Raw genomic sequence first — 81,861 nt, 5'->3', positions numbered from 1 at the left:
TAATTATTTATTGATTGCAATATTAAAATTTCGATTATTATCAATAGGTAACGTGTTTATGCGATTAGTAGAAGCTCCATTGATAAATCTTATGATTTAGACATCTCAAGCTTAGTTATTTTATCAATGACAAGCGAAAACACTTGGTTTATAGCTTACAAATTGATAAAGCAATCTTAAGGGACCTTGGTTAGAGGTTGTGACTTGCCACAATCCCAGTTTCAAGCCTGCTTGACTACCATTTATATGGCTATTGGTGCAGTGTCAAGAGAGCGCAGCTCCCGAAGGGCTTGCTCTTGATACAAGACAAGGCCATATAAACTGTTGCATGCAGGTTGAAACAAATAAAAAGAGAAGCCGGTAAATATCGACTTCTCTTAATCAGTTAAACTCATCTTTACTTATCGTTCATCTTTGCAAGCTTAGCAGCCTGATCAGCTGCGATTAACGCATCAAGAATCTCCTGAATATCACCATTCATAATCTTATCAAGCTTGTAAAGTGTAAGGTTGATACGGTGGTCTGTAACACGTCCCTGTGGGAAGTTGTATGTACGAATCTTCTCAGCACGGTCACCAGTACCAATCTGTGAGCGGCGCTCTGCTGCCTCAGCATCCTGCTGCTTCTGTAACTCTAAATCGTAGAGCTTTGCACGAAGGAGTGCGAAAGCCTTTTCCTTATTCTGAAGCTGTGACTTCTCAGTCTGGCTATAGATAACAATACCTGTTGGGTAGTGAGTAAGACGTACAGCTGAATCAGTTGTATTGACACACTGTCCACCATTACCAGAAGCACGCATTACGTCGATACGGATATCCTTCTCGTCAATCTGGATATCTACTTCCTCGGCCTCTGGCATAACAGCTACAGAACATGTAGATGTCTGGATACGTCCCTGTGACTCTGTCTCTGGTACACGCTGTACACGGTGTACACCTGACTCGTACTTAAGGATAGAATAAGCACCTGTTCCCTTTACCATGAACTCGATGTTCTTCATACCACCGATACCTGTCTCATCTGCTTCAAGAAGCTCAACCTTCCATCCACGTGACTCAACATAGTGTACGTACATACGATAAATCTCAGCGGCGAAAAGAGCTGCCTCTTCACCACCGGCACCTGCACGGATTTCCACGATAACGTTCTTATCATCATTAGGGTCCTTAGGAAGAAGAAGAATCTTAAGTTCCTGCTCAAGACGCTCAACCTCAGCCTTTGACTCGTTAAGCTCTTCCTTTGCAAGCTCCTTCATCTCCTCATCTGTCTCCTCTTCAAGAAGAGCAAGAGAATCCTCGATATTCTGCTTATGAGAGCTGTACTGCTTATAAGCCTCTACGATAGGAGCAAGGTCAGACTGCTCCTTCATAAGAGCTCTAAATCTTGCATTATCGTTTGCAACATCTGGCTCAGAAAGAAGGTTCATAACCTCTTCATATCTAAGTACTAAATCTTCTAATCTATCAAACATTCTTAAACCTCCAAATGTCCTTTAACTACTCTGTTATTACCTGCCAAGTCCTTAACGACTTCTACGTCCTTAAATCCGTTTTCAACGAATAAAGCGTATACATCAGGTCCCTGATCATAACCAATTTCAACTAAAAGCCAGCCACCATCATTGAGATACTCTCTGGCATGAGCTGTAATCTCACGATAAAAGAATAAACCGTCCTCTGTGCCATCAAGGGCAAGGCGAGGCTCATGGTCTTTCACCTCAGTGGTGAGCTCCTCGATATCTGCTGTTCTGATATATGGTGGATTGGAAATGATGGCATTAAACTTTCCTGTAACTGGCTGCCATAAATCTCCTTTGACGAAATCTACTCTTCCGCCAGTGAGCCTGTTTCCATTGTCCTTTGCAACTGCCAGCGCCTCATCAGAGACGTCCACACCGATACCGGTGATCCCCTGGCCCAAAACAACAAGAGAAATAATAACACATCCACTGCCAGTACACAAATCTAAAACGTGACTTCCTGAAGGAATAACCTTTAAGGCCTCCTCTACCAAAGTCTCTGTGTCCTGTCTTGGAATGAGAACGTGCTCATTTACCCAGAAATTGATTCCCATGAAATCCTGCTCTCCAGTAATATGCTGAAGAGGAATATGCTGGGCTCTCTTATAAAGCACATCCTGATATTTATATAAAGTAAGCTGGTCTATTTGCTCTGTCTGCTTCAAAAAATACTGAGCCTTTGTCATTTCACTGACGAATGAGAGCAAAAGCCATGCATCTATTTTCGCATCTGCAATCCTTTCGGATTCAAGTATAATAACACCTTTATCTAACGCTTCTTTATATGTCATTTAGAAACATCCCTCATTTTCTTCTTGGAACTTCTTCCAGTCAAAAACTGCCTCGACGGAAGCTATGCCTACTTCAATCATGTCGTCCTCAGGCTCCATAACCGTAAGACGCTGTAACCACAGACCTGGCTTAGAGATAATCTCCACGAAGCCATTTTCATATCGGCCTGCAAGTCTGATGAACTCATAAGAAATTCCTGCGATAACTGGGATAAGCAAGAGTCTTGCGACAAGCTTAAGCCATACGTTATCAAAGGATATAAACATAAAAACAAATACAGATATTATAAATACTATAAATATAAAGCTTGTGCCACATCTTTTGTGGAATCGTGTGGCACTTCTGACATTTTCCAATGTAAGAGGCTTTCCTGCCTCCACGCAGTTAATGCATTTGTGCTCTGCTCCGTGGTACATGAAGGTACGTTTTATGTCCTCCATGCGGGAAATCACTACTACATATCCAATGAAGATAGTGATACGGATGATTCCTTCTATGAAGGCAATCAATGCCTGAGATGTAACAAACTTATTTAAAGCTAATGAAATAAAGTAAGGCAATGCAAAAAATACACCCATGGCCATTACAAATGAAAGAACTAAAATGCCTCCCATCTCAGCCTTTTCCTTTTTCTCAAGCTTACTAAGCTCCTGCTCAGAAAGCTTTGACTTATCCACTGGCTCCTCTTCATCTTCAAAAAATGAAGCTGAATACATCAAAGTGCTAAGACCAATTGTCAAAGACTCGATGAATGAAACTACGCCTCGAATAATTGGGATTTTATGCCAGATATCATTGATATCTTTTGTATTTTTTACTTCTACCGCGATCTCTTTGTCTGGCTTGCGAACAGCAACTGCATATTTGCTGCCATTACGCATCATGACGCCTTCCATAACCGCCTGACCGCCTATACCTGAATATTTCATTACCTCTCCTATACACGACAAAAGGGCTGAGACCAAACATCTCAACCCTTAAAAGTCCATAAAACAAACTACTTTGCGTCAATACCGTACTTCTTGTTGAACTTGTCAATACGTCCACGAGCCTGTGTAGCTTTCTGCTGGCCAGTGTAGAATGGATGACACTTTGAACAAATTTCTACGTGGATGCTCTCCTTTGTAGAACCTGTAACGAATGTGTTACCACAGTTACATGTTACTGTAGCCTGATAATAATCTGGATGGATACCCTGTCTCATTGATTTTCACCTCTCATTTAATAAATGTTTACAATTTCCAACTGTAAGTATAGCTGTTTAAATGCGAGGGTCTCGCATTTCATCCCGATTAACAGCTTCACAAGTATAACATCAGTTCATAAGGATGTCAAGCAGAGAATCATAAACCTCCTGAGCCTTAACTTTCCAGTTGTTGCACAGTGTTTCTGCGAGCTCCTTTGTACCTACATGAAAGCTTACATCGATGGTAGGAACATCGTTTTCAGTGATGCGAAGCTGCACCACATATCCACCTCTGTCAGCTTTGAAATATGTAGCCTTGTAAGAATTCTCCTCTTTCATTGAGATAGAATTCAGCTTTAAATATTTATTAATGTCTTTTGAAAGGGCTGGAGTAATCTTTTCCTTGAAAAGCTCCAAAGTCTTGTTGCCCTCATCTGTAATCGAATAAGTTGTATTATTGTGATTTGTAACTGACTTGATAAGCCCTGCATCCTCATCATCACTAATGGCCTGCTGGGCTGTAAAATAATCTGTTAAATCTCCCTCAAGGAAGAAATCTGTAATCTGACTATTACTAAGCGGGAAACCACTTCGATGAAGTAATTCTAGTATTGTTATCTTGTATATCATGGTTGGTTCTGCCATGGTGTCCCTCCTGAAAAAAACTTACTTTAGACCAAGGCCTTAATTGCGTGTGATACCGCTACTGCCACACGTGGATCAAAGGCTTCTGGCAGGATAAACTCATCGCAGAGCTGATCTTCATCTACAAGATCGGCAATTGCATTTGCTGCTGCCAACTTCATTTCCTCTGTGATGGCTGTGGCACGAGCCTCCAAAGCGCCTCTGAAGATACCTGGGAATGCCACTACGTTGTTTACCTGATTTGGGAAGTCTGAACGACCTGTACCAACGACTCTTGCACCTGCTGCCTTCGCTTCATCTGGCATAATCTCTGGTGTAGGATTTGCCATTGCAAAGAGAATAGAATCCTTTGCCATTGATGCAACCATTTCCTTTGAAACGATACCTGGTGCTGAAACACCAACAAAGATATCTGCTCCTACAAGTGCATCTGCAAGAGTACCTGTCTTATGTGAAAGGTTTGTAACCTTTGTCATTTCCTTCTGCATCCAGTTAAGATCTGGATAATCTGGACCAATGATGCCCTGACGGTCACACATTGTAACATCCTTGAAACCGTATGTTAAAAGAAGCTTTGTGATGGCAACGCCTGCTGAACCTGCTCCGTTGACAACAACCTTACATGCTTCCTTGTCCTTCTTTACTACCTTTAAGGCATTGATGATACCAGCTAAAACAACAATTGCTGTTCCGTGCTGATCATCGTGAAAAACAGGAATATCTAACTCCTGCTTTAAGCGCTCTTCGATTTCAAAACATCTTGGAGCTGAAATATCCTCAAGATTGATTCCTCCGAATGTAGGAGCAATAGCCTTTACTGCTGCTACTATCTCATCTGGATCCTGAGTGCTTAATACTATAGGGAATGCATTTACACCACCAAACTCCTTAAACAGTACGCATTTACCTTCCATAACAGGCATTGCTGCAAGTGGTCCGATGTTTCCAAGTCCTAAAACTGCAGAACCATCTGAAACTACTGCTACTGTGTTGGCCTTTAATGTGTAGTTGTAAGCCTCCTCGCTGTCCTCTGCAATGATTCGACAAGGTGCTGCTACACCTGGTGTGTAAGCAATGGATAAATCCTCTCTGTTTCTAACAGGTGCCTTCGAGGTGGTCTCGATTTTACCATTCCACTGCTTGTGTAAAAATACCGCTGTTTCGTCTACTGATGCCATAATGCTCTCCCTTCATACTGCCATTTAAATATATATGTAAATTATATTACACGCTTTCTAATAACCATATCAATGTAATCATCGTTACACTTGGTATGGGCAAACATATTAAGAATTGTCTCAATAGCGTCCTCTTTGCGGGCACTATTGATAGCTCTACGCATAATTTCCATAGCATCTAATTCTTTACGAGAAAGGAGAAGATCCTCTCTACGTGTACCAGATGCAGTAATATCAATAGCTGGGAATATTCTCTTCTCTGAAAGCTTTCTGTCGAGAATGAGCTCCATGTTACCAGTTCCCTTAAATTCCTCGTATACAACATCATCCATCTTTGAACCAGTCTCAACAAGAGCTGTGGCAAGAATAGTAAGGCTGCCGCCCTCTCTCATATTTCTGGCTGCACCAAAGAACTTCTTTGGCATGTGAAGTGCTGCTGGATCAAGACCACCTGAAAGTGTACGTCCTGATGGCTGAACTGTAAGGTTGTAAGCACGTGCAAGTCTTGTGATAGAGTCAAGAAGAATCATAACGTCCTGACCATGCTCAACAAGTCTCTTTGCTCTCTCGATAACCATCTCAGAAACACGTCTGTGGTGCTCTGGGCTTTCATCGAATGTTGAATATATAACCTCTACATTCTTGCTGTTTCTCATAGTGTCCTTCATATCTGTAACTTCCTCAGGACGCTCGTCGATAAGCAAGATGATAAGATGCATATCTGGGTGTGAATAATTAACAGAAGTAGCAACTTCTTTTAAAAGTGTGGTCTTACCTGCCTTAGGCTGGGCAACAATCATACCACGCTGTCCCTTACCTATTGGGCTGACAAGATCAACGATACGCATAGCAACTGAGCTTTTCTGACGCTCAAGACGAATTCTCTCGTTAGGGAAAATAGGTGTGAGGTCTTCGAAATTAGGTCTCTTGCATGCTGCAGCTGGATCGTAACCGTTGATTGTATCGATAATCATAAGAGCTGCGAACTTATCAGTTGGATTGTTGAAACGCTTCTTTCCAATGATAATATCACCTGTCTTAAGATTGAACTTTTTAATCTGTGACTGAGACACATAAACGTCGTCAGTACCTGGCATATAGTTATCGCAACGGATAAATCCAAATCCATCACTCATTACTTCTAAAATACCACTGGCTGAAAGAAGTCCATCTGTAGGAATATCCTGAGGTACGTTTTCACTACGCTCAACCTTCTCAGTCTTTTCTACTCTCTCTGGACGCTCTACACGCTCTGTGCGCTCCGGTCTCTTAGGTCTCTCAGTTCTAGGCATTCTTTCGTTCTCTGCCTTTGCTGGAGCAGCCTTTTCTTCTGTCTCCTTAGCTGCAGCTTCTTTAATTGGAGCTTCTTTGGCTGGTGTTTCCTTAGCAGCTTCCTTGGCATCAATTTCGTCCTGCGCAAGCATAGCTTCTACTAAATCGGCTTTTTTCATAGAGGAAACGCCCTTTATTCCCCTAGCCTTTGCCAAATCACGTAGTACCGCAACCGCCAAACTCTCATATTTTTCTCTCATTTAACTCTCCTTAAATTTATATTTAAACAAATATTTACGTCATGGAATTAAAAGTCGATCCGACTAATGAATTATACCTTGATGATAAGAAGATTATATATTGTAATCCCTTTATTGTCTATAGTTTTTGGGGTTTAATTGCAGCCAAGGACAGCTGCAATTAAATTTGGCTAAAGCCAAACAGCATTCCTGGGATAACCCAAGAATGCTGCCATGTACGGAATCCCATAATCTGATGATTATGTAATTCCTACTCTTGAAGTGACTCCATAATAGGTGGGATGAGCTGCTTCTTTCTTGAAACAACACCCTCTAAAATGTAGCTGTCTTCTGAAACTGGTAATCTGAATGCATCTGCAATAATCTTATCAGCATCATCACCAACAAAGAGAAGCTCTGTTGTCTCGTTGAGGATATCTGTAAGCATACAGAATACTGCATTTAAGTCTGATGTTTCCTTTACAGTGCTCATGTGAGCCTTAATTCCATCCTTGATTGAATTAAGCTGGCCCTTAGAAATTGAGCTAACCTGAGCAACACCAAAGTTGATGTCTCCGCTGTTGAAAATCTTGTAATCCTGGTGGAAGATCTGATCAGGAGTCTTGTCCTTGAAATCACTTCCAGCTTCAAACATTGATGTAGCAAGTTCAACAACATCAACACCTGCGATATCAGCAAGCATTCTAGCCTTTGCCTCATCTACAGGAGTGCATGTAGGTGAACGGAACATAAGTGTATCTGAAATGATAGCTGAGCAAAGCACACCTGCGATATGCTTTGGAATCTCAACACCCTTTTCTTCGTACATCATAGAAACGATAGTTGCTGTAGAACCTACTGGCTGATTTCTAAAGTAGATAGGTGAAACTGTCTCTAAAGAACCAAGTCTGTGGTGATCGATAATCTCAAGTACCTCCGCCTGATCAAGACCATCTACAGCCTGTGACTTCTCGTTGTGATCCACAAGGATAACCTGCTTCTTCTGCATATTTAAGAGAAGTCGACGTGAAACCATTCCAACATAATGTCTGTTCTCGTCAAGGATTGGGAAATCGCGGTGACGAACTGACTTCATGATTTCTCTAACATCATCTACATAATCATCTAACTCAAAGCTAACAATGTCGTCCTTCTGCATGAACTGACGAATTGGCATTGACTGATGAATAAGACGAGCAACAGTGAATGTATCGTACTCTGTTGTGATAAGTACACACTGGTGCTCCTCAGCGAGTCTGATAATCTCAGGCTCAACGTGGCTGGCGCCACAAACAACAAGGCAGCTACATCCTGCTTCGATACAGATAGCCTGACGAGCTGTGATATTACCAACGATTGCTAAATCATCTACGTTGATATCATCCATAAGGTCCTCACGGTTGCTTGAAGCAATTACAACCTGTCCCTTTACGAAATAAGCATGTGGATTACCTGTAACAAGGTTTCCGTTTAATGTGCCAATGATGTTGCTGTACTGTGTTCTGGCACGTGAAAGAATGCTATTGTCGTAAATATCCATATATGAATATGCGATATCTCCGTTTACGATAACACCTTCAAGCTTTCCTGTCTTTCCTACAACAGGAAGTGTAGCTACATCTCTCTCAAGCATGAGCTCCCATGCTTTCTTAAGTGAAATGTGGCCATCTACTGGCTCAAGACGACGATATTCGATGTCTGTAAGCTGAGCTCCAACGTCCATAACTGTCTCAGGCTCCTGGATGTTGAATCTCTCCAAAACATAGCGAGTCTCCTCGTTGAGTTGACCCGCCTTCTTTGCTTCATAAATAGTGCCATTATTTGAAGTGGCATTTTTCAGATATGCGTATGCTACAGCAGCGCAAACACTATCTGAATCAGGGTTTTTGTGTCCGATAATATAAACCGTATTCGGCATAGTACCTCCGTTAAAATAAAAACTAACTTATAAAATTCCAAATGAAAGTAATAAACCCACAATACCAACCCCAAGATTTGCAGCAAGTAAAACTATTGCTGCAACAATAAGCTTCTTAAGTGAGCTGTAATGCTCATTAGCTCTTAATGCCTGCTCTTCGCTCTTATCATTCTCCTTGATAAGATCCTGAATCAGGCGATATAAATGAACTGACTCAGAATGAGTCTTCTCTGAAAGCTCGCTCTGAATACTGTCAAGGCCCTCTGAAACATTTCTAAGAGTATCCTGAAGATTTCTGTTATGTGTTTCATAAGACTCTTGATTATCCGATACTTGGCCCTTAATGTCAAGCTCTAATTGATCCATGTTGTTTTTTACAACCTGCATCATGCGGTCAACCTGAGTCTCAACGTCAGCAACTAAGCTATCTGCTTCCTCTTGTTTTTTTATAAGTTCATCCTGAAGCTGAAGATTAATTGCCTCTTTTTCCTGTACAAGAGCCTCGAGCTCAGCAGCCTTCTGTTCTTTTGCCATAATGAGCTGCTGAAGCTGTGTAGCCTTCTCGCGAAAAGCATCAATCTGTGATAGTAATAAATCCTCACCATTATCGATTTCGATAGATGTTACGCTGACTTCTGGCTTTGAATCTTCTGTAGAGTTAACATCTTCAAGATCGATTTCCTGAACATTTACTTTTTCCATAGCATCTCTCTCCTTATTAATTATTAATTATTAATTTAGAAAGTGAACTTGTCTGCAAAGTAAGCATCTAAATCTGCGATAGCGATACGCTCCTGCTCCATAGAATCACGGTGACGAATTGTAACCATGTTATCTTCCTCAGAGTCGAAATCGTATGTGATGCAGAATGGTGTTCCGATTTCGTCCATACGACGATATCTCTTACCGATAGTTCCTCTGTCATCAAATTCACAATTGTATTTCTTTGAAAGCTCTGCAAATATCTTCTCAGCGCCTTCATTAAGCTTCTTAGAAAGTGGAAGTACACCAATCTTAACAGGTGCAAGTGCTGGGTGGAAGCGAAGAACTGTACGAACATCGCTCTTTCCATCCTTACCAACTTCTTCCTCATCGTATGCTGCGCAAAGGAAAGCAAGTACTACACGGTCTGCACCAAGTGATGGCTCGATAACGTATGGTAAATACTTCTCATTTGTCTCATCATCGAAGTAAGTAAGATCCTGACCTGATACATTCTGATGCTGTGTAAGATCATAATCTGTACGGCTGGCAATACCCCAAAGCTCGCCCCATCCAAATGGGAATAAGAACTCGATATCTGTAGTGCCTGTAGAGTAGAATGAAAGCTCTTCTGGATCGTGGTCGCGAAGACGCATCTCATCCTCTTTCATGCCAAGGCTAAGGAGCCAATCACGGCAGAAGCCTCTCCAGTACTGGAACCACTCATCCTGTGAGCCTGGCTTGCAGAAGAACTCAAGCTCCATCTGCTCAAACTCACGTGTACGGAATGTAAAGTTACCAGGTGTAATCTCGTTACGGAATGACTTACCAATCTGGCCGATACCAAATGGAACCTTCTTACGAGATGTACGCTGTACATTCTTGAAGTTTACGAAAATACCCTGAGCTGTCTCTGGGCGAAGATATACTGTATTCTTAGCATCCTCAGTAACACCCTGGAATGTCTTGAACATAAGGTTGAACTCACGGATGTCTGTAAAGTTGTGCTTTCCACATGTAGGACATGGAACGTTGTTGCTCTCGATGAACTCCTTCATCTCTTCCTTTGTCCATCCATCAACTGAGCCCTTAAGCTCGATGTTGTTCTCAGCTGCAAAATCTTCGATAATCTTGTCAGCTCTGAAACGCTCGTGGCACTCCTTACAATCCATAAGTGGATCTGAGAATGAGCCAAGGTGACCTGAAGCAATCCATGTCTGTGGGTTCATGAGAATAGCACAGTCAACACCAACGTTGTATGGATTCTCCTGAACGAATTTCTGCCACCAAGCCTTCTTAACATTGTTCTTGAGCTCGACACCAAGATTTCCGTAATCCCATGTATTAGCAAGACCACCGTAAATCTCAGAGCCTGCATATACAAAGCCTCTTGCTTTTGCAAGAGCAATGATTTTGTCCATTGTCTTTTCCATAAGTATTATTTCCTCTCTATATTAATATATTTATTTCTATTATTTAGCAGTGTATACGATGTATACCAAATCTGTAGCATCGTTATTTCCATCAGCCTGTGAAATGCTAACTGTATGATCGTTCACAATCTCTGTGGAACCTGATGAAACATAGGTAATTTTACCTGGAACAACTACGTTAACATTTTCCTTAACAATGGCTACCTTAGAACCTGCAAAACTGCTTTCTGCATCTACTGCCTGACCTGAAGCCTTTGCTCCTTCTGCCACTATAGAAAATGTGTCTGCAAAATCATATCCAGCTGACACTGCGCCCTCATAGGACCCATTATAAGTGGTGTAAGAAGAAAAAGCTGCATAACAATCAGCATCTTTATAGGTAGTTTTAATGTAAACCTGCCCTTTTCTATATGTAATCCTCTTTAATGAAATGGACTTCTCTCCATATGATTCATTAAATTTCTTAATCAGGTCACGTGTATATTTCTTAAATTCTGCCTTGGAGTAAGTCTCTGTATCAAAGTCTGCAACTTCCTCGAAAGTAATCTGTCCATCCTTTGAAAAAGTAATAGTAGAGGTGTCTGCTGCTCCTCCCGAAGAAAGTAATGCACCACCCAGCTTTACTACCAAAGTAACCAAAAGTGCAAGTAATCCAACGCATATCACACCAAAGATGATACGGTTTCTCATAACTTCTTTTTGTCTTTTTTTACGTCTGGCTGCCTGAAGCTCTTTTGCGGCAACCCCCTGTCTTGTTGGACTGGCTGTATTTCTGGTACGCATACCGCCCTTTCCCCCAGCAGGTCTTCTTTGTGTCATAGAAATTCCTCGCTTTTGTATTTGTGCGCTCTATAGTTTAATCGATAAGCGGACAAAATTCTAGTCAATTCTTCTTCCGTTTCATTATTCAGTACAAAAGTATACAACTTTTCTATCTTAGATGAAACAATGAATTGCATGGCATACAGGGTGGAACCTGATATATCTGTGCCCGATTCAAGATTGCCACACGAGCGGCATAACATTCCATGTCGCTTAAGTGAAAATGTAGTAAGATTTTCCTTTTTCCCGCAACTGCAGCACTGGAATACATTTGGATATTCTCCATCTATAACCCAGGTTCTTAAATCGTAAATGTTCTTTAACAACCTTAAAGAAAACTTTCCAGATTCCAAAGCCTTGAGACTTTGGTACAAAAGGGCAAGTCTGTGCCTTTCATCAACACCTTCCACAGAAAGAAAGTCAGCTACCTCCAGGAAATATGAGCCAAGACAAACCTTCTCGTAATCCAAAACCAAATCCCTGAAATAGTTGGAAATATTGGCTTTTGAAATGTGATAGGAATTTCTTCCCTCAAATGCCTCGAAGGTACCGAAGCAAAATGGGGAACAGGCGGCAACCATAGGGTTGTTTGGCCTTCTTGCACCCTTGGCAAAAGCTGTCACCCTGCCTGATTCTTTGGTAAGAATCACAAGTCTCTTATCAAATTCTCCCACATCAGAACTGGAAAGCACTAATCCAGTAAGGGTAACAAGTCCCATTGATTACAAGTCCTCTTTTTTGTATCCAAAATTCTTCAGCTCATAGTCGCTGTCTCGCCAATCCTTCTTAACTTTAACAAAAAGCTTAAGATTAACCTTGGCATCTAAAAGTTTTTCTATTTCGTATCGGGAATTGGTACCAATCTTCTTAATCATGGCACCGCCCTTTCCTATAATAATGCCCTTGTGAGATGTCTTCTCGCAGATAATAGTAGCTTCGATATCCCACATAGCCCTTTTTCCTGGACGCTCCTTCATGGTGTCAATTGCGATTGCAATACCGTGTGGAACTTCATCGTTAAGGGCATGGAGTGATTTCTCTCTGATAATCTCAGCTGTGATTTCTCTGAGAGTCTGATTTGTAACTGTCTCCTCATCATAGAAAGCTGGGCCTTCTGGAAGATGCTTAAAGATAGTTGAAAGTAAATCGTCGCATCCCTCTCCGTGAAGAGCAGAAACTGGAACAACCTCAATGAAATCGCATAAATCCTTGAATGCCTGGATTGTCTCACCAACCTTTGCACCGTCAGCCATGTCAATTTTGTTGATAACAAGGATTACAGGAGCCTCTACTGTGGAAAGGAGCTCTGCAATCTTCTTATCTCCTGCTCCAACCTTTGTGTCAGGTTCGATAAGCCATAAGATAAGATCAACATCGTTGATTGTGCTCTTTGCTGCAGACATCATGTACTCACCAAGCTTATTCTTTGCCTGATGCATACCTGGTGTATCAAGGAATACAATCTGTCCAACCTCTTCATCTGTATATACAGTCTGAATGCGGTTTCTGGTTGTCTGTGGCTTGTTGCTTGTGATAGCAATCTTCTGCCCAATAATGTGGTTCATGAGAGTACTCTTACCAACATTTGGACGACCAACTATAGTTACAAATCCCGATTTAAAATTACTCATACTTTACCTCTTAATATAAACTACTTATTTCTTTAAATATTTCTTTATTATCTTCTATCACGTTCTCGTTTCCTACGACACATATATAACGCTGGGCTACTGCGGCATCGATAGGAGCGGCAAGTGCTCTGATATCTTCTACTGTTGCATCAAGAACCTCATTACGTACCTTCTGAAGATTCTCGTATGTGGTGCCTGACATGTAGCAGTTCAGACCTCTGAGTCCTCGCTGTGAAGGAGTGAGTGGTGTATCCATTCCGCTGACAGTACCAATAATGTACTTTGTCATATCTCTATCGTCAGCGGTGAAGTTTCTAAGGTAATCTCCTGTCTCCTCAAAGACCTTTAATGTCTCTGTAAGATTTGGATCACGATATGAAACGAATACCAAATCACCCTGTCGGCTTGAATTCATGTTGCATCCATATGCACCACCCTGAACTCTTACCTTAATCCAGAAATAATCATATCCAAGAATGGTATTTAAAATTTTGAATGCTCCATTGTACTCATACCCGGCTTTTCTGAAATCTCCAGCCATGGCAACGTACTGAATCTGTGAAGCATCTTTAAGAGCCTCTTTTACTTCGTGCTCCTCAAACTTAAAGCCACCAAAATCGTATCTCTCTTCAGATAATAATGGTTTGATTTCAGCAGCAAGTCTCTTGGCCTGGCTAAGGACCTCAGCCTTTCCTGTAGATGAAACAATGAGTCTTGATTTAGAGAAAATATACTTAGTTAATAAATTTAATTTAGATATAACTTCTTCTTTTCTACTATCAAAATTCTCTTCCAGGTCCACTAAGAAGCGATAGAATGTAATTCCGCTTCCCGCTTCTGAAATAGCTGCCTTCTTTGAGAATCCACAGCGTGCTCTTGTGGCTGCAATCATGTTTCCACGTGAGCTGATGTTTGATTCCATGTGAGATTTTTCAGCTGTGATAAGCTCCTTTAATCGCTTCTCATCGGAAAAATCAGAATGGAGAATCATCTCCATAGCCAAATCCTTGGCTGCATCTGCTTCATCATATATAAACTTAGAACGAACTTCAAAAGTAACTCTGCACTCATCAGGTGAATCAAGCACTTCATATACAGCTGTGTTTGTAGAAATTCCACCTGTGTGGAGATACATCTCGTTTGTAAAATCAGTGTAAGTGTAATGCTCTGTATCCATTAATCCGATGAATCTCTCAAGCATTGACACATATGGAAGCCATTCAGCACTAATATCACTGATATCGAATACCATATTGAAGTAATGGATTCCGTTTGTGCTTACCTTATGGTGAAGAAGTGTGGTGCCATCTTCGTCATGAACTGAAAGGTCGATTGGACGAGCCTCTCTTTTAAGATCCAGACGCGAAAGCATTGGAATCTTCTCCAAATCTTTTTTAGGACTTGGTGTCTCCTGATATTCCTTCAGGTAAGCTGTATGTTCAACTATTTCCTTAATTTCTTCCTTTGAAAGCTTTGATTTTACATCTGCCAGATGTCTTCTCAACTCTTCATCATCTGCGCCTGTAAGTCCCTGCTTAGGACGAAGTGTAACAATTGACTTATGATTGTTTGATAAAAGGTAAACATCGGCAATGTAATCAAATAATCCATTCTCAACTCTAGATTTAATTTTCTCCAAAACTTCAATAGAATGAAGATGTAAGAATGGTCTACTCTTATCATAAAGCCAGCTGTCTAAAAGCTGAAGACCGATGATAAGTCCCTTTGGCGCACTACCAAAATCCAGCTCTCTTGCTCTAAACTGCTCACCGTTAATAGCAGCAAAAAGAGTCTTTTTGTCGATACCCTTCTTTATTTCTTTCTCCAATGTAGTCTCGATAATCTCAACGAATCGATCCTTATCTTCCTCATTGGCACCTCTTGCAACAATGCTAAAGAACATCTGACGCTGTGATGACTCGAATGAACACTCAACATCCTCAGCGATGTTAGCATCAATGAGAGCCTGGTATAATGGGGCGCCTGGAGCAGAAACTAAAGCGTAATTTAATATATCGAATGCACGGTACATGTTAGAATCTAACACATCGCCTATACATACATTGTAAGAAAGGTATGTGTTGTTCTCAGGATCCTGGTCTGCAGCGATTGAATAGTCAAGTGTAATCTCCACTGGCTTATCAAAAGGCTTTTGCATCTGAATTTCAGAATCTACCTCGAGATAGTCGTAGTAGCGGAGATATTTTGTATCTAAATATTCTAAAAGGTCATCTATATCAACATCGCCGTAGATGTAGATGTATGAATTACTTGGATGATAATACTTGCTGTGGAAAGCAAGGAAATCCTCATAAGTAAGTGATGGAATAACCTTTGGATCACCGCCTGACTCAATAGCGTAAGTAGTGTCAGGGAAAAGTGAATTCAAAATCTGACGGTTGAGAACATCATCTGGTGAAGAGTATGCACCCTTCATTTCGTTGTAAACAACACCATTGATGGTCAAATCACTGTCCTCATCTTCCATCTCATAGTGCCATCCCTCCTGCTCAAATATCTCACGATACTTGTAGATGTTTGGATGGAAAACTGCATCCATATAAACATCAATGAGGTTCATGTAATCATTGTCATTGGTGCTGGCAATTGGATATACAGTTTTATCTGGATATGTGATGGCATTAAGGAATGTATTAAGACTTCCCTTTACCAATTCAACGAATGGATCTTTAACTGGATATTTTTCAGAACCACAAAGTACTGTGTGCTCAACGATATGTGCCACACCAGTGGAATCTTTTGGTGGTGTTCTAAACCCTACATAAAATACCTTGTTTACATCATCGTTTGAAATAAAACAAATTCTGGCTTTTGTCTTCTTGTGTTCAAATATGAATCCAAGGGAATCAAGTCCCTCAAGTTTTTCTTCCTTTATTAATTCGTATGCTTTGTTCAACGTGTTAGCTCTCCTTCTTGATGTGAACATCTAACTGATTAAAGCAGATCTCAACACCCGCTTTATCAAATCTATTTTTAATTTCTTCTAATACAGCCCATTTTGTAGGCCAGAAGTATTCTGTCTCGACCCAAAAACGAAGTCCAATCTGAACTGCGCTGTCTCCAAGTTCTGAAACAAATGTCTGAATAGGCTCCGATGTAATAAGATGATCCTGCTTCTCAGCAACCTCTAACATTATTTCCTTAGCCTTCTTTATGTCACTGTCATAGCTGATTCCTACTGTCTCATTAAACATTCTTCTGGTCATGGAAGTACAGTTTGTGAGAGATGCAGATGAAAGTGTACCGTTAGGAATCTGAACCATGCGTCCATCGATCATTTTAAGTGTGGTATAAATGATGTTAATCTTCTCGACCTTGCCTTCCTGGCCACTTGCATGCTCGATAATATAATCTCCAACTCTGAATGGGTGCATTAAAAGAATAAGCACACCGCCTGCGAAGTTGGAAAGAGCTCCCTGTAAAGCAAGACCAATTGTAACACCAAGACCTGCAACTGCAGCCGATATGGATGTAGTGGTAACTCCAAACAGACCGAGAATGCTAGTGATTAAGATTATATAGAAAATCCATTTTAAAACAGATTCCAGAAATGTCTCTACTCCTGGGTCTACATCACGGAGATTCATAGCCTTGTGAAAAAGCTTAATGATTCCCTTGATGATCTGTGAACCTATAATAAATACAACTAGTGCAAGTACCGCACACCATAAAAAACTCCAAAATTTTGGAATTAATTGTTCTATCTGCTGCTGAAGAATACCCTTTTGGATTTCTTCAACTATTTCTTCTGGCATAACTGGTGTTGCTTCTAATAAAAGCATCTTACTATCCTCCCATTATTACAATCCTAACTATTATATCATAGCTCCGATTTTTTTCACATTCCTGTGGTAAAATCTCTTTAATTTCAACAAATCCATTATTTTTTAGAAAGGATTTTAGATTATGAAAAATAAATTTATCGTTACATCAACACTTGTATTAGCTATTGGGCTGACAAGCTTTCTTTCGGGATGTGGTGGAATAACTGACAGCGTTACTGATAGTGGTGAAAATGCAGACACTTCTACTGAAGACACAGTGCCTGTCACTCCTCCACAGGCCGTACCCGATTATGAAAGAACAGAAAACCCTGACTATAGCAATCTTATAATCACATATGACGAAACTTTTGATGGTAGCGGCGCAGATTCTGAACTTGTTGCTCCATATTATTATGCAGAGGCGGATTGTAGCTGCTATATTTTTGGAGCTCACGTAACCTCACTTTATGCATATTGGGAAGACTTTCGTACATACAAAGACAGTCTGGGTGCTTTCGGAAAATCCACATTATCAATGTTTGACAACAAAGATTTTCTAGAGGGCGCCTGGGGAATAACCGACAGAGATTCTGCAAAATTAACAATTGAGGAAATGCTTAAATATGGTCACCAGGCAAAATGCCGTGCCTATATTCAAAATGATCCCGACACAAAAAAGCTCATCGAATATATAAATACCACATACGGCGACGATTTTACCTTTGAAAATGTTGATGATATTGATGATGAGACATTTAAAAACAATGATATTTCTACTGATTATTTCTACCAGGTAAAAGCCGCTGCCTGCGTGAATGCTTTATATGGAGAAAACGGCCTGGCAGGCTACGACTACATGCGAATGTTAAGAGTAGTGACTTTCAGCGACGACGCCTGGTATTTAAGCACTCCTGAGTACCTTGAATATGTATATAACCTGGATCTCGCCTTACAGAAGCAGTACAGCAGCTTTAAAGAAATACATCAGTGCTATTACCTAGGAGAAATGTTCCGTGCCGCTGTAGTTGGAGAAAAAGATTCATTAATTAACATGACAGAAATTGGCGAAGCTATAAAAACCATGGAAAGTGAAGGCTTCTACGATGAGATTGAGCCCGATTTCAATATTTCAATCGTGAAAGACTGGGACGATATACTTGTGACACGAAAGGAACTTCGTGAACAACCAATAGGTAATAATTAAATGCAAAACTCCCGGCAGAATTAAATCTGTCGGGAGTTTTTTTATATCTTATGTATGAACAATCCGCTACGTAACTTTGGCTCAAACCATGTGCTTTTAGGAGGCATCAATAGTCCTGCATCTGCCACATCAAAAAGCTCCTGAATGCTTGTTGGGTACATTGCAAATGCGATTTTACAATCACTGTTGCATCTTCTTTCAAGCTCCTCAAGACCTCTGATTCCACCGACGAAATCTATTCTGTCGTCAGTCTTTGGATCCTGGATGCCTAAAAGTGGCTCAAGAACAAGATTCTGAAGAAGTGATACATCAAGACCTTCAACAGGGTCATCTACCATAAGCTCTGGCTTTACCTGACATAAATACCAGGTTCCTTCCAAAAGCATGCTCCACTGACCTTTTTTGGCAGGTCTGATTGGAGATTCTGATGTTTCAACAATATCTACGATTGAATCAAGCTCCTCTAATAGCTCTTCCGGAGCAAGTCCATTTAAATCCTTTACCACTCTGTTATAGTCGTAAATCTTAAGTTCCTCATCTGGGAATAAAACTGATAAGAAGAAATTGAAATCTTCTTTTCCAGTGTAGCCTGGATTATCTTCTCTTCTCTTTAATCCTACTTTAACAGCACTGGCTGCACGATGGTGACCGTCAGCAATGTAAATGCTATTCATCTTGTCAAAGGCTGTTGCAATAAGAGCCTTATCCATCATCTTATCAATAACCCAGCAGCGATGTCTGATTCCATCTTCTGCTGTAAAATCATACTGTGGCTGACGGCTTTTTATCTTTGAAACCACTCCACTGATTGTGGAATCTGCCTTGTATGCCAGAAAGATTGGACCAGTCTGAGCACTACAGGTATCAACATGTCTGATTCTGTCCTGCTCCTTCTCTGCTCTGGTGTTCTCATGCTTTTTAATTACTGAGTTCTGATAATCGTCAATGGATGCACAGGCTACTATACCTGTCTGAGAACGTCCATCCATTGTCAGCTCGTAAACATAATAAAAGTCATCAGTGTCCTGCATGAATCTGCCATCAGAAATCCACTGATTAAGCATCTCTGCCGCCTTGTTATAAACAGCGTCAGAATACATATCTACATCCTCGGCAAACTGTGTCTCCGGTCTGTCGATTGCCAGAAAGGAACCAGGCTGTTCTTTTACCTTCTCATAAGCTTCTTTTCTGCTATAAACATCATAAGGAAGGGCTGCTATAGTAGCAGCCTCTTCCTTAGTTGGACGTATAGCCTTAAATGGTACTATTAACGCCATCCTTATTTAACCACCCTTACTTTTATTACTCCTTCTACCTTCTCGATTTCTGATACAACTGAATCGCTAAGCTTTGAGCCTAAATCCAGGAGTGTATATGCATAGTCGCCACGGCTCTTGTTTGTCATATCTTCTACGTTTACATTGTCATTACTAAGAATTGTAGTAAATGAAGCAATAAGACCTGCCTTATTCTTGTGAAGAATAGCTACACGAGACTCTGCTGTGCAGATTCCCATATCGCAGTCAGGATAATTTACAGAGTGAGTAATGTTTCCATTCTCCATGTAATCCATAACTTCCTTAACAGCCATAACTGCACAGTTATCCTCAGCCTCCTCTGTAGAAGCGCCAAGATGAGGTGTACAGATAACACCCTTTACACCAGCTGTTGTAGGATTTGCAAAATCTGTTACGTAATGACGTACCTTACCAGCCTCGATTCCATCGATAACTGCCTTCTCGTCAACAAGAAGATCACGGGCAAAGTTAAGAATAACAACACCCTTCTTCATAAGCTGTACAGCCTCTTTGTTGATCATGCCCTTTGTGGCATCAAGAAGTGGTACATGAACTGTAATGAAATCGCACTCTCTATAGATGTCCTCAACGTTAGTAACGTGCTTTACATTACGTGAAAGATTCCAAGCGGCATTTACTGAGATGTATGGATCATAGCCAAGAACTTCCATACCAAGACGGTTAGCATCGTTGGCAACCTTTACACCGATTGCGCCAAGACCGATAACGCCAAGCTTCTTGCCAGCGATTTCAGTACCAGCAAAAGCCTTCTTAGCCTTCTCTGCTGTCTTTCCGATGTTCTCGTCATCTTTGTTTTCTTCAACCCACTTAATACCACCAACGATGTCACGGCTTGCAAGAAGCATTCCTGCAAAAACAAGCTCCTTAACACCATTTGCGTTCGCACCAGGAGTATTGAAAACAACAATACCTTCCTCAGCACACTTATCAAGTGGAATATTGTTTACACCGGCGCCGGCACGGGCAACACATGAAAGCTTGTCACCAAGCTCGATGTCGTGCATAGCAGCTGAACGTACAAGAACAGCATCTGCCTCACCGATTGTCTCTACCTTTTTATAGTCTGTTGAGAAAAGCTCTAAGCCCTTGTCAGAAATTGGATTTAAGCAATTAAATGTATACATTAGGCATTTTCCTCCTCAAACTTCTTCATAAACTCAACTAACTTCTCGACACCCTCGATTGGCATTGCGTTGTAGATAGAAGCTCTCATACCACCAACAGTTCTGTGTCCCTTAAGGTTTACAAAACCTGCTGCTGTAGCCTCCTTTACAAACTTAGCATCAAGCTCTTCGTTTCCTGTAACAAAAGGAACATTCATAAGTGAACGGTCTTCCTTTCTAACAGTACCCTTGAAAAGCTTTGAAGAATCAAGGTAATCATATAAAATCTTAGCCTTCTTCTCATTGAGCTCCTTCATAGCTGTAAGTCCGCCATTCTTAAGAAGCCACTTGAACACCTTACCACAGATGTAGATATCGTAGCATGGAGGTGTGTTGTAAAGGCTGTCGTTGTCTGCCTGTGTCTTATACTTAAGCATTGTTGGTGTGCCTGGAAGAACATCATCACGGATAAGATCCTCACGGATGATTACGATAACCATACCTGCTGGTCCAACGTTCTTCTGAACACCACCATAGATGATGCCATACTTTGTAACATCAACTGGCTCAGAAAGGAAGCATGAGCTAACGTCTGCTACCAAATCCTTACCCTTTGTATTTGGAAGAGTTTTGAACTTTGTGCCGTAGATTGTGTTGTTCTCACAGATATATACATAATCCATATCATCTGTGATAGGAAGATCCGAACAATCTGGAATGTAGCTGAATGTCTCATCAGCTGAGGATGCAAGTTCTACAGCCTCACCATACATCTTTGCTTCCTGATATGCCTTCTTAGCCCACTGACCCGTGATAATATATCCAGCCTTCTTGTTCTTCATAAGGTTCATAGGAACAGCTGCAAACTGCTGGCTTGCTCCACCCTGAAGGAAAAGAACCTTGTAGTTATCTGGAATGTTCATAAGAGTTCTGATGTCAGCCTCTGCTTCCTTGATAATCTGGTCGAAAACCTTGGAACGGTGACTCATCTCCATAACTGACATGCCACAGCCCTTATAATCAAGCATTTCATCTGCTGCTTCCTTAAGAACCTCCTCAGGCAATACTGCTGGTCCTGCACTAAAATTGAAAACTCTGCTCATTACACTAAATCTCCTTTTCTATAAGACTACTCGTATTTAAAGAAGAAATTTAATCTTCTTTAAAAAACTCATTTATAGGTGCTCCCGGTGCTACCATTGGCCATACCTTCTCATCACTGTCGATGATACAGTCAATCAGCACTGGCTTATCGGATCGAAGTGCCTCCGATAACGCCTTCGAGAACTCCTCCTGAGTTGTTACGCGTACGCCTGTGCATCCCATAGCCTCTGCAAGCTTGACATAATCCACACCGTCGTCAAGCACAGTTGCTGAATAATGTTTGTTGTAGAACAACGTCTGCCACTGTCTAACCATTCCAAGTACATGATTGTTTACAACAATTTCTATAAGAGGCAACTTTTCTCTGCTTGCTGTTGCCAATTCGTTCATGTTCATTCTGAAGCAGCCATCACCTGCTATGTTGATAACTGTCTTATCTGGATTTCCTGTCTTTGCACCGATTGCTGCGCCAAGACCATATCCCATTGTTCCAAGTCCGCCTGATGTAAGAAGCTGATGTGGTTTCTTATATTTGTAGAACTGAGCTGCCCACATCTGGTGCTGTCCAACCTCTGTAGCGATAATTGCATCACCCTTTGTCTGGCGGTAAGCCTCTGCCACGATAAATGGACCAGAAAGACCTTCCTTTGGAATTGTGAGAGGATACTTCTCAACAAGTGCCTTTGCATTCTTCATCCAAGCCTCATGACTCTGCTGTTCAAGAAGCTTATTGATTCTTGAAAGAGTCTCCTTAACATCACCGATGATTGCATGGTCTGTCATGATGTTTTTATTAATCTCGGCTGGATCTACATCAAACTGAAGAATCTTTGCCTTGCTTGCAAACTTCTCAGGATTTCCAAGAACTCTGTCTGAGAATCTTGTTCCGATGGCGATAAGTAAATCGCAATCTGAAACGCTGAGGTTTGAAGCCTTTGTTCCATGCATGCCAAGCATGCCAAGGTATCTCTCATCTGTGCCGTTGAATGCGCCTTTGCCCATAAGTGTGTCACATACTGGTGCATCAACTAATTCTACAAACTTCTTAAGGTCCTTTGATGCATTTGCAAGAACTGCACCACCACCTACGAATATAACTGGCTTTTTTGATTTCTTAATAAGCTTTACAGCTTCATTGAGCGCTGACTCTGTGATGTCCTTCTTAACCCTTCCTGCTGGAATAGGCTTCATAGGCATGTACTCATATTTATTTGTAGGAGCTGTAACATCCTTTGGAACATCGATAAGTACAGGACCTGGACGTCCGCTCTTTGCAATAAGGAATGCACGGCGAATTGTCTCAGCCAAATCACTGATGTCCTTAACGATGAAATTGTGCTTTGTAATTGGCATTGTAATGCCTGCAATATCTATCTCCTGGAAAGAATCCTTACCAAGAAGAGGTAATGTAACATTGCATGTAAGTGCAACAATAGGAACTGAATCCATGTGAGCTGTAGCAATACCTGTTACAAGGTTTGTTGCTCCCGGACCACTTGTTGCAAAGCACACGCCAACCTTACCTGTTGCGCGGGCATAACCATCTGCTGCGTGAGCAGCCCCCTGCTCATGGCTTGTAAGCACGTGATGAATCTCATCGCTGTGCTTGTAAAGCTCATCATAAAGATTGAGGATTGCACCGCCTGGATAACCGAATACGGTGTCAACTCCCTGCTCTTTTAAACATTCTATAATTATTTCTGAACCACTTAATAACATTATTAAACCTCCGGTGTCTGTAAAATTGCACCTCTATTTCCTGAAGTAACCTGGGCCGCGTATCTTCTTAAATAACCTGTTGTAACCTTAGGTTCGCGAGGCTGCCACTTAGCCTTACGTGCTGCAAGCTCCTCGTCTGAAACCTTCAAAGTCATAGAGTAATTTGGAATATCGATTGCGATGATATCGCCTTCCTCAACAAGTGCGATAGGTCCGCCTACAGCTGCCTCTGGTGAAACGTGTCCGATGGAAGCACCACGGCTGGCGCCTGAGAAACGACCATCTGTAATGAGAGCAACTGATGAGCCAAGTCCCATACCTGCGATTGCAGATGTAGGATTGAGCATCTCTCTCATACCAGGGCCCCCCTTAGGTCCCTCGTAGCGGATAACTACAACGTCGCCTGCCACAATCTTTCCACCCTTGATAGCTGCGATTGCATCTTCCTCGCTGTCGAATACTCTTGCTGGGCCTTCATGAACAAGCATCTCTGGAACAACTGCACTTCTCTTAACAACAGAGCCGTCTGGTGCAAGATTTCCCTTGAGGACTGCAAGTCCACCAGTCTTTGTATATGGATTGTCCACAGGTCTGATAACCTCTGGGTTTCTGTTTACTGCATTTGCAATATTCTCACCTACAGTCTTGCCTGTAACTGTCATACAATCTGTGTTGAGAAGTCCGATGTCTGCAAGCTCCTTCATAACTGCCCAAACACCGCCTGCCTCATTAAGGTCTTCCATATATGTAGGACCTGCTGGTGCAAGGTGGCAAAGGTTTGGTGTCTTCTCTGAAATAGGATTTGCAAACTCAATATCAAAGTCAAAGCCAATCTCATGAGCAATTGCTGGAAGATGAAGCATTGAGTTTGTAGAGCAACCAAGTGCCATATCTACTGTAAGGGCATTAAGGATTGCATCTTTTGTCATAATCTGACGAGCTGTGATGCCCTTGTTATACATATCCATAACAGCCATACCAGCATGCTTTGCAAGACGAATTCTCTCTGAGTAAACTGCTGGGATTGTGCCGTTTCCACGAAGTCCCATTCCAAGAGCCTCTGTAAGGCAGTTCATGGAATTGGCTGTGTACATACCTGAACAGCTTCCGCATGTTGGGCAAACATTCTCTACGAAGTTTTCTACTTCTTCCTCAGACATGTTGCCTGCTGCGTGAGCACCAACAGCCTCAAACATAGAAGAAAGTGAACGCTTCTGACCACCTACATGACCTGCAAGCATAGGGCCGCCTGATACAAATACTGTAGGAAGATCAAGACGGGCTGCTGCCATAAGAAGTCCTGGTACGTTCTTATCACAGTTTGGCACCATAACAAGTGCATCAAACTGATGAGCAATTGCCATACACTCTGTAGAGTCGGCAATCAAATCACGAGTTACAAGGGAATACTTCATTCCCACATGTCCCATAGCAATACCGTCACAAACTGCGATTGCTGGGAAAACTACTGGAACACCGCCTGCCTCAGCTACACCAAGCTTTACAGCATCCACAATTTTATCAATATTCATATGGCCTGGTACTATCTCGTTGTACGAAGATACGATACCAACCATAGGTTTTTTCATTTCTTCCTGAGTAAATCCTAATGCATTGAATAAGGATCTTGCTGGTGCCTGCTGCATACCAGCTCTGGCATTATCACTTCTCATTATTAAACTCCTCCAAATTTATAATCTTTCTACGATTAAATCTCCCATTTCTACGGTACCGACCTGCTTCACAGCCGAGCGTTTTGCCTCTTCCTGTGGCATGATATCGATGGTGCGGTAGCCATCTTTCAACACCTGCTTAACAGCCTTCTCGATTGCATCAGCTTCTGCATCCAAGTCGAATGAATAGCGAAGCATCATAGCTGCTGAAAGAATGGTAGCGATTGGGTTTGCGATACCCTGGCCTGCAATATCAGGAGCACTACCACCTGATGGCTCATAAAGACCAAACTTTGTATCATTTAATGAAGCTGATGAAAGCATTCCGATGGAACCGGTAACCATAGATGCCTCATCACTTAAAATATCTCCGAACATGTTCTCAGTAAGGATTACATCGAACTGACGAGGATTCTTCACAAGCTGCATTGCACAGTTATCAACCAGCATGTGCTCGTACTCCACTTCTGGATAATCCCCAGCAACTTCCTCAACAATCTTTCTCCAAAGACGTGAAGAATCAAGAACGTTTGCCTTATCAACTGAAGTAACCTTCTTGCGGCGCTTCATGGCGATGTCAAAACCACGCTTAGCAATACGACGAATCTCACCTTCCGAATAAGTAAGACTGTCTCTAGCCACAAGCTGACCGTCCTCCTCTACAGTGGAACGCTCTCCAAAGTAAAGACCGCCTGTAAGCTCGCGCATAATCATCATATCGAAGCCGTCGCCAATGATGTCATCTCTAAGTGGGCAAGCTTCCTTTAATTCATCATATAAATATGCTGGACGAAGATTTGCGAATAGATTAAGACTCTTACGAAGCTTTAACAGACCTGCTTCCGGACGCTTGTCTGCTGGTAGTTTGTACCAAGGGCTTGTGGAAGTATTTCCTCCGATTGAACCCATAAGAACAGCATCGCTTGCAAGGGCAGCCTTGATTGCATCATCAGTGAGAGGCTCACCAGTAGCATCAATTGAGCAACCACCCATAAGAATTTCAGTGTACTTAAAATCATGTCCAAATTTTGTACCGATTGCATCGAGAACCTTTACAGCCTCTGTAACAATCTCTGGACCAATTCCGTCTCCTCTAATTACGCCTACATTGAAAGTCATGATAATATCCTTCCCTTATAAAAACCATTTTTAATAGTTTAATACAGTAAAGTGTGAAATTCAAGAACGAGAACCCCATTTTTACATCTTTGACAAATTAGACTAAATACTTCTAAAATATAGCAGAAGAGTTAGTAAACTTTCACACTTTAACGTGATAAATCAAAGGGAAACTACATGAGTTCAAAAGACAAAGTACTGGAATTTCTTGAAAATAATAAAGATAGTTACACCTCGGGTGAGGCAATTGCCACTAGCCTTGGGCTTTCTCGTAATGCCATCTGGAAAGCTATAAATGAGCTTAGAAAAGCTGGATATTCTATAGATGCTGTTAGCAATAAGGGCTATAAGCTTGCTGATAACAATGATATTTTGTCTTCTGCTGGGATTATTTCCTATTTAGATGATTCGCTTAAGGAAATTTATCAGGCTGAGCCTGAGATGATTCGTATATACGATAACACCACATCTACAAACAGATTAGCAAAAGAAGCTGCCATTGCTGGAGCTGAACATGGCACAGTTATCCTTGCCAAGGAACAGACCGCTGGCCGTGGCAGAAAGGATCACTCCTTCTATTCTCCTGAAGGCGGACTTTATATGAGCATCCTCTTAAAGCCTGAACATCTTTCTACTTTAGAACCAGATGCGATTACAACTTTGACAGGTAATGCTGTTTGTGATGCTATTGAGACCTTAGTAGGTGTACGTCCGAGAATCAAGCCAATCAATGATTTATTTATAGACGATAAGAAAATCTGCGGCATCCTCACAGAAGCTGGCACAGAATTTGAAACTGGCGATGTTCAGTGGATTGTCGTAGGAATCGGCATCAATTTTGATTCAGATATTTCTGCCTTTCCTGCAGACATCAAAAAAACTGCCACCAGCCTTTTTGCTCCTGGTAAGAATACCATCACAAAGAATCAGCTGGCAGCAGCGATAATGAACAAAATTGTCAACTATACTTAGTTGACAATTTTATAACCCTCTGGTCATAACTGAAAATAGCCCTGAGATTTTCTCAGGGCCTGATATTATTCCTCTTCTTCAAAATCAAATTCTTTGAATAGATACTTTCTACAGAATAACAATAATGCTATAGCCAAGACTCTGATAAGCATACTTAGAGACTCTTCATGACCTGCAACTATTCCTCTTGCTATTGCAAATATCAATACTTCGATGATTGTATTCATAGAGTGCTTAACAAGCATTCTAACAAACTCAATTAATAATCTAATATATACGAACTCTTCGAAAAAATTATACACAACTTATATGAAAAATCTACAAAGTATCCTATGGATATTTGTTCTACATATAAATTGCTATAGTATGCATGACATCACCAGAAATTTTAACTTCAGAATCAGCAAATAATCCTGTCACAAATGACTTTAATAACTGATAGTATAAATCCCTATCAAAGCCTGCTTCCTCAAAGTAGCTGGAATGAAGATCCATTGTTCTTATGATTTCACAGCTTCCATCAGCGTACTGATTCACCATAGAGGCTCTATCGCAAGGCATACCATCTAGCAAGATTTCCTGTAGTCTAGCACATGCTTCCTCTGGGCTTTTTACACCTTCAATTTTCATGGATTCGCCTGCGGATTTAACAGTAGCTTTTATCTTTTCCAATCTGTCACTGTTCTCTTTTGCAATAGCTGATACAATACCTGCAAATCTCTTTTCTGCTCCATCCACCATACCAAACAAGGATGCATGGATATTACTTAAATCTACAACCTCTTCTATTGGCGGAAACTCTTGTATAACATAATTATCCACGTTTGCATTCCAACCCTCGGCCTTGGATAATTCAGCAAGAGCATTAATAACCTGTTGCATGGTTATGATTCTGTTGTACATAAGTGAATGAATTGGTCCTAAAAATGCGCTCATCTTCTATCCTCCTAGCCAATTAAAGTCTTGATGTCATCTTCTACAGTTGTAATTCCAGCAATGCCAAAGTTCTCAACCAAAACATTGGCAACATTTGGTGAAAGAAAGGCTGGAAGTGTTGGTCCAAGGTGAATATTCTTTACGCCAAGGTAAAGAAGTGCTAAAAGGACAATTACTGCCTTTTGCTCATACCAAGAAATGTTGTAAACAATTGGAAGATCATTTACATCATCAAGCTCGAATACTTCCTTAAGTTTAAGAGCAATAAGTGCAAGTGAATAAGAATCATTACACTGACCTGCATCTAGTACTCTTGGAATTCCTCCTATATCTCCTAAGTCAAGCTTGTTATACTTGTACTTAGCACAACCTGCTGTAAGAATTACCGTATCCTTTGGAAGCGCCTGCGCAAATTCTGAATAGTAGCTTCTGCTCTTCGAACGTCCATCGCAGCCTGCCATAACTACAAACTTCTTAATAGCACCACTCTTTACAGCATCAACCACTGTATCAGCAAGAGCAAATACCTGCTCATGTGCGAATCCACCTGTAATGGTACCTGTCTCAATTTCAGTTGGAGCATCACACTTTTTAGCCATTTCAATAATTTCTGAGAAATCCTTAGTCTGGCCATACTCACTGTCAATATGCTTACAACCTGGATATCCACATGCTCCAGTTGTAAACATTCTGTCCTTATAAGAATCAGCAGGTGGCACGATACAGTTTGTTGTCATAAGAATTGGACCGTTGAAGCTTGCAAATTCTTCCTTCTGCTTCCACCATGCATTACCATAATTGCCTGCAAAATTATCGTACTTCTTGAAAAATGGATAATAATGAGCAGGAAGCATCTCTGAGTGAGTATAAACATCTACTCCCGTTCCCTTCGTCTGCTCTAAAAGCATCTCCAAATCCCTAAGATCGTGACCTGAAATAAGAATACCTGGATTATTTCTTACTCCAATATTTACCTGTGTGATTTCTGGATTTCCATAGGCAGCTGTGTTTGCTTCATCAAGAAGTGCCATTCCTGCCACACCGTATTTGCCAGCTTCTAAAGTAAGCGCAACCAAATCATCTACTGAAAGACTATCATCAAGTGTATCTGCAAGGGCCTTCTGCAAAAATGCATCAACCTCTTCATTATCTCTAAGAAGTGCATTCGCATGCTTTGAATAAGCTGCAAGTCCCTTGAGACCATAAGTAATAAGCTCTCTAAGTGAACGAATATCCTCATTTTCTGTAGAAAGAATACCTACAGTCTTAGCCTTTGCATCAAATTCATCTTCTGTGCCTGTCCAAAGCGCAGCCTCTGGAAGATTAGCTTTTACATCCTCGCTAAGCTCACCTAACAACTGCTCCTTAACAAAAATAGTCTCTCTGATTTTTTCTGAAATCGCATAATAATCAAAATTTGCGTTTGTAATAGTAGTAAAAAGATTTACTGATACAAGGTGATTGATATTTTCTGATACTTCCTTGCCATCATTGCGAAGTGCAGTTGTTACAGCAGAAAGTCCCTTAGTAACATACACTAATAAATCCTGAAGATTAGCAACCTCTGGCTTCTTTCCACAAACTCCAGACATAGTACAACCGCTACATCCAGCTGTTTCCTGACATTGATAACAAAACATTTTATTTTCCATTGTTTGACTCCTTTGAAACTTGTTTTCGTTCATGGACAGCACTTTAAACCATAATTCAATCGCAAATAGTTGCAAATGCAACTCTTCCCATCGTATTATTTAGGTAGTATATGGATAGGCAGGTGAACGCTATGAATAATGAAATTAGTTATAACGATGTTGAGCTTTTTGAAAATATTAAAGGAGCTGATTTGGACAAACTGTTAGTCTGCATCAGATCTTTCAAAAAAGAGTTCAAAAAGGGACAGACCATATATATGGAAACAGACCATATTCCTTATGTAGGTATCGTTCTATATGGAAGTGTCCATATGATAAAGAACGATATTTGGGGTAATAACACTCTATTTACCTTCTTTGGGCCTGGCGAATTGTTTGGAGAAAGCTTTGCTGTTCAAAAAGAAGTTTCTTCATCGGTGATATTTAAAGCTGCAGAAAATACAAAAGTCTTATTCCTTGCAGCCTCTAACATAATTCACTCATGCCCTAATGCCTGCGGTTTTCATGCTCAGATTGCTACAAATCTGTTTCACCTATTGGGAACAAAAAATCAAAAGTTCCTTAATAAGATAGAAGTTCTATCAAAGGGAAGCATCCGTGAAAAGCTTTTAGCTTATATTTCACAGCTGTCACAGGAGCAGAATTCTAAATATGTTAACTCTCCTCTTTCAAGAGTGGCTCTTGCAGAATATTTATCTGTAAATCGTAGCGCGATGATACGAGAGCTCTCAAAAATGAGGGATGATGGAATTATAGATTTTGATAAGGATACATTTATCGTAAAGGAAGGAAATCATGGAAAAAAGAATTGATAAAGCTGAAAATGTAGGAATGGGAATAGGTTCAAAGGTGAATGCTGTGCCCTTGAAGAGACAGGATGGAGCTGATGAACAGTATCTTGCTCTCAAGCAAATAGAGAATCATCCACTTAACATATTTGCACTTGAAAATGAAGCTATTTCAATAGCTCTTAAGGAACTTAGAGCTGCTATGGAAAGCCGTGAGAATCTAATTACAGCTTTGGACAAGGCTAGAGAATTATCTATCCACTATGCTGAAAAAGGAGATTTACTCTATCCTCTTCTCAAGCTTAAATATCATTTTGTAGGTCCCACTGATATTATGTGGACTGTGGACGATGAAATTCGTGATGAAATGAAAGCACTGTCTAACAGTGCAAAGGATTTCCCTTCACTTATAGAAGACAGTACTTGGAACGAAAGACTTGATGTAGTTGTCACAAAAGCCGAAGACATGCTCTATAAAGAGGAGAACATCATCTTCCCTCTTTGTGCAAAGAACTTTTCAGAGGAAGAATGGGCTGATATCGCCAGAGATTTTGATGATTATAAGCCTTGTCTTATTGGAAAGCGTCCATTATGGGAGAAAGCTACCCCAAAGAAAAACGTTAAGGATTTGTCTCAGACTGGAGACATGATTGATCTCCCATCAGGTCAGCTTACTCCATATCAATTAGATGCTATGCTTAACACCATTCCAATTGAGCTTACATTTGTTGATGAAAATGATGTAAATAGATACTTTAATGATGGCGATGACATGAAACTTTTCAAGCGACCTCTTACAGCTCTTGATAGAGAGGTTTATACCTGTCATCCTCCTAAGTTTGAACCTATGGTTCGTTCTATAATTGCTGATTTCAAGGCTGGCAATAGAGACTGCATTGATATCTGGAGCAGCCGTGATAACCAGCCTGTATTAATAAAATATATGGCTGTTCGCGACAAAAAACACAATTATGTGGGCACTCTGGAATGTGTCCAACCTATGGGATTTGCCGAGAAACATTTTAGTCACTAATCAATTGTTTTGCTTTACTGAGAGCCTCCTTTGGGTCACAGATGTAGTCTGGCTCAATTGGCTCTCCTTTTTTGCTTTGATCTATTCTATGCCAATTTTTATAAGAGATTGTCAGGCCCAGCTTAGAATTTGGCAAAGAAAATCTCAGAATATCTCCGTAGGCATCTGGAAGATTTCCAGATGCCTCACCAATAACAGTTCCTAGATGATTGTCCGAAATCAGCATTGTAAAATCCATGGCAGCACTATAGGTATAAACGTCTGTGAGCACATATATATTTCCCGAAAAGGCATTTTCCTTTTTCTGAATATCTACATGGTAAGGTTCATTATGGATGAGAAAATCCCCGTATCTCACATCACTACTCCAGCCGTCATAACCATCTATATCTAGATACTGTAAAAATGCATCTGCTACATAGGAATTACCACCCCCGTTACCACGTAAATCAACAATTATATTTCCAATTTCCTTCTCATTAACCTGATTAAAGAAGCCCTCTAGAGTGCTCTCATAATAATCATTGTAGTTACATTCTTCCAAGGTAAAAACAGCAGTATTAGAACTCTCATCTATTTTATAGCTGACCCACTCATCATCATCATCTTCTTCAGCACCTTTCACCTGTTCATATGGCACAAATGAATAGTGATAATCCTTTTTTCCTTCTTCTGTATCGTAGGTAAATCGTACTCCATCAGAGGTGTCCACACCTACCCATTCAAGACATGATTCGTTTTCTATAAAATAATCAACGCATGCTCTGGCATACTCTTCACGTTCGTACTGAAAGATTTCTAAATAATCATCTACAATCTTCTCTGTTGGGATACCATTTATTTCCGCTGGCAGTCCAAGCTCCTTTAACTGGGTGAAATCCTCAATATAATATGCATCGTCATCCATGTAAGAAATTCTAGAATGTCCATCATAGAGCTGATGCATGATTCTGCCTATAATTCTCCACTCATCAATAACGGTGTAGGTATCCACACCATCATCAATGACTTGCTGTCTCTCGGTTTTATATGCATCTTCCACAGCGGCAACATTCTTGTTATCATCCTCAAGCCATGCAGGATGCCTTTCTCTAAGCTTTCCGATGGTGTAATCAATATCTTCAAGCACCTGCTTTTCAGTAAGTTCAGATTCCACTGGCAATGAAGCAATAAAATTCTCTGCAGTTCCACGATATGGATTGATGAAAAGTTGATAGCCTAAAAATACTACCAGCACTAGTATCACTATTACGATTATCAACTTAAGCAATCTTTTTAAAATAGTTTTTTTCTTCATAATACTTAATCCCACTTATTTCCTTCAGTTAATGGGATTATAGCTAATAGAGTTCTTTTAATCAACGAATTTTTAAATTTGACGATAAATCTATTTGAATTATAGCTCCACTCCAGTTTCTATTATCGCAAGGTTACCTACTATCAGCATATCTTCGGTTCTTTGCGATACAAACTGTATCCCAGTCCCTCAATTGTTTGCAAATCCTCCTCGATAGATATCCCCTTCACAGTAAGCATGTTTCCAGTAATTGTCGCATTACTGCCGCCCTTGAAACATGCTATACCAGTATCATCCAGGTAATCTCTTCCTGCTGCAAACCTGATGGAAGCTTTAGGAAGAATATATTTAAAGATAGCAATGATGCGACGAACCTCATCTTTACTTAGTCGATCCCTGTCCTCCATAGGTGTGCCCTTTATAGGCTTTAGAATGTTGATAGGTACAGAATCAGGCTGAATCTCTACAAGAGCAAATGCCATATCAATTCTATCTGACCATGTCTCGCCTATTCCAAATATGCCACCACTACATAATTCAAGTCCTACTTCATGTACCAGCTTCATATATTCAATTTTTTCATCAGTTGTATGCGTACTACAAACTTTCTTGAAATATTCTGGGCTGGTCTCAATATTGTTGTGAACACGCTGAACACCGGCTGCCTTTAAAGCCAGCAAATCTTCTTTATCAATCAGCCCTAATGAAATACAAGGTGCCATATCAGTTTCTGCAACAATTCTTTTTACGTTTTCACATATCTGTGCCACCTCTGATTTGTTCAATCTTCTGCCTGAAGATACCTGACAATAATGAGCAATCCCCTTTCCTGAATGAGCCTTTGCATCAGCTGCAACATATTCTGCATCTCGTACTTCAAAGGTATCAATATCAGCTTTTGAACAACTGGACTGAGCGCAGAATTTACAATTTTCTGAACATCTACCACCCTTTACGCTCATTATGGCGCACATATCAAATACATCACCATTAAAGTGTCTTCTCAATTCATCTGCACCGCTGCATAGCTCCTCCAATGGAGCCTCCACAAGTTCAAGCGCCTCTTCCCTTGTGATACTTCCCCCTTCAATAATTCTTTGTGTCAATTCTTTAATATCCATTAGTTAGTCTCCCTTCACAAGAACTCAATCTATGTAAATGATAATTATAAAAAAATAATTGTCAACTATTATCTAATTACAGGTTGACAATTAACAGTCACTCAATTATTATCATTATTGTTATTTCAATAAACTACTTAGGGGGACTAAATTATGGATAACACAAGCATTAATACAAACACAAAGCAGCTACTGCCTACAAAACGTCTGGTTTTATGCAGCTTATTCGCAGCTATTCTCTGCATATCAGCATACCTTAGCATTCCAACTCCACTACCTATGGCACCAAAGATTACAATGATGAACTTTGTGGTATTCTTAATTGCACTTTTATTTCCAGTGACAGAATCATTCTTAATCGGGCTTGTATGGTTCCTTCTTGGAGTTGTGGGGCTGCCAGTATTTATCGGTGGCGGCAGTGGCATCGGATATTTAATTGCACCTTACGGAGCCTACACTTGGGCTTTCCCTATTGTACTTGTGATTCTTCCACTGATTCGTGGCAAAAGATATAACCGCTTCTGGTACACAGTATGTGCCATCATCGGAGTTTTGATAATAGATTTTGTTGGAATGTTTTATCTAAAAGCTACTATGAGCTATGATTTAAAGACAGCTTTCCTCACAGGATTTGTCCCATTCATTCCATTAGATTTGTTAAAAGCTGTTGTAGTGGCTCAAATTATTCCAGCCTTCAAAAGAATAATAGAGTAAACAAAACCCTGCAGGACCTAAATCTTGCAGGGTAATTTTTTATAATGTATTTGCTCTTTCTGAGATGTTCTTCTGCCAATTAATTACATCATGATCATATGGCTCATCCATAAATGACGATCTAATCATGAAATCAGCAGATGCCTTGTTTACCGCAATAGGAATATCATAAACCTGTGCGATTCTGGTAAGTGCCTTTACATCTGGATCATGAGGCTGTGCTGAAAGAGGATCTGAGAAGAAAATAATCAAATCAATTCTTCCCTCTACAACCTTTGCTCCAATCTGCTGGTCGCCACCAAGTGGACCTGAATTGTAACCTTTTACAGTAAGGCCCGTCTTATCAGAAACCATTCTTGCTGTGGTACCTGTACCACAAAGAAAATGATTCTTTAAAATATCTTTATTGTCCTCACACCACTGAATCAGTGTAGCCTTTTTTCCATCATGAGCGATTAAAGCGATATTTTTTTGTCTCCCAATAGTAAGTGTAATCTTCTCCTCCATATAACCCCTCCGTATGTTAAATTATGCTGCGTTACAAGCTGCGAAGAGCTCATCACAGTGACAACGAATTAAATCCTCAAGACTAATCCAATAGCTTGGGTCTTCCTCGCCATGATTGCTGTATGCATAAATATCAGCAATTTTCTCGCAGAAAGATAATAACAATTCCTCCTCTGCTCCTTCTATCATAGCAGGTAATCTATTCTGAAGTAAATTATAAACGTCCTTTTTAGCCTTATATTTTAAAAGTGCTCTATACAATGCCTCTTTCTCAGCATCATTCATTGCCTCAATAACTTCCTCAAAAGACTTCTTAGATAACATTCGAATAACCTTTCTAAAACCACATTACCATTCCGTTACATAATATAACTTTTTGCGACCGGGGTAATCTATCATGATTAATCGAAAGCGTCAACTTAATTCACCGCGTTTGGCAAGAACTTCCAAAATTTGGCAACATCTTCCTGTCATTTTTCTCAGCTATTTTTCCATGAGAATTATCAAATAAATTACTTAATCTTCAAACTCTTCAAGTACTCCTTCTGCTCTGGAGTGATTCTGTAGCTTTCAACTGATTTTTGGATGGCCTTGTTGTGACACCAGGTGTCAAGCTTCTTATTCTCAATAAAAGGAAGGATGAAATCGTACTGCTTGGCAAGGGCTGTGGCAAAATACCATGCAATCATCATATTTACATAATATTCTTCTGAGCGCACTGCCGCCACCTTCTCAGGATAAGCTAAATCAAAATCCTCATCCAAAAAGTGCTCCATCAGCATGCCAATTCCAAAGCGAATAGTGTATGTCTCCCCTGATGCAATCCACTGGTCAATTATTGGAAGAAGCTCAGACTTATGCTTTTTAAAAATCTTTGGAGACATTTGATCACAGGTAGCCCAGTTATTCACATACGGCAGGAATTTCTGAAGCTTTTCCACACATTTCTCATAATCCTTCATCTCAGATAGGATAAATGCGTGGAGCTGATTCTCGTCAAAATAATCGTGGGGCAGCTGCTGCAAGAACTCATCTACATCTGGGCGCTTGGCAAAAGTCTTTGCCAGCTTGCGCAGTTCTGGAGTCCTGACCCCGATAAAATACTCCACTCCCACTGTAGGAATGAGCTTTGACTGAAAATCTCTGTACGCTGTATCTTGAAGCTTAAAAAGCTCTGCCTTGATTTCTTCTGTAATCATAATGCCCCCCGATTTATCAGCTAGAAATAAATTACTTCCTCGATTGCCTTTACAAATTCCTCTAAGCCAGCCTTGTCATCCTGATTAAATCTTGCAAGCTTAGGGCTGTCGATGTCGAGCACTGCTACGACCTTACCATCCTTGTGAATAGGAACTACGATTTCTGAGTTTGATGCACTGTCGCAGGCAATGTGACCTGGGAACTGGTGAACATCCTCAACAAGCTGTGTTTCATCCTTTGCTACTGCTGTGCCGCAAACACCCTTACCAACTGGGATATTGATGCAGGCAACCTTTCCCTGAAATGGACCAAGTACAAGAGCGCCATCTCTCATAATGTAAAAACCTGCCCAGTTAAGGTCTTCCATATTGTCGTAAAGAATAGCTGATGCATTGGACATCACTGGAACGAACCATTTCTCATCCTCTGCAAGTGCCTTCATCTGTTCTGTAAGTAATTTGTAATCTGTCATTTAAATCTCCTCATAAATATATATTTACCAAATAAATGGTATTACCCGATATTTCACCTTTTCCATATACTCCCTATAGCCTGCCAGGCCCTCTGCCAACACCTGCTCTTCATTGTGAATTCTCTTGCTGATAATTGGAATGTACACAAGCATAATTACAAATGAAAATAAAGAGCCAAGTACCAACGGCATAGAAAGGAAAAGTAACAATGTGGTCATGTACATTGGATGGCGCACTACTCCATAAAGGCCAGTGTCCACCACCTTCTGATTTTCCTGCACCTCCACAGTGCGGGATAAATACTCATTCTCTCTAAGCACCTCTGCATACAATAAGTAGGCTATCAAAAATACTACTGTAAAAAGATATGTAACCCAGTCTGGCAGAATCAACCAGCCAAATCTAAAATTCAAACCTGCCACTGAAAATGCAGCAATAAACATAAGTCCACTGAGCATGATTACTGTTCTTTGTTCCGACTGTTCTTCTTTTACATTTAGGCGCTTTTTCAAAAGCTCTGGGCACTTAAACATCATGACAAAGCCTGCTACGATCATCGGTATAAAAAGGATTGCCATAAAAAACCATCCCTGCCTGTAATTCAATGTGCCTGCAGGTACAAATAGCAACAAGCCCAACAAAACAATGCCGCAAACAACCTTTACAAGTGCCTGAACAATAAGTTTCTTTTCCATACTCAACCCCCTTATGAAATTATCCTAAGTTAATAACCTTGGCAAAATCCACACCCTCAGTGTTTCTAGTAGCCATAAGAAGTGGACGTGTACCACGAATCTCTAAGATGTATGCCTTAGCCTTTTCACGCTCTTCCTCATTCATTCCCTCAAATGGTTCATCCAATACAATGAAATCTGCAGGAACAAAAAGTGCTCTGACAATCTCTACAAATCTGCGTTCCACAGGTGTCAGCTCACTCACCGGGATAGTCTGTCTTTCTGCTGTAATAAATTTTGAAAGTTCTTCAATGGCTCTGCCTTTGCTTGCCCATCTGTGAACCTTCTTAACATTCCAGATGGCATTCTTTTTCATTACCAGATTTGCATCTGCCTGTGATACATAAGCACTTTGAAGTGTAGGATATTTGTAATCTCCCATTCTGTGAATCTGGCCACTGTCTGGTTTTTCCAGGCCCATGAATATTTTTAGGATTGTAGATTTGCCGCAATCTGCTGGACCTGTAAGGCAGTAGGCACGGCCCCACTCTACTGTGAGATTGTAATTATCTAAGACCTGCGCTTCCCCGTAGGATTTGCAGATGTTTTCAAGTATTATTGTCATAATTCCCCCAATAAAAAATGTGTCATCAGGTTAGATTGTACCCAATGACACATTTCTTTTCAATTCGTTTATGCGTTATTTGAAGAACTTCATTTCTTCATTAAGCTGTTCTGCAATATCTTTGAGGTTTGCGGCTGAATCAGCAAGTGTACTTACTGTAGCTGAAAGCTCTTCAACAGAAGCACCTGTAGTTTCTGAAGAAGCTGCATTTTCTTCAGAAATAGCTGACAATGATGTCATCGCATTTGCTACTACTGAATTTGAATCTACGCAAGTTTGTGCCTCATCTGATATTCTAGCTACACTTCGTACAGTATCCTCAATATCCTGAAGCATTCCCTGAACAGATTCGAAGGTCTTAGACAGAGCTTTCTGCTGCTCAGCATTTCCTTCCATAACCTGAGTGGCTGCATTAACTGCCTGCTCAGCTTCCTGAAGCAAAGCATCCATCTCCGCTCTGATTTCAGAAGCAAGGCTGTCAGAATCATCAGCAAGCTTTCTGATTTCCTCAGCAACTACTGCGAATCCCTTACCCATCTCACCAGCTCTGGCTGCCTCAATAGAAGCATTAAGAGAAAGAAGATTTGTCTGGGATGCAATGCCTGCAATTCCCTCAACTCGCTCGTTGATATTTGAAACTGCATTCTGTGTAGATGAAATCCTTGTGGAAATCTCATCAATCTTTGTGGTCATCTCACCACTTGTATTTTGAAGAACATCAAGGGATGCTGTAGATGCCTCTGATGCCTCCTTCATTCTCTTGGCCAGCTCTGTCATCTCCACAGTAGAATCCTGTACACTTCCTACTGCATCAGTAATCTTATTGGTTCCTTCTGCCGCTGACTGAATATCCTCGGACTGCTGCACAGCACCGCTTGCAATATGCTGTACAGAATTTGCAACTGTCTCTGTAGTTTTGGCAATCTGATCTGCCATAGTTGAAAGCTCATCAGAAGAATTTGCAACCGTATGTGAAGAATTCTTAATGTGTCCAACAATGGTAGAAAGCTTATCTATCAAGCTGTTTGTGTTGTTAACAATCTCACCAAATTCGTCTGTACGGTTTGTGTATTTATCAATTTTCTCAAAGACACCATCAGCAAGCTTTGCCAATGCTCCATTTACTGCAAGAATTGGTGTAGTGAAGCTAAGTGCCTGCAGGTATGCCAACACAGCTGCTATTGCAAGCAGAATTACTCCAAAAATAATATTTGTCATAGCTGCGGTTCTGGCTTCAGCAGTAACTGCAGAAATGGCTAGTGCATCACAAATAATATATCCAGTAATTGGCTCTCTTACATACGAAACATAGGTAGGTGTACCACTGGCATTACTAATGTAAGTATCACTTTCAAGATCTGAGGTTATATATGGAGATGATGCAAAACTAACAGGCTCATCATCTACTGCTATGTCATAGAAAGCATGGGATGCCAGAGTTCCCTCAAAATCAACCAAAAACGCCTCTTCACCATCTTCACCCAAAATATCTCTGAATTTAGATAAATCAAAACTTCTATGTAAAACGCCAATAACAACACTGCCACTCACATCATAAACAGGAACAGCAATACAAACCGATCTCTTTCCTGTTGATGAACTGGTCATTACTGTAGATGTGGCGGTATTTCCCTTCATAGCATTCTTCCAGTAATCTCTCTGAGAAATATCTGACAGTTCTCCTCCATCACTTCTAAAAATCATCTTTCCCGTTGCATCAGAAAGTGTAATGGCATTTCCATCATTGAAATAGGCATTAATTATATCCATCTGGTGTTTTAACTGAGCACCGTTTTTACCAGACTTAACATATTCAATTGTTCCTGGGGATGATGCCAGAGATTTCATAGATAATTCCGTCTCAGCGAATATTTTATTTATCTCGCTTTCGAGGAACCATGCAGACCAGGCAAGTGTTATTTTAGCCTCAGCCTTCGCCTTTGTGGTTGTTCTGACATAATTAATAGTTGTGGCAGTAAGAAGCGGCACTGCAGCAAGAACAACCATTGTGATAATCAATTTGGTTTTAACACTAGAAAGAATACCTTTATTTTGCATATAAACCTCCACAAAAAAAAATACACTACCGATAGTTACAAACTCTCCCTAGAATTAAAGAATCGCATGCTTACTGGGATTTTACCATGTTTTGCAACTTTAATAGTGTATTTTCTATGTAGATAATAAAATAAGATTATGAAAAACCAAATCTAGTTAAAATAATTGTCCAGGCCATCAGCAATACCCTTAGCTATAAGTTGCTGATAGTCATCTGTAACAAGCTTCGCTTCCTCATCTTTGTTAGACAAATACCCCACCTCTATAATAGTGGTAGGTACCTGACTCCAATTGATTCCAGACATGGAATCCACCTCTATAACCTGACGCTTTTTACATCCGGCAGAAGTAACCAACCCATCTAAAACACAGTCTGAAAGCTTTCTGCTGCTCTCATATAGGTTACCATTGTATGGATTATCTTTGGTTTGACAAACCGCAGACGCCCCATGAACCTTACTGTCGTCAGAGCCATCCGCATGAATCCTAACAAAGGCTTCTGCCTTAGCCTCATTTGCTATGATGGAACGCTCGCTGTTGCTGATATTGACATCATTAGTGGTACGGGTCATAACAACTGTATATCCACGATTCTCCAGTTCTTTTTGAACCTTAAGTGCAATATCAAGATTCAACTGATATTCTGTGACACCTGTATATTTTCCTGTAGTTCCGCCATCAACCCTCGGCTTTTTCTTGGTGGCCTCTGGACCAATAGGCTCCTTCTTCATATCTGCACGCTGCTGATGACCAGCATCAATACAAACCACATGACCTGAACCTGGAGTGATAACTTCAATCACAGGCTCAGTAACTAATTCCGCTTCCTGTACACTACTCTCTTCCTCAAGATTCTCAATTGGCTCCGCCTCTGAACGGATATCAACTATTCCCTTCAAAAGCACTGCCACAAGACAAAACAATGTATATATAAGTGCTATGCAAATGATGCGCTTTGTTTTTCTCTTCATAAATTGTGCCCCGCAAAAATTAAAAATGGGAGATGGCATTTACCACCTCCCATATATTATAACAAATAATTATGAATTATACTTGTACAAATGCAGGTGTATCTGCAGGAGCATCAAGAAGTTTCTTAAGCTCATCATCTACCTTTAACAATGTTATTGAAAATCCTTCCATATCAAGTGATGTCATGTAGTTTCCTACAAGAGTTTTATGAATTTTGATTCCCTTTCCATCAAGAACTTCCTTAACATGTTTGTTGGCTACAAAGAGCTCCATCAAAGGTGTTCCGCCCATGCCATTTACCATAACAGCAACTTCATCACCGGAGTTGTAAATGCCCTCAGCAAAAATCTTATTTAAAAGCTTATCAGCAATTTCATTTACTGTGCCAATCTTCTCACGGTTTACACCAGGCTCACCATGGATACCGATACCGATTTCGATTTCGTCCTCAGCCAAATCAAAGCTAGGCTTTCCAGCTGCAGGAACTGTACATGCATCTACAGCCATACCCATTGAACGTACATTAGCGATAACCTTCTCAGCAACACGCTTAACATCACCTAAGCTGCCACCAGCTTCAGCACATGCGCCGGCAATCTTATGAACGAAAATGGTACCTGCGATACCACGACGTCCAGTTGTCCATGTACTATTTTCAACAGCAACATCATCTGCTGTGATAACCTGATCAACCTCGATACCCTCGTCACGGGCCATATCAGCCGCCATCTCGAAGTTCATAACATCACCTGTGTAATTCTTGATTACAAGAAGAACACCCTTGCCACCATCTGCAGCCTTGATTGCCTCATAGACCTGATCTGGTGTAGGAGATGTAAATACTGCACCGGCAATAGCGCCATCAAGCATTCCTTTACCAACATAGCCACCGTGTGCTGGCTCATGTCCACTACCACCGCCAGATACAAGCGCAACCTTACCATTAGAGCCCCCTGCTCTTACAACAACATCAAAACCATCAAGTCTTTTGATGTACTGTGGGTAAGCTGCCACCATACCTTCAAGCATCTCATCAACGATGTTATCAACCCCATTAATAAGTTTCTTCATAATAAAATTCCTCCTCCTAAGGTATTTTCTTTGCACCACGGCAATCTTCTGCCGCCTTTAGGACAGCCTCCAGGTCGCTGCCCACCATGGCGCTTACTGCCGCTGCAATAGTGCCTTCTACAATTGGCGCATCTGCAAGTTTCACCTTGATGTCCTCGTCCTCTAAAAGTTCGATGGCAGTTTCAGAGCTCATTACTCCGCTTCCCAAATCAGCCAAAACCACCACGCCATCTCCATCATTTGCCTGACGGATTGCTTCGGAAATACGAATTGCATCTGTGCCAATAGATCCGTCCTCCAAGCCCCCTGCTGCAACAATCCCCTTATGTGTGGCAGCTATCTCAGAAGTCAAATCCTTTAATCCCTCAGCTATCTTTGGGCTGTGGGATACTAAAACAAGTCCTACCATAACAAATCCCCCATGTTTGTTAATTCGTATATACGTTATGACTTAAGGAAATCTCTGATGGTTTCCAATGTCATTGTAAGAGATGTAGCACCTGGGTCCTGATGACCGATGCTGCGGTCTCCCAAATAGCTGGCACGTCCCTTGGTAGCAGCTATAGTCTTGGTAAACTCTATACCTTCATTTGCAGCTACACAGGCATCTGTAAGTGCATCAACAAGGCTTGCTCCCCCAGCAAGCTTCTCTGATAAAACATCCGTGGCTGGCATTAATGCATCAAGCATTGTCTTTTCCCCTTTTTCTGCATGACCACGTTTCTGGATTCCAGCTATGGCAGCTTCCATTGCAGCCTTGAAGTCATCCCCATTAACTTCAGTTTTACCTGCAAACACCTTTGCTGCCTCCATGTAAGCTGTTCCATACAAAGGACCTGATGCACCACCAACAGTAGACAACAGCGTCATACCTGTCTTCTTTAACGCATTTCCGATATCCGCATCCTCTGGATCAACTTTTTCGATAACCGCCTGGAAGCCTCTGGCCATATTTACACCATGGTCAGCGTCACCAATTTCTCGATCTAAATCAGTGAGAAAATCTTTGTTTTCAATTATTTTCTCTGCGATAGACTTCAAGCAATCATAGACTCTAGTAGACATAAAAAATTCCCCCTTCTCCTCAAAATTTCGATACCTTAATTATATCAAAATTCAAGAAAAAGAGGGTAAGTTTTTTGACAATTATTTATACTTTATGGTTATATTCTCACCAACGGACACGGTGGTAAGCGAACCCGATACGATAGGCATCGCTGGCGCCAGATGCCCCACATCTGCATCCATCACGATAGGTACATTATATTTTCCAAGGATTCCTGTGACTGCGTTGTACTGGTCCAGTCCCATCATCTCCTGCTTCCACGCACAAAGTGGGCGTCCAATGATAAATCCCTTTGCATTTTTAAACCATCCTGCTCTGTCCAGATTCCAGAGTGCTCTACGAATTGACATAACATTTAAATCGCAGGCTTCAAGGAACCATACCACACCCTGGTCCTTATATCTTTCATTGAATTCAGCTACCTTATCGTACTTTGTTCCCACAAGATTAGCCAGACAATCCAGACATCCACCTGTGATAATTCCAGAAAACTCAGGAACACGATTCACCTCAGCTTCCCCCATAAAAAGACGAAGCTCTTTTTTCTCTGTGAGATTGTAACCCACAAATGGATGCTCCTCATCCTTTAACGATTCCAGCTCAAATTTATCAAAGCCTGAAACCTCCTGCTTCTTTCCAGTGAAAATATCTATGGCATCAATAAGTGCTGGCTCAAGCTTTTCCATTCCGAAGGCACCAATGCTTGGTCCATAAATGGAAGCCACGTCACAAATGGTGTTAAGTAAAAAAGTGAAATTCGTATTGTCGGAATACCCCATGTACCACTTTGGCTTGGCTGATTTTACTGCTTCAAAATCCACATAATCAAGAGACTCGCACATCAGCTCGCCACCACCACAGGTGATAAGCATATCATTATCACCACTGCAGTAATATTCTGTCAGCTCTTTTCCACAGTTCTCAGGGGTGGAACTGATTCCTATTCCTTCATTCTTGCGACAGTTAGGCCCCTCTACAATTTTGTAGCCCATACCTTCAAATCTTTTTTCAGCTGCCTCAAGACAGCTTTTGTATGGATCAACTGAGCAGCCAAATGATGGTGCCACAAGACCAATGGTTCCATTCTCTTTTAAGTATTCTGGATATCTCATTATTCAGTCCCCTTTTCAATGTTATTTTAGTAATTCCTCTATACCATCCCAGTCAAATCGCTTAACCATCTTTGATACACTATCAATCTTTTCTGCATCCTCTGCAGGAAGCTTATATTCCTTCAGTTCTGAAATAATCATTTCCATCATTTCATGATCCATCTGAGGAACGATTTCTCTCATGGCAGAGTATGCTCCTGCCAGTTTATTTTCTGGAACCTCAGGCAAATCATTATCCTCTGATGAATCAGCAGAAATATCTTTTATTGGTTTAAGCTTATCCTTAAAAAGCCTGTACTGGTTCAGTAGTTTTTCATGATGAGCTGTTATGTAGTCAATGTCATCAGACTTTCCAGCCTTTTCCATTTTCTCGGCAAAAGCTGAAAGCTCCATGGCACCAGTAATTCTGGCTGAAGATTTCAGTGCATGAGTCTTAATAGTATAAAGCTTAAAGTCACCATCATTATATGCATCTTCCAACACCTTGGTGTTTTCATCTATTGTATCAAAAAACAGCTCTATACTGTTAATAAATGCATTAATTCCTCCAGAACCCTTTATACCATCCTCGATGGAAATTCCATCAACCTCCTTTATCCAGGCCATATTCTCTGGGAATTCATCAGAAGTCTGCTTTTCAAGCTCTGATGCTGGACGTTCAGTTATCTTATCACCTAACTGATACATCATTGTATATTCCAGCTCCTCAGTATCAATTGGCTTTGCAAGATATCCATTAAATCCCTTAGACTCATAGAACTTATACGGATCAGTCATGGTGTTTGCAGTAAGGGCATATACAGGAACATCCTTGTTGATTTCTCTAAGCTTTATAAATGTCTCCAGGCCATCCATTCCTGGCATCATGTGATCCAGAAAGACGATATCGTAATTACCTGACTTTACTTTTTCCAAACATTCCAAACCACTGGTAGCAGTTTCAACCTGTACCTTTGTTGGTTTTATAAGCCCCTTAAAAACAGCCAGGTTCATCGTGTTATCGTCTACAACCAGCACCTTTGCATCAGGAGCATAGAACTTTGGAACATAAGGTCCCTTGGCAACATACTCTTCATGCTCTTTAAACTCTCCTATACCATCAGCATCCACTACTTTCTGACTGAATGTGAAAATAAACTCAGAGCCTTTTCCATATTCACTCTCGCACCAAAGCTTGCCATTCATCAGCTCAGCAAAACGTCTTGAGATATCAAGTCCAAGTCCCGTACCCTGAATAGAACTGTTCTTTTCCTCATCCAGTCTTTCGTATGCTGTGAAGAGTTTGTCTAAATCCTCTGTCTTTACACCAATTCCCGTATCTTTAACGGATATACGAACTGCACAATCTTCTGCAGATTTACTCTCCACTGTTACCTTAAGTGTGAATCCACCCTGCTCAGTATATTTCACTGCATTTGTGAGAAGATTCAATATTATCTGTTTCACCTTGCCTGCATCACCATAAAGCTTTTTAGGCAACTTGTTATCTATCTCCCAATCAAATGTCAAATCCTTCTGTTGGCTTTTAACTTTAATCATAGAAATAATGGATCTTAATTGTTCTTCAGGCTCATATTCCTGCTCAACCAGATGCATTTTTCCTGATTCAATCTTAGATATATCCAGGATTTCATTAATCAGCCCAAGAAGAGATTCTGCTGCATTTCTAATATCCAGGGAGCAGTTCACCACCGACATAAAATAGGATTTAGGAACACCTTCTGTATCCTCCCTAAGAATGATTTCATTCATACCCATAATAGTATTAATAGGAGTTCTGATTTCATGGGACATATTTGCAAGGAATCTGGATTTTGCAGTGTTGGCACGTTCAGCCTCATCCTTTGCCATCTGAATCTCAACGTACTGCCTTCTGATAACTGTTCCAGTCATGATTCTCCATACTATAAAGGCAACAGCTGCTGCAAGCAAAAATATCAATAGTATTCTCACGCTGGTACGTTCAAATAATCTTGGCTGCTTAATAAATTTAAAGGTCTCATCCTGCCTTATTTCTCCTGTGACATTATCAAGAATCTGGATATGCAGTACATAATCCCCATATTTAAGCCCCGTGTAATCCAATGTATGAAGTTGGCTTCGCTGTGAAGTCATACCTCCATCACCAACTTTATCAAAAAATACCTTAACTACAGGATTCATCATAGAGTAATCCATAACAGCAGGACTAATCTGAATACGGTTGACATCTGGAGGAATCACGTAGGTTCCAGTCTCATCTGGTTCAAGTTTTACATCATCACAAGTAACTGAGGCGATTCCCACTCGCACGTCGCAATTAGCATCATGATAGCGATTAATATTTACTTTACTTACGCCTGTCATTCCTGCTACATAGAGGTTTCCGTAAACATCTATGTCGCTTCGTTCATTGGCTATAGGCATACTGGTTAGCCCATTTGCCAGGTTATATTCTCTGTAATCTGTAACCTTGTCATCCAGCATCTGTTGTACAGGAACACTAAAAATACCACAGGACGCCAATATCCAAAGTTCATCATCATTGTCCGAATAGATATCAAAATTGTGAGTGTAAGGAAATGTTGAGACGTTAGTGATTTTCCCGTCTTTCATATATTCTATGGAATTGGATGTTGTAATCCATATAACATCCCTCTGGGAATCCTTATTCATTCTCATGACAACATCACTGGTAAGTCCCTCATCATGTCCAATTCTATCTATCTGTACGCCATCCTTTATGACATAGATGCCATCACCGTCAGTTGCCACGTATAGGGTTCCATCTTCTAATTCCAATAAATCAAGGACAACTGGTGTTTTTAATATCTCTCCATTCATAGAAAGAGTTAATTCTCCATCGTTAATAATGGCTACTCCTTCATTGGTTCCTACCAGAATATTTCCATTAAATCCGTTCCTCAGGCATCTGATTTCATTACTAGGTAATCCATCATGGGTTCTAAAAGATGAAATTTCTCCATTTGCAGACAGGCGAATTAAGCCCATATTGTTTGAGAAAACAGCAAACCAGACATTTCCGTCTTCATCATCAATAATGCATCTAACCCTATTGTCTCCAATAAATTCTGTCATTTCATTCGTTACAGGCCTTAAATTTTTATCAATAATGTACAGTCCTTCATCAGTACCCACATACAATGTGCCTTTGTGATAACAGGTAGCATTAACTACCCTATCCTCAATGCCTGCCTTTTCAGTGTAGTTAATGAAATTATTAGCAACTATTTTCATTACACCCTGTCTTGAAGAGGCAAACCAAAGATTTCCCTGATAATCTGATGTAAACATTTCAATCGAACTGTTTAAAGGCAGTTTATCAACGAGAACAAAACGATGAATTTGATTTATATATCCGACCTCTGTCTCTGAAGCCACCCAGATATAACCACACTCTTCAGTTATCCATTTCACAGATTTAAGAGGGGATAATGATATCTCCTCAAGTGATTTCAATGTGGTTCCAAAGTTGCCATAGTACAAATAACCGTACTCGGTTCCTATGTATGCTTTTCCTTCATTGATTGGATCGGCATAGACGTTAGTAATCTTATTTATGCCCAGATGACCATTCTTATAAAATGATGTTAGTTTTTTAGATTCAACAGAAAATATATCACCTTTTTTTGTGTAGCCATAAATGATGCCACCCTTACCGGTTGATAATCTAAGAATACGCTGTGTATTTAATAAATCACAATCAAAATTAACCACCTTCATTTCAGGAGTAACATAGGCTATTCCCTGAGTGGTTCCTATGAAAACATTCCCCTCATCATCCTCGGCAAATGTTCTGATAGATGAAGAAGGCAAGCCTTCCTCAAACGTAAAATGGGTCCGCACACCATCATCAATAACAACTACTCCGTTGTCATTTGTGCCGACCCATATCTTACCTTTTGAATCCTGAAAGATTACTCTTCCATTTGTCATACCTTCAGAAGTATCCTGTTTGACAAAAGAGGATCCATCAAATTTTATTACTCCACTGTAGCCACAAAGCCACATATATCCTTCATTATCAGCAAGGATAAAGTTAGACTCTGAGGCTGGCAGACTATTTGTGGCGTCGTAGATTTCTGCCATATAGCTGGTATCGCCCAATTCACCTGTAACGGCGTAACCGCCACCAACTTTTGTACTTTTTACATCCTTGGCTTCACCTGCCTGGGTATCAATATTTATAGATAAAAGGCATGTAACCAGCAATGCCACAACACCTGTCATACTACAAATTTTCTTAATACCCATATCATACCCCTGCTGACTATACAGCTCTTTCCAGGAAAAATACCTTTATCTTATTTAAAAATTCCTCCCTTGGCATAGTCTTCAAAAAATATCCCTGTGGCTTTAAATTTACCACCGACATTACAGTCTCTTTACTGTCATTTCCTGTAAGGAAAATAACTGGAATATCCTTTGTATCTTCTTCTGACCTGAGCATTTCCAACACCTGGTGCCCATCAGTTACAGGCATTTCGTAATCAAGTAAAATCAAATCCACTTTGTTGGAAGCAAGCCACCTCAGTGCGCGCATTCCAGATGTGGCCATGGAAATCTTATAATCTTTCTCAAGCCATTCTCTCATAACATTCAGGAAATTAACGTCATCATCAACCACAAGAATTCGTTTTTTCAGCTCTCCTGCACTGGCCTGTTTGTTGTACGAGTTGACACAGGAAATATATTCATCGTAATCAAGCGGACGGGACAGTTTTCTATAAATAAGATGTCCTGGAAAACCTTCTTCGGCTGCAGCAACATCAATTGGTTCGCCTATAAAAATTAATCTTTTATCATCATCCTCCAACCTGTCTATCAGAAATGTCTTAATATCCTCAGGCAGTCTTTCATCCTTTTCCATGTAAAAGGTCACAAGGGCAGTATCCGCCCAGTGCTTATCTATTTCCTCCACATCCATCGGGGTGTTAATCACATCTAAAGATGCATCGGTAAGTTTTTTAGTTAAAACCCTAATGATAAAAGAATCTTTATCCCCCAATATCATTATCTGATTCTGCCCCATAAAAACCTCCACAAAGGGTTTATAAAGTCATACTAATGGCACCAAGAAGCTCTTCCACCTCTTCGTCCGTAGGAATACCATCATAACAAAGTGCATAATCAATAAGCTGCTCAAAGGCACTATTCTGAGCAGACTTTTGCGGAAACAGTTCCTCGATAGGTTGTTTCCATTTCCCTAACATCTCATTCAGTTCACCAAGCTTTGGTGTAAGAACTTCCTTCTCTTTATTTACAAGGAATTTTGCCAAAGCATTGCTGTGTCCGCTGCTTGAGAAAGCGCCTACCAAATTGCCCTCTTTTAGGTAAGAAGGGAAACTAAAGGTACCAAGATTTGGCTTTCCAACAATATTTACTGGAATACCAGCATCCTTGCACATCATGGAAATCTGCAAATTGATTTCCTCATCATCTGTATCAACAAGAACCATTTTACAGCCCTGTATGTCACCCGGTGTAAATTCGTCCTTTGTCTTTACCATTACTTTTGCCCCAAAATCCAAAAGCGCATCAGACCTTCTAAGTACTGCATCAGTACTACCAATTACCAAACAATTTGCCCCAGTTAAGTCTATAAACATTGGAAAAAATGCCATAACTCCTCCTCGTAAATACTCCCACTGATTAGCATTATACCCTAAAAGAATGAAGTAATTGTTATCGCTTTTTTACAATTAAAATAATTGGCATGTGGATGCAGGGAGTAGGCCCTGCATCCACATGCCAATATACTTTTCCATTATTACTCTAATACATAATCAAATGAGTTTCCTATCTGGCCTACGCCTACGCTGCCAAACTCGATACTTCCTCCATTTGCAATGCTTGCGTTCCAGTCAACCGGTGTGATTACATAATAATCACCACTTGTTGTGACCTTTACATTCCAGCTAGAATCGATGTTTACCTGATTCTTATTTACCTTTAATGTCCATCCGTTAACTGTGTTTCCTGTGGCATTAGAAATCTTATAGCTTACCTGATAGCCGCTTCCCCAGTTATTGATTGTATAACTAAGCTCTAATCCCTTAACTGCTGGCTGTGGAACTGGTGTTGGAACTGGTGTTGGCTGAGGTGTAACTGACTGCTCAGCTACCTTCTCAAATACCCATTCCTGATTTGGATTGCCATAATATAACCACTGACATACATTGGTGCCTTCAACTTTTTTGTGCTCATAAACATCAATGTAACGCACTTCCTTAGAAGACTTTGTAGCAATAGTATAAACACCATTTGTCTTGGTATTCTTTAATAAGAACTTCTGAGCATCTCCGCCATATGCATTGTAAATACCAATATTTGCACCATCTTCAGCAGAACCATTTGCTACATCAAGCATGAAGTCACCAAGCTTAGATGTGAGGGTAATATATCCGTCATTTGTATTCCTAACATACCATTTTTGACCATCAAGGCCTCTTCCTGTTCCAATACAAACATTTGCACCAGCCTTAGCTGAATCACCTTCAACTGTAAGATACTTCTGTGAATTTGTATTCTTTAAATAATACCAGCCATCATCAATATGTGCTGTTGAATTCGTATTTACGTTTTGTCCAGATGGTGTAGGGGTTGGCGTTGGCTGTGGTGTAATCGTTGGTTGTGGTGTAAATGAACCAGGATTACCAAATGTCTCTGTAAATGCCTTTACAACTTCATCATAGGCTGGCTTTGCAACACCAATATTTGACCAGATAAGTGGCTTTTCATTTCTAATCCATGTCTCTGCATCTGATGGTCCCCACCATGTGATACATGAAATGTTTCCACCATTCTTTTTTGCGGCGTTAATATTTTTAAACAGGCGATATGCGTAATTGTTCAAATCATAATCGCCTTTGTTTGTGATATCAAGCTCTGTAATCTGCACTTCAAATCCTGCACGAAGGAATGAGTTAAGTGCATTTGTATAATAATCTACTGAAGGAAAGCCTGTTCCAAGATGTGACTGCATGCCTACACCCGCACAAACCTTCTTCCCCTGATTGATGTAGTTTACTAATTTTATCACATCATTGACTTCCATGTATGTATTGTAGTCGTTGTAGAAAAGCTTAACTGAATTTGTAAGCTTGTACTGCTCAAGTACCTGATATGCGTAATTAAAAGCTTTCTTTACATATACTGCGTTTGTCTTGTTGCTTCCGTAAACAGCTTCCCAACCAGAATTCTGAGCATGAAGTGTCTCATTGCACACATCCCAATATACCAGTGTGCTACCGTATTTGCCTGAATAGAAATGTCCCATTACAGACTTAACATAAAACTCAAGACGAGCATCCATAGTAGCTGTATTTACAAATCTGCCATTTCCTGAATAATTCTCTCTGAATAGCCAGGTTGGGGTCTGTGAATGCCATACAAGAGTATGACCTCTCATCTTAAGACCATTCTCATAGCAAATTTTTACTGCTTCATCAACTGTTCTAAAATCAATTTTTGGGACAAAACGCTCTTTGTAATTTGAAGGAATATAGTAACCAAGACGCTTTGCTTCATCAACCGAAATAAGAGTTGCCTGTCTACTTCCCAAAAGGTAATCAGGCTTCATTTCATTACCAAGTGTTACTATATTGGAATCCTTTTTGATTGCATTTACAATTCTTGAATCCCTAAGCATGTGTGTATGCACACAGTTTCCAGAGTACCCATATTTTGCTCCATAGGTCTCCATTAAATTGTAGCTGGCAGCGCTGACATCTACCTTAGACGCCATAAAAAATGTGCCGAAAACTAAGGCAAGTGCCAGTACTCTTGCCATCAGTTTTCTGATTTTGAATTTTTTCATACATCTTCTCCTTTTGTAAATTGTTGCCATACTTAATGCATATTCGGACTATTTCGCCGCAGATGTCCGATATTACGCATTATTATATTGTTCGTGCAATTATATTCTAACAACGCCCCAAAAGTTGCTCTTATCAAAAATTGCTTTTGAATACCTAAAAGTTGCTATTCGTAAGAAAAAAAAACCTCCTCACTATGAGGAAGGTTTTATCTATCCTTTGAACGATCCGCCACCTGAAATTGTTATCGCTTTTTTATAATTAAAATATTCGAGCAATATGCATTAACCAAATTTAAGGGATTAAGTATTCCTCCTGCGTTTCTAACAAAGTTCTTGTACTCATCATAATTAACATAATATTTTGATCCCCAGGAAGATATCTCCACCCACCGCTGCAGCTTTCCATCTTTCTCAGATTCAAACACGGCAGTAACAGTAACATAATGGCTGTTCACATCATCATATCTGTGCTCCATGTCGTGCTGATCCAGATAGGTATCCCTAAACTCACCATTAATATATTTGTAGAACTGGATTTTGTGAGATGGCTTCAGGTTATAGAAGGCCCATATAACTGGGGTATCTTCTGAGAGTGCCTGCTTCATTTTTTCATACAGATTTCCAACACCCCTTCGTCCCTGCCAATCTGGCTCTACCTTAATTCCAGCAGCCCTGCACTTTCGTTTTATATAAGAGGACATCTGCCATGGAAGCACGCCAAGACCTATATTCAGGCACAGTCTGGAAAGTGGATACATCCTGACAAACTCATCCACCAGACTCATGTAACCATTTTTAGTCACTCTGGTAATACCCGCCAGATACAAATAAGTATTCACCGCTGCTATGATTCCACAGCCATATTTATTTACCTTAGGCCTGTCATCTTCTGAAAACCATCCCTGATTGCCGCCAAAGTACTCTCTATGAAAATCTCTCACCAAGACAAAACCTTCTTCAATTCCAGTTCTTTCCATCTAATTCAAACCCCCACAGAATATATATTATCGCAAGTTAACGATTTTATACAGCTTTGGAGACTCAATGTGATAAAAATCACCCCTTTTTTTTCTTTATTAAATAAGATTTATCACTAGACCTCTCTCTATCCCGCATAGCTCGGTTTCGCCGCGATAAAAATATACCTCATTTTTGTATAACAGAGCATTATTGAGAAATATTTTATCGCGAGAACCTTGGAGCTCCGCATACTTTCATTAATTTGCGATAAAGCCAATAGCTAGAAACAGGAAAACTAAAAAAGGCCAATGAGTATTACCTCATTAGCCATATATGTCATTCAATTTATAATTTTAAAAACCAAAAGCATTTCCTATCAAATTTAATTCTTAAATGAATGAATAGGTGCAGGGATACGTCCCTGACGATTGATGAAATCTGCACAAGAGAACTTATTAACAGGCATGATAGGTGCATAACCAAATAATCCACCAAACTCTACTGTGTCGCCAACACCCTTGCCGATAACTGGGATAAGGCGGGCTGCTGTAGTCTTCTGGTTTACCATACCAAGAGCCATCTCATCTGCAATCATTCCTGAGATTGTAGTAGCAGGTGTGTCCCCTGGGATAGCAATCATATCAAGACCAACTGAGCAAACACATGTCATAGCTTCAAGCTTTTCAAGTGTGATTGCACCGGCCTCAACAGAATTAATCATACCCTGATCCTCAGATACAGGAATGAATGCACCTGAAAGTCCACCTACGTATGAGCTGGCCATAACGCCGCCCTTCTTAACCTGATCGTTAAGCATTGCAAGAGCCGCTGTAGTGCCTGGAGCACCAGCATACTCAAGACCAATCTCACAAAGAATATCTGCAACTGAATCTCCAATAGCTGGAGTAGGTGCAAGTGATAAATCGATAATACCAAATGGAATGCCAAGACGCTTAGAAGCTTCCTGTGCAACAAGCTGACCAACACGTGTAACCTTGAATGCTGTCTTCTTGATTGTCTCACAGAGAACCTCGAAGCTCTCTCCACGAACCTGCTCAAGTGCCTTCTTAACAACACCAGGTCCTGAAACACCAACGTTGATAATAGCATCTGCCTCAGTAACACCGTGGAATGCACCAGCCATGAATGGGTTGTCATCTGGCGCGTTACAGAATACTACGAGCTTCATGCAGTCAACTGAATCTCTGTCTTTAGAACGATCTGCCACCTGAAGAAGAATGTCTCCCATAAGGCGAACAGCATCCATATTGATACCAGTCTTTGTAGAAGCAAGATTTACTGAACTACAAACTCTCTGTGTCTCGCAAAGAGCCTGTGGAATTGAACGAATAAGCATCTCATCTGCTGTAGTCATACCCTTTGAAACAAGAGCTGAATAACCACCGATAAGATTAGCACCGACAGCCTCAGCTGCGCGGTCAAGTGTATGAGCCAGTGTAACGAAATCCTCTGGCTTCTTGCAAGCAGCACCACCGATAAGGGCGATAGGTGTAACTGAAATACGACGGTTAACGATTGGAATACCGTAATCTCTTTCGATTTCCTTTGCAACCTTATCAAGATCCTTCGCAACTGTAGTGATGCGGTTGTATACGTTTTCATTTACCTTCTTTAAATCTGAGTCGATGCACTCAAGAAGGCTGATACCGATTGTGATTGTGCGGACATCAAGTGTCTGCTCCTCCACCATCTTATTAGTTTCTAATACTTCCTGTAAATTTACCATGGATGCCTCCTAAAGTCTGTGCATAGCGTTAAAGATGTCTTCTTTTTGAGCCTTAATCTGAACTCCGATTTCCTCACCGAGAGTCTCAAGATCCTTCTGCACATCATCAAAAGACTTTGTTGCAGCATTAATATCTACAATCATCATCATGTTGAAGAATCCTTGAACAATAGTCTGTGTAATATCTAAGACATTAACTCCGCTCCCTGCTAAGTAAGTGCAGATGCGAGCAATAATTCCAACTGTGTCTTTACCAACCACGGTAATAATAACTTTGTTTTCCATAAGAATTCTCCTTATAATGTAATTTTTTCTGATACCTCTGAACGGGATGCCACTGTGATGTCAAAGTCCGCAGCGTTGTACGGTGTACTTTGATCCATGGTTACCTCAAGGCGTACTGTCTCATATGCCAAATCTGGATAGTTGTTTTCGTGACTGAGATGACCCAAGAAAATATGCTTCATATCGTCATGTAAAATCTGACTGAGAAGCTTTCCACTTGCCTCATTGGAAAGATGTCCATAATTTCCTAAAATACGCTGTTTAAGTGGATAAGGATATGAACCAACCTCCAACATGTGGATATCATGATTTGCTTCAAGCAAAAGAGCATCCAAATTTGTTAAATTATCAACAATATAGGCATCATAATAACCTAAGTCAGTACATACTGCAACCTTAGAATTATCATTTTCTATACGATATGCAACTGGGTCTGCCGCATCATGGCTAATACGAAATGGGTGAATCTTAAGACTACCTATAGAGAAATCCTCGTCAGGCTTGATGACATTGAAAAGTGTGTCATCTACAACCCCGAGACTTTTCATAGAACGTATTGCTCTGATGGTAGGAGCAGTAGCGTAAATCGGTATATGGTATTTGCGGGCGATGACTCCAAGCCCAGATACGTGATCTGAATGCTCGTGAGTCACCAGAAGCCCTGCCATATCGGCGGTGGTGTAATCATATTTGTTCATCCCCGCCTCTATGCGCTTTCCTGAAATACCTGCATCGATCATTACATGTGTGCTGTCGTCTCCAACACAAATGCAGTTACCGCTGCTACCACTTGCAATACTAAAAAAATCCATTATAAATATATCTACTTTCTATAAAATTTCCAAAAAACGGGAAAGCAGCGCCCATTATAATTGCCTTCGGCAAGGGCGCGCTGTGGCAAACAGGTTCTCCCCCTTCGGGGTCCCCCCTATTATGCATATTAGGCTCGGTTTAAAGCACCATTATCCCAATACACTTCCACTTGATCATTCTCATGAAGCTCATCAGAATAACCGCACTTATGTCCATTAATCTTTGTAATGAGTGGACGTCCATTGCTCTCATTAGGATCGAAGTTGATTACATTGTAGATATCTACAAAGATGTAATCCTTCTTTCCACAAAGCACTCTCTTCTTTCCATTGATGGTGATTGGAAGCTCTGTGGCTTCATCCTTCATCTTGGTGTGAACGTCTGTGATGGTCTCTGGTGCAACATCAATGTCGTAATCCTCTGGCATGCCTTCACCTTCCTCTGCAAGATAATCTCCTGCATAGGCCACTGGAGTGGTGGTAGTCCAATCGATAACGAAGTTCTCGTAAACAAGGGACTCAAGGCTTGATGGACGATGATTAACAAGAATCTCATATCGATCATCGATGGTCACGTCCATAAACTCTGCCAACTGACCAACTGTATAGAATGGACGTGTTTCAATAACATCTCCATCCTTAACTGAATATGTAGGTGGCTCCATAGAGCCATTAACCTCAACAAATTTAGGACACTTTACTCTGTGTCCACAAACTGTGAAATACAGATACTCTGTAGTGAATTCCTCTAAATCAGCGATAGTGCCATTGCCACCTGCGCCAACAGTAGAAGGAACAAACTCCACATCACAGTTGAACTCCAGTGGAGTATTAATTCCAACTGGCTTTCCATTCATCTTTACAACTGCAGACTCGCCCTCGATACCACGAATCATACGTGATATGCCATTGACTGTGAAATTGATTTCCTTTCCACGTCGTGGGAACAACTGCTCAGCTGAGAAACCTGCCTGCATAGCAGCATCCACAATTGTAAGCTGTCCATTATCGTAAAGCTTCATCATCTCACCGTTAAAGTGAATCATGATGAAGTTGTTCTTTGTCTCATAGTAATTCAGGCAGATACCAATTGGAGTAACAAGAAGGGAATCCTTCTTAATGTCATCCTGTTCGAAGACAACGTTCTTCATAACCTCTTCACCGCGAAGAGCAACACGTTCAGCGACGATATCCAAATCCTTGGCAAGTGCCTCGGTGAAGCCATGAATCTTTCCGCCTCCACCAACAACGAAAGCTGCTGAAACAGATTTGTCTCCATTGAGCTCCTTAATCTTTGATGCAACCTCAGTTGCAATCTTTTCCATAATAGGATTAGTGAGCTTGTAAACTTCCTCAGATTTGATGGTGTGGCTGATGCCCATGATATCCTCGTATGTGATATCTCCACCTTCTGTCGAAGCTCTCTTAATCTGTTCTGCAGTAGCAAAATCAACAAGATATTCATGAACCAGAACCTCAGTAAGCTCATCACCAGCCATAGGAATCATGCCGTAAGCAATGATACTTCCGTCTCTTGTGACACAGATATCGGATGTACCTGCGCCCACATCGATAAGGGCAATATTAAGCATTCTGAAATTCTGTGGAATAGCAACGTTAATAGCTGCAATAGGCTCCAATGTAAGATTGGCAACTGTAAGACCAGCTTTGCCAACAGCAGCATAAAGACCATCTACTACATCCTCTGGAAGGAAGGTAACGATGATATCCTCACCGATAACATCGGCCTTGTGATCCTCAAGAGATGAGAATGCATCTCCATTAAGATAATATCTGACCGTAGAATAACCTACGCAGAAGAACTTGTATTTATCGTCCTCGGCACCGCCTTTGATTTCCTTACCTGCCTGCTCGATTCCAAGCATGTCAAGAGTATGTAAATCCTCACCAGAAACAACAGTCTCCTCTGGGAATTCCAAATCAACGTGTGTGGTAATGGTACGGAGCACACGACCAGCGGCAGCTATACAAACCTCTGTAAGTGTGAGGCCTGTCATACTTTCAAGCTCCTTTTTAACCTCGTCACATGTGGCGCCAACTCGACCTATATCGTGAATCTGTCCGTCCAGCATGGCACGTGTATCGTGCTCACGTAACGTCTGGGCGATGACATGAAATTCATCCCCTTCCAGGCAGCCAACTGTACCGATGACATTTCTTGTACCAATATCTAAGCCAAAAACAATGTCCTTCTTTTCCATAGTAAAAATCCCCTTTTTATCATTTATAGCAAGGCCCTAAGTTGAGACAATGTCTCTTCTTCGGTGCCACTATTGTCTATAACATGGTCGCAATGCTCTCTAAAGCTGGCGTCGCTGCGCTGAACTTTAAAGGTATTTGCAATGCGTTCTTTTGAGTAACCCCTGGATTCCATAAGCCTGATTTCACGAACCTCAGGGCTTGCATAAATATACCACATCTCATCCACAAGTTTACCATATCCACATTCTATGAGCAATGCAGCTTCTAAGAAAAAATACTCTATATTGTGCTTTTCTTTTTCCTCTTCTACCTGATTTAGTACTTCTTTCTCCACAGCTGGATGAACTATGGCATTTACTCCACTTAAAAGCTCATCGTCTGCAAACATGTACTTTGCCATAAGAGGTCTGTCTATTTCTCCCGATTCATCCAAAATAGAGGTAGGCCAATTCAATGCTACTACCTCGTCAAAACACTTATGACCACTTGTCATAAGCTGTGCTGCCACCTCATCTGCCAGCACCACTTTACAATTAAAATTTTCTTTTAATAAAGAGAGCACCGTGCTTTTGCCAGCGCCGATGCCCCCTGTAATTCCAATAAATTTCATATATTACTCGTCAAAAATATCATCATTTGTTGTGTTGTTTAATGTACCAGTGTTATCTGCTGGCTGTTCAACAGAAGCATAATCTGCCTCATAAGAAGCTGACTGAAATACTGGTCCCTCTGTTGCCTCAGGCATATGAATTCTCTTAAGGTAATCATAAGCGCCAGCTGATGCAAGTCTCATGTATGGACCTACATAGAAGATTGCAAGGATGAAAACTGTTAAGAATGAAAGTAAAATCCATCCGATGAATGAAAGATCTAATACAAAAAGGTTCCACTTATTTCCCTTTGTCATCTTCTTTGTCATGTTGAAGCAATCACTAACTGTGAATTCTGGCTTGTCAATGAGAAGGTATGGAATCATGCTGTACTGATATGCCTTAACAAAAGCTAAAACGATACCAGCAATATACAGAATGGCACCAATAATAAACATTACTTCACCAGAACCTGTAAGCATTAATGATGTAAAACCGATAACTGCAAGTATTGTTCCTGGAAGAACAAATATCAAAGACCAAAGTGAAATAAACAATGACATAAGGAACATGCCACCAACTACGTGTAAGTAGAGACCATTCTTGAAACCTTCAAAGAAAGTACCAAAATCTCCTCTTGAACCACTGTAGAACTTGTAGTAGAAAAATAGCTCGCCTGCAGCTAAAACATTAATAAAGAATACTGATAAAAGAATAGATACAGTATCTGTCAAAAGTGTTGTGCCGAGATTTTTTGCTAGAGCAGCCTCAGTTGTTGCAATTGAAGATGCATCAGGAAGCCCGCCTAATGAAAGAATTGGCCCAATGGCTAAAACTACCATAATCACAACTAACAATAACCCCAATAAAAGTGGGTAACCAACTACTGGCCAGTAATTAGCTGATAAAGCAGCTCTGGCATTTGCTTTGATTTGTTTTCTTGGAAACATTTTCAATATCCTCCTAATACAATGATGCTTTATACTCTCCCTATTAAAATATATATAAATTCCATGGAAGACGGGAAAGCACTTAGTGTGCTTCAGCCCATGTCTTTCCAGAATTCATATCAATTTCTAAGTCCACAGCAAGCTTAGCTGCATTTTCCATCTCCTCTGCAATAAGCTTTTCAACCTGTGCGCGCTCTGACTCAAGTGCCTCCACAAGAAGCTCATCGTGAACCTGAAGAAGAAGCTTTGATTTAAGTCCTTCTTTGAGAAGTCTGTCATGGACGTTGACCATGGCAATCTTAATGATATCTGCTGCTGTTCCCTGAATAGGTGAATTCATGGCTACTCTCTCACCAAACTGGCGGGTCATAAAGTTTGATGATGAAAGCTCTGGAATAGGACGACGTCTACCATACATAGTGGTGACATATCCCTTTTCCTTACCATCTGTTTTAAGTCCTTCCAAAAACTCATGCATCTTTGGATATGCTACAAAGTAGTTATCAATGTACTCCTGTGCTTCCTTTCGTCCTACGCCAATATCCTTAGCAAGTCCGAATGCACTGATACCATAGACAATACCGAAGTTTACAGCCTTTGCTCTGCGTCTCTGAATATCTGTAACCTCATCAAATGGTGTGTTAAATACAAGTGATGCTGTAGAACGGTGAATGTCCTGGCCAGCCTTGAAAGCACCGATAAGATTATCATCACCGGACATATGAGCAAGAACTCTGAGCTCAATCTGAGAATAATCAGCGTCAAGGAATATGCATCCATCCTTTGGATAGAATACCTTTCTGATTTCTCTTCCAAGTTCCATTCTGATAGGAATGTTCTGTAAGTTTGGCTCAGTTGAACTGATACGTCCTGTGGCAGTAACTGTCTGCATGAAGGTAGAACGAATTCTTCCATCCTCATCAACACAGGCAGCCAATCCATCTGCATAAGTACTCTTAAGTTTAGCTAACTGTCTGTATTCTAATATATCACATATTATAGGGTTTGTGGCAGAAAGTTCTTCTAACACGTCTGCTGCGGTAGAATATCCTGTCTTTGTCTTCTTTCCACCTTCTATTCCCATTTTTTCAAAAAGTATTACACCAAGCTGCTTTGGAGAATTAATATTGAATTCTTCACCAGCCTGAGAATAGATGCTCTGCTCTAATTCGTTTATACGAATTGAAAGGCGATTGCCATATTCAGCCAGTGCATCCTTATCCATGGCAATACCCTGAAGCTCCATATCGAAAAGTGTGTACACAAGAGGCATCTCGATATTCTCATAAATATCAAGCATTCCTTCCTCTTTTATCTGTGCAATAACCTTTTCAAATGCTGCGAATGCAACGTAAGCATTGTAGCATGCATAGGTAGTAACCTTATCAATAAAGCTGTCATCCTCAAGGGCTACATTAAGCTTTGTCTTTCCAAATAAATCAGCCTGAGCTGGAATGATAATGCCAAGCATTTCGCTGGCAACATCATCTGCTGTGTAAGCATTCTTTGTAGGATTTAAAAGATAAGCTGCTACAGCAACATCAACAGCTGTAGGGAAAATCTCTGCTTTTCCACCTTTATCTAAAGCTGCCTGCTTTTCTTCTGAACTCATAAGCTCATAAATCAAATGCATGGCATTCTTTAAATCCCAGAAGCAAAGCTTCACTCCTGCCTTACTGATTTCAATAAGCTTGTGACCAAGATAATCTGGTGTGATAAAACCAGCACAGTCTACGTAAACTGTAGAATCACCGACAGAAAGTGCGGCACCCTTTATGCGTCTGTCCTCACCAGCCATGATGCTGGCACCAACAAAATCCTTGCCAGACTTTTTAAGCTCAGCGAAGAAATCCTCCACCTCTGCCAAATCGTATATACGTTTAAAAGTCTCTGCTGTATTATCCTGAACCTTTGTAGTTGTAGATGCTTCAAATCTAGGAAGAAGCTTCTTAAGCTCGTAGCGCTTGCAGAGAAGATATGCCTCCTCTGTAAAGAGATTATCAAGCTTTGTACTGCCTTCCTCCAGCTCTATTGGAGCATTTACATTGATAGTGGCAAGCTCCTTTGAAAGCACAGCAATATCCCACTGGTCGATGAAATTCTGAACAACTTTACCCTTCTTCATCTCATCAACATGAGCATGGCATTCCTCAATAGAACCGTACTGGGCAATCCATGTCTGTGCAGTTTTAGGGCCAATACCCTCAACACCTGGAATATTATCAGAAGTATCTCCCTGAAGTGCTTTTACATCGATGAACTGCTTAGGAGTAACGCCATAGGCCTCCTTAACATCCGCTGCAAAGTAGTTCTCGATTTCTGTTCCACCCTTCTTTGTCTTAGGGATGGAAATTTTGACCTTGTCAGTGGCAAGCTGAAGAAGGTCACGGTCTCCGGAAACAATGGTAACATCAAATCCCTTCTCTTCACCAATTCTGGCGAGGGTGCCGAGGATATCATCGGCCTCCCAGCCTTCCATGGTGACAACTGGAACGCCCATAGCTTTAAGCATTTCCTGAATACGGGGAATCTGCTCCTTAAGCTCTGGAACCATTGGCTTTCTGGTGCCCTTGTACGCCTCAAACATCTTGTGTCTGAAGGTAGGGGCATGAACGTCAAATGCCACTGCAAAGTTATCTGGCTGTTCATCATCGATGAACTTTAACATCATGTTTATGAAGCCAAAGATGGCACCGGTGTGCTCACCCTGGCTATTAGTAAGATCTGGCAAACCATAGAATGCGCGATTTGCAATACTATGGCCATCGATTAAAAGTAATTTGCTCATTAAATCTCCCTAGTCTCTTTTGCGAGCCATGCGTTTTCTTCATCGCTAAGGTATGGCTTTAATGTTTCGCGAACAAGCTTATGATACTCGTTGAGTGTCTTCTTCTCTGCCTCAGTCATCATCTCTGGGATAACTGGATCAAGGTCGATTGGGCAGTATGTGATAGCCTCGAAGTGACGGAATTCTCCGTACTCTGTAGTCTCACCTGCAACACAAAGGAGCTCGTTCTCGATACGGATTCCGAAGCCATCCTCAATGTAAAGACCTGGCTCATCTGTAGTAATCATACCTGGCTGAATCTCAGCAGAATTCTGTCCCTTAAGAACTCTCCAGTGGAAACGGTTTGGTCCTTCGTGAACATTTAAGATGTGACCTACACCATGACCTGTACCACAACGATAATCAAGTCCCATATCCCAAACTGGGCCACGAGAAAGAATATCAAGGTTTGCTCCTGTAACTCCCTTAGGGAAGTTGGCTGCAAGAAGTCTTAAGTGGCAACGAAGAACTACTGTGTAGTACTCTTTCATCTGCTGTGTAAGCTCACCAAGAGCGATTGTTCGTGTGATATCTGTAGTACCCTCAAGGAAATGAGCACCTGAATCTACAAGGAGGAAGCCCTCTGGCTTAAGTGTAGCCTCTGAGCCAGCCTTTGCGCTATAGTGCATCATTGCAGCGTTTGGTCCGTAAGCTGAGATTGTACCGAATGAAAGATCCACAAAATTCTCCTGCTCCTTGCGGCGAGCCTCATAATAATCTGAAGCAGTGATTTCAGTCATTGGTACCTTACCAACATTTTCCTTAATCCACTTAATAGCCTTTGTGCATGCAACACCATCTTTTACATGAGCCCACTTTGTATTCTTGATTTCAGTCTCATTTTTGATAGCTCGCATAAGCTCTGATGGATTCTTTCCATCGATAATCTTTGCTGAACCCTCTAGAGCCTTAATCATGTTGTAATTTACGATTGACTGGTCAAGAAGAACTCTTCTGTCTGCCATGTCAGCACTCTGAAGATAGTGGTAAACCATATCGTAAGGGTAAAGCTTAACACCCTTGTCATTGAGATAGCTCATAACCTCTTCTGGCCAGTTTGTAGTGTCAGTAAAGAGGATAACACTGTCATCTGTGATAATGAGGAATGAAAGGAAAACTGGAACGTTTGCAATATCATTTCCTCTGATGTTTAACGTATATGCGATATCGTAAAGTGCTGTAAGTAAATGAGCATCAGCACTTTTCTTTTTCATCTCTTCACGGATACGGGCAATCTTAGACTCCATAGTCTCACCTGAGAACTGATCCTCAAGTACCCATGTAGTAGCCTTTGGAAGAACTGGTCTGTCTGTCCAGATCTTATCAACCAAATCCTCTGAAGTGGCAAGCTCTCCGCCCTTCTTTGTAGCAATTTCAAAATACTTCGCTGCATTCTTAGCTGAAACACAACGACCATCAAAACCAAGGCATCCTCCATCAACAAAATTCTGCTCGATGAACTCTTCTACCTCAGGAACTCCTGGCTCACCCATTCGCTCCAAAATAACCTCTGAATCTGCAATCTGCTTTGCAGCCTGAACGAAATAACGTCCGTCAGCCCAAAGATGAGCTTCCTTTAAAGTGATAACTGCTGTACCTGCTGAGCCTGTAAAGCCTGTGATAAAGCTACGTGCCTTAAAGTGCTCTCCTACATATTCTGATGAGTGAAAATCGTCTGTTGGGATGAGGTACATATCAATTCCTCTCTCCCTCATTAAATCACGCAATGCTGCGATTTTCTCGTTAGTTGTCATTACTTCTATTTCTCCTATCTAAACTATTAATTCTATCTATGAAATACTGCCCTTGAGCAGATAAATCCTCATTTGTGAAATCATAAAACTTCTCACAACCATTATCAACAAGTGCACAGCCATCATAAGTATTGGACAGGTTCCAAATAACAGATGAAAGGCCATAATCATCTATTGTATCATTCCATCTGGATGCCTCATGCTTATTAACATCTCCATTAGACTCTACATAGCTATACTGAGAAATGAAAACAGGAAGTCCATCTTCCAGCGCATTTGTAAGGGCATTTCTCTGACTGGATTTATCTATTCCAGCATTAAAATGATATGTATACATGATATTTCCAAAATCAAGTGGGTTCTCCAAAACAGAATCTAAATCTGTACAACCATCTGGAGTTCCAACTAAAATAAGTGCATCTCCATCAATACGCTTTATCACAGGAATAACCTCATTAGCGTATTTACGAATATCATCCCATGTAGTATCACCACTAGGCTCGTTGCATATCTCATAAATCACATTTTCATTAGATTCGTATTTACGAACCATTTCACCAAAGAACTGGATAGCCTCTGATTTGTATTCATTTGGATCTGCATCGTTTAATGTATGCCAGTCTAAAATGACGTACATTTCGTTTTCAGTAGCTGCCTTAACAGCTTCGTCGATGACACCCTTGAGCTTTTCCTGATTATCCTTGCCGCCTACACAATAACCGTTGTAATCGCTGGTGTACATAGCAAGTCTGATTACGTTGATACCCCAGTTATCCCTGAGCGCCCTGATGGCATCAGCTGAAACATAATCAGGATACTCATTAATACTATTTGAGCTAACACCAGTGAGTGCTATCTCATTTCCAGCTGTATCAATAAGCTTTCCATCCTCTACATAAAGAGCACTAGCATAATCCAATTTTTTTTCAGTCTTAACTACAGCATTTTTAGCATCTTCTTCAGCCTTCTTTTCAGCTTCTTCTTTGGCCTTTTTATCTGCCTCTTCCTTGGCTTTCTTCAGCTCCTCTTCCTTTTTAGCCTTATCTTCATCAGCCTTTTCCTTCACTACAAGCTTAGGCTCTTCTTTAGCTGGCTCCTCTGCCACCGGCTCAGCTTCCTGCTCCGATGTTACAACCTGCCATGGGAATGTCACTCCACCTTTAAAATAACTAACAGCAAAAACGCCGCCTACAATAACCACTGCAAGAAAAATAATTAAGACTACTGTTTTGAAACGTTGTTTTTTGCCAACCATAAGCTCCCTCCAAATCTATATTTTCATCTAGTAAAAATCTTTCTGGTTTTAAAAAATCTCCATTTAAGATTATAGCTCATTTGTCCCTCATAAAAAAGGGCTACTAATCTTCTATTTTTCTCAAATAATTCCTTGATTTTATTGTGAAGTCCATTGCTTTGTGTTATCATATATGATAACTTATAAGCATGAGGTGAACTATGAAGAATCGTTATTCTGATGGAGTTGTCACACCCCAGGCTCTGGAGGCGCGTCATTCCATCGCCCAGCAGCTTCGTGACACCAGACATTCCCTGCATCTCACTCAGGAGGCAGTTGCCGAGAGAGCAGGCACCAAAAAATCCAACATCTCCCGAATGGAAAGTGGCAAATACAATCCATCTCTGGACTTTCTCGTTAAAGTTGCTGATTCCATGGGCAAAAAAATAGAAATTCAAGTGAATTAATGTTATGAAAGGTTATTTAGAAATGAAAAGAAAACCTAAGATATCCAAGAATTGCGGCAAAGATATCGTTCTCTGCGAGACTACTAATCGCATCGTATCCAATCGTACTTCCGAGCTCTTACTGGAGCAGTCGGTACCATTTTCAAAAAATTGGCACCGTGTTCCATTCTTCAGAAGAAGAATTTATCACGGCGCCAATAAAGTCTGTGTTATTTCCATCAATCGCACCCAGTACTCTCACGCACGTCGCGTCCTCTATCTTTTAGAGGAAAGAGACTACAACAGATTACAATTAAATGTTATTTAGTTTTCGCGAGAGACATACACTGGAAGTCCGTCCTTGTACTCCACATCTGGAAGTCCAATTACAAGTGGCTTCAGGTACATCACCATATCAGAGGTTACACCATTGTGCTCAGGATTAATCCAATCCTGTGGCACTTCCTTAGCCTCATTGGCAATATCATGAATCTTCGCATAATTAAGCTTAATTTCATAAGGTGCATTACTGATGCGCTCCATTGTTACCATTGCGCCTGTAACGCCCTCTTCTGCAATATCAACTGCCTTCTTGCCGATAGCTTCTGACTCGTTGATATCTGTAAGGCTGGACATATGAGCAGCTGCACGCTGAAGGACATTGACTTCGATAGAGCGAACCTTAACCCCCAATTTATCTTTAACAAGGTACTCTAAAGTCTTTCCTGCGCCTGAAAGCTGTGCATGTCCAAAGTTGTCCAGTGTACCAGTGGCAGCAGAGATATACTCTCCATGAGCATCTCTGATTCCCTCTGAAACAGCAACGACGATGTTGTTCTTCTCCTTGAGAAGGTTAGCCAAATCATCGATAAACTTATCTCTGTCAAATGGAACCTCTGGCAGATAGATAAGATCTGGGCCGTCGCAGCACTCATTCTTCGCAAGAGCTGTAGCTGCTGTAAGCCATCCGGCATCTCTTCCCATAACCTCAATAATTGTGACACTTGGATTGTCATAAATCTGAGCATCAAAGATTACTTCCATTGTAGAAGTAGCAATGTATTTTGCTGCAGAACCAAAACCTGGTGTATGGTCTGTTACACAAAGATCGTTATCAACAGTCTTTGGTACACCTACGAATCTGATTTTTGAGTCAATTTTAGCAGCATAAGCAGAAAGCTTATCTACTGTATCCATTGAATCATTTCCACCTATGTAGAAAAATGCCTCAATATCATACTTTTTAAATTGGTCAAAAAGGGAATCATAGATAGGATCATTAGAATCCACACCAGGGAGTTTGAATCGGCAAGAGCCAAGATACATTGCAGGAGTAGTCTTAAGACGCTTCAGGAAACGAGGGTCGTTAGCTACGACAGAAGTGAGGTCAATAACATTGTCATTCTTAATTCCAAGAATGCCATTGATCGAGCCATATATCTTGTCATATCTAGAACCAAGGGTACCCTCGATAACACCAGCAAGACTGGCGTTGATAGCCACTGTTGGGCCACCTGATTGAGCTACAAGAACATTTCCCATAAAAAAATATCCTCCCTATAAAGAATTTCTATAAGGAGGATTTTATCATAGAATCAGGATTTAAAAAATAGATTTTTTTACACAAAATCGAATACAATTACTTAAAATTTTCAACCAAAATCTGGATGCTGCGGTTTCCACGGAACTCATTTATAGATGGTTCATAGATGATATCCATCTTCACTCCAGTATCCTGTCCAGCACATACCTTGCTCCAGGCATCAGCACCGTATTTCGTATTTACGGCAGCCTCAAACTCAGGTACATTTCTAAACATCATGGCAGTCATGACGTTTCCATTTTCAGTCCCAACAGTAAGTCTAAGGTACTGGCCTTCTTTGCCGATGTAGGCAGCCTTGAGAATCGGAACATTTTTAAGAGCAAAAAGCGGTTTCGTATTTCCGGTACCAAAAGGCGCCAGCATATCAATAGAATCCACCAGCTCTTCAGAAATATATGAAAGAGGCATGTCGCAATCTATTTTGATTACCTCCTGCATATCATCCTCTGTAAGAGTGCATCGCTCGTTAAGGCGGGTGCGAAGCTCATCAATCTTCTCCTTAGGAAGAGAAACACCAGCAGCCATTGGATGACCACCGAATTTCGTAAATACATCTTTCACTCCTGTGAGCTCTTCAAACATATTGTAAGCTGGGATTGAACGTCCACTTCCCTTTGCGCCATCTTCTGCATCAGTAATAACAAGCACCGGCTTGCTGTAGTTTTCTCTTATTCTGCCTGCAACAATACCTGCAAGACTCTCGTGAAGCTCTGGAATGTAGATTACCAGAACACGATCCTTATTAAGGTCACTGTTTTCAATCATGTCTCTGGCTTTGTCGATACCAAGCTGAGTCAAGTTCTTTCTCTGAGAATTGAGCTCCACCAGCTCATTGGCCATGGAAAGTGCCTTGCCCTGATCCTCTTCCATAAGAAGCTCGATGGCGCGACCTGCTGTATCAAGACGACCACTGGCATTAAGGCATGGACCGATGATGAATCCAAGGTGGTAACAGCCGATAGGCTTTCCCTTAAGTTCATTTCTGGCTAAAAGTGCATTGATACCAATGTTATCAGTAGCTTCTATGGCTTTGATTCCATGGTAAACAGTGGAACGATTTTCGCCCTTCAGCTCCATAACATCACATACAGTGGCAATAGCCGCAAACTGAAGGTATTTATCTGAAGCCTCTTTTTCAAGGCCCAGGAATTCAAAGAGAACCTCAGCCAGCTTCCATGCTACCTGAGCGCCGCATATTCCCTTGAATGGATAATTACAATCATCTCGCTTTGGATCAACAACCGCATCTGCCTCAGGTAGATTTTGAATTTTTGTCTCTCCATCTTCTGCCAGCTCAAATGGTACCTCATGGTGGTCTGTAACCACGAAAGTCATACCAAGCTCCTTGGCAAGTTCTATAGCTGGTGCAGCTGCAATACCATTGTCACAGGTGATAATAAATCCTACACCATCGTCATAAGCCTGCTGAACCATATCAGGATTGATTCCGTATCCATCCACCATTCTGTGGGGAACTGCATAGTCCACGTCACCGCCTGCTTCTCTGATGGCTGATGTAAGAATGTAGGTAGACATGATTCCGTCTACGTCATAGTCGCCAACAACTCTGATTTTTATCCCTTCGTCAATGGCTTCCATCAGAAGCTCACAGGCCAAATCCATGTCTGCGAAAAGATGTGGATCAGGAAAATGATTTAAAGTAGGGTGAAGATATTCTTTCATCTCCTCATATGTGCTAAGGCCACGGTTAACCATGAGACGCACTATAACTGGGTCTACTCCCAACTTTGCGCTAAGGCCTGCATAATCCGCAGCTTTTCTTTGTAATATCCATTTACTCATAAATTATCTCCAAAAATAATGATAATAAAAAACCTCCCCCTAGTATAATAGGGGAAGGTTGAAATCTCAATAAAATTAAGCAAGTGCAGCTGTAATGATAGCCATTGAGTAAACTTCCTGTGCATTACATCCTCTTGATAAGTCGTTGATTGGTGCGTTAAGTCCAAGAAGGATTGGTCCGTATGCATCGAATCCACCAAGACGCTGTGCAATCTTGTAACCGATGTTACCAGCGTTGATATCTGGGAAGATGAATGTGTTAGCGTGACCAGCTACTGGTGAGCCTGGGCACTTTGTCTTAGCAACACGTGGTGAAACTGCAGCATCAAACTGAAGCTCTCCATCGATATCAAGCTCAGGATATCTTTCCTTAGCAAGCTTTGTTGCCTGGTTCATCTTGTCAACATCCTCGCCCTTTCCTGAGCCAAGTGTTGAGTATGAAAGCATAGCGATCTTTGGATCAATACCGAAGATCTTAGCACAAGCTGCTGTCTCGCCTGCGATCTCTGCAAGCTCCTCAGCTGTAGGCTTAATGTTAATAGCGCAATCACCCATTGCAAGAACTTCACGATCACCTGTTGCATGGTTACGAACCATGATGAAGCATGAAGATACGATGCTGTTGCCTGGCTTTGTCTTAATAACCTGAAGTGCTGGACGAACAGTATCAGCTGTAGAGTATGTAGCACCACCAAGAAGTGCATCAGCAACACCCATCTTTACAAGCATTGTACCGAAGTAGTTAGCCTGTCTACAGGTCTTAGCAGCCTGCTCCATTGTAACACCCTTAGACTTTCTAAGTTCGCAGAAAAGCTCGCACATCTCATCAAATCTGTCATAGTTCTCTGGATCGATGATAACTGCACCGCGGATGTTAAAACCAGCATCCTCTGCAGCTTCCTTAATCTCTGACTCCTTACCAATAAGAATTGGCTGAAGGAAATCTGAACCAAGAAGACGGCTTGATGCTTCAATAATTCGTGGGTCTGTACCCTCTGTAAAAACGATTTTCTTAGGATCCTTTTTAAGGATGTCAATTAATGCTCCAAATCCTGCCATTTTAATTTCCTCTTTTCTTTCTTTAAGTATATTAACCTTTCGCACATAGTGCTTTGGTGTTAGTTTTTTGAAACCATAAGTTATAATACTACTTTTTTATGAAAAAACAGTGGTTTTGAGCATTGTTTTTGATTTTGTACTTTTTTGTATTTTTGTTAATTTATTGTCAATTATTACTCACTTATTGGACGAAACTATTACTAGCCTTTTTATTATTTAACTGTGATGTATCCATTTTCATCAACAGCCACATTGCTTGAAATCCTTTCAACATAGCTGTAGCCTGATGGGTCGATTCTGGTGCAGGCACCGCTTGCTGTGATAGGGATGATTCGATAAGTTACATTGTCATTTTCATCTACCGCAAACTCTACTGCTCCGCCGCCACCAGATTTAATTGTCTGGTTGAAGATGAAATTTCCAAGACTGTAAAAGATTGGCTTGCCATTGTACATTTCTACTGGCTGGAGGCAGTGGCTGTGCATTCCGATAACAGCATCTGCTCCCGCATCTATAAACTTATGACCATCATTTGGCTGATAATCTGTAAGGTCTGTAGTGTGCTCCACGCCCCAGTGAACCATAACAAAAAGATAGTCCACCTGTGAATCTGCTGCCTTGATAGCATTTAATAAATCTGTCTCATCATAGAAGCAGAACTCACCTGGCTGTGCATTTAAAACATTCCAGCTTCCAACAGGAATAACATGGCTGGCTGCAAGGAATCCATATGTGCGTCCCTTTGCATCCGTCTTTACGATAAGCTTGCTGGCATCCTCAAGACTGTTGCCTGCGCCAGTGTAATCAATCCCTGCATTTGTAAGTGTTGTGAATGTATCTGTGAGAGCATCGCGGCCAAAGTCCAACACATGATTGTTTGCGAGACCAGCAATGTCCACACCCAGGTCATTAAACAAACTTACATAAGATGGATTAACCCTGAAGGTGTACTGCTTGTCAGGAGCCTTCTGGCCTCTCTCTGAGAAACAAAACTCGTTGTTAATCATTGTAAATGTGGCATTTGTCATCAATTCTTTGATTTCTGGAGCTACCACACCATCTGCACCTGCTGCACTGTAATTTGACTGAACATACTCGCTAAGCTCCACATCACCTGTGAATACAATCTTTGTAGTCAGCTCTTCTGATGAAGGCTCAGGAACTATGGCTGCCGCCTCTTCCTGAACAGTCTCTTCCATGTTTGTTTCAGGAATCTCTTCCGGCTGTTCTTCGACTACAGCTGTCTGCCCCTGAAGCTCTGCAAAAATCTGCTGTCCCTGCTCTGCAAATGGGCCATCTGAACCAAAGGCGTACCATGCTGCCGCAAGAACCAGAATCAAGACCAATAATGTTTTAATTAATGCTGCGAAAAACTTTTTCATACTCATCCTCTACTTAAACTGATTCTTAACCGGATCATAGTGATAGTCAATACTGGCAAGTCTTGCCACGATATCATCACCATCCACTTCGTTATCCTCTACCAAAGCATCAAAACTCTTATAATAATCCCTCAATGCTGTATTCACTACAGAAAGCAGCATCACTGGGTCTTTTGGAAATTTCATTTTCTGTACCCCTAAAAATTTATATTATCACCAGTTCTTCTCAAACCCATCTGATATGAATCTGTAATCATCCTGGCTTCTGTCTGCACCTATAAGCAACTCGGCTATTGCACAATTATTGAAGTCCACATCCCAATAGTTCTCTCTGGCAGTCTTCTTTACGTATTCAAAGATAGCATGGCTGAGAGCACCATGACTTACGAGAAGAAGTGTATCATCTTCCTTAAGCTCACCAGATGAAATCATGCTGCGAATGCGCTCAACAACAGCACCTGCACGGGCAACAACTTCATCGTAGCTCTCACCACCTTCTGGTGGTCTGTAAGCCGCTGGAGTGTCAAAGCATTCATGTAAGAAAGCCGGATTCTCCTCACCCATATTTCTCTGCTCGCAAACACCAAAAGCCATTTCTATTAAATTATCATCTAACTCTATCTCAGCTGGCTTATAATCAGCAGAAATCTCTTTTTCTTTAAAGCTGCTAATATCAATACCTGCAAAAATAGCTCCAGTTTCGATTGCACGTCCAAGTGGGCTGGAAATAATTCTTGTAGGAATCAAATCATTTGCTTTTGCAAACTCATGGGATTCTCTGGCCTGCTCTCTTCCTCTTTCATTCAAAGGGATATCTGAGCTGCCCTGAAGTCTTTTTTGTACGTTTAAATCCGTCTGACCGTGGCGTAATAATAAAACTCTCAATGTGTTACCTCATAATTCTTTTCTTCACTGCCCTATAAAGTAACATTAAAATAAAGTTTTTTCAAATTTATTGTATATAATAGGTTGAGTATAAAGGAGAAAAATATGATTTATAGAAAACAAGCAGGCTTCGACGCCTTTAAGTGTATAGCCGACAAATGTCCTAAAAGCTGCTGCATTGGCTGGCAAATTATGATAGATGAAAACAGTGTGGATAAGTACAGCAAAACCGCAGGAGACTTTGGGCAGCGATTAAAGAATTCCATCAATTATGAGGAAGGCTGCTTCCTTCAAAATGGAATCCGCTGCAGCATGTTAAATGACAATGGTCTCTGCGACCTGCAGTCCACTTTAGGTGAAGAGTATCTCTGTGACACCTGCAGACTCTATCCAAGACATACAGAAGAATTCCAGGATATCAGGGAATACTCCCTTTCACTTTCATGCCCTGAGGTTACCCGTATGATTATGGAGCCTGATTACAAATTCGCATTTACGGAATCTGAGGATGACCTCATAGATGATCCCGAAGAATTTGAAGATTTTGATTTACTCTTGTTTGACAAGTTGGAATATGCCAGAGACAGACTGATGAAAATCGCATCAGACACTGCCACTCCTCTCCAGGATAGAATAAGCAATATTGTGGATTCTTCTCTTGAACTTCAGAATCTTTTTGACGAAGGGGATATATTTGGAATGGATGACGTAGAATTCAAGGACAAACAGGCCTTTGACTTTGAATACTGCCTAAAGAGTCTTGATACATTATTGGAAATGGAAGTTCTTGAAGAATCATGGACTAAAACTATTCAGGCCACAAAAGATTTCTGGAAAAACAAATCAGCCACTTCCCCTGAATGGAAGGCTGCCATGTATCCAAAAGCCGATACAGAATTCGTATTTTCGAAGGTATTACAGTCACTTCTTTTCACATATTTCTGTGGTGCAGTTTACGACGGGCAGATTTACGCCAGAACCATGATTGCCACCCAAAGTGTGCGCTGGCTTATGATGATTTATGAAGCAAACAAAAAAGACCTGAGGTCCACTATTTATCTCTATTCGAGAGAAGTGGAACACTCAGACCTTAATGTAAATCAGTTAATTGAATTTTTTGAAGCCGATTTAGAAAATCTTAGCTGAGAACTTATCTACAACTTCCTTTACAACACCGTCTTCGAATGGTGTCTTAAGGCCTACAGACTTAATCATCTTGGTGTAGTAATCGCTGCCTGAAAGCTTGCAAAGCTGAAGGTAGTGATTCCATGCCTCTTTGTAATCCTCATCCATCCATACCTTAAACTGCATAGCACAGATTGAAGCAAGTACATAATCAATGTAGTAGAATGGCACATCAAAGATGTGAAGCTGCTTCTGCCAGAAACCACCAAGATTATAGAACTCATTCTCTGAGAAATCGATGTATGGTCTGTACTGCTGCTCAAGCTTCTTCCATGTCTCCTTACGCTCTGCCGGAGTCATCTCTGGATTATCGTAAACAATATGCTGGAACTCATCAACCATTGTTCCATAAGGAAGGAATGTGCTGGCATCCTCAAGATGCATCTCGAAGTAATCCTCGTATCTGTCGCCAAAGAAATTCTTCATCCATCCATATGTGAAGTACTCCATAGACATAGAGTGAATCTCTGCTGTCTCCATACCAAGTGCATTGTGCTCTGTAACTTCATCATCACGAACTACATATGCCTGGAAAGCATGACCACACTCATGTGTAATTACATCAACGTCACCGCTTGTTCCATTGAAGTTAGCATAGATAAATGGTGCCTTATAGTTTGGAAGGTATGTCTGGTATCCACCAGCAGCCTTGTTCTTACGACCAAATACATCAAATAATTCATGCTTCATCATGAAATCCATGAATTCCTTTGTCTCTGGGCTAAGCTCTGAGTACATATCCTGACCGCTCTTAAGAATCTCTTCAGGTGTGCCTGTAGGCTTTGGATTGCCCTCGTTGAAATAAACGCCAAGCTCTGTAGCCTGAAGCTTATCAAGACCAAGTCTTGCTGCACGTTTTTCAGCAAGCTTTCCAACAAAAGGAACAAAGTATTCCTTAATCTGCTTTCTGAAGTTCTCCACGTCCTTTGGACCGTAGCTATTTCTGTGCCATCTGCAATAAGCAACCTCTGTATAAGAATCAAAACCTAAAAGCTTTGCCTGCTCAGTTCTGTTCTTTACCATCTTGTCGTAGATTTCATCAATCTCTGGTGTAACGCTCATAAACCAGTCTGAAACGGCCTTCTGAGCTTTCTTTCTAATCTCACGATCCTTGTTTGTAGTAAATGGTGCCATAAGTGAAAGGTTGTAAGTCTCACCTTCATACTGAATCTTTGCAGTAGCAATGATTTTGTCATAACGTGATGCAAGAGCATTTTCCTCCTGCATAAGAGGAATAACTGCATCGTTAACTGACTTTGCATCAAGTTCAGCATTCTTGAAAAATACTGGACCAAGCTTTGTCTCAAGGTAATCCTTGTACTCTGATGCTGCAAGAATATTGTTGTACTTGATTGTGGCATTGCTTACTCTAGGCATTACCTCATCAAAGTAATCATTTTCCTTCTCATAGAATTCATCTGTGTTATCAGCATCATGTCTGATATAAGCGATGTTGTATGCAGTTTCAAAATCATTAGAAAGCTTGTAAAATTCCTTATGAATCTCAAACTGCTCTTCGCCAGACTTTGCAGCCTGCTGACGCTCTATAAGCTCAGCAACTGTCTTTTCAAAAGCGTCGATATCAGGACGCTCATATGGTAAATCTTTAAACTTAAAATCCATAATTAACATCTTCTCCTTCGTGTAAAAATTTTTAGCTAGCTGATATTTTAGCATAAGAAAAGGACTATGCACAATGCATAGCCCCCTTCATCTTTCAAGGAGAATACTTTACAAATGAGTTAATGGGGCAATCTGCTCAAGAACATGGTTCATATCCTCGAACATAAAGCCCTTCTCGGTAATCTTTACCTTGATATCTTCAATATCGTTTGAAACCTGATCGAAGTAACTACGTGAATCTTCAATATTATCAGAGATAGAATTAATAGATGTCTCGCAGTTTTCAAATACCTCGCCCATCTGCTCGCTCTGCTCTGTAACCTCTTCAGCTACAGTTTTAATCTGACCAACAACTTCCTGAGTCTCAACAACACGCTCATGAGAAGCTTCGATGGCCTTCTTGGTATGGCCTACAGATTCAACTAGTCTGTTATTGTTTTCATCCAGTTCCTTCATACTATCGAATACAGATGTAACGACACTCTGAATCTCAGTAGAAAGATTTGTAACTTCGTCGGCAACGACAGCGAAGCCTCGTCCTGCTTCACCAGCACGGGCAGCCTCAATTGATGCGTTAAGAGCAAGAAGATTTGTCTGCTTAGCAAAACCACCAATCTGCTCTACCTTCTCACGGATATCATCAAAGCTCTTCTGGAATGCTGCAAACACTTCCTCAACCTCTGCGATTGTATCAGAAACGGCACCAGTACTCTGGTCAACCTTTTCCATACCATTGTGAGAATCATCAGCTGTGACAACCAGTTTTTTTACAATGTCATCAAAGGCATTTGTTATTTCTTCGATTGTTCTAAACTGCTCTTTAAATCCGCTCACAGAATCAGAAATACTGCCATACTTATCTTCTACAACAGAGAATGAATCTCTGATTGTCTCAATACCAGCAATAGTATTTGCCTCTTCACTTTGAAGCTTTTCCTTCTGCTCTATTGAATATCTGCCAACCTCACGGATAGCTTTCATGCGGTCTTTTAAATCAATCTTTTTTTCTTTTACATCACCAGCGTCCTGAGCCTGCTGGGCATCGATTTTCTTCTTTCCAAATAATCCCATATCGCACCTCCGTTATTCGAACACAGCGCAAACCATAGTCTGATTTACATGCTGTTTCTTATACTGCTCACCTCCACCTACGATTCCAACATGTGTGCCTACACGACCCATGTCACCAATGAAGGTTTCAAGATAACCTTTGTTCGCATATAACAAGTGACGATAAATACAATTTATAGAGAAGATAAATGAAATCTTATTATTCTCGCTTCTAATCGTATTGCGAGTATCATTTCCAATCTCTTCGTAATCCTTAAGCTCCAATACCTGAATGGAATCATTCTCATTAATCTTTTTATAATTAATCAATGAGCCATTATTTCCAATAGCATAAGGACTTGAAATGAATATCTGATCACCAACAATTCGACCAAGCGGATTGGTAAGTACATTATCAACAAGCTCTGCTCTTGAAACGTCAGCATCTTCACAATAAACGTCTGCTGCCGGGCGACCGTCTAAAGTGATAAGCTCCTTGTTTGCTAAATTTACCTTAGTTGCTATGTGCGATTTTGCGCATGGCATAGGACCATATATATTTTCAGAATAGGTTCTAATCTTACCTGCTTTATTTTTTAGAAGCGCATAGCAACATGCATCCTCATATAATACTCCATCTACTAATACCTGAGGTATCTGCTTTTCAGAATATCCAAATACTGTACCGCCAATAATTGGAATTCTCGCACGCTCTAAAGCTACGTTTAGTGAAGTAACCAAACGCTCTTCATCATTGGTACAGAATTCCAGGCAGATAGTATTGCTGTCTCCAGCATTTATCTTGGAAATCTTCTCCTCCAACTCAGGAATATCAAGCATTGGAGCCGTAGAAAGATTGCGTATAACACCAACTTCTACATCAACATCACTTCCAAATGCCATTAAAATCATTCTCTTATCTGATGCGGTAGTATCAAAATATGAAATTGTTCCTGTGCCGATAATAGGAACTCCTGGATATTTGCTATTAATTAATTTCGACGCTTCCTCAAACTGATCAAACGACGATAATAATACTAAAAATTTAGGATTGCCAGCTTTAGCGCAGACTTCAGCCACAGCAGCCCCTACATCTGTCTTCATTGACGTACCTATAGAAATTTGCATAAAAAACCCCTTTCTGTATACTATCCCACTAATGGGATTGTAGCACAGAAAGGGGCTAGTCCTTATTTTTTCACATTATATTCAATAATATTTAACAAAAAGTCAATACAGCGGGAAAGCTAGGCCCATGCAAATTGCTTTCAGCAATGGGCCTGCTGTGGCAAGCTATTTTCAAAGTCAAGCTTTGAAAATAACTTGCTATTCGTAACGCAAAGCGTCAATTGGGTTGAGCTTAGCTGCCTTATTTGCTGGATAGTATCCGAAGAAGATACCAATAGCCATAGAGAATCCAACTGCAATGACAACACTTGAAACTGAAACCACTGCATCGTAACCCATAAGTTTAACAGCCAGCATACCAAGGCCTACTCCAAGGAAGATTCCAATGATACCACCAATTACACAGATAACCACTGACTCAGTGATGAACTGTAGTCGAATAGATGAATTTGTAGCACCAAGGGCCTTTCTAGTACCGATTTCCTTTGTTCGCTCTGTGATAGATACCAACATGATGTTCATAACACCGATACCACCTACTACCAGGGAAATTCCGGCGATTACTGAAAGAGCAAGCTTAATCATGCTAATCATAGTATTTAATGAATCCATCATGGAATCCATACTTACTGCAGCAACCTCAAAGGCATCATTTCTCGAATAGAAATTTACATTAAAGAAATCTCTAACTTTTGTTACAAAGGTGACATTATCTGTGTTCACAGATGTAACAAGCATAAAATACTCGAAGCCCTTGTTTGCTGTGTGATTAATTTTTCTGGCAGTATTAAGAGGAACTAGTACCTCTGTCTTAGGGTTATCAGACTCACCAAATGATATTGAATCTGCCACATATTTATATACACCAACTACATAAAAGTCATTGAAGGTACCATCACTGCTGACAACCTCAATCTCTGTACCGATAACTGCATCGTTATCGCCTTTATAAAGACGTTCAACCAGCTTGTCTGAAACCATACAGACTGACTTGCCTTCTTTATAATCAGTTGTGATAAAGCTTCGTCCGCCAAGTACTTCCTTATCATTAAATTCCATGTAGTCCCTGTTATAGCCTACAATCTGAACCTTGGCATCCTTACCGTTGCGGCTGACCTTGCTTGTAGAATAATAATCTCCTACCTGTTCTGTAAGCATGACATACTTGATATCATCCTTAAACTCGTCTGTAAGAGACTTGAGCATTTCCTTTGTGATAAGGTCCTCGTCAGTCAAATCTCTAACATAGCCGCCACCATAATTCACACCTGACTCTTCTGAATCTTCAGTAGACTTCTGCATGATAGCTACCTGAATATTATTTGCACCAAGACCCTGCATGGTTGAGTTGACAATAAGGGTAATAGAGTTACCAACTGTCATTATCGCAATTACGGATGCGATACCGATAATAATTCCAAGCATTGTAAGCAGGGAACGCATTATATTTGCTTTAAGTCCCGATAATGCCACGAGGACGTTCTCTGTAAATAACATTATTCGCCCTCCTTTGCGTTTAATCCAGTCCAGCTTCCTGCAGACTCTCCAACGATGCTGCCATCCTTGAGAGTGATGATTCGCTGTGTCTCACGTGAAAGTTCAGGTGAGTGAGTGATAAGAACAATTGTCTTGCCCTGCTCCTCGTGAAGCTTATGGAAAATATCCATAATCAATCGTCCAGTAGCAGAATCAAGAGCACCTGTAGGCTCATCGGCCAAAATGATTGCTGGGTCATTTGCCATGGCTCTTGCAATAGCAACACGCTGCTTCTGTCCACCTGAAAGCTCATCAGGCTTATGCATCATTCTGTCTGTCATCTCCACCTGCTCCAGAAGCATCTTTGCGCGCTCCATTCTCTCCTGTCTGCCCATACCGGCATACATCATAGGAAGCTCAACGTTTTTAAGTGCTGTTGTTCTGGCAATAAGATTGTATGTCTGGAATACGAATCCAATCTTTTTATTTCTAAGTGCTGAAAGCTCGTGATCCTTAGCCTTCTCAATATCTATTCCATCAAGAGAGTATTCACCAGCTGTGGGTCTGTCCAAAGCACCGATGATATTCATCAGTGTAGATTTACCTGAACCAGACTGACCAACGATGGAAACAAACTCGCCCTTGTTGACTGTAAAATTCAGTCCGTGAAGTACCTCAAATTCGTTGGGGGTCCCAATAAAGAAACTCTTATGGATATTGCGAAGGTCAAGCATAGTATTTTCTGCCATAATAACCTCCTAATCGAAATACATGTAATCCATAATATCTGTACTTGGTCCATCAGCTACAACTGCTTCTACAGTCATGCCCTTCTTAAGACCTTCACCCTTAACTTCTACATAGTAATCGCTCTCAAGTCCCTTTGTAACCTTGATTTCTTTCTTGTTACCATCATCCTCGATAACGTTTACAAATAATGTACCATCATCCTTCTTCTGAACACAATCGTATGGAACACAAAGAGCATTCTTAGCTGAGTCGATAATTACGCTGGCCTTTGCAGTCATACCAACACGCATTCTCTTGTCAGTTTTGTCCATCTTAATCTTAACTTTGTATGATGCAACATTGCCGCCTGTAGCCTGCTGATTTGTTCCGATTACATCCTCTGATGCAAGTGAAACGAAAGTTACTTCGCCGTCAAATGATTCATCATCTGTAGCCTCAAACTTAACCTTTGCAGGAAGACCTGTCTCAATGTTTGCAATGTTGTACTCATTAACTGTAGCTTCTACTACGAACTCGCTTGTATCTGCTATCGTAAATACGGTATTACCCTGAGCATAGTTGTTTCCTTCAGTAACATTCATTGTGATGATGTATCCTGAAATAGGAGCCTCAACATGAGTAGCATCCTTGCTCTCATATACATCTTCTTTTGCATCTACCTGAGTGTAGTTCTGGCTGAATGCCTGCTTAAGCTGAGCAAGCTCAATCTTTGTCTGAGCCTGATCAATGGCATCTTCCCAATCCTCTAACTCATCACGCTTCATTTCATACTCTTCCATTGTGAAACCATAGCGAGCCTTGATAATCTGATTCTGCTCTTCGTATCGCTCTGTTTCACCTGAGTATGGATCCTTCTGGCCGTTATCAAAAGCACCCTTTACATCGTCATAATATACCTTGTACTTTTCAAGCCATTCTTTTCTTTCTTCAATCTTCTTCTGAGTGTCAGTAATGGTCTTCTGGAGATCATCTATATCCTGAACTCCCTGCTTGTTTTCAATATTGTACTGAGCATTAAGCTCGGCAATCTTTCTGTCAAAGTCATCACCGTCAAACTCAACTACAACTGAACCAGCCTCTACATAATCGCCAACTTCATAGTTGATCTTCTTTACCTTGATACCGGTCATAGTTCCACCGATTGTAGATGTAACCTTTGCAGTGTCTGTAGCGGTAAGTGTTCCTGTAACACTTACAGACTTTGTAAGGTCCATCTGATCTACTTCAGCTGTAACTGGCTTATTAGCCTCTTCTTCCATGAGCTTCTGTGCCTTAGCCATGTTGTAACGTGCATAGCCAACTATTCCTAAAATAATAGCAATAACAATAACTAACTTAACATGCTTCCTTAGGAAGTGGCCGATTTTCCCAAAAAACTTCTTAACTGTTTCCATAAAAAATATCATCCTCCATAACTAGTCTTAAACTGACAATTTATTATCCATGATCCAAGCTGTGATCAAATAGAATACCAATGTAAGCAATGCGTAAAAGCCTATATTTGAAACGAGTCTAGACATTGAATAAATGTATAAGTCGCCATATATTGCATCGTGAATGTTGTTTACAACAACTGAAATCACAAGAAATGCCACGAAGCTTAGTAATCCGTTAAATTTGTTTCCTTTTAATACTG

At 40.8% G+C, this 81,861-nt stretch carries 73 protein-coding genes (1 of these 73 cut by a window edge); 8 read left to right on the top strand and 65 right to left on the bottom strand.

The annotated features are described in order from the left end of the window. Positions 1-397 precede the first annotated feature (397 nt). The 15 genes from prfA to G592_RS0112545 all read right to left on the bottom strand — a co-directional run bounded on the left by prfA (position 398) and on the right by G592_RS0112545 (position 17,140). A complete protein-coding gene (prfA, locus tag G592_RS0112615; RefSeq protein WP_028248134.1) occupies positions 398-1,471 on the bottom strand; it encodes a peptide chain release factor 1 in 1,074 nt (357 codons plus the stop codon). 2 nt (positions 1,472-1,473) lie between these two features. After that, positions 1,474-2,310 carry a peptide chain release factor N(5)-glutamine methyltransferase gene (gene prmC, locus G592_RS0112610; RefSeq protein ID WP_028248133.1) on the bottom strand — a complete coding sequence of 279 codons (837 nt, stop codon included), beginning with the start codon at positions 2,308-2,310 and terminating at the stop codon, positions 1,474-1,476. Next, complete coding sequence (locus G592_RS0112605) at positions 2,311-3,240, bottom strand: DUF1385 domain-containing protein (protein ID WP_028248132.1); 930 nt, start codon at positions 3,238-3,240, stop codon at positions 2,311-2,313. Between the two features lie 68 nt (positions 3,241-3,308). Continuing rightward, positions 3,309-3,515 (bottom strand): 50S ribosomal protein L31, encoded by a 207-nt coding sequence (gene rpmE, locus G592_RS0112600; RefSeq protein WP_015550865.1) that lies wholly within the window; start codon positions 3,513-3,515, stop codon positions 3,309-3,311. A gap of 111 nt (positions 3,516-3,626) precedes the next feature. Further along, positions 3,627-4,142: a DUF4364 family protein gene (locus G592_RS0112595; RefSeq protein WP_028248131.1), complete on the bottom strand. Its 516-nt coding sequence runs from the start codon at positions 4,140-4,142 to the stop codon at positions 3,627-3,629. Positions 4,143-4,168: 26 nt separating this feature from the next. Beyond that, entirely contained in the window at positions 4,169-5,320 is a 1,152-nt protein-coding gene (locus tag G592_RS0112590) for an NAD(P)-dependent malic enzyme (protein WP_028248130.1), read from the bottom strand. A gap of 41 nt (positions 5,321-5,361) precedes the next feature. Beyond that, positions 5,362-6,852 (bottom strand): transcription termination factor Rho, encoded by a 1,491-nt coding sequence (gene rho, locus G592_RS0112585; RefSeq protein WP_028248129.1) that lies wholly within the window; start codon positions 6,850-6,852, stop codon positions 5,362-5,364. A 250-nt stretch (positions 6,853-7,102) separates the two neighbouring features. Next, the gene (locus tag G592_RS0112580) at positions 7,103-8,749 is read right to left on the bottom strand and encodes a putative manganese-dependent inorganic diphosphatase (protein ID WP_028248128.1); all 1,647 of its coding nucleotides are present in this window, start codon (positions 8,747-8,749) and stop codon (positions 7,103-7,105) included. 27 nt (positions 8,750-8,776) lie between these two features. Beyond that, positions 8,777-9,451: a hypothetical protein gene (locus tag G592_RS16545; RefSeq protein ID WP_036952885.1), complete on the bottom strand. Its 675-nt coding sequence runs from the start codon at positions 9,449-9,451 to the stop codon at positions 8,777-8,779. A 35-nt stretch (positions 9,452-9,486) separates the two neighbouring features. After that, positions 9,487-10,884, bottom strand: a complete 1,398-nt coding sequence (locus tag G592_RS0112570) for a glycine--tRNA ligase (RefSeq protein WP_028248127.1) — start codon at positions 10,882-10,884, stop codon at positions 9,487-9,489. Between the two features lie 39 nt (positions 10,885-10,923). Next, on the bottom strand, positions 10,924-11,703 hold the full coding sequence (locus tag G592_RS0112565; RefSeq protein WP_028248126.1) for a hypothetical protein: 780 nt from the start codon (positions 11,701-11,703) through the stop codon (positions 10,924-10,926). Next, the gene (gene recO, locus G592_RS0112560; protein WP_028248125.1) at positions 11,700-12,425 is read right to left on the bottom strand and encodes a DNA repair protein RecO; all 726 of its coding nucleotides are present in this window, start codon (positions 12,423-12,425) and stop codon (positions 11,700-11,702) included. The genes G592_RS0112565 and recO overlap by 4 nt, the downstream gene beginning before the upstream one ends. 3 nt (positions 12,426-12,428) lie before the next feature. Continuing rightward, entirely contained in the window at positions 12,429-13,337 is a 909-nt protein-coding gene (gene era / locus G592_RS0112555) for a GTPase Era (RefSeq protein WP_028248124.1), read from the bottom strand. A 10-nt stretch (positions 13,338-13,347) separates the two neighbouring features. After that, a complete protein-coding gene (locus tag G592_RS0112550) occupies positions 13,348-16,254 on the bottom strand; it encodes an insulinase family protein (protein ID WP_242830176.1) in 2,907 nt (968 codons plus the stop codon). Between the two features lie 4 nt (positions 16,255-16,258). Then, a complete protein-coding gene (locus G592_RS0112545; protein ID WP_028248122.1) occupies positions 16,259-17,140 on the bottom strand; it encodes a mechanosensitive ion channel family protein in 882 nt (293 codons plus the stop codon). A 124-nt stretch (positions 17,141-17,264) separates the two neighbouring features. Here G592_RS0112545 and G592_RS0112540 point away from each other — a divergent pair, with 124 nt between their 5' ends. Beyond that, positions 17,265-18,326 (top strand): DUF1266 domain-containing protein, encoded by a 1,062-nt coding sequence (locus G592_RS0112540; RefSeq protein WP_028248121.1) that lies wholly within the window; start codon positions 17,265-17,267, stop codon positions 18,324-18,326. Between the two features lie 41 nt (positions 18,327-18,367). Here the strand turns inward: G592_RS0112540 and G592_RS0112535 are convergent, their stop codons facing one another. From G592_RS0112535 to leuB, 6 genes are read right to left on the bottom strand one after another with little or no spacing between them, the layout of a single operon-like run. Continuing rightward, positions 18,368-19,603 (bottom strand): DUF1015 domain-containing protein, encoded by a 1,236-nt coding sequence (locus G592_RS0112535; protein ID WP_028248120.1) that lies wholly within the window; start codon positions 19,601-19,603, stop codon positions 18,368-18,370. Positions 19,604-19,605: 2 nt separating this feature from the next. Then, complete coding sequence (locus G592_RS0112530) at positions 19,606-20,769, bottom strand: phosphoglycerate dehydrogenase (RefSeq protein WP_028248119.1); 1,164 nt, start codon at positions 20,767-20,769, stop codon at positions 19,606-19,608. Beyond that, positions 20,769-21,851, bottom strand: a complete 1,083-nt coding sequence (serC, locus tag G592_RS0112525) for a 3-phosphoserine/phosphohydroxythreonine transaminase (protein WP_028248118.1) — start codon at positions 21,849-21,851, stop codon at positions 20,769-20,771. The genes G592_RS0112530 and serC overlap by 1 nt, the downstream gene beginning before the upstream one ends. A 49-nt stretch (positions 21,852-21,900) precedes the next feature. Next, a complete protein-coding gene (ilvB, locus tag G592_RS0112520) occupies positions 21,901-23,571 on the bottom strand; it encodes a biosynthetic-type acetolactate synthase large subunit (protein WP_028248117.1) in 1,671 nt (556 codons plus the stop codon). 2 nt (positions 23,572-23,573) lie between these two features. Then, a complete protein-coding gene (ilvD, locus tag G592_RS0112515; protein ID WP_028248116.1) occupies positions 23,574-25,244 on the bottom strand; it encodes a dihydroxy-acid dehydratase in 1,671 nt (556 codons plus the stop codon). Between the two features lie 18 nt (positions 25,245-25,262). Beyond that, on the bottom strand, positions 25,263-26,363 hold the full coding sequence (gene leuB / locus G592_RS0112510; RefSeq protein WP_028248115.1) for a 3-isopropylmalate dehydrogenase: 1,101 nt from the start codon (positions 26,361-26,363) through the stop codon (positions 25,263-25,265). 177 nt (positions 26,364-26,540) lie between these two features. On the opposite strand from leuB, the gene G592_RS0112505 reads away from it, so the two are divergent. Next, positions 26,541-27,335 carry a biotin--[acetyl-CoA-carboxylase] ligase gene (locus G592_RS0112505; protein ID WP_028248114.1) on the top strand — a complete coding sequence of 265 codons (795 nt, stop codon included), beginning with the start codon at positions 26,541-26,543 and terminating at the stop codon, positions 27,333-27,335. Between the two features lie 65 nt (positions 27,336-27,400). Here G592_RS0112505 and G592_RS16540 read toward each other — a convergent pair whose 3' ends face one another. The 3 genes from G592_RS16540 to hcp all read right to left on the bottom strand — a co-directional run bounded on the left by G592_RS16540 (position 27,401) and on the right by hcp (position 29,923). Next, positions 27,401-27,580: a hypothetical protein gene (locus G592_RS16540; protein ID WP_028248113.1), complete on the bottom strand. Its 180-nt coding sequence runs from the start codon at positions 27,578-27,580 to the stop codon at positions 27,401-27,403. 100 nt (positions 27,581-27,680) lie between these two features. Further along, a complete protein-coding gene (locus G592_RS0112495; RefSeq protein WP_028248112.1) occupies positions 27,681-28,271 on the bottom strand; it encodes a hypothetical protein in 591 nt (196 codons plus the stop codon). An 11-nt stretch (positions 28,272-28,282) separates the two neighbouring features. After that, on the bottom strand, positions 28,283-29,923 hold the full coding sequence (hcp, locus tag G592_RS0112490; RefSeq protein ID WP_028248111.1) for a hydroxylamine reductase: 1,641 nt from the start codon (positions 29,921-29,923) through the stop codon (positions 28,283-28,285). Positions 29,924-30,054: 131 nt separating this feature from the next. On the opposite strand from hcp, the gene G592_RS0112485 reads away from it, so the two are divergent. Next, positions 30,055-30,735 carry a Crp/Fnr family transcriptional regulator gene (locus G592_RS0112485; protein WP_028248110.1) on the top strand — a complete coding sequence of 227 codons (681 nt, stop codon included), beginning with the start codon at positions 30,055-30,057 and terminating at the stop codon, positions 30,733-30,735. Beyond that, positions 30,719-31,744 carry a PAS domain-containing protein gene (locus tag G592_RS16535; protein ID WP_051194914.1) on the top strand — a complete coding sequence of 342 codons (1,026 nt, stop codon included), beginning with the start codon at positions 30,719-30,721 and terminating at the stop codon, positions 31,742-31,744. Before G592_RS0112485 ends, G592_RS16535 begins: the two co-directional genes overlap by 17 nt. Here the strand turns inward: G592_RS16535 and G592_RS0112475 are convergent. Both G592_RS0112475 and bioB read right to left on the bottom strand, forming a co-directional pair. Continuing rightward, positions 31,734-33,041 (bottom strand): S41 family peptidase, encoded by a 1,308-nt coding sequence (locus tag G592_RS0112475; protein ID WP_155942205.1) that lies wholly within the window; start codon positions 33,039-33,041, stop codon positions 31,734-31,736. The two genes, G592_RS16535 and G592_RS0112475, sit on opposite strands and share 11 nt — an antisense overlap. Before the next feature lie 143 nt (positions 33,042-33,184). Then, entirely contained in the window at positions 33,185-34,162 is a 978-nt protein-coding gene (bioB, locus tag G592_RS0112470; protein ID WP_028248108.1) for a biotin synthase BioB, read from the bottom strand. A 153-nt stretch (positions 34,163-34,315) separates the two neighbouring features. Here bioB and G592_RS0112465 point away from each other — a divergent pair, with 153 nt between their 5' ends. After that, positions 34,316-34,876: a biotin transporter BioY gene (locus tag G592_RS0112465; protein ID WP_036952881.1), complete on the top strand. Its 561-nt coding sequence runs from the start codon at positions 34,316-34,318 to the stop codon at positions 34,874-34,876. 39 nt (positions 34,877-34,915) lie between these two features. Here G592_RS0112465 and G592_RS0112460 read toward each other — a convergent pair whose 3' ends face one another. The 26 genes from G592_RS0112460 to G592_RS16510 form a co-directional block, all read right to left on the bottom strand. Continuing rightward, positions 34,916-35,383 (bottom strand): methylglyoxal synthase, encoded by a 468-nt coding sequence (locus G592_RS0112460; RefSeq protein WP_028248106.1) that lies wholly within the window; start codon positions 35,381-35,383, stop codon positions 34,916-34,918. Between the two features lie 21 nt (positions 35,384-35,404). After that, positions 35,405-35,707, bottom strand: coding sequence for a hypothetical protein (locus G592_RS0112455; protein ID WP_028248105.1), 303 nt, complete (start codon positions 35,705-35,707; stop codon positions 35,405-35,407). 188 nt (positions 35,708-35,895) lie between these two features. Next, positions 35,896-36,582: a DNA alkylation repair protein gene (locus G592_RS0112450; protein ID WP_028248104.1), complete on the bottom strand. Its 687-nt coding sequence runs from the start codon at positions 36,580-36,582 to the stop codon at positions 35,896-35,898. Between the two features lie 20 nt (positions 36,583-36,602). Then, positions 36,603-37,055 carry a GAF domain-containing protein gene (locus tag G592_RS0112445; protein WP_028248103.1) on the bottom strand — a complete coding sequence of 151 codons (453 nt, stop codon included), beginning with the start codon at positions 37,053-37,055 and terminating at the stop codon, positions 36,603-36,605. A gap of 24 nt (positions 37,056-37,079) precedes the next feature. Beyond that, positions 37,080-37,751: a methyltransferase family protein gene (locus tag G592_RS0112440; protein WP_028248102.1), complete on the bottom strand. Its 672-nt coding sequence runs from the start codon at positions 37,749-37,751 to the stop codon at positions 37,080-37,082. Positions 37,752-37,770: 19 nt separating this feature from the next. Next, a complete protein-coding gene (locus G592_RS0112435) occupies positions 37,771-38,355 on the bottom strand; it encodes an ATP-binding cassette domain-containing protein (RefSeq protein ID WP_028248101.1) in 585 nt (194 codons plus the stop codon). 75 nt (positions 38,356-38,430) lie between these two features. After that, on the bottom strand, positions 38,431-40,413 hold the full coding sequence (locus tag G592_RS0112430) for a methyl-accepting chemotaxis protein (RefSeq protein WP_036952878.1): 1,983 nt from the start codon (positions 40,411-40,413) through the stop codon (positions 38,431-38,433). Positions 40,414-40,565: 152 nt separating this feature from the next. Continuing rightward, the gene (locus tag G592_RS0112425; protein ID WP_028248099.1) at positions 40,566-41,384 is read right to left on the bottom strand and encodes an N-acetylmuramoyl-L-alanine amidase family protein; all 819 of its coding nucleotides are present in this window, start codon (positions 41,382-41,384) and stop codon (positions 40,566-40,568) included. A 76-nt stretch (positions 41,385-41,460) separates the two neighbouring features. Further along, positions 41,461-42,456, bottom strand: a complete 996-nt coding sequence (gene dhaK / locus G592_RS0112420) for a dihydroxyacetone kinase subunit DhaK (protein ID WP_028248098.1) — start codon at positions 42,454-42,456, stop codon at positions 41,461-41,463. A 16-nt stretch (positions 42,457-42,472) separates the two neighbouring features. Further along, on the bottom strand, positions 42,473-42,865 hold the full coding sequence (gene dhaM / locus G592_RS0112415; protein WP_028248097.1) for a dihydroxyacetone kinase phosphoryl donor subunit DhaM: 393 nt from the start codon (positions 42,863-42,865) through the stop codon (positions 42,473-42,475). 35 nt (positions 42,866-42,900) lie between these two features. Next, a complete protein-coding gene (gene dhaL, locus G592_RS0112410) occupies positions 42,901-43,521 on the bottom strand; it encodes a dihydroxyacetone kinase subunit DhaL (RefSeq protein WP_028248096.1) in 621 nt (206 codons plus the stop codon). Positions 43,522-43,602: 81 nt separating this feature from the next. Beyond that, positions 43,603-44,634, bottom strand: coding sequence for a S66 family peptidase (locus G592_RS0112405; protein ID WP_028248095.1), 1,032 nt, complete (start codon positions 44,632-44,634; stop codon positions 43,603-43,605). Positions 44,635-44,655: 21 nt separating this feature from the next. Then, positions 44,656-48,888: an ATP-binding protein gene (locus tag G592_RS16530; RefSeq protein WP_051194913.1), complete on the bottom strand. Its 4,233-nt coding sequence runs from the start codon at positions 48,886-48,888 to the stop codon at positions 44,656-44,658. A 16-nt stretch (positions 48,889-48,904) separates the two neighbouring features. Beyond that, the gene (locus G592_RS17170) at positions 48,905-49,666 is read right to left on the bottom strand and encodes a response regulator (protein WP_051194912.1); all 762 of its coding nucleotides are present in this window, start codon (positions 49,664-49,666) and stop codon (positions 48,905-48,907) included. Between the two features lie 19 nt (positions 49,667-49,685). Further along, positions 49,686-50,258 (bottom strand): precorrin-2 dehydrogenase/sirohydrochlorin ferrochelatase family protein, encoded by a 573-nt coding sequence (locus tag G592_RS0112390; RefSeq protein ID WP_028248094.1) that lies wholly within the window; start codon positions 50,256-50,258, stop codon positions 49,686-49,688. 146 nt (positions 50,259-50,404) lie between these two features. Beyond that, on the bottom strand, positions 50,405-52,453 hold the full coding sequence (locus tag G592_RS17165) for an endo-1,4-beta-xylanase (protein WP_028248093.1): 2,049 nt from the start codon (positions 52,451-52,453) through the stop codon (positions 50,405-50,407). A 242-nt stretch (positions 52,454-52,695) separates the two neighbouring features. After that, positions 52,696-53,430 carry a hypothetical protein gene (locus G592_RS0112380; protein WP_028248092.1) on the bottom strand — a complete coding sequence of 245 codons (735 nt, stop codon included), beginning with the start codon at positions 53,428-53,430 and terminating at the stop codon, positions 52,696-52,698. Between the two features lie 365 nt (positions 53,431-53,795). Further along, positions 53,796-55,160 (bottom strand): PFL family protein, encoded by a 1,365-nt coding sequence (locus tag G592_RS0112375; RefSeq protein ID WP_028248091.1) that lies wholly within the window; start codon positions 55,158-55,160, stop codon positions 53,796-53,798. 9 nt (positions 55,161-55,169) lie between these two features. After that, positions 55,170-55,445: an ACT domain-containing protein gene (locus G592_RS0112370; protein ID WP_028248090.1), complete on the bottom strand. Its 276-nt coding sequence runs from the start codon at positions 55,443-55,445 to the stop codon at positions 55,170-55,172. Positions 55,446-55,456: 11 nt separating this feature from the next. Beyond that, positions 55,457-56,257 carry an MBL fold metallo-hydrolase gene (locus G592_RS0112365; RefSeq protein ID WP_028248089.1) on the bottom strand — a complete coding sequence of 267 codons (801 nt, stop codon included), beginning with the start codon at positions 56,255-56,257 and terminating at the stop codon, positions 55,457-55,459. Positions 56,258-56,385: 128 nt separating this feature from the next. Next, the gene (locus tag G592_RS0112360; protein ID WP_028248088.1) at positions 56,386-58,479 is read right to left on the bottom strand and encodes a cell division FtsA domain-containing protein; all 2,094 of its coding nucleotides are present in this window, start codon (positions 58,477-58,479) and stop codon (positions 56,386-56,388) included. Between the two features lie 23 nt (positions 58,480-58,502). After that, entirely contained in the window at positions 58,503-59,090 is a 588-nt protein-coding gene (coaE, locus tag G592_RS0112355) for a dephospho-CoA kinase (protein WP_028248087.1), read from the bottom strand. A gap of 3 nt (positions 59,091-59,093) precedes the next feature. After that, positions 59,094-60,020 carry a DUF975 family protein gene (locus G592_RS0112350; protein WP_028248086.1) on the bottom strand — a complete coding sequence of 309 codons (927 nt, stop codon included), beginning with the start codon at positions 60,018-60,020 and terminating at the stop codon, positions 59,094-59,096. Between the two features lie 82 nt (positions 60,021-60,102). Continuing rightward, entirely contained in the window at positions 60,103-62,808 is a 2,706-nt protein-coding gene (gene polA, locus G592_RS0112345; RefSeq protein WP_028248085.1) for a DNA polymerase I, read from the bottom strand. After that, positions 62,808-64,601 (bottom strand): aminopeptidase P family protein, encoded by a 1,794-nt coding sequence (locus G592_RS0112340; protein ID WP_028248084.1) that lies wholly within the window; start codon positions 64,599-64,601, stop codon positions 62,808-62,810. Before G592_RS0112340 ends, polA begins: the two co-directional genes overlap by 1 nt. Continuing rightward, positions 64,591-65,856 carry a glycoside hydrolase family 5 protein gene (locus G592_RS16510; protein ID WP_051194911.1) on the bottom strand — a complete coding sequence of 422 codons (1,266 nt, stop codon included), beginning with the start codon at positions 65,854-65,856 and terminating at the stop codon, positions 64,591-64,593. Before G592_RS16510 ends, G592_RS0112340 begins: the two co-directional genes overlap by 11 nt. A 200-nt stretch (positions 65,857-66,056) precedes the next feature. Here G592_RS16510 and G592_RS0112330 point away from each other — a divergent pair, with 200 nt between their 5' ends. Both G592_RS0112330 and G592_RS17615 read left to right on the top strand, forming a co-directional pair. Next, entirely contained in the window at positions 66,057-66,302 is a 246-nt protein-coding gene (locus tag G592_RS0112330) for a helix-turn-helix transcriptional regulator (protein WP_028248083.1), read from the top strand. 22 nt (positions 66,303-66,324) lie between these two features. Continuing rightward, the gene (locus G592_RS17615; RefSeq protein WP_155942204.1) at positions 66,325-66,609 is read left to right on the top strand and encodes a hypothetical protein; all 285 of its coding nucleotides are present in this window, start codon (positions 66,325-66,327) and stop codon (positions 66,607-66,609) included. Here the strand turns inward: G592_RS17615 and G592_RS0112325 are convergent. The 6 genes from G592_RS0112325 to G592_RS17160 all read right to left on the bottom strand — a co-directional run bounded on the left by G592_RS0112325 (position 66,606) and on the right by G592_RS17160 (position 73,013). Continuing rightward, positions 66,606-67,823, bottom strand: coding sequence for a 6-phosphofructokinase (locus tag G592_RS0112325; protein ID WP_028248082.1), 1,218 nt, complete (start codon positions 67,821-67,823; stop codon positions 66,606-66,608). The two genes, G592_RS17615 and G592_RS0112325, sit on opposite strands and share 4 nt — an antisense overlap. 97 nt (positions 67,824-67,920) lie before the next feature. Then, complete coding sequence (gene recJ / locus G592_RS0112320) at positions 67,921-69,687, bottom strand: single-stranded-DNA-specific exonuclease RecJ (RefSeq protein ID WP_028248081.1); 1,767 nt, start codon at positions 69,685-69,687, stop codon at positions 67,921-67,923. A 75-nt stretch (positions 69,688-69,762) separates the two neighbouring features. Next, positions 69,763-70,746 (bottom strand): phosphate acetyltransferase, encoded by a 984-nt coding sequence (gene pta / locus G592_RS0112315; protein WP_028248080.1) that lies wholly within the window; start codon positions 70,744-70,746, stop codon positions 69,763-69,765. Positions 70,747-70,958: 212 nt separating this feature from the next. Further along, positions 70,959-72,128: a CapA family protein gene (locus G592_RS16505; RefSeq protein ID WP_051194910.1), complete on the bottom strand. Its 1,170-nt coding sequence runs from the start codon at positions 72,126-72,128 to the stop codon at positions 70,959-70,961. Positions 72,129-72,137: 9 nt separating this feature from the next. Beyond that, complete coding sequence (locus G592_RS0112305; RefSeq protein ID WP_028248079.1) at positions 72,138-72,314, bottom strand: DUF4250 domain-containing protein; 177 nt, start codon at positions 72,312-72,314, stop codon at positions 72,138-72,140. Positions 72,315-72,341: 27 nt separating this feature from the next. Beyond that, the gene (locus G592_RS17160) at positions 72,342-73,013 is read right to left on the bottom strand and encodes a histidine phosphatase family protein (RefSeq protein ID WP_028248078.1); all 672 of its coding nucleotides are present in this window, start codon (positions 73,011-73,013) and stop codon (positions 72,342-72,344) included. A 105-nt stretch (positions 73,014-73,118) separates the two neighbouring features. Here G592_RS17160 and fliB point away from each other — a divergent pair, with 105 nt between their 5' ends. Beyond that, entirely contained in the window at positions 73,119-74,159 is a 1,041-nt protein-coding gene (fliB, locus tag G592_RS16495; RefSeq protein WP_051194909.1) for a flagellin lysine-N-methylase, read from the top strand. On the opposite strand, the gene G592_RS0112290 is transcribed toward fliB, so the two are convergent. The 7 genes from G592_RS0112290 to G592_RS0112260 form a co-directional block, all read right to left on the bottom strand. Beyond that, positions 74,142-75,821, bottom strand: coding sequence for a M3 family oligoendopeptidase (locus G592_RS0112290; RefSeq protein WP_028248077.1), 1,680 nt, complete (start codon positions 75,819-75,821; stop codon positions 74,142-74,144). The two genes, fliB and G592_RS0112290, sit on opposite strands and share 18 nt — an antisense overlap. Positions 75,822-75,929: 108 nt before the next feature. After that, complete coding sequence (locus G592_RS0112285) at positions 75,930-76,892, bottom strand: methyl-accepting chemotaxis protein (RefSeq protein ID WP_028248076.1); 963 nt, start codon at positions 76,890-76,892, stop codon at positions 75,930-75,932. A 12-nt stretch (positions 76,893-76,904) separates the two neighbouring features. Further along, a complete protein-coding gene (locus tag G592_RS0112280; RefSeq protein ID WP_028248075.1) occupies positions 76,905-77,999 on the bottom strand; it encodes an FIST N-terminal domain-containing protein in 1,095 nt (364 codons plus the stop codon). Between the two features lie 198 nt (positions 78,000-78,197). Next, the gene (locus tag G592_RS0112275; RefSeq protein ID WP_028248074.1) at positions 78,198-79,496 is read right to left on the bottom strand and encodes an ABC transporter permease; all 1,299 of its coding nucleotides are present in this window, start codon (positions 79,494-79,496) and stop codon (positions 78,198-78,200) included. After that, positions 79,496-80,224 carry an ABC transporter ATP-binding protein gene (locus tag G592_RS0112270; RefSeq protein ID WP_028248073.1) on the bottom strand — a complete coding sequence of 243 codons (729 nt, stop codon included), beginning with the start codon at positions 80,222-80,224 and terminating at the stop codon, positions 79,496-79,498. Before G592_RS0112270 ends, G592_RS0112275 begins: the two co-directional genes overlap by 1 nt. Before the next feature lie 9 nt (positions 80,225-80,233). Next, a complete protein-coding gene (locus G592_RS0112265; protein WP_028248072.1) occupies positions 80,234-81,619 on the bottom strand; it encodes an efflux RND transporter periplasmic adaptor subunit in 1,386 nt (461 codons plus the stop codon). Positions 81,620-81,646: 27 nt separating this feature from the next. Further along, a protein-coding gene (locus G592_RS0112260) for a hypothetical protein (protein ID WP_028248071.1) crosses the window boundary here: on the bottom strand, positions 81,647-81,861 show its 3' end. Its footprint extends 529 nt past the window's final position; the window shows 215 of its 744 coding nt (coding positions 530-744); the start codon falls outside the window, past its right edge; it ends in the stop codon at positions 81,647-81,649.

The organism is Pseudobutyrivibrio ruminis CF1b, assembly GCF_000424005.1.
Classification (GTDB): Bacteria; Bacillota; Clostridia; order Lachnospirales; family Lachnospiraceae; genus Pseudobutyrivibrio; species Pseudobutyrivibrio ruminis_C.
The sequence above is the reverse complement of the archived record's forward strand: the minus strand, read 5'-3'. Positions and strand labels throughout refer to the sequence as shown.

Coding starts and splice junctions, on each gene's coding strand:
- prfA (WP_028248134.1), bottom strand. CDS start 1,471: ATGTTTGATAGATTAGAAGATTTAGTACTTAGATATGAAGAGGTTATG.
- prmC (WP_028248133.1), bottom strand. CDS start 2,310: ATGACATATAAAGAAGCGTTAGATAAAGGTGTTATTATACTTGAATCC.
- G592_RS0112605 (WP_028248132.1), bottom strand. CDS start 3,240: ATGAAATATTCAGGTATAGGCGGTCAGGCGGTTATGGAAGGCGTCATG.
- rpmE (WP_015550865.1), bottom strand. CDS start 3,515: ATGAGACAGGGTATCCATCCAGATTATTATCAGGCTACAGTAACATGT.
- G592_RS0112595 (WP_028248131.1), bottom strand. CDS start 4,142: ATGGCAGAACCAACCATGATATACAAGATAACAATACTAGAATTACTT.
- G592_RS0112590 (WP_028248130.1), bottom strand. CDS start 5,320: ATGGCATCAGTAGACGAAACAGCGGTATTTTTACACAAGCAGTGGAAT.
- rho (WP_028248129.1), bottom strand. CDS start 6,852: ATGAGAGAAAAATATGAGAGTTTGGCGGTTGCGGTACTACGTGATTTG.
- G592_RS0112580 (WP_028248128.1), bottom strand. CDS start 8,749: ATGCCGAATACGGTTTATATTATCGGACACAAAAACCCTGATTCAGAT.
- G592_RS16545 (WP_036952885.1), bottom strand. CDS start 9,451: ATGGAAAAAGTAAATGTTCAGGAAATCGATCTTGAAGATGTTAACTCT.
- G592_RS0112570 (WP_028248127.1), bottom strand. CDS start 10,884: ATGGAAAAGACAATGGACAAAATCATTGCTCTTGCAAAAGCAAGAGGC.
- G592_RS0112565 (WP_028248126.1), bottom strand. CDS start 11,703: ATGACACAAAGAAGACCTGCTGGGGGAAAGGGCGGTATGCGTACCAGA.
- recO (WP_028248125.1), bottom strand. CDS start 12,425: ATGGGACTTGTTACCCTTACTGGATTAGTGCTTTCCAGTTCTGATGTG.
- era (WP_028248124.1), bottom strand. CDS start 13,337: ATGAGTAATTTTAAATCGGGATTTGTAACTATAGTTGGTCGTCCAAAT.
- G592_RS0112545 (WP_028248122.1), bottom strand. CDS start 17,140: ATGCTTTTATTAGAAGCAACACCAGTTATGCCAGAAGAAATAGTTGAA.
- G592_RS0112540 (WP_028248121.1), top strand. CDS start 17,265: ATGAAAAATAAATTTATCGTTACATCAACACTTGTATTAGCTATTGGG.
- G592_RS0112535 (WP_028248120.1), bottom strand. CDS start 19,603: ATGGCGTTAATAGTACCATTTAAGGCTATACGTCCAACTAAGGAAGAG.
- G592_RS0112530 (WP_028248119.1), bottom strand. CDS start 20,769: ATGTATACATTTAATTGCTTAAATCCAATTTCTGACAAGGGCTTAGAG.
- serC (WP_028248118.1), bottom strand. CDS start 21,851: ATGAGCAGAGTTTTCAATTTTAGTGCAGGACCAGCAGTATTGCCTGAG.
- ilvB (WP_028248117.1), bottom strand. CDS start 23,571: ATGTTATTAAGTGGTTCAGAAATAATTATAGAATGTTTAAAAGAGCAG.
- ilvD (WP_028248116.1), bottom strand. CDS start 25,244: ATGAGAAGTGATAATGCCAGAGCTGGTATGCAGCAGGCACCAGCAAGA.
- leuB (WP_028248115.1), bottom strand. CDS start 26,363: ATGACTTTCAATGTAGGCGTAATTAGAGGAGACGGAATTGGTCCAGAG.
- G592_RS0112505 (WP_028248114.1), top strand. CDS start 26,541: ATGAGTTCAAAAGACAAAGTACTGGAATTTCTTGAAAATAATAAAGAT.
- G592_RS16540 (WP_028248113.1), bottom strand. CDS start 27,580: ATGCTTGTTAAGCACTCTATGAATACAATCATCGAAGTATTGATATTT.
- G592_RS0112495 (WP_028248112.1), bottom strand. CDS start 28,271: ATGAGCGCATTTTTAGGACCAATTCATTCACTTATGTACAACAGAATC.
- hcp (WP_028248111.1), bottom strand. CDS start 29,923: ATGGAAAATAAAATGTTTTGTTATCAATGTCAGGAAACAGCTGGATGT.
- G592_RS0112485 (WP_028248110.1), top strand. CDS start 30,055: ATGAATAATGAAATTAGTTATAACGATGTTGAGCTTTTTGAAAATATT.
- G592_RS16535 (WP_051194914.1), top strand. CDS start 30,719: ATGGAAAAAAGAATTGATAAAGCTGAAAATGTAGGAATGGGAATAGGT.
- G592_RS0112475 (WP_155942205.1), bottom strand. CDS start 33,041: ATGAAGAAAAAAACTATTTTAAAAAGATTGCTTAAGTTGATAATCGTA.
- bioB (WP_028248108.1), bottom strand. CDS start 34,162: ATGGATATTAAAGAATTGACACAAAGAATTATTGAAGGGGGAAGTATC.
- G592_RS0112465 (WP_036952881.1), top strand. CDS start 34,316: ATGGATAACACAAGCATTAATACAAACACAAAGCAGCTACTGCCTACA.
- G592_RS0112460 (WP_028248106.1), bottom strand. CDS start 35,383: ATGGAGGAGAAGATTACACTTACTATTGGGAGACAAAAAAATATCGCT.
- G592_RS0112455 (WP_028248105.1), bottom strand. CDS start 35,707: ATGTTATCTAAGAAGTCTTTTGAGGAAGTTATTGAGGCAATGAATGAT.
- G592_RS0112450 (WP_028248104.1), bottom strand. CDS start 36,582: ATGATTACAGAAGAAATCAAGGCAGAGCTTTTTAAGCTTCAAGATACA.
- G592_RS0112445 (WP_028248103.1), bottom strand. CDS start 37,055: ATGACAGATTACAAATTACTTACAGAACAGATGAAGGCACTTGCAGAG.
- G592_RS0112440 (WP_028248102.1), bottom strand. CDS start 37,751: ATGGAAAAGAAACTTATTGTTCAGGCACTTGTAAAGGTTGTTTGCGGC.
- G592_RS0112435 (WP_028248101.1), bottom strand. CDS start 38,355: ATGACAATAATACTTGAAAACATCTGCAAATCCTACGGGGAAGCGCAG.
- G592_RS0112430 (WP_036952878.1), bottom strand. CDS start 40,413: ATGCAAAATAAAGGTATTCTTTCTAGTGTTAAAACCAAATTGATTATC.
- G592_RS0112425 (WP_028248099.1), bottom strand. CDS start 41,384: ATGAAGAGAAAAACAAAGCGCATCATTTGCATAGCACTTATATATACA.
- dhaK (WP_028248098.1), bottom strand. CDS start 42,456: ATGAAGAAACTTATTAATGGGGTTGATAACATCGTTGATGAGATGCTT.
- dhaM (WP_028248097.1), bottom strand. CDS start 42,865: ATGGTAGGACTTGTTTTAGTATCCCACAGCCCAAAGATAGCTGAGGGA.
- dhaL (WP_028248096.1), bottom strand. CDS start 43,521: ATGTCTACTAGAGTCTATGATTGCTTGAAGTCTATCGCAGAGAAAATA.
- G592_RS0112405 (WP_028248095.1), bottom strand. CDS start 44,634: ATGAGATATCCAGAATACTTAAAAGAGAATGGAACCATTGGTCTTGTG.
- G592_RS16530 (WP_051194913.1), bottom strand. CDS start 48,888: ATGGGTATTAAGAAAATTTGTAGTATGACAGGTGTTGTGGCATTGCTG.
- G592_RS17170 (WP_051194912.1), bottom strand. CDS start 49,666: ATGGGGCAGAATCAGATAATGATATTGGGGGATAAAGATTCTTTTATC.
- G592_RS0112390 (WP_028248094.1), bottom strand. CDS start 50,258: ATGGCATTTTTTCCAATGTTTATAGACTTAACTGGGGCAAATTGTTTG.
- G592_RS17165 (WP_028248093.1), bottom strand. CDS start 52,453: ATGAAAAAATTCAAAATCAGAAAACTGATGGCAAGAGTACTGGCACTT.
- G592_RS0112380 (WP_028248092.1), bottom strand. CDS start 53,430: ATGGAAAGAACTGGAATTGAAGAAGGTTTTGTCTTGGTGAGAGATTTT.
- G592_RS0112375 (WP_028248091.1), bottom strand. CDS start 55,160: ATGGTAAATTTACAGGAAGTATTAGAAACTAATAAGATGGTGGAGGAG.
- G592_RS0112370 (WP_028248090.1), bottom strand. CDS start 55,445: ATGGAAAACAAAGTTATTATTACCGTGGTTGGTAAAGACACAGTTGGA.
- G592_RS0112365 (WP_028248089.1), bottom strand. CDS start 56,257: ATGGATTTTTTTAGTATTGCAAGTGGTAGCAGCGGTAACTGCATTTGT.
- G592_RS0112360 (WP_028248088.1), bottom strand. CDS start 58,479: ATGGAAAAGAAGGACATTGTTTTTGGCTTAGATATTGGTACAAGAAAT.
- coaE (WP_028248087.1), bottom strand. CDS start 59,090: ATGAAATTTATTGGAATTACAGGGGGCATCGGCGCTGGCAAAAGCACG.
- G592_RS0112350 (WP_028248086.1), bottom strand. CDS start 60,020: ATGTTTCCAAGAAAACAAATCAAAGCAAATGCCAGAGCTGCTTTATCA.
- polA (WP_028248085.1), bottom strand. CDS start 62,808: ATGAGCAAATTACTTTTAATCGATGGCCATAGTATTGCAAATCGCGCA.
- G592_RS0112340 (WP_028248084.1), bottom strand. CDS start 64,601: ATGACAACTAACGAGAAAATCGCAGCATTGCGTGATTTAATGAGGGAG.
- G592_RS16510 (WP_051194911.1), bottom strand. CDS start 65,856: ATGGTTGGCAAAAAACAACGTTTCAAAACAGTAGTCTTAATTATTTTT.
- G592_RS0112330 (WP_028248083.1), top strand. CDS start 66,057: ATGAAGAATCGTTATTCTGATGGAGTTGTCACACCCCAGGCTCTGGAG.
- G592_RS17615 (WP_155942204.1), top strand. CDS start 66,325: ATGAAAAGAAAACCTAAGATATCCAAGAATTGCGGCAAAGATATCGTT.
- G592_RS0112325 (WP_028248082.1), bottom strand. CDS start 67,823: ATGGGAAATGTTCTTGTAGCTCAATCAGGTGGCCCAACAGTGGCTATC.
- recJ (WP_028248081.1), bottom strand. CDS start 69,687: ATGAGTAAATGGATATTACAAAGAAAAGCTGCGGATTATGCAGGCCTT.
- pta (WP_028248080.1), bottom strand. CDS start 70,746: ATGGCAGGATTTGGAGCATTAATTGACATCCTTAAAAAGGATCCTAAG.
- G592_RS16505 (WP_051194910.1), bottom strand. CDS start 72,128: ATGAAAAAGTTTTTCGCAGCATTAATTAAAACATTATTGGTCTTGATT.
- G592_RS0112305 (WP_028248079.1), bottom strand. CDS start 72,314: ATGAAATTTCCAAAAGACCCAGTGATGCTGCTTTCTGTAGTGAATACA.
- fliB (WP_051194909.1), top strand. CDS start 73,119: ATGATTTATAGAAAACAAGCAGGCTTCGACGCCTTTAAGTGTATAGCC.
- G592_RS0112290 (WP_028248077.1), bottom strand. CDS start 75,821: ATGGATTTTAAGTTTAAAGATTTACCATATGAGCGTCCTGATATCGAC.
- G592_RS0112285 (WP_028248076.1), bottom strand. CDS start 76,892: ATGGGATTATTTGGAAAGAAGAAAATCGATGCCCAGCAGGCTCAGGAC.
- G592_RS0112280 (WP_028248075.1), bottom strand. CDS start 77,999: ATGCAAATTTCTATAGGTACGTCAATGAAGACAGATGTAGGGGCTGCT.
- G592_RS0112275 (WP_028248074.1), bottom strand. CDS start 79,496: ATGTTATTTACAGAGAACGTCCTCGTGGCATTATCGGGACTTAAAGCA.
- G592_RS0112270 (WP_028248073.1), bottom strand. CDS start 80,224: ATGGCAGAAAATACTATGCTTGACCTTCGCAATATCCATAAGAGTTTC.
- G592_RS0112265 (WP_028248072.1), bottom strand. CDS start 81,619: ATGGAAACAGTTAAGAAGTTTTTTGGGAAAATCGGCCACTTCCTAAGG.